The sequence below is a fragment of the Streptosporangium subroseum genome, from assembly GCF_900188345.1.
In the GTDB taxonomy this organism is placed as follows: Bacteria; Actinomycetota; Actinomycetes; order Streptosporangiales; family Streptosporangiaceae; genus Streptosporangium; species Streptosporangium subroseum.
On the sequence record NZ_FZOD01000027.1, the window covers coordinates 1 to 107,220 of the forward strand.

Here is a 107,220-nt window from a genome sequence, read left to right on the forward strand (position 1 = left end):
CACCGAGACGAGGACCCTGGCGGTCCGCGCGGCCCGGACCGCGGCGTGCATGGCGTCGCGCGCGTTCAGAGCGGCGGTGATCCCGCTGACGTGCAGGATGCGGGAGGCCGCGATCCGGTCCACGGGAACGTTCCCCTGCGCGAGCCGGGCCCCGGTGCGGTAGTAGGTGACCCTGGCCGTCTGGCCCAGCCTCGACTCCTTCAGGAGAATTCCGGTGGGCGACCCCTCGTCCACCCGCGCGTCCGAGATGTCCACGCCCTCGCCGCGTAGCACCGTGAGGATCCGCGCGCCGAGGTCGTCACCGCCGACCTTGCCCAGCCAGCCCACCTCGTGCCCCAGCCGGGCCAGCCCGACCGCGACGGTGAACTCGGCCCCGGCCACGTCCAGCCTGGCCTCGTGCTCGTGACGGACCCGGCCGCTGGTGACGACGCCGAAAGCCTCGCCGAGGGTGTAGACGTCCACGTCGGAACCTTTCGGGGCGCCGGGCGACGCCGATGAACAGCCGTTCGGACTCCGGCCCCGGGTGCCATCGCTCCCAAAGGGCCAGAAAACCGAACTCTAGCGACAACTCCGAGGCAGAAACCAACCGGCCACTCGGGTTCCCGTCCCCCGCCCGGCGGGACCGTTTCCGGACCGGTCGGACCGTACAGAATCGCTTCCGGACCGTACGGTCCGTATGGGATCAGACGATCGGCGGGCGGCCGAGGCGGAGCATGCGCCAGGCGGTGTTCCAGCCCATCGGACGACGCTCTCCCGCGGGCTCGCGCAGGCCTTCGGTGAAACCCTTGAACCAGGCGCGCAGGGCGGGACCCGAGCGCTCGCGGAGCAGGGTGAGGGCGACCCAGTTGAGGAGGTAGAGCCCGGCCAGGGACCAGGGGAGGTTGCGGCGGGCCAGCCAGACGCGGTTACGCGCGTTGAGGCGGTAGAAGTCGGTGTGGCGGGTCGGGGGAACCTGCGGGTGGTACATGACCGTCTGGGCGTCGTATTCGATGCGGTAACCCTCGCCGAGCAGCCTCCAGGCCAGGTCGGTCTCCTCGTGGGCGTAGAAGAAACGCTCGGGGAGCCCGCCGACCTGGAGGAAGGCCGAACGGCGGATGGCGCAGGCACCGCCCAGGAAGGTGGTGACCGGGGAGGACCGCTCGGGGTCGCCCGCGCGCAGGCGAGGGACGTGACGGCGCTGGCCGATGCCGCCGTCGGGGTCCCTCACCCGGAACGAGACGACCGCGAGATCGTGCTCGGTGGAGAAGCGCTCACGCAGGTGGGAGACCAGGTTCGTCTCGCCGTACCAACCGTCGTCGTCGAGGAAGAGCACCACGTCGCCCGAGCACTCCTCGACGCCGCGGTTACGGCCCGCGGGGATGCCCGCGTTGTGGTCCAGCCGCACGGTCTTGATCGAGGCCGACGAGCCCGAGGGCACGCTGACCGACAGCTCCGGGACGTCCGCGCCGTTGCCGACGATGACCACCTCGACGTCGCCGTCGACCTGGTTCAGCGCGGATTCGACGGCCCGATCCAGCTCGGGGACCCGGTTGCCCATGGTGAGGATGACGCACGAGATCTTCAACGGGTCATCGCCCTGACGCGTCGAGAGCACGTGCGGAGCATACTTTCATGATCACCGAGTCTGCTGGGGCGGCCGGCTCTGTTCGAGCTAGCAGTTACTGATTTACCGGAGGACAAGCGTATCGGAATCGCCAACAAACACCCACCAAACAGCAAGGTGTTAGCACCTACGACGTTCCGGCACACGATCCGGTTCCTCATGAAAGCCGCCTGGACATCAGGATGCTGATCAGGTGCAGGATCATCTGCAGCACGGCGATCACCAAACAGGCCACCACGAGCACCCGCGTCGCGGCCACGCCCCCGTTGAAGGCGTCCCAGAGCGCGGCGATCACCACGATGACGGACAGCTCCACCGCCTGGATGACCCGGTGGAACTTCAGGGCCGCGGCGGCCTTGCGGGCCAGGCCCAGGCCGCGCGACTGGAAGTGCTCGGCCGAGGCCTCGGTGGCGGCGACCAGCCCCGACCGGGCGCGGGCGACGTCGACCAGGTCGGTCTCCGCCTTGATCAGGATGGCGCCGAGCGCGGCGGCGAGGCCGATCACGGTGTACCAGTCGGGCAGGATCTCCGACGCCCGGAAGCCCAGCCCGATGAGCAGGGCGGCCTCGGCGAAGTAGTGGCCGACCCGGTCGAGGTAGATGCCCGTGATGGAGGTCCGACCGGTCCAGCGCGCCAGCTCGCCGTCGGAGCAGTCGAGCAGCAGGTAGATCTGGATCAGCACCGCCGCGCCGACCGCGGCCCAGAGACCGGGTAGCGCGAGGACCACGCCGGCCAGCAGCCCGCACAGGATCATCAGCCAGGTGGTCTGGTTGGGCGTGATCGGCGTCTTGGCGAGAAACCAGGTGACGTAGATCGACAACTTACGCATGTAGAGCGCGCCGGCCCAGTGCTCGCCGCTGTTGCGATCCATGGTGGAGTGCGGCTGGGCCACCGCACGGAGCTCAGCGACCGATGGCCCGGACATAATCCCCTACCCGATCGCGAATCTCCGGCTCAGACAGGCGCAGGTGCTCAAGGATGGTGTACCTGCCGGGACGGGTGGAGGGCGCGAGCATAACCGCCTCGGTGAACTGGTCAGTGGTCAGCCCCACGTCATGGGGGGTGACCGGTAGCTCGTGCCCGCGTAAGCAGTCAACGACCTGGGCGAGCCTCCGCGAGTCCTCGCGGAGGAAAAAACAGAAGGCCGCTCCGATCCCGGCGAGCTCGCCGTGATTGGAGGTGCCGGGAAAAAGCTGATCCACGGCATGCAGGATCTCATGGTCTCCGCCACTCGAAGGACGGGAAGACCCGGCGACCACCATCGACATCCCCGAAAGGATGAGCGCCTCGGCCAGTACGGTCAGAAACGAGTCGGCCTCGATCGAGTCGACTCTGCCGATCACCGCCTCCGCCGCGGTGCGGGCCATCGCGCAGGCCAGGCCGTCGATCGGCTCTCCGCGCTCGGTGTTGCCGAGCTGCCAGTCCTCGATCGCCGACAGGTTGCTCACCACGTCGCCGACCCCGGAACGGACCAGGGACGCGGGCGCGTCGTGGACGAAATCAAGATCCACCACGATGGCCAGCGGCATGGGAACGCCGAAGGAACCCTTGCCCCCCTCGTGCGTCAGCGACGCCACCGGCGAGCAGATCCCGTCGTGCGACAGGTTGGTGGCCACCGCCACCATCGGGATCCCGGCGAGCGACGCGGCGTATTTGGTCGCGTCGATGGTCTTGCCGCCGCCGATGCCGACGACCGCCTCGTAGGCGCCCTTACGCAGGTCGGCACCGAGCGAGACCGCCGCGTCCACCGAACCGTCGGGCACCCGGAAGACCTTGGCCTCGCCGAGCGAGGGAGCGATCACCGAGGCGATCCGGTCTCCCTGGCCCGCGCCCACGGCCACCGCCACGCGCCCGGAGGTCGCCACCCGGCTGTCGGCGAGCAGTGATCCGAGCTGGGCGATCGCGCCCCGCCGCACCTCCATCGTCAGGGGGGCGGGCAGCATCCTGGCTAGTATCGGCACGCGATCTCCCGCGCCTTCGCGAGGTCGTCGTGGTTGTCGACCTCGACCCACGGGACATCGCCGATCGGGGCAACGGCGATCTTCTCGCCGCGGGCGACCAGCTCCTGGTAGCCGTCCTCGTAGTAGAGCTGCGGGTCGCGCTCGAAAGTGGCCTGGAGGGCGTCGGCGAGGCGCTCGCCGATACCGGAGCGGATCAGCGTGGCGCCGATGTACTCGCCGGCCGCGTCGGCCGGGTCCATCAGCTTGGTGATCAGCTTGAGGTGGCGATCCTCGTCGAGGGTTACCTTCATCTCCTCGTCGGCGAGCTTCTTGACGTCGTCCACCGCGAGCAGGATGTCGCTCGTCACCGGGGCGGAGAGCAGCGTCTCCTCCACCGAGACGGGGTGCACGGTGTCGCCGTTGACCAGGAGCACGCCCTGGTCGAAGTAGTCACGCGCGCACCAGAGGGAGTAGGCGTTGTTCCACTCCTCGGCCTTGTCGTTGTGCACAAGGGTGAGCTTCACACCGTGTCGCCGTTCCAACTCGGCCTTACGCTCGTGTACGGCCTGCGCCTGGTAGCCGACGATGACCACGACGTCGCGAAGATCTGCCGCTGCGAGGTTCCGCAGCGAGATGTCCATGATCGTGGTGTCGCCGTCGACCGGCACGAGTGCCTTGGGCAGCGTGTCGGTGTACGGCCGCAGGCGTCGTCCGGCCCCGGCGGCCAGCACCATTCCCAGCAACGTGCACTCCTCATCCAAGTGAGCCCCCAACGGGCACTCCTGGCCCCAAAGGTTAGTTGCCTTTAGGCCCTGATCGTGTAATCGAGGGTTTGCCGGATGTTCTCAATCGTGTGCTCCCAGATCCGCCGCGTCCACCCCGAAGCGCGGAGCGGCCAGCCAGCAGGTGACGCTCTCCCAGGCGAAGAGGCACCACAGATAGAGCGAGAGCAGGGCGAACATCAATGTGACCTGCCCGACGAGGCCTCCCAGCGCGACCAGCAGCATCCGGCCGTCCCAGCCGAAACCGAATGTGGACAGCCAGGGCGGCGGGTAAACGCGCTGCCTCACCCGGTAGACGATGTCGTAGTGGTGGAAGGCCATCGCGCCGAGTAACAGAAAGATCAATCCCGGCGGCACGTCGTGCGCGAAGCCCACCGAGGCCACAAAACCGTACTCGGTGAGGCGCAGGATCGGCGGGACCAGCCAGTCGAGCCGGCCGTCGTGCGGGTGGGAGCTGCCGGGACCGGCGAGCAGCAGCGCCACGGCGGGGGCGAACACCGCCAGGCCGTCTGTGCCGGCCACACCGACCAGCAGCAGCACCCCGGTCACGAAGATCCCGACGAGCGCGGGCGGCAGCGGCGCGAGCTGCCCCGCCACCAGCGTGCCCATCGCCCGGGACAGCACCCCGTCGTCCCGGTAGGCAACCACGGTGCCGCGCGGCACCGGCGTCATATGCACGGAAGTCATGATCGCATGTGTCTCCTCGCTCGCTTCGCGAAACGCTCACCGTGCTCCGCCTTCCACCCCGCTCGCCACGGAGCCCGCCGTCTCCGATCACCGCGGAACCCGCCGGTCCGCGGACTGTGGGACCCACCGTTTCCGATCATTCGCTGAGCGACCTGCCCACCCTGCCGGCGAGTGTGTAGAGTGCGGCGACCCCGCCCCAGCTCAGCAGCGCGATGAAGGTCACTCGCGCGTTGAAGAACGCGGCGGTCACCGCGATCAGGGCCATCCGCTCCCCGATGGGCAGCACGATGATCTTCTTGAGCCAGCGGGTGAAGGAGATCTGCTCCAGCCATCGCGAGAGCCCCACGACCATGCCGCCCACGCTCAGCCCGGCCTTGCGCATCCCGGTCGTTTTTCCGACGTATCCGGCGTCCGCGGGCCGCCGCCCCGGCGACGGTTGCATCGGCAGCAGCCGCCTGGCCGTGTCCGCCGCGGCGGACAGCGAGCTGGAGGTCCTGGCCCAGGCGGCCCCCACCCGGTTCGCGTCGGCGCGGGCCCCCGCGTAGGAGAAGTCGATCATGTGGCGGAGCGCCTGCAGGATCATCGCGGACACCGCCAGCATCCAGATGCCGTCCGGGCCGCCGGCGCCGTAGCCGTCCAGCCCCGCCGCGTAGCCGAGGGCGAGGCCCACGTAGGCGGCGTACTCCTTGACCCGGTCGAAGGTGGCGTCGAGCCACGCGCCGAGTGGGGAGAACGCGCGGGTGTAGCGGGCGAGCTGCCCGTCCACGCAGTCGAGCACGAACGACAGGTAGAGCAGGATCGCCCCGGCGACCTGGGTCGGGCGCGTGCCCGCCGAGAACCAGACCGCGGCGAGCACGGCCAGGCCCACGGAGATCCCGGTGACGGCGTTGGGCGTCAGCCGCCACTGGGCGGCCAGCCTGACCAGGTGTTTGGACCAGGAGCTCACGAAGTATGTGGTGAAGAAGCCGTCGTTGCCCTTGACCGCGGCGTCCAGCCGGGCGGCGATCTCGTCCACCTCGCCCAGCCGCCGCACGGCCGAGTCGGCGCCCGCCTGCTCGGCCATCCGCTCGCAGTGCAGCCGCCCGAGCCCGGCCGCGCGCACGGGGACTCCCGAGCGGACCAGCCCGACCAGGAGCAGGTCGCCGACCTCGGTGTCGCCCATCGAGCCGAACGTGCCGGCCTCGGCCAGGTCGGCCAGCATCACCGCGGTCTCGGCGAGATGCCCGAGATCGGCCACGCCGACATGGAGCGCGCCCCTGAAGGTGCCGTTGGGCTCCTCGACGTCATGGAAGGAGGTGCTCGCGGCCACCACCCGGCCGCCCTCGATCCTGACCGGCGGGCACAGCGACCCGGCGCCCTCGCCGTCGGCGGTCACCAGCGCGCCGGTGTCACGCGCGGGATGTTCCAGGAGCGTGGCCAGCGCCTCGGTGTGGGCCACCAGGTCGCCCGCGATCAGGGCCACGGGGCCGGTGGACGCGGTGGCCACCTTGGCGATCCTGCGCAGGTCGTCGGCGAGTCCCCGTGACCCCTCAGCCGGCCCCTCAGCCCCGATCATGTGGGTGCCGCCGGGCACGTGGGTGACGTCGCCGGACCGGGTGATCACGTGCACGTCCTGGACGGGGAGTGTGGCGAGCTGGTCCGTCAGCCTGTCGAGCAGTGTGCCGTCGGCGCAGCGCAGACCGGCCGCCCCGGTGGTGGCGAACACGACGGCCGTCGTTTGGGAGGTCTCGGACGACGGGAGGACGTGGGAATCGTGCAAACTGGGCTCCTTCGTATCCGACGGGATCACCGTACGAATCGGGGAGTGCGCACTCAGCGTAGCGAGATCTTGACTGGATAGCACGGGAGCGCGCCCGGCGATCGGGTACCCAACCATTACGCTCGCCGTACCCAGACCTTCAAAGGAAGCTGACATTGGCCGCTCTTGAACCACGTCGTCGGACCGTCGCTGTCGTCCTGGCCGGCGGCGTCGGCCAGCGTGTCGGCCTGAACACCCCCAAACAGCTCATCAAGATCGCCGGGAAGGCGATCATCGAGCACACGCTCGCCCTGTTCAACGGCGCCCCGGAGATCGACGAGATCATCGTGCTGATGACGCCCGGCTTCACCGAGGAGGTGGAGCGGATCGTCGCCCGCAACGGCTTCGGGAAGGTCAGCAAGATCCTGGAAGGCGGGGCGAGCCGCCCCGACACCACCTGGCGGGCGCTGAGGGCGCTGGGCGCGCAGGAGTGCGACGTGCTTCTGCACGACGCCGTACGCCCGCTGCTGGAGCCCCGGATCATCACCGAGTGCGTGGAGGCCCTGAAGGTCTACTCGGCCGTCGACGTGGCGATCCCGAGCTCCGACACGGTCGTGGTGGCCGCCCCCGGACCGCGCGGGGAGATCGTCAGGGACATCCCCGAACGGTCCAGGCTGCGCCGGGGCCAGACCCCGCAGTGCTTCCGGCTCTCGGTGATCCGTGAAGCCTACGAGCGGGCCTTCGCCGACCCCGACTTCGACAAGCGGCCTCCCACCGACGACTGCGGCGTGGTGCTGCGCTACCTGCCCGATGTGCCGATCTACATCGTGCCGGGCAGCGAGCACAACATGAAGGTCACCCACCCGGTGGACGTGTTCATCGCCGACAAGCTCTTCCAGCTCGCCGCGGGCAGCGCCCCCGCGCACTCCCCCCTCGCCCTCCGCCGGGCCATGGAGGGCAGGACCATGGTGGTCTTCGGCGGCAGCTACGGCATCGGCGCCGACGTGGTGGACCTGGCCAAGCGCCACGGCGCCCAGGTGTTCTCCTTCTCCCGGTCGCTGAACGGGGTGCGCGTCGAGGACGCCCATGCGGTGAAGGACGCGCTCGACGGCACGGCCAAGGAGACCGGGCGGATCGACTACGTGGTCAACACCGCGGGCGTGCTGCACATGGGCAAGCTCGGCAAGGTCGACGACGTCACGATCGCCGAGACCGTGGGCGTGAACTACCTCGGCCCCGTCAACATCGCCAGGGCCGCCATCCCCCACCTCCGCGAGACGCGGGGCCACCTGCTGCTCTACACCTCCTCCTCCTACACGCGGGGCCGGGCCGACTACAGCCTCTACTCCTCGACGAAGGCCGCCGTGGTCAACCTGACCCAGGCCCTCGCCGACGAGTGGGCCGAGTACGGCGTGCGGGTCAACTGCGTCAATCCGGAACGGACCAGCACCCCGATGCGATCCCGCGCCTTCGGGGAAGAACCGGCGCACACCCTTCTCTCACCGCGCGCCGTCGCCCAGACCTCACTGGACGTGCTCATCTCCGACCTGACCGGACAGGTGATCGACGTTCGCCTCGACGCGACCTGACATCCCGGCCGCTCGACATTCACCCTGGCCTGACACCCCGACCGGTCAACGCCCGCCCCGACCCGGCACCTCGACCGGTCGACGCTCAACGCGACCCGGCACCTCGACCGGTCAACGCTCGCCGCGACCCGGCACGTCGATTCGCCGACGGCCATCCGACGTATCCCGACACTTCAGCCGATCCAACGTCCACCCCGACGTAACCCAACACTTCAACTGATCAACATCTACCTCGGTTCAACCCGACACAGCGCGCCTACCAGGGCAAACACCGGCACACGGGATACCGTCGGAAGATGACGCGTGACCTTCGCACCCGGTTGGTCGGCGCCGCCGTGCTCGGCTCCTACCCGCTGCTCGTCGCTGCCGCCCTGTGGCCCCAGCCCTGGCTGTTCCTGGTGTTCTGCGTGATGTCCTACGCGGCGGAGATCGCCGCCAGGCGCGGAGCCCGGCAACTCGTCGACCTGCTGAGCCAGGCGCACCTGGGCGTCACGCTGCGGTTCGTGATCCGCGAGATGACCGCGATCCTCCTCGTCGCCCGGACGGAGGGCACCGACTCACCCTGGTTCATGGCCCTGACCGTCGGGCTGTTCCTCATGCACGGCGTGCGGGCCGTGCAGACCTGGCTGGCGATCTCCTACAACCGCACCCTCAGCCGGCTGCCGGCGCTGACCCGCAACATCGACGCGGTGAAGATACCGGCTCCGCCCAGGGACATCCTCGTCAACTACCAGGGTCTGCGGTTCCTCTACCTCGACGTGCTGCCGGTCGGCGGGGCCGCCCTGGGCGCGACGCTCGGCACCGGCTACCAGGGCGCGGCCGGAGCGGCGATCGCGCTGAGCCTGGAGCTCATGGGCGCTCTCGCCCTCCTGCCCCACCTGCGCAGGGTCCGGCCGCTCAGGGACACGCCCGGCGTGCTGCGGGCGGTCGACGAACACCTCTCGAAATACCGGCCCGAGGTGGTCCTCTACTTCTCCGGACCGAACGACTCGGCCTACCAGGCCACCATGTGGCTGCGCCCGCTGGAGAGGATCGACCGGCGGGCACTGGTGGTGCTGCGGGAGCGGGACATGCTCCGGATGCTGGGGGACACCTCGCTGCCGGTGGTCTGCATCCCGTCCGCGGCCGATCTGATGGGCTTCTCGGCGCTCGACACCGCGCGGCTGTGCCTGTATCCGGCGAATGTCGGCAAGAACATCCACATGCTTCGCATCCGGGGATTGCACGGCGTCTTCGTCGGTCACGGCGACAGCGACAAGGAGGCGTCGTTCAACCCGTTCACCAAGGTCTACGACGAGGTCTGGGTGGCGGGGCAGGCGGGCCGGGACCGATACATCCGCGCCCAGGTGGGTGTGCGCGACGAGAACGTGTACGAGGTGGGACGGCCGCAGCTCAGCGGCGTCAGCGCCCACGGACCCGACCTGCCCTACCGCACCGTCCTCTACGCGCCCACCTGGGAGGGATGGACCGACGACCTGTTCCACACCTCGATCATCACCATGGGGCCGGGGATCGTCCGCATGCTGCTCGCCCACTCCCCCGAACTCCGGGTGATCTACAAGCCGCACCCACTGACCGGCTATCGCAACCTGGCCGCGCGCCGCGCACACCAGAAGATCCACGCGCTGCTGGAGAAACGGGAGCTGTCCCGGTCGATGGCCCGGCACCCCGCGGGCACCGCCCTGGCGATGGCCAGGAACTCCGCCGGGACGGCGCGGTCCATGTCCGGGCACTCCGCCGGCGCCGCCTGGTCGCAGCCGATCAGGCACCAGGTCGTCACCGGGCAGGAGCCGCCCCTTTACGACTGCTTCAACCAGGCCGATCTGATGATCACCGACATCTCCAGCGTGGTGGCGGACTTCATCGCCAGCGGCAAGCCGTACATGGTGACCAACGTGTCGGGAATGCCGGAACGGCTCTTCCGCGAGCGGTATCCGAGCTCGGAGGCCGGTTACCTTCTGGGCGAGGACCTGGCCGAGCTGTCCGCCGTACTTCAGGCTCTGGAACACGGAGCCGAGGACGTCCTGGCGAGCACCCGGCGCAAGCTGAAGACCTACTTACTCGGCCCGGACCACCCGGACGCCATGGCCCGCTTCAACAACGCCGTGAACGACGCCTACAACCGCGCTTCGGCCCGGGGTCGCTGAATCCGGTGAACCGGCCTCCACCGCGATCAGGCGGCCGCCTCCGCCTCTGCGGCTCGAACCCGCACACCGGCTCCTGACCGCGGGTCAGCCGTCCGCTTCCCCGTCCACGGCTCGAACCCGGCACGCCGGCTCCTGAGCGCGGGTCAGCCGGCCGCCTTGGCGGGCTTGCCGAGCTTCTTCGGGCTCGTCAGGAAGCCCCAGCCCCACGACATGTGCATGGTGACGTACACCAGCGGCAGCCGCAGGAGCGCGGCGGTGGGCAGGCCGCTGCCGGTCACCGCGGAGCCGGCCAGGATCGCCGCCACATAGCCGCCGGGGATCAGCAGGCCGGGCCAGAAGAACGGGGAGACGAGCAGACCGGCGAGTATGGCCAGCACCGCCGCGGGGGGCGCGAGATAGCGCAGGTTGATCGTGCCCTCGTGGGTGCGGGCGACGACCCTCCGCCAGCGGCCGTAGTGGAAATACTGCTTGGCGAGGGCCTTGACGCTGGGTCTCGGCCGGTAGGAGACGCGCATCCGGGGCTGGAACCAGACCAGGCCTCCCGTCTCGCGGATGCGGTGGTTCATCTCCCAGTCCTGGGCCCGCTGGAAGTGCTCGTCGTAGCCACCGACCCGCTCCAGCGCCTCGCGGCGGAACACGCCGAGATAGACCGTGTCCGCCGGACCCGCGGTGCCCCCGGTGTGGAACCGGGCGCCGCCGACACCGATCTTGGAGGTCATGGCGCGGGCCACGGCCTGCTCGAACGGCGTGACGCCTTCGGCGGCCATGACACCGCCGACGTTGTCGGCGCCGGTCTCCGCGAGGGTCTCCACCGCGATCTGGAGATAGTCCTCGGGAAGCATGGCGTGGCCGTCCACCCTGGCGATGATCCCGTTGCGGGACGCACCGATGGCGGCGTTGAGGGCATTGGGAGTGCGTCCGGTCGGGTTGGGGACCACGACCACGCGGGGATCCTCGGCGGCGATCGCGTCGGCGACCTCCTGGGTGCGATCCCGGGAGGGTCCGATCGCGAGCACGACCTCGATCGGGCCTGAGTATCGCTGCGACAGGACCTGTCGCACCGCCTCCCGTAGATGGCGCTCCTCGTTCAGCACCGGGATGACGATGGAAATGGGGGGCCAGACACGTGCCTCGGGAGATGTCTCGGGAGACGACGCCGGCGCGGGCGAGTCGGGGAACTGCTTCATGGCGTCGCTCACGCTACTGTACGAACGGGTACCTCATCGACCGCTGGAGCCTAGGGGGCCACGCATGCGCGACCCGGAAGAGGAGGACTCGGGTGTGCAGGTGGGCGGCGACGCCTACGGTACCGTCCGGGTGAGCCCGAGGCGTGAGCGCAGATCCGTCAGGGGAGCGCGTTCCCGGCGACGCGGACTGTTCCTCGCCGGTGCGCTCTCGTGCGCGGTTCTGGGCGGTTCCGGAGTGTCATGGGCACTGACCAACTACGTGACGACCACGATCAAGTCGGTCGACGCGGGCGTGGCGGGATCGCAGTCCACCGGTGCCATGAACATCCTGGTCGTCGGTGTGGACAAGCGTGACGACCTCACCCGCCGCCAGCAGAACGAGCTCAAGCTGGGCCGCGAGGTCGGCCAGCGGACCGACACCATGATGGTGCTCCACCTGTCGGAGGACCACACCAAGGTCACCGTGGTCAGCCTCCCCCGCGACACCTGGACGACGATTCCCGGCCAGGGCCTGCACAAGCTCAACGCCGCCTACCAGTTCGGCGGCCCGAAGCTCACCGTGCAGGCCGTGCAGGACGCCACCGGGCTGACCCTCCACCACTACGTCGAGGTCAACGTGCTCGGCTTCATCGGCGTGGTCGACTCGCTCGGCGGCGTCTCGGTCTGCACTCCGGTAGCGATCAACGACCCCAAGACCGCGCTCATGCTCCAGCCCGGCACCTACTCCCTCAACGGCGTCAGGGCCCTCGCCTACGCCCGCACCCGGGCCACCGCGCGCTCCGACCTGGACCGCATCGATCGCCAGCAACAGGTCATCTCAGCCCTGCTGAACCAGGCTCTGAGCGGCGGCACACTGGCCAACCCGGTCAAGCTCGCCTCCTTCGTCAACACCACCCTCGGCACGCTCCAGGTGGACGACATGCTCCGCAAGGACCTGCTCGGCCTCGCCGACCAGCTCAAGAACGTCTCCACCGACGACGTGGCCTTCGCCACCGTCCCGCTCGCCGACGTCGACTACAAGACGCCGACCGGCGAGTCCGCCGTGCTCTGGGACAAGACGGGGGCCAAGGAGTTGTTCCGCCGGATCGCCGCCGACGAGACGCTCACCAAACCCGCCGCGCCGACGCCCACCCCGACTCCGACTCCGGCGGCCTCCCCCTCGACCACCCCGCTGACCGTGCCGCCCGCGCGGATCGCCGTCAGGGTGCTCAACGGCACCACGATCACCGGCCTGGGCGCGCAGACGAGAGCCGACCTGCAGAGGGTCGGATTCCTCGTCCCCGAAACCCCCGGCAACACCCCGGTGAAGGATTTCAAGGAGACGGTCGTCCGGTACGGCCCCGGCCGCGAGGACTCGGCCCGGACCGTGGCCGCCGCACTTCCCGGGGCTGACCTGCGCCTGATGGAGACCCTCGGCGACCGGATCGAAGTGGTCGTCGGCCAGAAGCATCCGACGGCCAAGAAGGTCACCGTGAAAGAGACCGCCGTCCCCGCGCCGAGCGCCTCTCCCACGGCCTCCCCCACGGCCAAGACCGCCACCCAGAACATCTGCAAAAAATGATCGGACGGTCTCTCTGATCCGCGCGAACGACCCGGCTCACCTGTCGAGCCGGGTTTTTGTCATGTGTCATCGCCTCCCGGTGCGATGCGCCCTGGCTCTTTTGACGTGAGGCGATCGTGGAAGTGACGTCGTAACCGGGGCCTGTCGGTCAGCCACTCGATCGCACGATGGCCCCGCGCGAAAGGGAGCCCGTCAAGTCCTGCCGGAAGTCCTCCCCCGCCCCGTGGCCGTCCGTGACGGAACCGGCGTGTCCGCTCCGCAGGGCCGACGCGCTCTGAGACGCGTTTGTGATCAAGGTTCGGCAGGATTCCATTTCCCGTACCGGGCTGAGAGGAAGTCACCGTGAAGCGAGTGATCGCGGGCATCGCCGCGGCCATGGTCACCATGTCCGTGGCCGCCACACCTGTCCAGGCGGCCACCGCGGATCCGGTCAAGGCGTTGAAGAGCCGGTTCGGCGCGGGCAAGGGGGTGAAGTTCACCGACGTCGCCACCCTGGTCGAGTTCACCGGGAACACGTCCTTCCTCAAGCGCACCGGTTCCTTCCAGTTCGGCAGGAGCGGGATCGTCGCCTCCGATGTCAGTGCGAAGCTCACCACCAGCGAGATCTCCGCGATACCCAGCAGCCTCTCGTGGAGCCTGGACAGGCCGGAGCGGACGATCAGGATCGGCACCACCAGCTACTACTCCGGCGGCCCCTGGGCGCCGCCGAAGGGCAAGACCTGGATCAAGCACCCGCACGGCATGAACGCCGGCTTCAGCGGCTGGTACGGCCAGCTGGTGAACGTGGCCGAGCCGGCGACCCTGAAGACCCTGATCACGAAGGGGAAGCGAACGGGGCGCACCTACGCGGGCACGATCAGCTTCGGCGCGCTGGAGAAGATCTCCCCCTGGATGCGGAGCGCCAGCCTCGCCGGGGTGTCCAAGAACGACAGGACCGCGGTGCTGCGCTTCAGACTCACCCTGGGCTCCGATCAGCTCCCTCAGCGACTGGTCACCGTTTATTCGGGGGGGACCCACATCAGTGCGGCGGTAGCGGAGGACAGGCAGGTCAGCGTTGAGACCCGTTACACCGGGTGGGGAAGCCGGGTGACCGTCAAGGCGCCTCCGGCGAGCAAGGTGGAGAACATGGGAGAGCGCGAACCACTCGCCCGCGGCGGCGGCCGGGGCTAGTCAGCCGAGAGCTCGCGCCCAGAGCCCCGCGGTCTGCCGCGATCCATGCCGCGTCATGCTCGAAGGCGTCTGATCGTGCCCTGACGGGCCGGCGGAGACCGCAGGTGACCTGGGCGCGCCCCGAAGAGATCGGCAGGAGCGCTCCGCCGAGATCGCGGCGTTCTCTGCCGCGCACCTGCAAAAAGTGAGCCGGGCGCATAACAGGCCTCCGTCAGGGCAGGTAAGCCCGCACGGAGGTGGTGATCGTGATCTCAACATTCGATGTTCAGACGTGGCGTGATGGTCCCAGCACCGTCGTGCAGGCGACGGGTGAGCTGGACATGTCGGTCGCTCCACGGCTCCGTGCGGGAATCGACCGCGCCCTCGAAGATTCCGGCCACCCGTCCCTGGTGGTGGATCTGACCGGGGTGCCGTTCTGCGACTCGGTGGGCCTGGGCATTCTGGTGGGCACGCTCACCCGGGTCAGGGAGGCGGGCGGGCATCTCATCCTGGTGGTGAGCCCCGGCATGATCACCCATCTGCTGACGATCACCAATCTCGACCGGCACTTCGAGACGTGCGGCAGCCTGAGCGAGGCTCTCGACGCCGTCGCCTGAGCTGCCCCCGCCTTTCCGGCCACCCTTCCCCACTCCCACGGACCCGGCCGTCTTCGCGGGCTCTCATAGGACTACAAGCGGCCCCGGCCGCCTTCGCGGGCTCAAGCGGGCCTCAGGGGTCGGCGAGCCGACCTCCACGGGAGCCGTGACCGCTTCACGGCCGTCAATGCGGCTTCATTTCCGCAGGTCACGAGCATTTCCTCCACGCTTCTTCACCGCTCCGGGGCAGCCGGGTAAGGAGACATCGAATCCGGTGTCAGCCGCATTTCCACGAATGACTAGCAGATATCCGGCTTGGCACTTACACTTCGCTTCGAAGTCACAGCATTACGGAAAGCGACAAACTGCACCACCGGGAAGTAGCGCGAGCATCGCGACCTCAAGCCGTTCGGACCGCGCGGCGTCGATGCGATGTGGCAGGGAACGCCGCGAGCTGAAATCAGGCCTTCGAGCGCCCCAGCCGGGCACGGATCTCTGTGATGCCTGCAGGGGAAGTGGGCGATGAAAGCACTACAGCTCGCGAGTGAGTATGCGAACGGTTCCGTAGTGATCACAGTCGCAGGTGAGCTTGATCTCGCCACCAGATCGGACCTGTGCGACTACGTCCACCACATTCTCAACATCCACGCCGATACGGTCATCATCGACCTCGCCGGGGTCACCTTCATCGACGCCAGCGGCCTGAGCGCGCTGATCGTTCTCAGACGCCATGCCCGCGACCTGGGCACGCCGTTGCTGCTGGCGGAGGCGCCACCCGTTGTCCTGAGGCTCATCAAGCTCACCGATCTGGAAGGCTCCTTCACCGCGATCTCTCGCACGGGAGGACTCCGCGGCACGCGGGCCGAACCCGCACGGATCGGAGCGCCCGTCCAGGCCTGAAGCGTTCCGAAGCGGCCGACGACCGTTCATGGACGACGCCGAACGACACGGCTCATGCCCACTGCCGCGCCGGCGCCGACCCGGCTACTCCGAGGCGTCTCCCGAGGCGCTCGGCTCCCGCGGGTCTTCGACGGCGGTCGCGAAGCGCTCCAGCGCGCGGGCGAGCTGGACGAGGTCCAGCCCGTCGAGATGATCGATGATGTGGCGCCGCACGCTGTCCAGGTGTGTGGGCCAGGCCTGCTCAAGGCGGGCCAGGCCGTCGTCGGTGAGCACCGCGTTCAGTCCGCGGGCGTCCTCCGCGCACTTGACCCGCTTGACGAGGCCCTGGGCCTCCAACCGGGTGACGACACGCGTCATCCCGCTCAGTGACAGGTCGCCTGCCGCCGCGAGCTCGCTCATCCGCATCCGACGATGAGGGGCCTCCGAGAGGTGCATCAGCGTCCCGTATTCGCTGAACGGCAGACGCTGCTCACGCATCAGGTCGGCGTCCATCACGCGAGGTATGACCAGTATCACCCGGCCCAGCGCCCTCACGACCGCTTCTTCGTCCCTGGTGAGGGGCTGCTGTGTTGGTGTCGGAGAAGGCATGGGACCATGATACTTGTTTGACAAAGCAAATGTCAGTCTGATTAATTGCTACGGCAAGCAAGTTCCTCAGCCTGACCCGGTAATCCTGTAAGAGGAGATAGACCAGCAATGACCAAGATCGGCATCATTCTCGGTAGCACGCGTCCCGGACGTAACGGCGAGGCCGTGGCCAAGTGGGCCTACGAGATCGCCTCACAGCGCACCGACGCGGAGTTCGAGCTTGTCGACCTCCTCGACTACAAGCTTCCGCACCTCGACGAGGCGATTCCGCCGTCGATGGGCCAGTACACCCAGCCGCACACCCAGGAATGGGCCGCCAAGATCGCGTCCTTCGACGGCTTCGTGATGGTGACGCCCGAGTACAACCACTCCACGTCCGGTGCGCTGAAGAACGCCATCGACTTCCTGTTCGCCGAATGGAACAACAAGGCCGTCGGATTCGTCAGCTACGGCTCGGTCGGCGGCGCTCGCGCCGTGGAGCACCTGCGCCTCATCGCGGGCGAGCTGATGATGGCCGACGTGCGCGCCCAGGTGATGCTGTCGCTGGCCACCGACTTCGAGAACTACAGCGTCTTCAAGCCCGCCGACTTCCACGCCCAGCTGCTGCACACCACCCTGGACCAGGTCGTGGCGTGGAGCAACGCGCTCGCGCCGCTGCGCGCCAGCTGACGACCGGAGTCAACGACAGGGCGCGCGGTTCCTTCCACCGCGAGAACCGCCCCGTGGGTCCGCGGGCTTCGTCGCTGTAGGGGACGGTGAAGCCCGCTCAAGGATCCGAAGAGAGGCCCCGTCGCGTCCGACACGGGCCTCGTCGACCTCGCACCCGCATGCCGCCGGTCACCGGCGGCATGCGGGTGTTCGGCTGAGTGGGCTCAACCCGCCAGGGCCGCGCTGATCCGCGTGGCGGAGGCGACGAGCGGGACGGCCAGTTCGGTCAGGCGGCGCTTCGGCCAGCGCACACTCGGTACGGCGATCGCCGCGGCGGCCACCGCCCGGCCCGCGCCGTCACGCACGCAGACTCCCACCGCGCGCACGCCCCGCTCGCTCTCCTCGCTGTTGACGGCGTATCCGCGACGCCGGACACCGTCCAGCTCACGACGGAGCGCGGCGAGATCGCCGATGGCCGAGGCCTCGGTCGACACGCCACGGGGATACAGGGCGCGCAGTTCCTCCTCCGGCAACTCGGCCAGAAGCGCCTTGCCGCCGGAGGTGGCGTGCGCGGGCAGCAGCATCCCGATCCGGCTGCCCACATGCAACGCCTGCGGCCCCTCGACACCGTCCACGAACCGGACGCCGTTGCCCTGCAGCACCATCAGGTGGACGGTCTCCGCGATCAGCCGGCCGAGCTCCCGCAGATGCGGATGGGCCGCCGTGACCAGATCGGGCCGGCTCACCTCCGTCTCCCGGATCGACCGCAGCGCCGGTCCCGGCCGGTAGATCCTGCGCGCGTCCTGGATCGCGAAGTCATGGAAGACGAGCATCGCCAGCACCCGATGTGCGGTGGACCTGGCCACCGCCAGGTGATCGGCGACATCGGCCACCCTGACCTCACCGCGCTCCTGCAGGAATTTGATCGCCACCAGCGCGTTCTCCACCGCCTTGAGCGGATACATCGGCTGATTCTGCATCTTGGAATTATAGCGATGCAAAGTTCCGCACTGAGATCGGTATGTGTACGGTCAAAACGCCGGAACGGGCCGCGTCCAGACCGATTTGACCTAATAGGAGACACTGTGACGACCCTTGAACAAGATCAGACGGCACTGGACGAGCTCTACAGCGACTTCTCCGCCGCCAACCTCATCCCCCTGTGGACCACGCGCAGCGACCTGATGCCGCTCAGCCCCCGTCCCGCCGCCGTCCCGTACGTGTGGCGCTGGTCGGAGCTGTATCCGCTCGCGCAGCGTTCAGGTGATCTTGTGCCGGTGGGACGTGGAGGCGAGCGCCGGGCCATCGCCCTGGCCAACCCGGGGCTCCCCGGCCGGCCCTACGCGACCCCCACCCTCTGGGCCGCCATCCAGTATCTCGGCCCGCGCGAAACCGCTCCCTCACATCATCACACCCAGACCGCGTTCCGGTTCGTCATCGACGGCGAGGGGGTCTGGACCAACGTCGAGGGAGACCCGGTGGCGATGCGCCGGGGCGACCTGCTGCTCACCCCGAGCTGGGCGTTCCACGAGCACCAGAACACCTCCGACCGGCCGATGGCCTGGATCGACGGACTGGACATCCCCCTCGTCCAGCAGCTCGACGCCGGGTTCTTCGAGTTCGGGCCCGACAAGCCGGGCACCACGGCGACCCCGGACCGATCCCGCAACGAACGGCTCTGGGGTCATCCCGGGCTCCGTCCGATCGGCGCGGCGGACCAGCCCAGCTCGCCCCTGATGGCGTACCGCTGGGCGCACACCGACGCGGCGCTGACCGCGCAGCTCGAACTGGCCGACGAGGGATACCCGACGACGCTCGAACCCGGCCACGCCGGGGTGCGCTACAGCAACCCGACCACCGGCGGGGACGCCCTGGTGACCATGCGCACCGAGTTCCACCGGCTGCGGGCGGGCGTCCGCACCGCGCCGCGGCGGATCGTCGGCTCGGCCGTCTGGCAGGTGTTCGACGGCGAGGCGACCGTCACCCTGGGCGAGGATCGGTTCACCGTGAAAAAGGGTGACCTGTTCGCCGTGCCGTCCTGGTGCGAGCACTCCATCGAGGCCTCCACGCAGGCGGACCTCTTCCGGTTCAGCGACGAACCGGTGTATGACGCGCTCGGCCTCACCAGGCTGGCCCAGCAGGCGGTCGAAGGGCGGGAGGTCCGATGAGGCTCGCCACCATCCGCGTCGGCGACACGACGCGCGCGGTGCGTCTCGACGACGACGCCGCGATCGAGCTTGGCGCGGCCGACCTGGTCGAGGTGCTCCGGCGGCCCGACTGGCGTACCTCGGCGCGTGAGGCCGACGGTCCCTCGCATCCGCTCGACACGCTGGACTACGCCCCGCTCGTGCTCGCGCCGGAGAAGATCTTCTGCGTCGGGCTCAACTATCGCAGTCACATCCTGGAGATGGGCCGCACGCTCCCCGAGCATCCGACGCTCTTCGCGAAGTTCAGCCGGGCGCTGATCGGCGCGTACGACGACATCGTGCTTCCGGCGGCCTCGCAGGAGATGGACTGGGAGGCCGAGCTGGCCGTGGTGATCGGGGCACCGGTCAGGAACGCGAGCCCCGACGAGGCGCGGGCCGCGATCGGCGGCTACACGGTGCTCAACGACGTGACCGCCCGCGACTGGCAGTACCGCACCCTGCAGTGGCTGCAGGGCAAGACGTTCGAGGCGACCACCCCGATCGGGCCCTGGCTGGTCACCGACGACGCCGGCGACACCGACGGCGGGGCCTCGGCCGGAGGCGCCGAGCTGTCCTGCGAGCTCGACGGCGAGACGGTGCAGCGAGCAGACATCGGCGACCTCGTCTTCGGTCCGGCCGAGCTGGTCTCCTACATCTCGCAGATCGTCACCCTGATGCCCGGCGACGTGATCGCCACCGGGACCCCCGGCGGGGTCGGGCACGCCCGCGAACCCGCGCGCTACCTGGCCGACGGCTCGGTGCTCACCACTCGGATCGCCGGGATCGGGGAGTGCCGCAACATCTGCCGGCAGGAGGTGCGATGACAGCCGTGGCCCCCCTGGTCGCATGGGTCCGCGAGGGCACCGAGCTCTTCGAGCGGACCATGGCGGGGATCGGCGACGAGGATCTGGACGCGGCCTCCGCGCTGCCGGGCTGGCGGCGCGCCCACGTCGCCGCCCACGTGGCGAGCAACGCGGACGCCCTGGTCAACCTGCTGACCTGGGCCCGCACCGGGGTGCCGACGCCGATGTACGCCTCGCCCGAGCAGCGCGCGGACGACATCGAGAAGGGTGCCGGGCTGCCCGCCGGCGAGCTGCGCGAGAAGCTGGCCGCCGCGAACGCCCGGCTCGGCCGGGCGCTTGCGGAGATGCCCGAGGATGCCTGGGACGCTCAGGTGCGGACCGCCCGCGGCCGTACCGTCCCCGCCTCCCAGGTGCCCTGGATGCGGGCCCGGGAGGTGTGGGTGCACGCGGTCGATCTCCTCGCGGGCGCCGGTTTCACCGATTTTCCCGCGCCCCTTCTCACCGCGCTGATCGACGACGCCGCGCCCGGGTTCTCCGGGCGCCCGGACCTGCCCCGCGTGGCCCTTGAGGCGACCGACGCGGAGGTGCGCCGGGAGATCGGCACCTCCGGCGACGCCCCCGTGGTGATCTCCGGGAGGCTGGCGGACCTCACCGCCTACCTGCTCGGACGGCCCGTCCCCGGCCGGCTCGAAAGCGTCGCGGAAGGACCGCCGCCCCTGCCGGGCTGGCTCTGATCCACAGCGGGATGAGCGTCGCCGAGTCGGCCGATCCAAGGGCGTACGGTGGAGGTGAGGCCGACATGCGTTCCGCGGAGCAGAAAAAATATCGCGGATATATCCGCATGGCGCGATGCGTACGGCGCTCGGCTGAGCGCCGTGCGGCCGGGGTCGGCCCGTCCCGCCGTCTGGCGGCGAGGACCGCGCAGAAGCCGAGGAGTCTTCATGCCGCGACGTTCCTTTCCACACCCTTCGATCGAGGATGAGGTCCTGATCGTCGGCGCCGGCATCGCCGGTCTGGTGCTCGCACTCGAACTGCACGACGCCGGAATCGGCTGCCGCGTCTACGAGGCCGTACCCGAGATCGGTGCGGTCGGGGTGGGCATCAACCTGCTGCCGCACGCCACGCGGGTCCTCCACCGGCTCGGCCTCGCCGACGAGCTCGGCAGGGCCGGCATCCTCACCGAGGAGTCGGTGTTCTTCAACCGGTTCGGCCAGCTCATCTATCGCGAGCCCTCGGGCCGGCAGGCCGGCTACGAGTATCCGCAGTACTCCATCCACCGTGGAGATCTGCACGACGTCCTGCTGGGGGCGGTGCGGGAACGGCTCGGGGAGGGCGCGGTGCTGCTGGACCGCCGATGCGTCCGCGTCGAGCAGGACGAGAACGCCGCGACCGCCTACTTCCGCTCCAGCGGCGACGACACCGAACTACCCGCCGTCCGCGCCCGGATGGTGATCGCCTGCGACGGGATCCACTCCGCGATCCGCAAGCAGCTCCATCCGGGCGAGGGAGAACCCCGCTACTCCGGCATCAACATGTGGCGGGGTGTGACCCGAGGCCGGCCCTTCCTGTCCGGCGCGAGCATGGTGCGGGCCGGCTGGATCGACCAGGGCAAGCTCGTCGCCTACCCCATCAGGAACTTCGCCGACGGCACCCAGCTCCTCAACTGGGTGGCCGAGATCAGGACGCCCGCCGACGAACAGCGCGACTGGACCCGTCGGGGCCGCCTGGAGGACTTCATCGGGGCGTTCGAGGACTGGCATTTCGACTGGCTGGACGTACCCGCGATGATGCGCGCCTCGGAGACCGTCCTCGAGTATCCGATGGTCGACCAGGACCCGCTGGACCGGTGGACCTTCGGCCGGGTGACGCTGCTGGGCGACGCCGCACACCCGATGGTGCCGCGCGGCTCCAACGGAGCCGGGCAGGCGATCCTCGACGCGCGGGCGCTCCGCCGCCATCTGACGGACTCGCCGGACGCGGTGACGGCGCTTCGCGCCTACGAGGCGGAACGGCTTCCGGCGACGACCCGGGTCGTGCTGGCCAACCGGAGCACGCCGCCCGACCTCATCATTCACGAGGTGTGGCAGCGAACCGGCGACCGGCCGTTCACGGCGATCGAGGATGTGATCAAGATCGAGGAGCTGGCGCGGATCTCCCAGCGGTACAAGGAGGTGGCCGGTTACTCGACCGAGGCCCTGGCCTCCGGCGGCTGACCGGCCGGGCCGGGATTATGCCGGTGACATCACCTCGTACAGGTTGCGGAAGGCGTCGGCGAAGAACAGGCCGCGCGGGCAGAGGGGGTGGTCGATCCGCCCGTTGTCGGGGTGGGCGGGGTCGCTGCCGTAGGGCACACCCGCCGCACGGAGGCGGGCCAGGATCTGGTCGAAGGTGGCCGGATCCACGTCGAAGGCCAGGTGATGTCCTTCGGGCTCGGCCACGGTCATGAAGTCGAGGGTCAGCTGCTCGTTCACGCGCACGGGGGCGAAGTGACCGGTTCGACCGGCGGGCGGCAACTGCTCCAGTCCCATGATCGAGGCGAAGAACCGGGCCGCTTCACGGTGGTCGGCGGCGGGGACGATGGTGTGGTTCAGTGTGATGGTCATCGCGGGATCCCGGGGTCGTTGAGGGCGCCGTGCAGAAGGACGTCGACGAGCTCCTGCGGGGTCAGCTCCGGGTCGCCGTCGCCCGCGGGCCGGCGGCGCTGGGTGAAGAGCATTCCCAGGAAGATCGAGGAGACCTTCTCCGGATCCAGGCGCAGGGCGGCCCGGTCGGGTTCGATCAGCTCGGTCACGCCGTCGCGCAGCGCGTTCATCGAGGCCTCCCGGTTGCCCTGCGTCGGCTGCTCCCCGGTGGGCTGACGGCGGTGGCCGGAGGCGTGCAGGTTCCCGATCACCATGCCTATGCGCTCCAGGTGTGCCCGCATGGCCTCGGCCGCCTCGGCCAGCCGTACCTCGAGCGGTTCGTCGAGGGGGATGGAGGCCAGTTCGTTCAGCACGTGGCCGGGGCTCAGCGCCTCGGCCATGCAGGCGGCGAGCACCTCCTCCTTGTCAGTGAAGGCCCGGAAGATGGTGGCCTCGCCGATGCCCGCGGCTCGCGCGATCTGACTCGTGGTGATCGCGGCGCCGTACTCGGCGACCAGCGGCAGCGCCGCCGCCACGATCATCGCTCTGCGCTGTTCGGCGCTCATTCCCGGCGCTCGCCGCCGGGTCGGTGCGTTTGTCATGCCCTCAGAGTACGGAGTGAGCACTCACTCCGTCAATAAGGAGTGAGTGCTCACTCCGTACTTCTCGTGACAGCTTCGGTGATCCGGGAATCTTCTGAAAAATCAGTCGACTATGTCGATCCGAGCCCTCTCAGGTTCGCACCTCAGTAGAAAAGGAACTCATCGATCGCACGAAAGGACCTCCGCCATGGACATGAAGCTTGAACTGGTGCCGATTCCCGTCTCGGACGTGGACCGCGCGAAGGCCTTCTACACCGAACAGCTCGGCTTCAACGCCGACCTTGACCAGAGATTCGGTGAGACGTTCCGCGTCGTGCAGCTGACGCCTCCCGGGTCGGCCTGCTCCGTCTGCATAGGCGTCGGGATCGTCGACACGGCGCCGGGCTCGGTCCAGGGCCTGCACCTGGTCGTCTCGGACATCCGCGCCGCGCGGGCGGAGCTCGTCAAGCGGGGGGTGGAGATCGGAGAGGTCGAGGACATGACCGCGCCCGGGAAGCCGACGGTCTCCTACGCGGCCTTCAAGGACCCGGACGGCAACGGCTGGACCCTGCAGCAACTTCCCTACTGAAACCACGTTCCGGCAGGTGCAGCTGGGGAAGGTACGGCGTTCCTCATCCTTTGGTGGCCCCGGCGAGCATCCCGGAGACGAGTGCTTTCTGGGAGAAGAGGAACAGCACCAGCACAGGGAGGATGGCGACGACGATCGCGAGCGCGAGTTCCGGGGTGGTGATGTTGAGTCCGGCACCGGCGACGGGATTGAAGGAGGGGGTGGAGGACAGCAGTTGGTTCAGCCCTACCTGCACGGGAAACTCGTCACTGTTGGGCAGCACCAGGTACGGCAGGAAGAAGTTGTTCCAGTTCCCTACAAAACTGAAGAACGCCACCAGCCCCACGACGGGCTTGGCCAGCGGCAGGGCGATGCGCACAAAGATCTGCCACTCTGAGCAGCCGTCAATGCGAGCGGCCGCGAGGATCTCCCGGGGAAGGGTGGTCCCAAAGTAGATATATACGAGGTAGACGCCGAAGGGGTAGAACGAGAAAGGCAGGATGATCGACCACACCGTTCCGATCAGGTGGAACTCGTTAAGTTCGAGGAAGATCGGCAGCACCAGGGCGGCCGAAGGCATGATCATGGTGGCGAGCGTGATCGCGAGCAGGGTCTTGCGCCCGCGAAACCTGGTGAGCGCCAGGCCGTACCCGGCGGGAACACTGGTGATCAGCGTGAGGATGAGGGACCCGACGGAGTAGACCGCGGAGTTCCGCAGCCACATCGTCATCGCGTTGTCCTGGAAGGAGAACAGATGCGTCCAGGCCGCGCCGATCTGGCTGAAGGAGCCGAACGACAGAGGCGAGTCGTGGATCAGCTGGTCGGCGGTCTTCGACGGTGCGAGGAGCACCCACAGGACCGGCAGAACGAAGAAGACCAGCAGTAGGCCGAGCAGAACGCAGACGATGAGGATCGAGATGGCCCGTGAGGGCGTGCCGCGCCATGGCGGGGCGGACGGGCCAGGGTTGCTGTTTGTCATTTCTCATCCAACGTGAACATTTTCGAGCGAGCCACCAGCAGGCTGGCGCAGACGAGGCCGATGGCCAGGAGGAAGACCGAGACCGCGGCGGCTCCGTTGAAGTCGCCCTGCTGGAAGGCGAAGACATACGCCAGTTGGTTGGGCGACCAGGTCGGACTGATCCGGCCCAGGCTCGCCGTCTGGAGCAACTGCGGTTCGATGAAGAGCTGCGTGCCGGCGGCGAAGGCAAGGATGACCATGTAGATGATCCACTGCTTGATCATCGGGATCTGGATGTGCCAGGCGGTCCTCCATGGGCCGGCTCCGTCCATCCTGGCCGCTTCCAGGACCTCATCCGGGATGTTGTTCAGTGCTCCGTACATGACCACGATCCAGCCGCCGGCCCCGGTCCAGAAGGCGATCAGCACGAAGATCACCGGAAGGTCGCCCGGTGCCAGGACCGCGGCGAAGCTGTGGAACCCCAGTGAGTTCAGCAGCCAGGAAGCGGGGCTGACGTCCGGGTCGAGCATGAACAACCACACCAGCACGCTTGCCACGCCGGCGAGCGCGCCAGGGATGTAGAAGAGGAAGCGGAAGACGGCCGACACCCTGGGCCGCATACGACTGCGCAAGATCACGGCCACCAGGACCGTCAGCACGACCAGGACGACCAGCCACATCACCAGGTAGATCAGGACGTTCGTGAAGGCAGGCACGAATCTGTAGTCGCCGGCCACCTTGACGAACTGGTTGAGACCGGTGAACTGGCCCTTGTCGTTGGTCAGAGCGAGGTAGAAGGCGTAGCAGGTCGGGAAGACGCCGAAGGCGAGCAGCAGGATCGCGTAGCCGGCGACGAAGAGGTAGCCGGCGAGGCCGCCCTCCCGCCGTGCCGTGGCGCGACGGGAGGGGGACTCGACGACGTGCCGTGTCTCCAGCACTGTCATTGATTGGTCACCGTGTAACCCTCGGCCTTGGCCTCATCGCTGATCGCGGCCTGCCAGGCGGGCAGCGTCTCGGTCAGCGACTTGCCGGCCGTCAGCGCCGGGAGCACCACGCTGGACCAGGCAGTGGCATCGCTGAACTTGGTGTTTGACCAGCCGGTCCACACCTCATCGGCCGCCTGCTGGAAAACGTCGCTCACGTCGGCGGCGAAGTACTTCTGGTTCTCCGGGTTGGCCAGCCAGACCTTGGCCGCCGGCGCGTACGCCGGATAGGTGGGAGCCGACGCCTGGTTGTCGTTCGACGTGGTTAGCCAGGTGGCCAGGTCGGTGGACGCCTTCAAATTGGCGCTGTGCGAGGACACCATCCACACGCCGCCGCCGACGTTGCCGGTCGACGGAGTGGTCTCCCCTGGCCAGGTGAGCGGCGGGGCGACGGCGATCTGGCCCGCGGGAGTCTTGAAGGCCGTGTTGAAGAGGTACTGGCCGTACCACGACGGGCCGTAGGCCATCAGGACCTTGCTCCCGCTGTTCTTCGCGAATCCCTGGCTGAAGAAGCCCTGGGTGGTGACGGCCTTCTCGGAGATGAGGGAGTCGAGCAGATTGGACATTCGGGTGCAGTTGCCGTCCGCGAGGTTCACGCGCAGGTTGTTCGGCTGCACCAGGTTGAAGGCCGGGCACTGGCTCGCCCAGAAGTAGGACTCCTGGGAGTTGGTGTCACCGACGGAGCCGACCAGGTAGCCCGGGTGCTCCTTGGCGACCTTCTGGCCGAGTTCCTGGTACTGCTGCCAGGTGGTGGGCACCTGGTAGCCCCACTTGTCCATGAGCGACTTGTTGTACCAGAGCACCACCTGCGCGATGTCATTGCGCATGCAGTAGGTGTGACCGTTGATCTGGCAGGGGCTCAGTGAGCCCTTGGCGAAGCCGTCCAGTGTCTGCTGCGGGACCAGGTTCTGGTCGAGCGGCGCGGCGAAGGGGATCGTCGAAGGAGCGGTCGGCTCCGCAGCCCACGTGACATCGGTGGGAGAGCCGAACACGACGTCCGGCCAGCCGCTGCCGGTGCGGTCGAAGAGCTGCACCTTCGTCTGCAGGTAGGTGGACCCGTCGGCCCCGCCGTCGTAGGTGACGATGTTCATCTTCACCGTGGGGTGCGACTTCTGGTACGCCTGCACCGAGGGCAGCCGGGTCGAGTCCGCCCAGACGGTGATCTGCGAAGTGTCGTCCTGCTTGACCGGCTTGAAGGTCGTGCTGCCGCTGTCGCTGCCGGTGGTGGTGGTGGACTGCTCGGCGCTGGCACAGCCGGCGAGGAGGGTCATGCCGAGCAGGGAGAGGGCTACGGCGCTCTTGCCGGCAGCCGTGCGCCGTGCACTGGCTTTCAGGAAACCAGGAAACCTCATGGTCGTTCCTTCCAATCTCACTTCTTGGGGGGATTGAGAGAGCAGTGGGGGGCGGGTCAGGCTGAGGCCTGCTCGACGAACTGCTGCAGTTCACTGCCGTACTGGAAATCGAGCGGCAGGGCGATGCCGGGACCGGTGGGGGCATGGACCATGCCACGGTCGTCCACATGACGCTCCCGGACGACCGTGGTCGCGGTCACCAGGGACTCGTAGTAGGTAGTGTTGGAGATCGCCATGCACAGGTGGTGGTTGGGGATGTCAGAGCCGTGCACCTCTGCACGGAGCTGGTAGGAGTCAGCGAGATGGGCCGTGCGCATGGCTCCGGTGATGCCGCCTCGCAAGGTGGTGCTGGTCCGCACTCCGAAGGTGGCGGCACCGACCTTGATGAAGTCGGCGGAGTTCATGTGGGCACCGTCCGACGTCTCAGCGACCAGGAGGGGGATGGACACCGATTCGGCGAGCCGCTGGTAGGCGCTGATGCTGAACTCGCGCATCGGCTCCTCGTACCAAAGGTAGTCCGCTTCGGCCAGGGCCCGCCCGAGGTAGATGGCGTCCGGCAGGTCGAAGCCGGCGGAGCCGTCGTACATCAGTGGCACCTCGGCTCCGACGTGCTGCCGGAGCGCCAGGCACAGTTGTGCGTCCCTGCGGGCGTCGCCCCAGGCGTGGAGCTTGATACCGCGGTAGCCCAACGCGAGGCACTGGTCTGCGACGTCGAGGAATTCCTCGACCGTCGCGAAGGTGGACGTGGACGCGTACGCCGGTATCTGCCTGCGGAACCCGCCCAAGACCTCCCAGACCGGTTGGTTGTACACCCGGCCTGCGAGGTCCCAGAGGGCGATGTCGATGAGGCCGAAGGCGGGCAGGGGAAGCTCGTGGATACGGTCGAGCTCCCACACCCGGTGCCAGAGCCATTCACGCTGGAAGGGATCCTGCCCGATCAGTTCCTCGCGGAAAACTCGTTCGACCAGGTCCTCGAGCATGACAGCCGCTCCTGGCCGGGCGAACAGCGCTACGCCTTCCGCGCCTTCGTCCGTACCGATTCGCAGGACCGCGCCGTCGCCGACCGGAGCGCTGCCGCTCAGGCCGTCCCGCCAGCGGAAGGGAGGGTCGGCCGGGGGAACGACGATCCGGTGGACTTCGACATGAGTGATCTTCATGATGACTTTTCTGTTTCTGAGATCGGACAGGCCAGGCAGGTGTGCCGGCTAGAAGTTGCCATAGGCCTGTATTTCGTAGAGGCCGCCGTTGTAGCTGGAGCTGGTCACGGTGAGCCGCAGGTAGCGGGCGGAGACCGGCGCCGCGGCGACGGACTCGTTCGCCGAGGAGCGGTGTACGACGCCGTGTGATCGTCGAAGGTCGACCGGTTGGTGCCGTCGCTGGAGTACTCCAGGAGGTACTTGTAGCCGCTCGGCTTCTCGAACATGGTCACCACGCTGGACACGGAGGTGACGGAGCCCAGATCGACCTGCATCCAGGAGGGATCCGGGCAGGCCCAGGCCCTGCGCCCAACACGTGGAAAGGTCGCCGTCCACGGCTGGCTCAGGAGTGTTGGACTCGGAGTAGGAAGAACAATTCTGCGCTTCACCGTGCGGGTGAGGATGGGAAATTTCAACACTGAAGATCCCAGGGGAGGAGGACCCTCGCTTCGTCGGTCACTGGGGCATCGCTGAGGCCCCAGCTGGGTGGTCGGCCAGGGTGAAGACCCGGTCGCGGATCTTACGTTCGAACTGATTCTGGGTGGTGTCGATGTGCGCGATCATCAGCTCAGCGGCCCTGTCCACCTCGCCGGCCGCGATGGCCTCGGCGATGGCAAGGTGCTGGGCGCCCGCGACCTCCAGCGAACCCGGCACCCCTCCATGGAAGAGCAGGGCGTCCGACTGGAACGCGAAGCGACGGATGTTGGCGAGGCTCGCTCGCAAGAACACGTTGTGGGCGGCGACGCCGATCGAGTCGTGGAACTCCGCGTCCGCGTGGGCGAACGCCTCCGCGTCCGCCGCCCTTCCGGCCGCCAGGGAACTGTCGGCGCCGGCCCGAATGGCCCGCACCTCGATCGGTGCGGCCATCGTCGCAGCGCGCCGTGTGGTCTCCGACTCGATCAGGCGCCGGTAGTCCAGGAGCATCAGAACGTGCTCCATGTTGGTGGGTTGAAAGTGCGCGAGCTGGTCGTCGGCCGGCCCACCGGTCGATCCGGCGACGAAGATACCGGCACCCTTACGGACGCTGAGTCGACCGATGGCAGCCAGGACTTTGACAGCCTCACGGGTGACATTGCGAGTGGCGCCGAGAACCTCCGCAAGCCCTTTCTCGGTGGGCAGGCGGTCGCCGGGCCGTAGGTTGCGCTCGGCGATGTAGTTGAGCAATTGCTCCGCGACCAGTTCGTAACCAGGGCGGTAGCGATCGGCCCCGTCGTCCCCTCCGCCAGGAGCAGCCTTGGCTATGCCGGGCACTAAGTAACCTTCCCCTCTGCACAATGAATCAGATCTATTAGTGCGGTCAGTATGCCACCAGCACATCGACATGAGAAGGCCTTGAAGGCAACTTACGCTGTTGTAGTGGGCAGACGTGCGGAAGGCGGGTATCCTCTGCCACAGCCATTGCAAGGAAGCGCCCTGATACATATGGTCCTTCCTGGCAGATTGAGCAGAAGCTTGATGACCAGGCCCGGCCTTGCCAAGGCCCGGCATGCGCACGGCCATGGCATGGTCCCGACCCGGCGCCCCCGCACAGCACTGGGGTGGCGGCGCCGGTCCATTCCGCGCCGGGACGACCCAACCTGGAGACACTGCAATGAGATTGGCCCGACACGGCACGGCGGGAGCCGAGCAACCACTGGTCCAAGGACCAGACGGGGTATGGCGAGACCTACGTCCTGTCGTGGCAGACTTGACCCCCGCCACGCTGCCGCAGGTACTGAGCGGAGTCGCCCTCGATGAGCTACCCGTGGTCGCCGCGCCCGGCCGGTTCGGCACTCCGGTTGCCGGCATCGGCAAGGTGGTCTGCATCGGGCTGAACTACCGCGATCATGCGGCGGAAACCGGCGCCCAACTCCCCGAGGAACCAATCGTGTTCCTCAAGACCTCGGACACCGTGGTCGGCCCGGATGACGAGGTGCTCATCCCACGTCGCTCGGTCAAGACGGACTACGAGGTGGAACTCGCCGTCGTGATCGGCCGCCAGGCCCGATACCTGGCCGACGAGGCCGCCGCGGCGGCCTGCGTCGCGGGGTACTCGATCAGTAACGACGTGTCGGAGCGGGAGTTCCAGCTCGAGCGGGGAGGCCAGTGGGACAAGGGCAAGAACTGCGAGACGTTCAACCCGCTCGGCCCGTGGCTGGTCACCGCGGACGAGGTCGCCGACCCCCAGGCGCTCGGACTGCGGCTGTGGGTGAACGGACAGCTGCGGCAGGACGGATCCACACAAGACATGATTTTCGGGGTGCATCACCTCATCTGGTACCTCAGCCAGTTCATGGTGCTGCAGCCCGGCGATGTCATCAACACAGGAACACCGGCCGGGGTCGCCCTGGGCCGCGCAGGACAGCCATACCTGCAAGAAGGAGACATCGTCGAGCTTGAGATCGACGGCCTCGGCCGGCAGCGGCAGACGATCGGACAGGCCTGAGATGGGTACCTTCGACGGACTCTCCGCCTTGGTCACCGGCGGCGCGTCGGGTATCGGCCTGGCCACCGCCCGCCTGCTTGAGGCGGAGGGAGCACGGGTGGTCGTGCTCGACCTGACCACAGGCGGCCCCGACGACGCGGCCCGCGTCTGCGCAGACCTCTCCGACGACAGCGCGGTCAGGGCAGCGGTCGGCACCGCCATATCCACCCTCGGCGGCCTGGACATCCTGGTCAACAACGCCGGAATCGGTGCCCAGGGCGGTATAGAGGACAACAGCGACGACGAGTGGCTCCGTGTCCTGGACGTGAACGTCCTGGGACTGGTGCGGGTCACCCGCGCCGCGCTGCCCGCGCTCCGTGCCTCCGAACACGCGGCGATCGTGAACGTCTGCTCGATCGCAGCCACAGCGGGGCTGCCCCAGCGAGCGCTGTACTCGTCCAGCAAGGGCGCGGTGCTCGCGTTGACCCTGGCGATGGCGGCCGACCTGCTTCCCGACAGGGTCCGGGTCAACACCGTGAACCCAGGCACCGCCGACACCCCGTGGGTGGGCCGGCTCCTGGAAAGCGCGGACGATCCGGCCGCAGAACGCGCCGCCCTGGAGGCCCGGCAGCCGCATGGCCGCCTGGTGACAGCCGAAGAGGTCGCCGCCGCCATCTGCTACCTGGCTTCCCCGGCCGCCGCATCGACCACGGGCACCACCCTGGCTGTTGACGGCGGCATGCACGGCCTGCGCCTGCGGCCGAGGGGCTGACAGGATGCAACGCTTCGCCGCGGTCATCCGGCTGCGCCCAGAGAAGGAGGCCGAATACCGCGCTCTGCACGCTGCGGCCTGGCCTGGCGTGCTCGCCGCGTTGAAGCAGGCCAATATCAGTAACTACTCGATCTTCCTACGCGACGGGTTGCTCTTCAGCTACCTGGAATACAACGGCGACGACTACGCCGCCGACATGGCCTCCATCGCGGCCGACCCCGTCACGCAGGAGTGGCTGGCTCACACCGACCCCTGCCAGCAGCCGCTGGACAGCGCCACCGGCGCAGAGTCGTGGGCACCCGCGGAGCAGATCTTCCACCTCGAGTGAAACCGCACACCCCGCCCTCCGCATTGCGCCCACATCAGCCTCCCCCTCCCTTCCTTCCCCGAACAACCCGCGACCGAAGGGCAACGCCGTGCGCATCGACGCACACCACCACGTCTGGGACCTGACCGTGCGGGAACAGCCGTGGACTGAGGACATCCCGCTGCTGCACAGGAGCTTCACCGTCGGTGAGTTGCGCCCGGCCCTGCAAGCCCACCGCATCGACGCCACCGTCGTCGTGCAAACCCTTCCCGTTGAGCCGGAGACGCCAGAACTGCTCCATTTGGCGACAACGGACCCGCACATAGCCGCCGTCGTCGGCTGGGCAGAGCTGACCGCACCTGACCTGAGCGACCGACTGGCGCGGCTACGGGAACTGCCCGGCGGCAGCACCCTCGTCGGTATCCGGTACGGAGTGCAAGAAGAACCCAGTCCCGACTGGCTACTGCGCCAGGACGTCCGTAACGGCATAAAAGCGGTAGGTATGGCCGGACTCGTCTACGAACTGCTGGTCCGTCCCGACCAGTTGGCCGCCGCCGTGCAGATCGTCGCACACCTGCCCGAGGTGCGGTTCGTCCTCGACCACGCCGGCAACCCCGAGATCCACCCCGAAAGGCTCCGGCCATGGACCGACCAGCTGTCCACGCTCGCCGCCTGCCCGAACGTTGCCGTGAAGCTTTCCGGCCTGGTCACCCGCACCGCACCAGGGAACGTCACGGCGCTGCGCCCCTACTGCGACGCCCTGCTGGAGATACTCGGCCCCGACCGGCTCATCTTCGGATCTGACTGGCCGGTCTGCCTGCTGGCTGCCGACTACAACGAAGTCATCAACGTCGCTGAGCAGGTCACCATCGCGCTCAGCCCGCACGAGAAGGCCGCGATTTTCGGCACCACCGCGGCCGCCTGGTACGGGATCCCCACGTGATCACGCATCGGCTGGGCCACACCTCGATCCAGGTGAGCACCCTCGGATTCGGCGCCGCACCGATCGGCAACCTCTACACCCCGCTCAACGACAACGAAGCCCGCGCCGCGATCGACGCCGCCTGGGACCACGGCGTTCGATACTTCGACACCGCACCGCACTACGGCCTGGGCCTGTCCGAGCTACGGCTCGGCGCGGCACTGGCCCACCGGCCGCGCACAGCGTTCACCATTTCGACCAAGGTAGGCCGGCTACTAGAGCCCAACCCGGCCCCCACCGGCTCCGACCTGGCCGCTGGCGGCTTCGCGGTCACCGACACGCTGATCCGACGGCCGGACTACTCTCGCGACGGCGTCCGACGCAGCCTGGAGGCCAGCCTGCGACGACTCGGCCTGGACCGGATCGACATCGTCTACGTCCACGACCCGGACGACCACCTCAGCACCGCGCTCAACCAAGCCCTCCCAGCACTGGCCGAACTCCGCGACCAAGGCGTCATCGGCGCCATCGGGGCGGGCATGAACACCGTCGCACCGCTGCTGCGCATCGTGACGGAAGCAGATGTGGACGCCGTGATGGTGGCCGGCCGCTGGACCCTGATCGACCGCAGCGCCGAACCCCTCCTGGACGCCTGCGCCGAGCGAGGCGTATCCGTGGTCGCCGCAGCGCCGTTCAACTCCGGTCTCCTCGCGCATCCCTGGCCGCCCGGCGACGCCCACTTCGACTACGGCCTGGCACCGGCGCCGATCCTCAATCAGGCACGAGCCCTCGCCCGCACGTGTAAACAGCGGGGAATCACCCTGCCACACGCCGCCATACGCTTCCCGTTGCGCCACCCGGCCGTAGCCTGCGTCGTCGCCGGCGTCCGCACCGCCGCCCAAGCACAGTCAGCCGCCGCCTGGGCAGAGACCGACCTCCCCGAAGAGACCTGGCGCGCCATCACAGCGACCACTGACACGACGGCATGACCAACGGACGGCCACTCCGGCGATGTCGGCGACAGGGTGGTCACCGATCATCCATCCCCCTCCTGCGAGGGTCGCGCCGCAACGCCCGGCGGCAACCTCACCTCCACAGCTCGTCGGCCGGGTCGGGCAAGCCGCCTCCGACGGGTGTGATCGCATCTCTGTTCCGTCCCCGCTCCGCGTCTCACGGAACAGGGACGAAACAGAGCCGCCCTGAAGATCATCCCGAGAGCGGAGAGGCCAGGGGACGGTCTCGATGAGAACAGGTATCTTCCCTGTTCAGCGACCTACTTGAGGAGCTGGCGGGCCATGACCATGCGCTGGATCTGGTTGGTGCCCTCGTAGATCTGGGTGATCTTGGCGTCGCGCATCATGCGCTCGACCGGGTAGTCGCTGGTGTAGCCGTACCCGCCGAGGAGCTGGACGGCGTCGGTGGTGATCTCCATGGCGGCGTCGGAGGCGGCGCACTTGGCGGCGCTGGAGAAGAACGTGAGGTCCTTCTGCGGCTCACCGTGCATGGCCAGCTCCGACTTGGCGGCGGCGGCATAGGTGAGCTGGCGGGCCGCCTCCAGCTTCATCGCCATGTCGGCGATCATGAACTGGACGCCCTGGAACTCCGCGATGGCCTTGCCGAACTGCTTGCGTTCCTTGATGTAGCCCACCGCGTAGTCCAGCGCGCCCTGGGCGATGCCGAGCGCCTGGGCGGCGATGGTGATGCGGGTGTGGTCCAGGGTGGCCAGGGCGGTCTTGAAGCCCGTTCCGGGTTCGCCGATCATCCGGGAGGCCGGGATCCGTACGTTCTCCAGGATGACCTGGCGGGTCGGAGAGCCCTTGATGCCGAGCTTCCTCTCCTTGGCACCGAAGCTGACGCCCTCGTCGCCCTTTTCCACGACAAACGCGGAGATGCCCCTGGCGCCGACGCCCGGCTCGGTCACGGCCATCACCGTGTAGTACTCCGACACCCCGGCATTGGTGATCCACATCTTGGCGCCGTTGAGCACGTAGTGGTCGCCGTCGGCCACGGCGCGGGTCTTCATGGCGGCGGCGTCACTGCCGGCCTCCGCCTCGGACAGTGCGTAGGAGAACATCGCCTCGCCTCGCGCGACCGGGGCGAGGTAGCGTTGCTTGACCTCCTCGGAGGCCGACAGCAGCAGCGGGACCGTTCCGAGCTTGTTGACCGCGGGGATCAGCGAGGACGAGGCGCAGGCCCGTGCCACCTCCTCGATGACGATGACGGTCGCGAGGGCGTCGGCCCCGGCCCCGCCGTACTCCTCGGGGACGTGTACGGCGTGCAGGTCGGCCGCGACGAGTGCCTTGTAGACGTCCCAGGAGAACTCTCCTGTCTCATCCGCCTCGGCGGCACGAGGAGCGATCTTCGCGTCGGCGAGGTCACGGACGGTCTCCCTGAGCATCTGGTGCTCTTCGGGCAGCGCATAGAGGGGGAAGCTCATGGGCAAATAGTAGGACGTCCAACGATATATGGATCGCTCCACCCAATGTGATATGTGTTGCTCCTGTTTGCGCAGGTGGCGCAGGGCAAGTGTCAGATGCCGGTACTCTGTCGGCAAAGAATTGGGCAGAACCGAAGGGAGCACCAGTGGCCTACCGCCTGACAATGGTGGGAACCGGATACCTCGGTGCGACAACGTCCGCATGCATGGCCGAGCTGGGCTTCGAAGTCCTCAGTCTCGACGTGGACGCGGAGAAGATCAGTCGACTCCAGGCCGGGGATCTGCCCATATACGAGCCGGGTCTGGAAGAGATCCTCAGGCGCAACCTCGCCAACGGGCGACTGCGCTTCACCACCTCCTACGAGGAGGCGGCCGCGTTCGGTGACGTGCACTTCCTGTGCCTGGGCACCCCGCAGAAACCGGGCGAGTACGCGGCGGACGTCTCCTACCTGGAGTCCGCGATCGAGTCGCTGGCCCCGTACCTGAACCGCGAATGCCTGATCGTCGGCAAGTCCACGGTCCCGGTCGGCACCGCTCAGCACCTGGCCGACAAGCTGGCCAGGCTGGCGCCCATCGGTTCGGGCGCCGAGCTGGCATGGAACCCCGAGTTCCTCCGCGAGGGCTTCGCCGTGAAGGACACCCTGCACCCCGACCGGATCGTGCTGGGCGTGGCCTCCGACAGGGCCGAGAAGATCATGCGGGAGGTCTACGCCTCGATGCTCGAGGCGGGCACCCCGATGGTGATCACGGACTACCCGACCGCCGAGCTGGTCAAGGTCGCCGCCAACGCGTTCCTCGCCACCAAGATCTCTTTCATCAACGCGATGGCAGAGGTCTGCGAGGCCGCCCACGCCGACGTCAAGCAGCTGTCCCTGGCGCTCTCGTTCGACGACCGCATCGGTGGCAAGTTCCTCAACCCCGGCCTGGGCTTCGGCGGCGGCTGCCTGCCCAAGGACATCCGCGCCTTCATGGCCCGCGCCGGAGAGCTCGGCGCCGACCAGGCGCTGACCTTCCTGCGCGAGGTCGACGCGATCAACATGCGCCGCCGGGCCCGCATGGTCGACCTGGCCCGCGAGCTGGCCGGCGGTTCCTTCCAGGGGTGCACCGTCACCGTGCTCGGCGCCGCGTTCAAGCCCAACTCCGACGACATCCGCGACTCCCCCGCCCTCGACGTCGCCGTCAAGATCAGTCAGCAGGGTGGCCAGGTCACGGTCTATGATCCCGTCGCCCAGGAGAACGCCCGCCGGGCCCACCCCGAGCTCTCCTACGGCGCCTCCGCCCTGGAGGCGGCCCAGGGCGCCCACGTCGTGCTGCTGCTGACCGAATGGCAGGAGTTCATCGACCTCGACCCCGAGCAGCTCGGGGCCGCCGTCGCCACCCGCAAGATCGTTGACGGCCGCAACGCCCTCGACTCCGAAACCTGGCGTGCCGCCGGCTGGCACTATCGCGCCCTCGGCCGCCCGTAGCGAGTCGCCGAGGCCCCCACTCCGCCCGGAGCTCTTCCCACCCCCCGGCACCCCGTCTTCGTCAGTTGTCGAACTCGCCGAGTTTCACGCCGCCGACGAAGGCGTCCCACTCCGACCGGGTGAAGAACAGCTTCGGGCCGTCGGGATTCTTGGAGTCGCGTAACACGTAGAGGGAGCCGAGGTCCGCCTTGTGCCCGGTGTCGAGGGCGTCCACCACGGCCACCTCGACGCACTCTCCGCCGTTGCCGCTGCTGAGGGATGCCTTGTGCCAGACGGCCTTGCTCAGGTCTGCGTCCATGTCGCCATCACCTTCGTCGTGAGGTAGATACTCGCTCGCGAAGACAGCATCTCCGCTCGGAGTTCTTCGAAACGGGTGCAGATCTCCGCCACGTCCCGGGGGCGATCGGTGATGTGTCCTTCGGCGGCGCAGTCCACTTACACAGTATCCGCCGCGCCCCCGGCCGCCCATGCCGCTTCGCACTACTTTCCCGCTTCGGGGCCGTACCACTGGAGTGCCTGACCGTTCCTCTTCTCCTCGAAAATGTCCAGATCAAAAGCGCCCTCGGCGGCAGCGCCACGCAGCCGGGCGAGCGCCAGCGCTCGGTGCCGGTTCTCCAGCATTTCACGCAGAACGGTATCGACCGTCTCTTTCTTCGTACCTGTCCCCAATGCCTTGGCCGCCTCGGCCAACAGGTCGTCATCCATATCAATCATCGTCCAGCTCACAAGCCGCCTCCCCCTATATGCATATCCCTGAATCAGATGTGCATGGGAATATGCTTTCGCATTGAGGCTTCCTGGATCTGCTGCACCTGGGCGGGCTGTGGTCAGTCGTTCTCAGCGGGGATCTGAACGGACAGCGACGTACCGCCTTCCGCGGGACTCACGATCTCGATGCAGCCGCCGAGGGCATCGACGCGGTCCCTGAGCCCGATGAGGCCCGAGCCGTGGCCGGGATCCGCTCCCCCGACCCCATCGTCGCGAATCGAGATCCGGACGATCCCGTTCTCCATCGCGAGGTCGACGTACACCACGGATGCCCGTGCGTGCTTGGCCGCGTTTGTCAATGCCTCCGACACGACGTAGTAGGCAGCCACCTCGACACGTTCCGCCAGGCGCCGGTCGGTGTCCACGGTGAGCTCGACCGGGACGGCGGAGCGGCGCGCGAGCGTCTTGAGGGCGGGCCCGAGGCCGCCCCTGGACAGGACCGCCGGGTGGATTCCCCGCGAGATCTCCTGCAGATCCTCGACGGCCCCCGCCAGGCCCTGGGCCGTATGGGAGAGCTGTTGCCTGAGTTTCTCCAGTTCGGGTGGCGCGGTGGCCTCCGCCGCGCGCAGTTCGAGCCCGAGCGTGACGAGACGCTGCTGCGTTCCGTCGTGCAGGTCGCGCTCGATGCGGCGGCGGGTCTCGTCGGCGGCCTCGACGACGCGGGCGCGGGAGGCGGTGAGCTGGGCCCGGCTCTCCGCGTTGGCTATCGCCGTCGCGACGAGTTCCGTGAATTCCGCCATGCGCTCCTCTCTGCCTTCGGGCTGTGGCCCGGGCCCGGTCGAGAAAGCGACCAGCGCGCCCCACATACGCCCCTCGACCACGATGGGACAGCCCACCGCGGAGCTGACCCCCCGCTCACGCATCCACGTGGCGATCTTGCCGTTGGTGTCGTAGGTGATCCGCCCCGGCTTCCCGGTCTTCAACACCAGCCCCGCGACGCTCTCCTCGTCGAGCGGCCAGCGCGAACCAACGGGCGGTCCGCATTCAAGACCGCCGTGAGCGGCCCAATTGCCGATCACGTTCCCCATGCCGTCGGCCTCGTAGCGGATCACCGAGACGTATTCCGTTTTCAGGATGTGGCCCATCTCGGTGGCGACCGCGTTGAAGATCTCGGGCGGCGATACCTCGCACGCGACGAGCGTCGCGACGCGCCGCAGCGCGGCCTGTTCCTGCACGATTCGACGGAGCTCGTCGCGGCTCTCCTCCAGCGCGCTTCCCATGGTGTTGAACGCGACCTCAAGCTCGCCGATCTCGCCCACACCCGTCTCGGGCATGCGTGCGGTGAGGTCCCCACCGGCGAGCCGGCCCGCGACGACGGCCGCCCTGCGAATCGGCTGGACGATCGCCCGCGTCAGGTATCCCGCGAAGGCGACGATGAGGAGGATCGAACCCGCGAGCCCGATCAACGTCCCGGCGATCACCTGCTGAGCACGGGTTTTGGCGACGTCCTCGCGCGTCCCGAGAACGGAGCGCGTGGCCTTCTCGTAGCGATCGAACTGGGCTCTCAGCGCCTCGACACGCCGTTCCCCCTCCTCCGTCGCCTCCAGACTCCACGCGTAGGGATCGCCTCGCCGTGCCGCCTCGACCAGCGGAATCGAATAGTCGCGGATGAAGGACTCACCGGCCTGGATGATCTGCTGGGCCAGGCGTCCGTCCCCGGAATCGTAAGAGAAGCGCGCGAACTCCCGTGCCTGGCCGGAATAGGCTCTCCGGGCGGCTTCCCACGGCTGGAGGAAGCTCTCCTGCCGGGTGATGACAAAGCCGCGCTGACCCGTGTCGAGGTCGCTGATGAGATTCTCGAGCTGGCCTGCCTCAACGAGCGCCGTCCGGGTATATCTCCTCTCGTCCACCGCCTGTTGCAGGCCGGAGATCGCCCACAGCAGCGCGGCGAAGACCAGGCCGGTCAGCAGCGTGAGCAGGCCGCTCGCGATGGCCGTACGGCGTGTCAGCCCCACTCCCACGCCCGTCTTCGGTTGTCCGTCCGGTGTGCGTTCCCTCATGGTCGGCCCCGTCAACTATCGCCTGGGGAGAATCGGACGATAATGGTTAAAACACCCAATACTACATCTGCGGTGAGGGAGAGTGGTGGACGGAAGCCGGACACGGATAGCGCTGGCGGACGACGACGTCCTGCTTCGCGAGGGACTCGCGAGCCTGTTCGAGCGGCTGGGGTTCGAAATCGTCGGCCAGGCCGGGGACGCGCCGGAGCTGCTCTCCCTCGTACGGGATCGCGAGCCCGAGCTCGTCATCGTCGACATCCGGATGCCCCCGGCCCACACGACGGAGGGCGTCGACGCGGCCTACCTGATCCGTCAGGAGTTTCCCGAGATCGGAATTCTCCTGCTGTCGGCTCATATCGAGGTCGACCAGGCGATGGAGTTGCTCGCCACCGGGCAAAGGATCGGTTACCTGCTCAAGAGCCGGGTAACCGACGTGACCGACTTCCTTGAGACGGTCCGGCGAATCGTCCAGGGTGGCTCGGTCGTCGATCCCGCCCTCGTGCAGGAGCTCATCTCGGCCCGCCGCAGGGACGACCCGCTGGAACTTCTCACGGAGCGTGAGCGCGAGGTCCTCGCCCTGATGGCGGAGGGGCGCTCGAACGCCGGTATCGCCCACCAGCTCTGGATCACCGAGGGCACCGTCGAGAAACACGTGCGCAGCATCCTCTCCAGGATGCGGCTACCGGAGACCGAAGACGATCATCGACGCGTCCTCGCGGTCCTCGCCTTCCTCGAAACGCGCTAGCGGCCCCGCGCGCAGGCCCTCATGACGGGGATCTGCGCACATCCTCCGAAACGACCCGGCCGGGGTCCGGCGAGATCTCACCGACCGACACGCTTTCCGTGCCCGCGATCCCGAGGATCTCGCGGATCGCCTTTCCCGAGATATCAGGCTTGGACAGGAACCCGACGGCGGGGCTGGCCGCGATCATGTCCGCGAAGTCCCTCTCCGCGTAGGCCGAGATCAGGATCACGCTCGACCGCTCCGTGTATCCCACTCTCGCGAGCCGCCGGGCGAGATCGAAGCCGCATTCCTCTCCGAGACCGATGTCGATGAGCGTGACATCCGGCCGGCACTCTTCGGCCAGCCGGAGGGCGTCGGCCTGCGTCGACGCGACGCCGACGACCGCGATCCCCTCCCGTTCGAGCAGTCCGCGGGCTACCTCAAGAAAGTGATCGTTGTCATCGACGATGAGACATCGTAGGGCCACATTCCCAGGATCGCAGTGAGAAGTCGGCCGTGCATTGCAGCTAGCAGGAATGCCGGGAGTTGCACTGGCATGGGTTCGTAATGGGTGCTGCCCGCGAAGACGGCGAGCGTTCGGAGCGAGATCGTAGAAGGTGAAGCAGTTGAGAGATCCGTCACCCGTCGAATCGGGCCGGTGAACTCGACCGGGAAATCACCGCGACGGGTAACCGAGCGGCCGGAGGCAGGACATGCCGAACCATCGATCTTACGGACATCCGTTCATCGTTCCCACCGCCCAGCGCGCCAGGCCGCCTCGGCCGGTCGCACTCACGCTCAGGGGCGGCTACGCGCATGCCTGCCACCAGTTCGAAACCACCGTACGTCACCTCGGTGAAATCGCTGTTCGCAGCCTCAGGGACTTCACCGGCCCCGTCGAGGAGCCCGGAATCCGGAAGATCTCATGGTCGCTCTCTCCCGTCTCCTCCTCGGTGCCCCGGGCGCGGCATCTGGTCCGTGCCCAGCTGGCCGTCTGGGCAGCCGACGAGCAGGGCGAGATCATCGAACTGCTCGTCAGCGAACTGGTCACCAACACGCTGCGCCACGCCTGGGGACCGATCCGGCTCGCCCTCCGTCTCCGGGACGGAACGCTGCGCTGTGAGGTCCAGGACGCGAACCCCGCCCTGCCCCACATGCGCGACACCTCCCAGGACGACGAAGGAGGACGTGGGATGCACCTGCTCGACCTGCTGTCCCAGCGCTGGGGCAGTGTCCGTACGCCTACGGGAAAGGTCATCTGGTTCGAGCTGCCCGTACACGCGTCCCTTGACGTCTCGCGGCAATCGAGGTGGACCGCCACGACGCCCCAGGGAGCGGAGGACGAGCCCCCCGCGGTCCTCCCCCGCCTCCCGAACCCCCCGGAACCCCGCGCCTATGAATGATCCGCCGCGGCGAAACGCCCCCCACGACAGGAATCGACAGGTCCGGCCCGTACGAGCACGCAACAGGAGTCCCGCAAGATGCCCCAGATTCAGATCCGCAAGCGCCCGAGGCGCCCTGTCAAGGTCTCCCTGGACCTGCGAACTCCGTCGGGGAAGCGACTGCCGTACTGAAAGCGCTCCCGGCTGCCGGATCGAGTTCGGCCCGGGACAGGCGAGCCCGATGCCGCCGCATGCGGCCTACCCCCAAGATCATGTAAATCCGAACCCGCTCCTGACCTCGCCGGAGCCGGCGAGGTCAGGTCTGCGCGTCGGCGGCCCATAGGGCGAGCCGCAGGTCGCGAGCCTTGGTGAAGTGCTTCGTGGCAAGCTTCTCGGCGAGATCGAGGTCCTGCGCGTCGATGGCATCGATGATCGCCCGATGCTCGCCGTTCGTCTCGTGCCACCGTCCCGGCTGCGACAGGGTCGTCGCCGGGTGGCGCCCGAGGTGGAGGTCGATCCGCGTGAGCAGGTCGATCAGCGACTCGTTGTGCGTGGCCCGCCACAGAGCCCGGTGAAGATCACGATTGGCCGCCGCCATCTCGATCCCGTCTCCGGTGTCGAGGCGCTCCAGACGGTCGGCGACGCGCCGCATGGTGATGACGTCGATCGGGGAACGGCGGGCCGCCGCCACCCGTGCGGCCGCGGCCTCGAGCACGATCCTCGTCTCGTAGAGGTCGAGGATCTCCTCCGGGCTCCGCTCGCGGACCACCAGCCCGCGGTCGGTGCGCAGCACGAGCCCGTCCTGCTCCAACCGCGTGAGCGCCTCCCGGACGGGGGTGCGGCTCACCTGGCACCACTGCGCCAGGGGAGTCTCGACGAGCTGCTGGCCCGGGGCCAGCTCACCCGCGAGAATCGCCTGCTTCAGCCGCTCGTACGGCGAGGGCCGGCGGTCGTCGGCCGGTGCAGCCGAGGGAGGAACTCGAACGGCCATTTGTGTCCCTTTGCAGGCAGCGGCGCACGCGCCTCCATGTGTACACCGAAGTATGCAGGCCATGTCAGGCGTGACGCGCTCTCGGAAGAACCTGTTCGCCCGGGAGGTGGATGCGCTCCTCCCAGAGGGGAAAGATTAGCCGGAAATCAGAGACGGGGTGATCTACTCCGTTATCACGCAATGTGACATCCCGCTCGACGGTTCGGCTCCGAGCAGCAGCGGCACCCCAGGCCCCCGGCCGCGGGACGTCCTCCCCGCGAAGGAGGGCCCCACCGCCTGGAGCTGCGGGGCGCCTTCCCCGTGAAAGAGGTCTCCTACCGCTTGGCGCTACGGAAACGAGCGCGGTAGGAGGACGGCGCCACTCCCAGGTGGCGGTGGAAGATACGGCGCAGTGACTCCTCGCTGCCCAGTCCGGTACGGTCCGCCGCGGCGGTCACCGTCTCCCCGGCCTCCAGGAGGGCCCGGGCGGCCTCAAGCCGTACCGACTCCACGTAGGCGGCCGGAGTGCCGCCGATCTGCTCGCGGAAGAGGCGGGTCAGGTGGCGGACGCTGAAGCCGCCGCGGACCGCCAGCGCGGGGAGGGAATGGTCGGCCGCCGGGTCGGCGACCACCGCGTCGAGGAGCCGGCGCAGCCCGTCGTGGCGAGCTCTCGGCGTGCGGGCCGCCACCGAAAACTGGGACTGGCCGCCGGGGCGCTGCAGGAAGACGACCATGTCCCTGGCCACCTCCCGTGCCAGGTCGGCTCCGCCGTCCTCCTCGACCATCGCGAGGGCCAGGTCGATTCCGGCGCTGACGCCGGCGGAGGTGAGCATCCGGCCGTCACGGACGTAGATCGCGTCCGGCTCGACCTCGACGCGCGGGTAGCGTCTGGCGAACGTGGTCGTGTGCCGCCAGTGGGTGGTCGCGCGCAGACCGTCGAGCAGTCCCACCTCGGCGAGCGCGAACGCGCCGGTGCACACGGAGGCGATCCTGCGCGCGTCGCGGGCCAGGGTGGTCACCCCGTCGAGCGACCCCGGGGGAAAGGCTCCGCCGGGCAGATCGTCGCTGCCGGGGACGATCACGGTGTGGGCACCGGTGATCTCGGATACCGCGGCGTTCACCCCGATTCTCAGCCCGCTCGAGGTCACGACGTCGCGCCCGTCCGGCGAGCACAGGATCACGGGGATTCCGGAGGTGGCGAACACCTCCAGGGGGCCGGTGACGTCGAGGAGCCGCACGCGGTCGTAGGCAAGCATCACGATGCTCATGTTTTTATCCTAATGACCGAATCTATGGGGTATTGGTCCAGATAGACATGGCCCGCCATACCCGCACTTCGAGAGCATCGAAGAGATGCAGCACGTTCGCGAAGCATCTCGCAAGCTCGCACGGAGGAGTCGGAAAATGCCCGATCGTATTGCCGATATCGAAATTCCCGACAGCGCCCTGGCGAAGGCCGCCACCGACCTGGTCAGGAAAGCGGCCTCGCCGCTCCTGTTCGACCACTCCCGGCGGGTGTTCCTGTTCGGCTCACTGGCCGGTGTACGGCGGGGGCTCTCCTACGATCCCGAGCTTCTGTACGTCGGCGCGATGTTCCACGACCTCGGCCTGACCGAGACCTACCGGACCACCGGCCAGCGCTTCGAGATCGACGGTGCGGACGAGGCGCGTCGTTTCCTGGCGGAGCACGGCGTGCCGGAGGACAGCGCCCGCATCGTGTGGGAGGCGATCGCCCTGCACACCACGCCGGAGGTTCCGTACCACATGGCTCCGGAGATCGCCCTGGTCACCACCGGAGTCGAGGCTGACGTCCTGGGCATCGCCCTGGACGAGATCCCGGCGGAGGCCCGCGCGGAGATCGTCGCGGCCCACCCCCGCCCCGACTTCAAGCGCCGCATTCTGGGCGCCTTCACCGAAGGCAACGCCTACCGGCCCGAGACGACCTTCGGCAACGTGAACGCGGACGTCCTGGAACGGTTCGTCCCGGGCTTCGTCCGCCCGAACTTCGTCGAGATCATCGAGAACTCCGCCTGGCCCGAGTAGTTGATCATCAGTGCCTCGCCGCTCCGAGCGGATTCAATGATCGGATTCGGTGGCACGCTCTCGCGTTACCGCTGACGTCTTCGCGGCGATCTTCATGCATGTGTGTGCCGGCACGCCGGGCGTCAGTGGGACGATCCGGAGCTCACTTCGACCTCGGCGGGCCGGGGATCATCGTTGGGTCCCAGGCTTCCCAGGACGGCCAGCACGGCCATCATGAGTCCAAGGACAGCGCGTATCGCATTTCTCATGACAAACCTCCATAAATCGTGAAGATCGCCCTCCTTCCCTATTGAGCCTTACCTACCCGTTACATTTCCCATTGAAGCCGACCTGCGCCAGATCGGGGAGCACCACGTAGCCGCGACCCGGCTGTCCCCTGACCGAGGTCAGGGGACAGCCGACGCTCGGAGATCTCAGGCCTTGAGCTCAGCGGCCTCGGCGCGGAGCCTGGCGCCCTTGGCATGAGCCTGCTCCTTGAGCGCGACCTGGAACTCCTCCATCTTCACCCGCAGTTCCTTGTCCGCGGTGGCGAGGATCCGTACGGCCAGCAGGCCCGCGTTACGCGCGCCGCCGATGGCGACGGTGGCGACCGGGACCCCCGCGGGCATCTGGACGATGGAGAGCAGCGAGTCCATGCCGTCGAGGTATTTCAGCGGGACCGGGACACCGATCACCGGCAGCGGGGTCACCGAGGCGAGCATGCCGGGCAGATGGGCGGCTCCCCCGGCACCCGCGATGATCACCTTCAGGCCGCGCCCGGCGGCCTGCGCGCCGTACGCGATCATCTCCTCGGGCATCCGGTGCGCGGAGACCACGTCGGCCTCGAACTCCACCCCGAACTCGGCCAGTGCCTCGGCGGCGAGCTTCATCACGGGCCAGTCGGAGTCACTGCCCATGACGATGCCGACGGTGTTCATACGATCTCCTCGCTCCGCGGCTCTCGAACCGCGTTCGCCATGATGGTGTGCCGGCCGGTCCGCCCGACCGTGACGACGTGCCCGTCGACTCGCTCAGCCCCGGCGACATCCTCGTCCGGCCCGCTGGGCCTCGACGACGCGCCTGGCCGATCCGCCCGACCTTGACGGGGTTGCCGGCCGGTCTTGGGGCACTCCGGCCGGTCGCTCGCTTACGTGTATCTTCCCTCGGAAAGATAGACGGCGGCGTGCTGGGCCCGCGCCCGGACCTCGTCCAGGTCGGTGCCGAAGGCCGTGACGTGACCGATCTTGCGGCCCGGCCGTACTTCCTTGCCGTAGAAGTGGATCTTGATCCCTGGATCGTGGGCCATCACGTGCTCGTAGCGGGAGAAGATGTCGGGGTCGTCCCCGCCCAGGAGGTTGGCCATCACCACGACGGGGGCGGACAGCGAGGGCGAGCCGAGCGGAAGGTCGAGCACGGCGCGCAGGTGCTGCTCGAACTGGGAGGTGCGGGCTCCGTCGATCGTCCAGTGGCCGCTGTTGTGCGGGCGCATGGCCAGCTCGTTGACGAGCAGGCCGGAGGCGGTGGCGAACATCTCCACGGCCAGCAGCCCGGTCACGTCCAGCTCCTTGGCGATCTTCAGGGCGATCCGCTGGGCCACCGCGGCCTGCTCGGGGTCGAGCCCGGGCGCGGGGGCGAGCACCTCGACGCAGATGCCGTCGCGCTGGACGGTCTCCACGACCGGGTAGCTGACGCCCTGCCCGTGCGGCGACCGGGCGACCAGCACGGCCAGCTCCCGCTCGAACGGCACGAACGCCTCGGCCATCAGCGGAACCCCGCTGGCCAGGACCTCGCTCGCGTCCTCGGCGGACTCGCAGACCCAGACGCCACGCCCGTCATAACCGCCGCGTATCGCCTTGAGCACGACCGGCCAGCCGTTCGCCCCGGCGAACTCCTCGATGTCGGAAGCCGTCTCGACCCGCCGCCAGGCCGGGCACGGAACGCCGATCGCGGTCAGCCGCTCGCGCATCACGGCCTTGTCCTGGGCGTGCACGAGCGCGTCGGCACCGGGACGTACGGCGAAGCCGTCCTCGGCCAGCGCCCGGATGTGCTCGGTGGGCACGTGTTCATGGTCGAAGGTGAGCACGTCGCATCCCTTGGCGAAGTCGCGCAGGTCCGCAAGGACCTGGTAGTCGCCCAGCCGGGCATCGGCGATCACTCGCGCTGCGCTCTCGTCCGGCGAGTTCGCCAGGACCCGCAGCTCGATTCCCAGGGCGATCGCCGCCTGCTGGGTCATCCGGGCCAGCTGGCCCGCTCCGATCATGCCGACGACGGGTCCAACGGGACTGGCCAAAGAAGGGCTGCTCACGACGGAAGTTTACCGGCCCCCGTACGACGTCAGGCCGGGCGAGGACGTCCGGCGGCCACAACGCCGCCCCGGCGGGGGCGAAACAGGGGCGGCCGGTCGTGGCAGCGCCCTCGGAAGGCCGGAACGGGCGGGGTGAGATCCGGGCGGCCGGTCGTGACAGAGCCCGCGGAAGAGGAGAACGGACGGGGACGTGATCGCAGGCGACGAGGTCAGTCGGCCGTGAGGGTGGCGAGCCCCCGGCGCAGGGCGATCGTGGACATCTTGGTGCCACCGGTGATCTCGGTGGCGACGAGCACGATCTCGGTGCCGGTCAGCCCGGCGGGCTTGGCCTTGCCGGTGAACCCGCGCAGATCGCCTTTGCCGTAGAGCGGGTGAGACAGCGAGGAACGGCCCGGGCCGGTCTTCTGCCGGTATTCGATCTCCAGGGCGTGGATGACCAGGGCGCCCCCGTCGGGCAGCTTCAGCGCCCGCTGCGGACCGTCGATCAGGCGGACATCCGTGGTGAGGCGGTCGGGCCGCACCTTCTCCGTCCGCTGGACTAGCTCGCCGAACAGCCCACGGATGGCGTCCCCCTTGGGGAAGGTCACCCCGCTCACCCCTGCGGGATCGGTCAGGTAGGCCAGGTAGCGCTGCGGGGCCAGGCGGGCCTTGACCCCGGTGCTGGGATCGTCGGTGGGCACGGCGCCCTCGATCGGCTCGCGTGATTTTCCCGTCACGAGGATGGGACCCGCGCCGATCCTCCAGTTGTCACCCTCGTTGACGAACAGGAAGTAGGCCGGATCGGGCTTGCGGGCCAGGGCGACGAACCAGCGGTCCTCGTCGGCGGCGTTGGGCAGGAAGAACTCCGCCTCGGTGTATCTCTTCCGTGCGGGAGCTGGGCGGCCGTTCCGGGTTGCCTTGCAGGCACGACCGCCCAGCGTACTTTCCGCCCAGGTGGTCAGCCTCTCGACCGCCGCGCAGTCCCGCTTCTGCCAGGCGTCGTCAAGCTGCTTCAGCACCCCGAAGGCGTCCATCGCCTCGGCGAGCTCCACACGGGCGGAGGTCTTCGATGACGGCTCGGTCTCGGGGATCGTGACCTGACCATCGGTTCGCACACCGCAACCGGCCATCACTGACAGAACAAAGATCAAAACGAACAGTCGGCGGCGCAAGGGTTGGTCCCGTGGTTCGTGGCCGTCACATGCGGCGATCCGTCTGGACCGATCGCAGGAGGTGAGCCTCGCCCGGAGACTCCCTGCGGTCTGTTGGCTCAGCGTAACGTCCTAGACCAGGATTTATCCGTCACTGTGTGACATTCGTCTAAAAGTTCCTAGTGACCGTTATGCACAACAGCCGGTCAACCCCGTACAGATCGACCCGGAGCACCGGTAGCCTGGCTGGAAAGTGATTCAGGTCCTCCCGCCGGGCGGATCGGCGGCCGACCTGGAAAGGACCGTGCAGGAGACGTGGAGTTCCTTCGACAGGCCTACGGTCGGCTCGCCGGCCTGACACGTGAGCTGGCGAAGTTCGGGACCATCGGGGCGATCGCCTTTGTGATCGACACGGGTGGCACCAACCTGCTCCGGTTCGGCTTCGACTGGGGTCCGCTGAAATCGAAGATCCTGGCCACGGTCATCGCCGCCACCCTCGCCTACCTCGGCAACCGCTACTGGACGTTCCGGGACCGGGAGCAGAGCGGGCTCGCCCGCGAATACTTCCTGTTCTTCCTGCTCAACGGCGTGGGCCTGCTGATCTCGCTCCTGGTGATCGGTTTTGTCACCTACGCCCTGGGCCTCCACGACCCCCTGAGCTACAACATCGCCCTGCTGGTCGGCACCGCCCTCGCGACGCTGTTCAGGTTCTGGTCCTACAAGAAGTGGGTCTTCCTCGCCGCCGCCGAGGAGCCGCCGAAGGAGCTTCCCCACGAGGCCGATCGGGTCTCCTGACCCGAATCGGGCGGCTCCGCCGGTCTTCGGGGACGAGATGACCGTGCGAAGCGAGGTCGGGCAGGTCCGCTGACCACACGGAATGGGATCGGGCGGACCCGCCGGCCTTCGGGGTGAGACGACCACGTGGGGGAGGGAGTCAGGCAGGCCCGCTGACCACCCTGGTCCTGCCGGTGTCGCCGACCTGGCGCAGGAAGAACGCGAACGCCGCCGGGCGGTGCCGTACGAGCTCCAGCCGGCCGCCGTCGGCGGCGGCCAGCGCCCGTGCGAGGGGCAGACCCAGACCGGTTCCGCCGCCTCCGCTCACGTTTCGTTCGAAGACCCGGGGGGCCAGGTCGTCGGTGATGCCGTTGCCCTGGTCCGCCACTTCGATCACGACGGACTTGTCCTTGTCGCTGGTGGTCACCGTCACCGTGCCGTCGCCGTGTTCCAGCGAGTTCTCCAGGAGGGTCGAGATCACCTGACTGATGCCGCCGCTGGTGCCCAGCGCCTGGAGCTCACGGGTGCCGGACAGCTTCAATTTCCGTCCGGCCCGGCGGAATGCCGGGCCCCACTCGATGAGCTGCTGGTCCAGCAGCGCGTCAAGCTCGATCACCTCGGCCTGCGAGTGCCGCTGCCGTCTGGCGGCGGCCAGCAGTTCGTCGATCACCGCGGTGAGCCGCTCGGCCTGCACGATGGCGGCCTCGCCTTCCTCCTTGACGATTCCCGGCTCGTCCGCGGCCGCCACGATCTCCTCCAACCGCATGGTGAGGCCGGTCAGCGGAGTGCGGAGCTGGTGCGAGGCGTCGGTCGCGAACTCGCGCTCCCTGGCCAGCAGGTCGGAGATGCGGGTCGCGCTGCGGTCGAGCACCTCGGCCACCCGGTCCAGCTCCTGGATGCCGTAACGGTGCTTGCTCGGCCTGGCGTCACCTGAACCAAGCCGCTCAGCGATCATCGCCAGGTCACTGAGCGGAAGCGTCAGACGGCGTGACTGCACGATGGCGAGCCCCACCGCGACCGCGAGAGCAGCCGCGGCAAGCCCGAGGATGAGCAGAAGCCATGCCCGCACCTCATGCTCCACCTCCGTCTTGTCGCGGCTGACCGCGACGTACACGCCGTTCTCCGACTGGGCGTCCTCGGTCATCTTCTGACTTTCGACGGGCTCGGTGCCCACCGTCGTCACCTGAGGAGGCGTCCCCTTCGCGTAAATCTGGATGTATCGATCGGAATATTTGCGTCTCAGCTGTTCGGGATCGATGGGCTGGTCCTGAATACGGGCATACTCCACCTCCCCCAGCAGGCTTTTGGCCTGGGAGGAAAGTTCCTGGGTCGCCTCCTCCTCAATCAGCCGGTTGACCGCCACGCCAAGTGGGATGCCAAGCAGCAACACCCCGATGACCGCGACGAGGAGGGTGGAAGCAAGCAGGCGGCGGCGCATCCCTACTCGCGTTCGAACCGGAAGCCGACTCCTCGAACCGTCGTGATGTAGCGGGGCTTGGCGGCATCGTCACCCAGCTTGCGGCGTAGCCATGAGATATGCATGTCCAGTGTCTTGGTGGAGCCCCACCAGTTGGTGTCCCACACCTCGCGCATGATCTGCTCGCGGGTGACCACCTTGCCGGCGTCGCGGACCAGGACGCGCAGCAGGTCGAACTCCTTGGTCGTCAGGTGTAGTTCCTTCTCTCCCATCCACGCGCGACGGGAGTCGGCGTCGATGCGCACGCCCTGCACAACGGGCGTCTCGGACGTGCCGCGCCGCAGGAGAGCCCGGACCCTTGCCAGGAGCTCCGCGAGGCGGAACGGTTTGGTGACATAGTCATCTGCTCCGGCGTCGAGGCCCACAACGGTGTCCACCTCGTCAACACGGGCAGTGAGAATGAGCACGGGCGTGCCGTGCCCTTCGGCGCGAATTCGTCTGGCCACTTCCAGGCCGTCCATCTCGGGCAGGCCAAGGTCAAGAACTATCAGGTCGATGCCACCCGACAGAGCCCGCTCTAGGGCTTGCGGGCCGTCGGGGCTGACCTCAACTTGGTAGCCCTCGCGGCGCAGAGCACGCGCCAGTGGCTCGGAGATCGAGGTGTCATCCTCGGCGAGTAGTACACAGGTCATGTTGCGATCGTAGGACCTTAGAGGATCGTTTCCCGGGTACAGCGCGCGGTTTGACTCGTCGTTGACCTATCCATTGACCTGGGCAAACACTGATAAATCCCGGATAGTCATCCCGCAAGGGTTGAGGGCCGCGCAGTACCGCTCCCGCCTCGGAAGTCCCTGGAAAGCACAGGCTCGCCAAATATTTCGCTGACAAAGCAGAACACGCCCTACCAGATGGGGATCCGGCGGGCGCGTTCGGGGCAAAACTGGAGCGATCTGGCAATTGGCTCACGAAGCCGACGGCGGCTCGGCGTAGCGAGCCAGATAGAGCTGCTCCCCCAGACTGCCGATGAGCCCCAGCTCGGTCTCCAGATAGTCGATGTGGCGCTCCTCGTCTTCGAGGATCTCCTCAAAGAGGCGAGCCGAGGTGTGGTCGCCCTTCTCGCGCATCAGGATGATCGCGGGCCGCAGACGCGTGACGACCTCGAGCTCGACGTCCAGGTCCGCGCGGAGCTGCTCCTTGACCGTCTGGCCAATGTGCAGGATGCCCAGCTTCTGATAATTAGGCAGGCCTTCGAGGAAAAGGATGCGATCAGTGAGCTTCTCCGCGTGGCGCATCTCGTCGATGGACTCTTCGCGGGTGTACTTCGCAAGCCTGGTATATCCCCAGTTCTCCTGCATCTTGGCGTGCAGGAAATACTGGTTGATCGCGGTCAACTCAGCCGTAAGCTGCTCATTGAGCAATTCGATGATCTTTTTGTCGCCCTGCATGGCGGGCTCCTCGTGCTATGCGGTCGGCACCAAATCTTCAGACCGCTTCAGGATCGCACAGATCTTCCGCACACAAGAAGCGCAGTCCCCACCGGCACCCGTGGCGTCCCGGATCTGGCGTGCGCTCTTCGCACCTGCGGCGATGCAGTCGTGAACCTCGTTTTCGGTCACCGCGCGGCAGACGCATGCATACATGGCGGGGAAGCAGCCCTTCAGGGGAAGCGTGTGTAGGTTAGGCACGCCTAATGTAACTCATTTGGTAAGGCTTGCCTATGTGTGCTGCGACACACGACCTCGACGCGCTCACACCCTCCGCGCTTCCCCGCCGGACGTCAGTGCCCTCTGGCCAGCCATTCCTCCAGGTGCTTGGCCTCCTCGGCGATCAGGGTGGAGTCTCCGTGCCCCGTGTGCACGGCCGTCTCCCCCGGCAGGGTCAGCAACCGCTCCCGGATCGAGTCGATGATCGTCTCGAACGAGGAGAAGGACCTGCCGGTCGCGCCGGGGCCGCCCTTGAACAGGGTGTCGCCGCCGAAGACCGCGCCGATCCCGTGGGAGTACAGGCAGACGGCGCCCGGAGCGTGACCGGGCGTGTGCAGCACGGTCAGCTCGACCCCGCCCACGACGAGCACCTGGCCGTCCTTCAGCGGGGTGTACGGCCGGTCGGGGTAGACCATGTCCCACAGGACCTGGTCGGCCGGATGGAGCAGGATCGGCGCGTCCACCCGCTCGGCGAGCTCGGCCGCCGCGTTGATGTGGTCGTTGTGCGCGTGGGTGCAGACGATCGCCTTGACCACACGGTCACCGACCCGGTCGGCGATGGCCTCGACGTCGTGCGCCGCGTCGATGACGATGACCTCGCGCGCGGAGCCGACGAGCCAGACGTTGTTCTCGACGTCCCAGGTCCCGCCGTCCAGCGAGAACGTTCCCGAGGTGACGACCTTGTCGATCACAGGACCACCACCGAACGGAGGACCTCGCCGGCGTGCATCTTGGTGAAGGCCTCCTCGATGTCGCCCAGGCCGATCGTCTCGGAGACGAAGCGCTCCAGGTCCAGCCGCCCCTGGAGGTAGAGGTCGATGAGCATGGGGAAGTCACGGCTGGGCAGGCAGTCGCCGTACCAGGAGGACTTCAGCGAGCCACCGCGGCCGAAGACGTCCAGCAGCGGCAGCTCCAGCGTCATCTCCGGGGTGGGCACCCCGACCAGGACCACGGTTCCGGCCAGGTCGCGGGCGTAGAAGGCCTGCTTGTAGGTCTCCGGGCGGCCGACCGCCTCGATCACCACGTCCGCGCCGTTGCCGCCGGTGAGCTCCTTGATCGCCTCCACCGCGTCGGAGGTGCGGGAGTTGATCGTGTGGGTGGCGCCGAACTCCTTGGCCCAGGCGAGCTTCCGGTCGTCCACGTCCACTGCGATGATCTTCGAGGCGCCCGCCAGCCAGGAGCCGTGGATGGCCGCGTCACCGACGCCGCCGCAGCCGATGACGGCCACGCTGTCGCCCCGGGTCACGCCGCCGGTGTTGATGGCCGCGCCGATGCCCGCCATCACGCCGCAGCCGAGCAGGCCCGCCACCGTCGCGGGGGCCGCCGGGTTCACCTTGGTGCACTGACCGGCCGCGACCAGGGTCTTCTCGGCGAAGGCGCCGATGCCGAGGGCCGGGGAGAGCGGCGTTCCGTCCTCCAGGGTCATCTTCTGAGTGGCGTTGTGGGTGTTGAAGCAGTACCACGGACGCCCACGCCGGCAGGCGCGGCAGTCACCGCAGACCGCACGCCAGTTCAGGATCACGTAGTCGCCCGGGGCCACATCCGTGACGCCCTCACCGACGGCCTCGACCACTCCCGCGGCCTCGTGACCGAGCAGGAAGGGGAAGTCGTCGTTGATCCCGCCCTCGCGGTAGTGCAGGTCCGTGTGGCAGACGCCGCAGGCCTGAACGTTCACCACCGCCTCGCCGGGACCGGGATCCGGCACGTGAATCGTCTCCAGGGAGACGGGCTCACCCTTGCCACGTGCGATCACGCCTTGCACGGTGTACGGCATGTCCTGCACCTCATCTAACGTTTGAGCTCGGTTACCGGTCGAACAGTTTCAGATCATGCCCCATCTTCGGAATGCCCTGCTTCCACAGATGTAGCTCATTAGAGTGTGGGGGTTTGTCCCTCCGGGGCGCGCACTGTCTCAATGCACAACCCTGCCTCAACGCACGGCCCGCCTCAAGGCTTGCCGGCCCCGCGGAGCACGTAGGGCTGCACGAACCCGATGCCGCGGGCCGGCCGCCTGCGCAGGCGGCCCACCTCGACGTCCGGCACGTCCACGAGACCGTCGGCCAGCTCGCTGTCGACGATGATCGTGCCCGGGCGGGCGATGGCCGTCAGCCGGGCCGCCAGGTTGACCGTGGTCCCGAAGACGTCTCCCATGATCGGCAGCACCTGACCGTAGGCCAGCCCGATCCGCACCTCCGGCCCCTCCCTCCTGCTCGCGGCGACGAGGCCCAGCGCGATCATCGCGGCCGCCCGCGGGTCTGCGGCGGTGAACAACACCTCGTCGCCGAGCGTCTTGACCAGCCGCCCCCCGTGCTTGGCGACCACGTCCGAGGCCCGGGACTCGAACCCCTCGACCAGCTCGGCCAGGCCCCGCTCATCCAGCTCGCGGGAGACCCTGGTGAAGGAGACCAGGTCGGCGAAGCCCACCGCGAGGGTGAGCCTGGTGGGCACGATCTCCTGGGTGATGTCGGTGTTGGCCAGCAGGCGGATCCCGGCGGCGGCCAGCTGGGCCCGCCACACATGGACCAGCACCTGCTCGAGGTCGGGGAGCAGCCGCCGCGAGGTCTCCATGATCGCCGTCAGGTCCGCGTCGTTGGGCGGCCTGCCGGGATCGAGCATGGCGCCGATGATGATTTCGGCCTGCCACTGCGCGAGCCTGGCCGTCGTCTGGCCGAGCGCCCTCGTCATCCGGATGATCGTCTGGTCGTTCAGCAACCCGGCGTCCATCATCGCCCGGACCCGCTTGAGCGCGGCCACATCCGCGTCGGTGAAGGCCACGGCGTCATCGGGCAGGGTGGCGAACCCGAGGGCACGCCAGATCCGCTCGGCGAGATCCTGCGAGACCTCGGCGAGCTGGGCCACCTGAAGCCGGGTGTAGAGAGGTGGAGAGCCGACGAAGAGGCGTTCGATCTGCTCTGCCGTCGGACGCCCCGTCAATGCCTCTGGGCCCATCTTCTCCTTCTCCCCCGGCCCTGGAGGTCAGGCCGCATCGATTATCGTCCGCCTCGCTCCGAGGGCTCGCCGTCCGTCGCGTCGTCCAGAGCACGGAACAGCTCGGCCCGTACGTCCTGGATCTGGGGGATGTCCCGCAGGATGATCTGGCCCTGCTCGGCCGCCGACTCGACGGTGAGCGTGCCGCAGCCGAGCATCCGCTCCATCAGACTCTGGTCGGCGCTGACCGTGTTGACCTTGGTCATCGGGATGTCGTCGATGGACTTGTTCAGCACGCCCGTGCTGATCGTGAACCGGTGCGAGGTGAGCACGTACGAGGTGTTCTTCCACCGCAGGTACGGAACGAACGACCACACGGTCAGCAGTCCCACGGCGATCACGAACACCGCGATGGTCGCGTAGAAGTCATATTCGAAGGCGGGCATGAAGAAGATTACGGCACTGGACGCGACGATGATGAGAACCAGTGCGAGGGCGGGCACGATGAGGCGTTTCCAGTGAGGGTGGAACGACCGGATTCGTCGTTCCCCCTCTGTCATGTGGCGATCAGGGAGACTCATGGGGCAAAGCGTGGCATGCCTGCGCGTCCCACGTCACGACTGCCTCCATCTCGTGGGTAACCGTTTCGCCGAATTCTTTCCTGGTTGCCCGCCCTTCCGGCCGGAACCGCTGACGGACGGCCCCGCGTCAAGGGGTGTGAGGGCGGACGTGCACGACGTCACCCGCGCTCAGCGTGTGCTCTTCCCCCTTGGACTCCACCAGCAGGCGACCGGAGTGGTCGATGCCGGTGGCCAGCCCGGTGAGCACCCGCTCACCGGGTAGCTCCACCCGGACCTCACGGCCGATCGTCGCGCTGATCGCGAGGTAGGCGGCCCGCAGGCCACACGCGTCGGCGTCGCCGTGCGCCTCCGACCAGTCGCGGTAGTGGGTCTCGATCTCCCGCAGCACGGCCCGGATGAGCGGGTCGCGGTCGACGCAGGCGGCGTTCTCGATGACCAGCGAGGTGCCGGTCTCCACCGGCAGCTCCTCGGTGCGGAGGCTCACGTTGAGCCCGACACCCACGATCACCGCGCTGTCCACCCGCTCGGCGAGCACCCCCGCGAGCTTGCGCTCCCCGATGAGCAGGTCGTTCGGCCATTTCAGCCGGACGTCCACCTCGGCGACGTTGCGCACGGCCGACGCGACGGCCAGGCCGACGAGCAGCGGCAGCCAGCCCTGCTTGAGCGGGGGCGGGTCCGGGCGCAGGAGCACGGAGAAGGTCAGGCCCGAGCGCGGCGGAGCGCTCCAGACCCGGCCGAGCCTGCCGCGACCGGCGAACTGTGCCTCCGCGATGACGACGGCTCCCTGCCGGGCGCCGTCGCGGACGGCCTGCGCGAGGTCCGCGTTCGTCGAGCCGGTACGGCCGACGACGGTGATGCCCGACCAGAGGCTTCCCGGGTGGACCAGGGCACGGGTGAGGGCGGCCTGCGACAGCGGCGGGCGATCAAGATCAGTAAAGGGCGAGTCGAGCACTTAGCCATCTTGCCTCCCTTAACGACCCCCTGTTACCGAATTAAGGCAATGACCAGGGAATACTGTGACCGTAGTTGGAGATCACAGACAGAGCCGGACTTTTCGGACCACTGATGGGTTGGGAAGGAAACCAAGACCTATCCGGGTGATCGGCCGATCGGGAAGATGGACACCATGAGCGAACGCCTTGACCCACGTGACCGGGCCGGTCGGAAGCCCGCCGAGCCGGCCGAGCGGACCGGGTCCGTCAAGCGGGCCGGGCCCGCCGGACCGTTCGAGCTGGACGAGCTGGACGTACCCGTCACGCAGAACGAGCTCGCCGAACCGTTCGAGATGGATGAGATGGACGAGCTGCTCAAACTGGTCGAGCGGGCCGGTCCCGTCGAGCGGGCCGGTCCTCCGAGGCCGGGGGCCACCACCCGGACCCGGGTCACGGAGGTGACCCCCGGAGCGGTCAGGGAACGCCGTGACGACCTGGCGACCGAGGAGCCACTGGAGATCCGCATCCAGGCGGGCGACGCCCGGCGGACGGTCGCGATCACCATGCGGACCCCCGGTCACGACTTCGAGCTGGCGGCCGGTTTCCTGTACGGCGAGGGCATGGTCACGTCCGGCGGCATCGACAGGATCGGCTACTGCACCGACGAGGACGTCACGCCCGAGGCACGCTACAACATCGTGACGGTGCGGCTGCATGGGGAACTGCCCGACCTGCCCGCCCTCGACAGGCACTTCATGACGTCGAGCGCCTGCGGAGTCTGCGGCACGGCCAGCCTCGAGGCCCTGCACGACCGCTGCTCCCCGCTGCCGCCCCAGGAGGGCCTGCGCGTCTCCCCCGACATCCTGTACGGCCTGCCACGGCGGCTCAGGGAGGGTCAGGGGGTGTTCGGCAAGACGGGGGGCCTGCACGCGGCGGGGCTGTTCACCCCGGACGGCGAGCTCCTGGCGCTCCGCGAGGACGTGGGACGGCACAACGCGGTGGACAAGCTGGTCGGCTGGGCCCTGATGGGCGAGAGGCTGCCGCTGGGCGGGCACATCCTGATGGTGAGCGGGCGGAGCAGCTACGAGATCATGCAGAAGGCCCTCACCGCGGGCCTGCCGATCGTCTGCGCGGTCTCCGCGCCCTCCTCCCTGGCCGTGGATCTGGCCAGGGATTTCGGGATGACGCTGGTCGGTTTCCTGCGTGACGAGCGCTTCAACATCTACTCGTCCCCGGAGCGGATCGTCACCTGAGCCGTCCACCCGGCTCCGGAGAGCGCCGGGAGCGTGGTTTCAGCCGTCGAGCCGCTTCGTCATGAAGACCACGTCACGCGGGCCGGACCGGCGGCGTTCGGTGATCTCGTAGCCGAGGCGCCCGTACAGCGCGATGTTCGGCTCCATCAGGGCGTTGGTGTACAGCCGCAGCGCCCCCAGGCCCGCCGTACGGGCCTGGGCCTCGGCGAAGGCCAAGAGCGCCCTGCCCAGTCCCTGACCGTGGCGGTCGGGGGCCACGGCGACGTTGTCCACCAGCAGCACGCCGTCCTCGGGGACCAGCACGATGAGCCCGGCGACGCCCTCGTCCTCCAGCAGGTGGACGTGACCGGCCGCGATCCGCGCGGCGTAGTCGTCGTCCATCGGCTTGGGCCGGATGCCGATCAGCTCCGCCCACGGCCGGTAGGCCGCCTCGACGATCCCCTCGACGACGGGCCGGTCGCCGGGAACGGCGAGGCGGATCGTCCGGGATTCTCCGGTCATCCGGTCACCTGGCCCTCCGTCGTCATCCGATCGCCCCGTGTTCTGCGGCCACCCGGCGACCCCGCCACCCTCCGGCCCGCGGAGCACCGGGTTTCGCGGTCACGAGTCACCGGATGGCATCCGTCAGCCGGTGTTCTGCAGGCCGGCGGCGACGCCGTTGACCGACAGGAGCAGCAGCGTGGACAGGCGCTCACGCTCCTCCTCCGACAGGTTGTCGTCGGCGCGGAGGGTGGACAGCGCGCGGAGCTGGAGGTGGGAGAGCGCGTCCACGTAGGGGTCGCGGAGCTGGACCGCGCGGGACAGGACCCTGCGGTCCTCCAGCAGGCGGGTGTGGCCGGTGACCTCCAGGACCAGGCGGCGGGTCAGGTCGTACTCCGTCAGGACCTGCTCGACGAAGTCGTCCCTGGCGCCGAGCGCGAGGTAGCGGGCGGCGATGTCCCGGTCGGTCTTGGCCAGCGACATCTCCACGTTGTCCAGCAGCGAGGCGAACAGCGGCCACTCGCGGTAGGCGGCGCGCAGCTCGTCCAGGCCGGACTCGGAGATCACGGCGTCCAGGCCGCTGCCCAGGCCGTACCAGCCGGGCAGGTTAACCCGGGTCTGGGCCCAGGCGAACACCCACGGGATGGCCCTCAGGTCGTCGAGGGACCGGGGCGCGCCGAGGCCGCGCCGGGCCGGGCGGGAGCCGAGACGGAGTGACCCGATCTCCTCCAGCGGGCTGACCAGGGAGAACCACTCGGGGAAGCCGGGTGCCTCGGTCAGCAGCCGGTAGGCCTTCTCCGAGGCGGAGGCGACCTGCTCGGCCACGCCGCGGAAGCGCCCCGCGGCCTCGGCCGTGCGGGTTCCGATGGACGGGGTGGAGGTGAGCAGCACCGCCGAGGTGACCTGCTCCATGTGGCGGCGGGCGATGGCGTCGTGGCCGTAGCGGGCGAAGATGACCTCACCCTGCTCGGTGACCTTGAACCTGCCGCCCACCGAACCCGGAGCCTGGGCGAGCACGGCCCGGTTGGCGGGGCCGCCGCCCCGGCCCAGGGCGCCTCCCCGGCCGTGGAACAGCGTCAGCGGCACGCCGTGCTCGTCCGACCACGCGGTCAGCGCCTCCTGGGCCTCGTACAGCTTCAGGGTCGCGGCGGCCGGGCCGAGCTCCTTGGCGGAGTCGGAGTAGCCGAGCATGACCTCCAGGCGCCGGTCGGCGGCCAGCCTGGCCTGGATGCCCGGGATCTTCAGCATGCCCGACAGCACGTCGGGGGCCGCCGCGAGGTCGGCGCCCGACTCGAACAGCGGCACCACGTCCAGCTGCGGCGCCCGGCCGCCGAGCGCGTGCTCGGCCAGCGCGTAGACCGCGGCGATGTCGTCGGCGGACCGGGTGAAGGAGACGACGTAGCGGGAGCAGGCGGTCACGCCGAACCGCTCCTGGATCCAGGCGATCGTCCGGATCGTGGCCAGGACCTCCTCGGTCCGCTCGGAGGTCCGTCCGGCCTCCAGCTCGGCCAGCACGTCGGCGTGGACCTGCGAGTGCTGGCGGACCTCCAGCTCCGCCAGGTGGAAGCCGAACGTCTCCACCTGCCAGATCAGATGCTGCAGCTCGCCGTACGCCTGCCGGTTCGCGCCGGCCTCGACCAGGGACGTCTGGGCGATCCGCAGGTCGTTCAGGAGCTGCTCGGGTGAGCGGTAGGCCAGGTCGAGGCCTCGCTGACGGGTGGCCCCGATGCGGGCGGCGACGAACATCAGCCACTGCCGGTGCGGCTCCTGCGGGGAGCGGGTGGCCATCTCCGAGACCAGGTCCGGGTGGTCGTTCACGGCGCCGGCCAGCGCGGTCCTCAGCTCCCGCGAGGCCGGGGTGTAGCCGGCGGTCAGGGTGAGGGACCGGCCGATCCTGAGCGTGGCGTTCTCCAGGGCGATCAGCACGTGCTCGGCCTGGATGAGCACGGCGTCCCGGGTCACCTTGGCGGTGACGTTGGGGTTGCCGTCGCGGTCGCCGCCGATCCAGCTGCCGTAGCGGATGAAGGCCCGGGCCATGGGCTTGCGGGTGCCGTCACCCCCGCCGAGCGCGGCGTCCAGCGAGCGGTAGACCAGCGGCACCACGCGGAAGAGCGTCTCGTCGAAGGCCGCCATCGCGGTGCGGACCTCGTCCAGCGGGTCGAGCTTGGTGGACCTGAGCTGGGAGGTCCGCCAGAGCAGGTCGATCTCCTCCACCAGCCGCCGGCGGGTCTCGGCCCGCTCGGCCGCACCCCGGTCGGAGCTGTTGTAGGTGGTGAGCTGGCCGCTGATCCGCTGGATCGCGGTGACCACCGCGCGCCTGCGGGCCTCGGTCGGGTGCGCGGTCAGCACGGGGTGCAGGCGCAGCCCCTCGACCAGTTCAGCGACCTTCTCGCCGCCGAGTTCCTGCACGGCCTGCGCGATGGACTCCGGCAGCGGCTCCTCGCCGGTGTCCCTGACCCGGAGCGTGCGGATCCGGAAGTGCTCCTCGGCGAGGTTCGCCAGGTGGAAGTAGCAGGTGAATGCCCGGGCGATCTGCACCGCCCTGTCGATCGGCCACTCGGCCACCATCGCGGTGATCTCGTCGACCGACACCTCCCTGCGACGGGCTCCGATGACGGCCTTGCGCAGTCGTTCTACATCGGCGAGGAGGTCATCACCGCCGTACTCGGCGATGACCTGCCCCAGTAGCCCTCCGAGAAGCCGCACATCCGCGCGCAACTCGTCGGGCATCTCGGTGACAGCGGAGGAACGCTCCTGGCGGGACACGGTGGCGGCCATGCCCGTCAGCGTACCTAGTCCGTTTTCTCCAGCGGAGACCGGTCTCACCCATTGGACTAGACCATTCAGCTCGAGTGCGCGACGGCCCCCAGGATCTGGGGATATCGCCTGAACGCCGCGTTTCCGGCGATCCGGCGACCACCCCAGGAGATCAGCAGACCGTACGGCACCGCCAGCACGCTGACCCAGGGAAGACCGAGCAGTACGGGCAGCGCGATCGGCAACGCCACCAGGGCGCCGCCGATCAACGCGCCGAACGACGCCAGGAAGGCGATGCCGCCCTGCCCCGGCGCCGCGCCGGTGAAGGCATTGAGCCGCTCGGGCACGGTGTACGGCAGGAACACGCTGGTCAGCGCGCCCGTGCCGAGCCCGACACCGAGGATGCCCCAGGCCGCGAGGGCCCCGGGAACGGCCCACAGGAGGTCGCCTGCCAGGAGTGCGGCGACCACGGCGATCAGGGCGAGCAGCGGGGCCGCGATGGTCGCGACGGCCAGGTGCCGCCCGGCGAGGTCGGTCCGCCAGTCCCGCTCGGTGCCGTAGACCACGGAGTTCATCCACAGCGAGCGGCCGTCGATGCCGAACGCGTTGGCCGACTGCAGGCCGATCAGCACCCCGCCGATGCACGCCGGGGCGATCGCCAGGGCGATGCTTCCGGTTCCGGTCTGGTCGCGGCTCAGGGAGAAGGCCATGACGCCGGTGACCGCGATGGCGGCGAACCAGCCGACCCGGCCCCGGGGGTCGCGGCGGGCGTACTTGAGCTCCTTGGTGACGACCGCGGCGAGCGGGCCGTCGGGCAGCACCCGGGCCAGCAGTCCCTTGGAGTTTCTGACCGAGGCGCCCTCGGTGGAGGCGTCCGCCGAGACCAGGGCCCTGCGGAGCGCCATGATCCAGAGTCGGCCGATCACGGCGACCAGGACGGCAAGGACGGCCAGTTCGACGACCGCCGTGACACCGCCGTCGGCGATGGCGTGCGCTGCCATGCCCGGCGGGGTCCAGCGCAGCACCGAGGCACCGCCGTGCAACAGGGCCACCGGGTCACCCGACGTGCCGCCGTTGAGCAGCAGGTTGGGAAGCTGGGCCGCCAGGACGAAGAAGACCACCGAGACGGCGAGCACGTCCCTGCCCCTGCGGGTGCGCAGGATTCCGGACAGTGCCGTGGTGACCAGCCGGGAGGTGACGATGCAGAGCGCGAACAGCAGCAGCACCGCGACGACGCCCAGCAGCACGCCGCCGATGCCGGTGGCCAGGCCGGCGATCGCCCCGATCATGATGATCAGCGTGGCGATCGGCCAGACGCCGGTGATCGAGGTGGCGAACATGCCCACCGCGAGCTGACCGGTCCGCAGCGGGAACAGCGACAGCCTCGACGGGTCGAGCGTGTCGTCCAGGCCGAACGCCAGCAGCGGGGTGAGCGTCCAGCCCACCAGGAAAACGGTGAACAGCACGATCCCGACGTCGAGGGCGACGTCCTCCGGCGCCAGGCGGAGCGACGCCATCAGGAAGAATCCCAGGGTCGCCACGGCGATCGCGGCGACGAGGGTGAAGACGAACCCGAGCACGCGGGAGGTGCTGCCCCGCAGGTTCCCGGCGATGAGGCGGAGCTTGAGCCGGACGAACACCGAGGGGCCCACCCGTACGGTCTCGATCCCACCACCGCCCGGCTCCGCCGTGCTCCCGCCGGCCGGCCTCGCGGCACCTCCGCCATCCGGCTCCGCCGTACTCCCGCCGTCCGATAAGCCCGCGCTCATTCCGCCGCCCCGTCCCGCTGCGCTCTCGTCGCTCTCGTCTCCAGCCTGCCCCGCCGCGTTCACCTCGAGGTCGCGCCCAGCCATGACAGGCCCTCCTCTCCGCCGCCGTCGCGCACCCCGACCAGGCCGAGGAAGGCCTCGTTGAGGCTCCGGCCCGCCCGGACCGTCTCCAGCGGGCCCTGGGCGACGATCTGGCCCCGGTTCATCACCGAGACCCAGTCGCACAGACGCTCGACGAGCTCCATGACGTGGCTGGAGAAGATGACGGTCGATCCTGAGGCGGTGTAGCGCTGGAGCACCTCGACCAGTGTGTTGGCGCTGACCGGGTCGACCCCTTCGAACGGCTCGTCCAGAAAGAGCACCTTGGGGTTGTGCAGCAGCGCGGCGGCCAGGCCGATCTTCTTGCGCATACCGGTGGAGTAGTCGATGACGAGCTTGTCGGCCGCCTCCGTCAGGTCCATGATCTTCAGCAGCCCCTCGGCCCGCTGCTCCACCTCCGCCCTGGGGATGCCCCGGAGCTGACCGTTGTAGGACAGCAGTTCCCTGCCCGACAACCGTTCGAACAGGCGCAGGCCCTCGGGGAGCACGCCGATGCGACTCTTGATCACGACCTGGTCGCGCCAGACGTCGACGCCGTCGATGTGGATGAGGCCGCCGTCGGGACGGAGGAGGCCGGTGACCATGCTGAGCGTGGTGGTCTTGCCCGCGCCGTTCGGGCCGACCAGCCCGGCGAAACTGCCCTGCGGCACGATGAGATCGACACCTCCGACGGCCGTCTGCTGCCCGAATCTCTTGAACAGTCCCTGCGTGCGTACGGCTTCGACGATGTCCGCCATGGCATCTACTCTCCAGAATCGCCCGTTACTGATGAGATGTCCCCCCGGCGAAACGAACGACCTCCCCTGATAGTTCTCCATGTCAGCAGACGGTTACCCTGCTTGGATGAACGACCCGATAAGCGCTGAGCCTGCAGACGCCGGACCCGATATCCGCACGACGGCCGGAAAACTCGCCGATCTGGAGCGCCGCCTGGACGAGGCCGCCCACGCCGGCCCGGCCCGTGCCGTCGAGAAGCAGCACGCCCGGGGCAAGATGACCGCCAGGGAGCGGGTCCTTGAGTTTCTGGACGACGGCAGCTTCGTGGAGTTCGACGAGCTGGCCAGGCATCGCTCGATAAGTTTCGGCATGGAGCACGAGCGGCCGTACGGCGACGGCGTGGTGACCGGCCACGGCACGGTGGACGACCGCCCGGTGGCGGTGTTCGCCCAGGATTTCACCGTGTTCGGCGGGTCACTCGGCGAGGTCTTCGGGGAGAAGATCGTCAAGGTCATGGACCACGCGCTGAAGACCGGCTGCCCGGTGGTCGGCATCAACGACTCCGGCGGGGCTCGCATCCAGGAGGGCGTCGTCTCCCTGGGCCTGTACGCCGAGATCTTCAAGCGGAACGTCCACGCCTCGGGAGTGATCCCGCAGATCTCGCTGATCATGGGCCCGTGCGCGGGCGGCGCGGTCTACTCCCCCGCGCTCACCGACTTCGTCCTGATGGTGTCGGAGAAGTCGCACATGTTCATCACCGGCCCGGACGTCATCAAGACGGTCACCGGCGAGGAGGTGACGTTCGAGGAGCTCGGCGGCGCGCACACGCACAGCTCCCGGTCGGGCGTCGCCCACTACGAGGCCTCCGACGAGGCCGACTGCCTGGAGTTCGCCAGGGCGCTGCTGTCCTACCTGCCGTCCAACAACATGGACGGGGCCCCGGTCTTCGACGCCTATCCGGTCCTGGAAACCACCGATGACGACCGCGAACTCGACACACTGATCCCCGATTCCGCGAACCAGCCCTACGAGATGCACACGGTCATCGAGCACGTCCTGGACGACGGCGAATTCCTGGAGGTGCACGCGCAATTCGCGCCTAACATCCTCGTTGGCTTCGGCCGGGTCGAAGGGCGTTCCGTGGGGATCGTCGCCAACCAGCCGATGAGTTTCGCGGGCACGCTGGACATCTCGGCATCGGAGAAAGCCGCGAGATTCGTCCGAACATGTGACGCCTTTAACATTCCGGTTCTGACATTTGTCGATGTTCCTGGATTCCTTCCCGGCACCGACCAGGAATGGAACGGGATCATCCGCCGCGGGGCCAAGCTGCTCTACGCCTATGCGGAGGCGACGGTGCCGCTGGTCACGGTGATCACCCGCAAGGCGTACGGCGGCGCCTACGACGTCATGGGCTCCAAGCACCTGGGCGCGGACATCAACCTCGCCTGGCCGACCGCGCAGATCGCGGTGATGGGCGCGCAGGGTGCGGTCAACATCCTCTACCGGCGCGAACTCGCCTCCGCCGACGATCCGGACGCCCAGCGGGCCCGGTTCGTCGCCGAGTACGAGGACACGCTCGCCAACCCGTATCTTGCCGCCGAACGCGGGTATGTAGACGCGGTGATCCGTCCTTCCGAAACCCGGCTCCAGATCGTGAAGGCATTGCGTGCACTACGCAACAAGCGCGCGACTCTGCCGCCGAAGAAGCATGGGAACATCCCACTATGAGACATTTGAAGATCATCCGAGGAGATGCGAGCGAAGAGGAGATCGCCGCGCTGGTGATCGCGCTCGCATCACGAGCGACCCCGATGGCGAAAGCCGTACAGAAAACGGAATCCTGGCGCAATCCAGCACACCAGATGCGAAAGCCTCTTCCGACTGGACAAGGCGCATGGAGATCAAGCGGCCTGCCGAGATAGATCCCAGAACGGGGTGTCAACTTACGCGAGAGTTGGGACCATCTAAGAAATGGGCGCATATAGTCAGCCGATCAGCTAGTTCCGAGGCCTGGAGGACGACATGACCATCCTGGACCTCACGTCCCATCCCATTGCTGCGAAGTACGCCGTCTTGGTAGATGTCGGGTATCTGTATGCCGCAGCGGGCGAAGTGCTTCTGGGCGCCAAGGAGCGCAAGGAGTATCGGGTTGCGGCCGACGAGCTGATTCAGGCCTTGCAGAAGCATGCGGAAGCACGTATTCACGGTGAACTGCTGAGAATTTATTGGTACGACGCCGCCCGCGACAGGGTGCCGACCGTGGACCAGCGGGTCATCGCCCAGCTTCCCTGGGTCAAGGTGCGCCTGGGCAACCTCAACGCCCGAGGCCAGCAGAAGGGCGTGGACGCCCAGATCAGGAGCGATCTGGAGGCTCTGGCCAGGCACCACGCGGTGAGCGACACGATCCTGCTCGCCGGCGACGAGGACATGGTCCCGGCCGTCGAGGCCGCCCAGGCGTACGGCGTGCGGATCCACCTGTGGGGCGTCGAGCCGCCCTACGGCACCAACCAGGCCGAGCGCCTCGTCTGGGAGTCCGACACCGTCGAGATCATCAGCGCCGACTTCCTCCGCTCCTTCTTCAGCCGCGCCCCCGCGCCCGTCCCGGTCCCGAGCACCCCGATCGCGCCCTCGCCCGCCCAGGTCTTCGCCGGTCGCACCCCCGCCACCGCCAAGCCCAAGGCTCCCGCGGGCCAGGTCACCAAGCTCGGCCCGAGCCGTCCGCGCGTCGAGGAGGTCGGCGAGCACGTGGCCCAGAAGTGGATCCTCACCCGTGGCCGCGACAACATCCGCGACCTGCTCCCCGGCCCGATCCTTCCCACGGTCATCGACACCGAGCTCCTCATCGAGGCGGAGAAGGAGCTCGGCCACTCCCTGCGGCCGTATCCCGAGGCCAGGGTCTGGCTCCGCGACGGTTTCTGGGCCCGCGTCTACCGCGAGTTCGAGATCGGAGTCGGCGTCTCCTCCAAGTGACGGCTCGGACTCCGTATCCTCTCGAGAGACGGCTCGGAGCCGACGCCTTCTCCACGCGGTGGCCGGGTCCGATTCCCGCGAGGCTCGACAGTGACCTCTCCCCGGAGTAGCGGCGTGGAATCGGCGCCTTCCCCGTCCGAGGGCCAGGTCCGATTCCCGCCGGTCATGGGACCTGCGCTGCGGATAGCGTCGTCGACGTGTCCGTGAAAGAGCTCGACTTCAACTCCTGTTACCGCGCGGTGGCCGCGAGGGATGCCCGATTCGACGGGCGGTTCTACACGGCGGTCACCTCCACCCACATCTACTGCCGGCCGATCTGCCCGGCGCGCACGCCCTCGTCCCGCAACGTTCGGTTCTACCGCCACGCCGCCTCCGCGGAGGCGGCCGGGTTCCGGCCCTGCAAGCGGTGCCGCCCCGAGCTCAGCCCCGGCGATCCCGGCTGGGACCACCGGGGCGACCTGGTCGGCCGGGCGCTCCGGCTGATCGAGGAGGGCGTGGCCGACGACGGCGGGATCACGAGGCTGGCCGGGCGGCTGCACATCACCGAACGGCACCTGCACCGGCTGTTCACCGGCGAGCTCGGCGTGGGACCGCTGGCCGTGGCCAGGACCAAGCGCCTGCTGCTGGCCAAGCAACTGCTGACCGAGACCGGGCTGTCGATCACCGACGTGGCGTTCGCGTCGGGGTTCGGGAGCGTGCGGCAGTTCAACGCGACCATGAAGGAGACCTACGGTTTCACCCCCGGCGAGCTGCGGGTCGCGTCGGGCCGGAGCGTCGCCGACAGGTCGCTGACGCTCCGGCTGCACCGGCGCGAGCCGTACGACGCCGAGCCTTTGATGCGGTTCCTGAGGGGACGGGCCATTCCGGGGCTGGAGCACGTCGGCGAGAGCTCCTACAGCCGCGCCGTCCCGGGTGGCACGATCACCCTCACCCCGGCGCCCGGTCACGTCAGGCTGGACGTGAGCCTCGACGACACCCGCCATCTGGCGCGCGTCGTCGCCCGCTGCCGGCGCCTGCTCGACCTTGACGCCGACCCGGAGTCCATCACCGGCGCCCTGGGGGAGACCTCCCTGGCCCCGCTCGTCGCCGCCCGGCCCGGCCTGCGGGTCCCGGGCGCCTGGGATGGCTTCGAGGTGGCCGTGCGCGCCGTGGTCGGCCAGCAGATCTCGGTCGCCGGCGCCCGTACCCTCCTCGGCCGCATCGCCGGCCGGGCCGGTCGCCCGACCGGCGTGGAGGGGCTGAGTCACCTGTTTCCCACCGCCGCGGAGCTCCTGGACGCCGATCTCGGCGGGCTGGGGCTGACCGGACGGCGGGTGGCCACGCTGAAGGCTCTCGCCGCGAAGGTGACGGGTGAGGAGATCGATCTGGACGGGGCTCAGGAGCCGGGAGAGGTCACGGCCAGGCTGCTGGAGGTCCCCGGGATCGGGCCGTGGACGGCCGGTTACATCACGCTGCGGGCGCTGCGGGATCCGGACGCGTGGCCCTGCGGAGACCTCGGGTTGCGGCGGGCCATGGCCTGTCTGGGCATCCCCGACAGCCACATCGAACGGTGGCGGCCCTGGCGGGCCTACGCCGCGCTGCACCTCTGGAGCTCCGAGTGATCGGGGCGCGGATCCCCACCCCGACCGGCTCGCGGGCGCCGCTCTCCCGCGGGGGCGTCATCGTCGTGGCGGGCCTCACCGCCGATCGCACGAGCGGCCCCCGATAACCACCCACCCGGGCAGATCGCCCCTCCGCACCTCCGGCGCGAGCATCCTCACCTTGAAAAGTCGATACATCGGAGGTGTTGAGGCCGGTCGAGAGGGCGGTGCCCGCAGGTAGACAGCAAGGACGCCCTGTTTACCGCTTGTTCTTGGGACATTATGGGGGATTTTGGTGATTCACTGACTCGTTGTGGACTATTGACGTTTGAAGACATCCAATGTTAACTGCGCCTGACAGTCTGAAAACGGAACTGTGCGGCGTCTCGATCCAGGGGCTGCCGCCGCTTCCGCATCGGGTCTGCGCCGCGCGGAGAGGTCCGCGAAAGCGTGCCTGACGCCGGTCGCCGATTGCCGGCCAGGTGTGGTCTCGCGGACCTCTTCGCAACCCCCATTGCTATTTCCCGCTCAGCAGTCCAAGCACCGCACGACCACCCCCCAATGTATGAACCCCTCGTCGGCGCGACCGAGCGATGACCAGGACGTCCGCTCCGTGCGGCCACGGCCGCGGCGCGGCGAGGGGTGACCGGCCGCAGGAGAGGAAAACCATGTTGAAGAGGCTGTTACGTTCCCTGCCTCCGTTAATTCTCGCCGTCGGTCTGGTGGCCGCGGGTGAGGCGACGCCGACCCTGGCCTCGACCACCGACGCGGCCTTCGACCAGGCGGCCGGGGCGCTCAACGTGGACTATCCGGCATACATGTCCAAGCACGACGTCGTCTACAACCGGCCCAACACCAACCCCCTCTACGGGCTGACCGTGGGCAACGGCCGCACCGGGGCCATGGCGTGGAACCAGAACGGCCTGACGATGCAGGTGTCGGGGGTGGACCTCTCGGAGCAGTCGACCTACGCGGCCGGCCTGGTCAACCTCAGCACCAGCCCGAGCATGGACACCGGATACTCGAAATTCCAGCAGCGGCTGTCGCTGTACGACGGCACCCTCACCACCAAGTACGACACCAACCGGACCGTGACCGTGATGGGGTCGCCGAACTCCGAGGTCATGGGCATCCACGTCGAGGACGGCCGCACCGGCGTCTCCAACGTGGCGTTCGACCTCAGCATGTGGGACCCGGCCACCGTCCAGAACATCGCGGACGTGCCCGACCTGAACACCTGGCGGACGATCTCCACCTTCTCCGACGCCAACGTGGCCGGGTTCAGCCGGGGCCAGACCGACGCGAACGGCTTCGGCTACACCATGGCCGCCACCGTCGAGGGCGCGAACTTCACCACCCAGGTCGTGAACGGCAGGAACGTGCGGCTGAACATCACGCCCACCTCCAGCTACACGATCTGGCTCACCGCCTCCAGCCGGATCAACGCGGCCAACCGCGACTCGGTCGCCCAGGCCCGCAGCCAGCTCACCTCGGTCAAGAACACCGGCTACACCAATACGCTCAACAACTACCGCAACTGGTGGCACGCCTTCTGGGCCAAGTCGTTCGTCCAGTACTCCAACGCCTCCGGCGACGCGGACTACATGGAGAACGTCTACTACCTCAGCACCTACATGATCGCCGCAGGTGGCTACGGCAACTACCCGGTCCACTTCATCAACGGGGTGTTCCGCGCCACGCAGGACAACTCCAAGTGGAGCAACGCCTACTGGTACTGGAACCAGCGAGACGTCTACAACTCCTTCCTGGCCTCCAACCACACCGAACTGATGGGCACCTTCAACAAGCTCTACAGTCGCAACTACAACGCGCTGAAGTCGTACACGCAGACGCGGTACGGGGTGGACGCCCTCTGGGTACCGGAGACCATGGGCTGGGACGGCAACGCGCGCGGCACGGTCGGCAGCGACTACACCAAGAACATCCTGACGACGGGCTACCAGGCCGCCCACAACATGTATCTCCAGTACCGCTACACCAACGACACGAACTACCTGCGTGACGTGGCGTACCCGTACATGCGGGAGACCGTGAAGCTCTACAAGGGCCTGCTGTCCTTCGACGGTCCGACCGGCAAGTACTACATGGCCAACTCCAACTCCCACGAGACGTACTGGAACGTCCGCAACGCGATCACCGACCTGGCCGCGGTGCGCAGCATCTTCCCGCTGACGATCCAGGTCAGCGAGCAGCTCGGCGTCGACGCCGGCCTGCGCGCCGACTGGCAGAACATCCTGAACAACATCACCGCCTACACCGTGGTCAACGGCGCCTACCAGCCGCACCAGCCGCCGATCTCGCAGACCAGGAACAACGAGAACGTCGCCTCCGAGCTGATCTGGCCGTACAACGTCACCGGCATCGGCTACCCCGACTACCAGACCGCGGTGAACACCTGGAACCAGCGGCCGTTCCCCTACGGCAACGTCTGGTCCAACGACGCGGTCCAGGCGGCCCGCCTCGGTCTGGGCGACCAGGCGTACCAGGGCATGAAGACCATGCTGCAGAAGTACCAGAACTACACCAACGGCATGACCAGCAACACCAACGGCGTCTTCGAGTATCTCGGCGTGCACCTGTCTGCCATGAACGAGTCGCTCATGCAGAGCTACAACGACAAGATCCGGGTGTTCCCGGCGGTGCCGACCGACTCCTCCTTCGTCGGGAAGTTCACCCTCCTGGCCAAGGACGGCTTCCAGGTCAGCTCCGAGCGCGAGGCCGGCGAGATCAAGTACGTCGGGCTCAAGAGCCTGTACGGCAAGCAGGCCACGGTGGTCAACCCCTGGGGCACCCAGCAGGTCCGGGTGCGGCGCACCTCCGACAACGCCATCCTCGCCACCAGCACGAGTGCCGAGGTCTCCTTCGCCACCGCGGCGAACACCGTGTACGTCCTGGAGCGGACCGCCAAGCCGCTGAGCGGCTACAGCTCGGCGCGGCTGACCGGCACCACCAACCAGGGCGCCAAGACGCTGAGCAACACCAGCTCCGCCCTGGGCACCGGACAGACGACGTCGAACGCCCTGGTGAACGACACCGAGCTCACCTACGACGCCAACTGGCACGCCACCAGCAGCAGGGGCTACGGCGACTACAACGACGACACCCACCACAGCAACACCGTGGGTTCGGTCGCCCAGTACACCTTCACCGGGACCGGCGTCGAGTATCTCTCGGAGCGCAACGGTGACATGGGCAACGTGGACGTCTACCTCGACAACGTCCTCCAGACCAATGTGAACCTCTACGTCTCCGGTGCCCGGCAGGCCCAGCAGGTCGTCTACAGCAAGACGGGCCTGTCCAGCGGCCAGCACACGATCAGGATCGTCAACAAGTCCACCGCGGTCGGCATGGTCGACGCCCTGCGGATCCTCACGCAGCCGTCCACCGCCTCGACCGTCAGCCTGCGCTCCAAGGCCAACAACCTCTACGTCAGCGCGGCCTCCGGCTCACCGCTGATCGCCAGCAAGACCACCATCGGGACGGGCGAGCAGTTCGAGCGCGTCGACCTGGGCAACGGCAACATCGCACTGCGAGCGAAGATCAACAACCAGTACGTGAGCGCCGCCGGAGCCGGCGCCCAGTCGCTGATCGCCAACGCCGCCGCCGCGGGTTCCTGGGAGACCTTCCAGCTCGTCAGCAATTCGGGCGGCACCGTCAGCCTCAGGGCCCAGATCAACGGCAAGCTCGTATGCGCCGAGGGCGGCGGCGCCCAGCCGCTGATCGCCAACCGCGACGCCATCGGCCCCTGGGAGCAGTTCGACCTCATCACCGGCTGAGCACCCCGGCTCAGCATCACCGGCTGAGCCCCAGCTCAACCGAACGCCTGCGAGTCGGGCCCGGCGGGACACCCACCCCGCCGGGCCCGACTCGCACGTCCACGTCGGCGCGAACCTCCCACGATGATCCTCGCCCCCGGCGGGGCGTCCTCACCCGCAGGCGGCGACGTCACCCGCTGATCGGAGCACGGGCAAGGAACGGTGGTGACGCCTACGGCGTTCCTCTCCTGACGGTGCTCTGCACCTCGCCCACGGGGACGTCGCGGGTGGCGCTCGCCTCGATGGGGTCGTAAACGAAGGGCACCACGTCGTCCTGAACCGCGACGTCCCAGGCGGAGGTCACCGTGAGCTCGTAGACCTCACGGGGGAGGTCAACCGAGGCGCGGAGATAAACAACGCCGCATTTGAGGTCTTTCTCCGTCGCGCCCTTGAAGTACGGCGTGCCGGTCGGGCCGCAATCCTTCTTGACCACGGCGCGCTTCTCGTCCTTCGTCCCCGGGTCGATCTCGATGTTCCTCTGGGTGGCGACCACGGTCGCGCTCATGACCCCCGGGAGCGTCGCGGTCACGGACCTGGTGGTCTCGCCGCCGTTGTCCAGCCAGACCCAGGTGCCCAGGTTGACGTAACTCTTGGCATCGGGGTTGAGCTGGACCTTCGGCTTGGGCACGGTCAGCGCCGCCCGGGCGATGTCGACGAGTTCCGCGAGAGTGATCCCACCGGGCGGGGTCGTTCCGGGCGGCACGAACACGTAGGGTTCCAGCCCTATCAGGCAGGCGGCCGCGTCGGGATCGGCCTCGTTGTAGGCCTGCGTCCACCAGCGCCCCTCCTTGCCGGCCTCGGCCTCGAACTGCTTGAGGGACTCCAGATGCCGCTCCCACTCCGTCGCGGGAATCCAGGAGGGCTTCGACTCCCGCTGCGTCTTCAGCATGTCGTCGGCGTTCGGACCGGGTTCGTACCAGCAGGGCCGTTTGATCCGATAGCCGTCGCCCGTGCCTCCGGTTCCGTCCCCGCTGACGATGATCTGGGAGTCTCTCAGGACGACCCCGGCCTCCCTGCCCTTCTGGTAGCCGGTGCCCGATGTCCCTCCCGGGTCGATCGGAGCGAGCAGCATCAGCCCCGCAACGACCATGTTTCCGATCATCGAAGACATCCCTTCGCACGTTCGTGGGGAAGTTCGGCGTTCCGGAGCAGCCCGATCCGCCACACCCCGTCGTCGCCCCGCCGCACTCCGGCGGACTGGAAGAAGGGCTTCCGGGTCCACACCGGCTGTCTGGGGACCGCCTTGCCCGTCGCGGAGTCCAGCAGGCGCATCCCGGACTCGTCCATGCACACGTTCAGCTCCCCCCCTGAACCGTTGACCGAACCGACGTTCAGCTTGTACAGCCGGACGGTCCCGCGCACCGATCGCCGCTGGTCCAGAAACTCCTGCACCCACGCGTTCGCGTCCTTGACCGCCTTGTTCTCGACGGTCTCGAGATAGGCGACGTCCCGGCCCCCGGTGACGACGGCCCTGAACATCCCTTCCTGAAGGTCGCGGAAGGCATTGATCATTTTGATGGCGTCCTGGTCGGGAGCGGCGGGCCACTCGACCACCATCCGCACCCCGGGCGCGACCTGGACCGTCTCCACCCTCGGCGTGGGCACGGCCTGTTGCGAGGACGGCTGGGGAGACGCCGGGGAACCGGCGTCGGCCGGGAGATCGATCGGGGTGAACGGCTGAGCGGCCGACGGGGAACAGCCCGTCAGCACGACCAGGGTCAGCGCGGTCACAGCACGCACACCGATCACGCTAAAAGCGCGCTCCGTACGGAACCACCGATATGCACGAATCGGCATGGCCGCACGCCCGCCCTTCGCCCGACGGCCCGTCACGACCTCATACGCACCGCTCGCCCGATCGCCCGTCACGACCTCACACACGCCGCTCATCCGGCGGTCCCTCACGACCTCATACACACCGCTCGCCCGATGACCCGTCACGACCTCACACACGCCGCTCGACCGGCGATCCCTCACGGCGTCGTGCGATCTTCCCGTCCGGTCGTCGGTCCCCGTCTCCGCCTCGGGCCTCGGCCCCGTTCGCCCGGTCATGCCGTCGGCGCCGAGCGCATCCGCCACGAGGGCAGGAGCTCGTCGATGAGGGCCTCGGTCTCCGGAGCCATCCCGCCACCGTACGGATGGGAGGCGGCCCGCCGGTGCAGGGCGTCGGCCACCGCTGCCAGCCTGCCGGGATCGGAGGTCAGATGGGTGGCCCGCAGCAGGTCCCGCCAGAGGCCCTCGTCGTCGGCGGCCAGCAGCAGCCCCGCCCGCACCGCCGCCACGGCCTCGTCGGCCTCGCCATGGGCCAGCCGTACCTCGCAGAGCCGATGTGCGGCGTCCGCGACGCCCGCGATCACGTTGTACTCCAGGTCGTCGGCGGCCAGCCAGGTGTAGCGACCGCGCGGGCGGCCGTTCAGCAGCGGGCCCCGTACCAGGCTCAGAGCCTCGTCCAGGAGCCGGGCGCGACCGGTGGGGTCGTTGTGGGACCTGCGGACGAGGTCGCGGAAGAGCATCCAGTCGGTCCTCACCTCGGGGCCCAGCCGGAGCCGCCCGGATTCGTCGGCGTAGAGGTTGGGCCGCCCCTCGCCGTCGGTGCCCAGCCAGGCGACGACCCTGGCGATCGTGGCGTCCCTGACCACGGACTGCACCCCGCGCGGCCAGAGGATGCCGCCGAGCACGACGGGGTGGACGCCGCCGGGATGGGTCGCCAGGTAGACGACCGTCTCGACGGCGAGCGCCGCCCGGCCCTCCTCCAGGGGCGGCGGGCCGGTGATCTCGATCGAGCCCAGGATCCGGACCTCGACCGAGGGCGTCTGGGTGACCGGCTCCGCCTCGTCGAGCAGGGGCTCCCCCTCGAATCGCCCGGCCGTCGTGAACAGGTCGATCAGTGCCTGGTACTGGCGGCGGGGCAGCAGTTGAGCGTCCACCTCGAACCCGAGCACGTCCACCGCGGCCCGGTCGTCCTCGCCGATCCTCCAGTTCCAGGTGGCGTGCGGGACGTCGCCCGCGATCACGTATCCGGCGGCCGTGCGGGTGCCCTTCCTGCCGAGCATCGCCAGGCGGTGGCCCTCCTCGGCGTTCGGGGCGATCGCGGACAGCAGGTAGTGCGGCGGCCAGGCCGGGTCGGTGGCGCGTCCGTGGATCCGGCCGGTCAGCACCTCGCCGCCGGAGCCGCGATCACCGGCCTTGGCCTCCAGCTCGGGCAGGATCTCGGCCAGGCTTCCCACGCATCTGATCCTTTCGGGGGCGATCACGGTCAGCTCCTCGCCGAAGCCGACGAGCGTGATGAGCATCCGATCCGACCAGCGGTTGGTGGCCAGCTCCACCGCGAGCGCGGCGAGGGCGGCGGTGGACTGGGGGCCCTTGATGCTGATCAGCCCGTGGGCGGCCTCCAGGTCGACGAGCACCCTGCCCTCACCGTTGGAGCCCAGCGAGACCAGGCCCGGATACGGCGCGGGCGCGTCGGCGAGGGCCTGCTCGTCGAGCATCCGGCCCTCGTGCGCCGGGAGCCGCCACACCTGGCCGCCGTCGTGGGCGGTCCAGGGCGTGGGGGCCTCGGGGTCGGGTGGGTGGATCCACAGGTCGAGGGTCTGCGAGGACAGGTGGGCGGCGTAGATCGTGGGCGGAATCCGGTTCTCGGCCGCGAGGGATCTGCCGAGAAACCGGAGCCCGATGTCCAGCATCCGGCTGCCCGGGGCGTCGGCGCCGAGCCGGAGCGCGACTTCGGCCTGGGCGGCGTCGTCCCTCGGCCGGGTGATCCGGTGCCCGAAGGCCCGATGCCAGAGCTGCTCCCTGCGCCTGCGGCCGAGCGCCGCCAGCAGCCCCGCCGCCGCCAGTGAGGCGCCCGCCAGATAGTCGAGCATCCCCAGCTCGATGCCCTGCCCGGCGTTCTGTCCCGGGTTCTGTCCGGCGTTCTGCCCCGGGTTCTGCCCAGTGTTCTGTCCCGGGTTCTGCCCGGGAGGGCCGGGGTCGACCACCTTTCCCGGGTCCCGGCGCTCGGCGGGACCGCTCTCCTTGCCTCCGGACCCGCCCTCGGGAATGACGGAGGTGTCCGGGGAGACGGAGACCTCGGGCGGGGACTCCGCGGGAAGGGCCGAGCGGCCGGGGGTGAAGGTCTGGGTGCGGCCGTCCAGTTCGGCGGGTTTGGTGCGGTGGTCCTTGAGGGTGTCGTCACGAGGCTGGGATGCCGGGACGACGTGGATGTTCCTGGCGTCGTCCGGCATGTCCAGCACCCAGCCGGGCCTGATCAGGTCGGCCATGTGGAGACGGCTGCCGTCAGGCTGCTCCTTGTGCTGGTTGAGCTGGTAGATCTCCGGATAGCGCCGCCCGTCGCCGAGGCACTTCTCCGCGATCTCCCACAGGCTCTCGTGGTGCCGTCCGTGCGGCGGCTGCACCACGTAGACCTTCTTGGCCTTCTCCACCGAGACCAGCGGCGCCCGCTCCTCGCCGACCGGCGCGGACATCGCGTACAGGGCGGCCGAGACGGTGGCCGGGCGGGCGGGCGGGCCGGTCAGTTTCGCGATCGGCACGACCACCGCCGACACGGTGAACAGCAGCAGGGCGGCCGAGACCAGCCGGTTGGCGAGCAGCTGGGTGCCCCCGGAGAGCGGCACCCTGGCCGGCATGCCGACCCGGCGCAGCCCGGCGTAGATCTCGACGATCACGCAGACGACCAGCTGCGCCCACGCGAGCCAGACCAGCAGCACGAGGATCGCGGTGATCGTGCTCGTGCCCACCTGGCTGGTCAGCAGGTCGAGGTTAAGCAACTCGGGTGGGAGTGGCGGCCCGGCCAGCCGGAGCAGCGCGTAGGGGACTCCGGCGATGAGTGCGGCCAGGACGACCAGCGCGCCGAGTCCGGCCATCAGGTCGCCCAGGGTGCGCTTGGGCTTGATACGCATGGGCTGTCGCGTGGGCATTTCTCTCCCTCCCTGTCCAGATTCGTGGTCGGTCATCCGGTGAGCCAGCGGTTCACGGCAATTGGTCTTCCCCGGTATCCGGACCGGCGGTGGCCGTGGCCTCCATCTCCGCGCCGGAGAAGCCGAAGGCGGCGAGAAAGAACGCCTTCCAGCTGACGGAGACGTTCACCGTGACCTGGGCCCGGCCTTGGTCGACCGTGCACTTGGGGGGCTGGATGTCGTCGCCGTCGTGGGCGGAGACGATCTCCTCGGCCTTGTCGCAGACCGTGTCGTCCTCCAGCAGCCTGGCCTGGCCGGTGGCACGGAGATACTCGACGTCGATCTGGTCGGCGGCGGCCCTGGCGGCCTGCTCGGCGACGTCGGCGGCGCGCAGCCGGGCGTTGATGGCCGCTCCGCCGTCCACCAGGAGCCCCGCCAGCAGGAAGACCACCACCGAGAAGATCACCGTGAAGATCGACATCGACCCCCGGTCAGCGCGGCAACTCCCCCCGGCGCCCACCCGCGCGGGCGAGCCGGAGACACGCGGCAGCGCTTTCCCCGTTTCGACCCGCTCTCCCAGCCCTGTGGATCCGCCGAAGGCACGCGACAGCGTCTCCCCCGGGTCGACACGCCCCTTCGGACATGCGGGTCCACCGGAAGCACGCGGCGTTCTGCCTTCGGGGGGATTCAATTCTCGACCCTCCGGTACAGCTCAAGCGGGACCACCGAGTCACCCGTCATCTCCTTGGCCGCGCCGAAGCCGAGAAATGCCAGGTCCAGCGAGCAGGTCACCTGAGCCCTGACCCGGCCGCCCTCCTCCCATTCCGAACCTTCCAGGCTGACCTCCGGCTCGCACTCACCCGACAGCGCGTCCTTGGCGGCCTCATCGGCTGCGGTCTCGGCGTCGGACCGCGTGCGTTCCACCGAGGCGGCCCTGGCGGCGTCCCTGGCCGCTCCGTTGACCTCGCCCTGAGCCTCCACCATCCTTCCCGCACCGACCAGGAAGAGCAGGAACAGCAGGAAGACCGGGGCGAGCAGCACCGTCTCCGCGCTCAGCGACCCGCGTTCGCCCTCACGCCACAGGCGTCCACGCCCCTGTCCGCGCCCCTGTCCGTGCCTGCGGTCACGCTCCCGGTCGCGTCCGTGACCGCGCCCCCGGTCGCGTCCGTGTCCGCAGTCGTGATCGTGCTCCCGGTCGCGCGCCCGATCGCATCCGTGATCACGTGTCCCTTCGGAGCCGTGATCACGTCCGTGGACAAGGGCGCGACGGGAGAGAGCTCGGAGGATCACGGGCATTCCTCACCGCCGCCGTCCTCATCGGGACGGAAGCACTCGATGGGACCGCCGAAGCGGGAGGTGATGGTGAACGTCGTGGAGGGCAGCAGCGGGACGACCTGAACCGCCGTGGCGGTGATCTCGACGCCTCGCCGGTCACCCTCCTGCCACGTCTCGACCGTGGCGCCGTCGAGAAGCTTCGGGCCGATGGCCTGAAGGATCTCGTCGGCCCGCTCCTTCGCGTCGGTCTCCCAGCTGTCCGAGTCGATCCGGGCGAGCCGTGCCCCTTCCCTGGCCGCGGCGTCGGCCACCTGCCGACCGTGGAACCACAGGGCCGACTGCACGATGAGCAGGATCACGGCCAGCACGATCGGCATGATGATCGCCAGTTCGACGACGGTCGCGCCTCGCTCCCGGTCGCTACCCCTGGTCGCCGACCTCACCGCCGCCGTCACCGCCACCGCCGCCGCCGCCGAACTGGTTCTCGATCTCGCCCTGTTTCCCCTCGACCAGGGTCTTGATGAGGGTGGCGAGGCCGAGCGCCACCCCGGCGATGATGGCCGTGATGATGACCCACTCGACGGCGGAGGCTCCCCGGGTGGGGGCGTTGCGGGCCTTCTCGATCCGTACGTTCAGGAAGGCGACCGTATAGACGATCCACGGATGGCTCAGCATGGTCAGGACCCCAACATCTTCATAGCGGCCGGGAAACTCAGAAAGATCACGAAGCCCGCGCAGAGCAGGAGCTGGGCGACGAGCATCGACTGGGACCGCTCGCCCGCCTTCCCCTCCACCTCGGCGAGCTCACGCCGCCGCATGGTCGCGGCGCGGGCGGTCAGGGACGAGCGGACCTTGGCGCCGTCGTCGGCGACCAGTCCGAGTGCGGCGGACAGGTCGCGCAGCTCGTCGACGTTGATCTCGTCGCCGAGCTGGCCGAGTGCCTGCCAGGGGGTGATGCCGACGATCCTGGCGTTGCCGAGCGCCTCGCGGATCCGGGACATCGCCCAGTTGGCCCCCTCGTCGTCGGGCCCGGGACTGCCCACGGAGACCGCCATCATGAGCGCCTCGGGCACGCCGCGCCCACCCGCGAGGTTCATCGCCACCAGGTCCAGGAAGGAGCCGACGACGTGCCGGAAGTCGCGGCGCATCCGGGCGGCGTCCCGTTTGATCTGCAGGTCGGGCAGGACGAAGAAGAGTCCGGCGACGATGAGCGCGGCCCACAGCGGGATGGTGAGCGAGACGCCCCACTCCATCAGCACCAGCCAGCCGATCAGCAAGGGGAAGGCCAGCAGTCCGGACACCGCCAGCAGCACCTTCGTCGCCAGGAAGCCCTCGAACGACTTGCCGAGCAGTGCCAGATCCGCCCTGGCCGAGCGGACCTCCCAGCCCCTGGCCGCGTAGAAGCGGGCCAGCCGTACGCCCAGATTCCGCCGGAACGCGCTGACCTCCTCGTCGGGCAGGATGAGCCGCGTGATGGAGGCGTTTGTCCCCTCCCTGGCCGCGTCCAGCGCCAGCAGCCGCGTCACCAGCCCGGGGCGGGCCGGGAACAGCGCCCGTATCAGCAGGAAGAGGCCCAGTCCGAGCACCGATCCGGCGAGCAGTTCCTCAGTCATCGCGCACCTCACCTCCGGAGGGCAGGCCCAGCAGGCGGGCGGGCTTGTCGAAGCGGGCCAGGCGGCGCATCCAGGCGAACCCGGCGCCGAAGAACGCGGCGACCACCACGAGCACGGCCTGTCCGAGGGTGTTGTCGTACTCCTCGACGTAGGAGGGGTTGAACACGACCAGCAGGGCGGCGAAGGCGACGGCCGTACCGACCACGATCTGTGCGCTGCGCCGGGTGGAGCGACGCTCCGCCTCGACCCGGCGGCGCATGTCGAGCTCCTCGCGGGCCGATACGGCCAGCGCCCCGAGCACGTCGCGCAGGCCGGGGCCGCGCAGTTTGGAGTTGAGGATCAGGGCGGCCACGACCAGGTCCGCCGAGGGGTCGTCGAGCTCGTCGGCGAACAGCCGGAGCGCGTCGGGCAGCGCCATCCGGGTGCGCAGGCGGTCGACCAGCGCCAGCAGGTGCGGGCGGAGCGTGGGGGCCGCGGCCCGGATCGAGGACGGGATCGCCTGTTCCAGACCGGCGGCTCCGGCGATGGTGTCGCGGAGCGACTCGGTCCAGGCGGCCAGTCCCTCCAGCTGCCGCATCGCGGTGCGTTCGGAGGCCGCGCCGCCGGAGAGGCCCCGCCATCCGATCGCCAGCAGCACGGCTCCCACCGCCATGACCGGCCATCCGGTCACCACGAGCACGACCACCCCGGCGATGGCGCCCACGGCGGAGCGGGTGGACAGCGCCCGGACGAACTCGCGCCTGCCGGCCTTCCTGCTCGGGGTGGCCTGCCGGGGACGCATGCCGTACAGGGCGATGACGAGCAGGAACAGCCCGGCGCCCACCGCGATCCCGGAGAGCAGCACCAGCGGGTCGAACAGTCCCGGCGGGATGGGGATCATGCCCAGCCTCCCGGGTCGTAGCCGTGGCGGGCGAGCTCCTCCAGGCAGGACAGGGGGGCGTGCGGAACGAGCTGTCCGTCACGTGACAGGGCGAACACCTCCGAGGAGAGCACCCTGCCGTCCACCCCGGCCACCTCGCGCACGCTCGACACGAATCGGCGCAGCGTGCCGCCCTCCGCGTACTCGTTGCGCTTCTCCAGGAAGACCACGAAGTCGATCGCGCCCGCGATGAGCATGTGGGTGGCCTCGATCGGCAGGCGTTCGTTGGCCTGGAGCGCGTAGGTGGCGATGCGGTTGAAGACCTCCATCGAGGAGTTGGCGTGGATGGTCGACAGCGAGCCGTCGTTGCCCTGGGTCATCGCGTTGAGCATGGTGACGATCTCGTCTCCGAGGACCTCGCCGACGATCACCCGGGACGGGTTCATGCGCAGGGAGCGGCGGACCAGCTCCGCCATGCTGATCTCGCCCTGGCCCTCGGAGTTGGGGAGCCGCTGCTCGAAGGCCACCACGTTGGGATGGAGCTCGGAGAACTGGTCGAGGCCGAGCTCCAGGGCCCGCTCCACGGTGATCAGTCGTTCGGTCGGCGCGATCTCGTTGGCCAGGGCGCGCAGCAGGGTCGTCTTGCCCGCGTTGGTCGAGCCGGAGATCATGATGTTCTTCCTGGCCGCCACGGCGGCCGAGAGGAAGCGGCCCAGCTCCGGGGTGAGGGTGCCGTTTCCCACGAGGTCGCTGAGAAACACCTTGCCCAGCCGGGAACGGCGGATGGAGATGGACGGGCGGACCGTCACGTCCATGACCGCCGAGAGCCGGGAGCCGTCGGGGAGGCGCAGGTCGAGCTGGGGGTTGGCGGTGTCGAACGGCCTGCTGGACAGGCCGCTGTAGGCGGCGAGGATCTGGATCAGCTCGACCAGCTCCTCGTCGGACTCGGCCACCGGCTCGCGCATGATCTCCTGGCCGTCTGCGTAGCCGACGAAGACCCGGTCGCAGCCGTTGATGTCGATGTTCTCGACCTCGGGGTCGTCCAGCAGCGGCTGCAGGCGTCCGACGCCGAACAGCGCGGCGTGGATCCCGGCGGCGAGCGCCTCCTCCTCCTCCGCCGTGGGAGGGGTCCTGCCGATGCCGATCTCACCGCGCGCGAATTCTTCGAGCACCTGCGCGATCAGCGCGCGGGCGAACTGGCGCTCGTCCTCGCCGGTCATCGGGACCAGACCATTGGCCTGGTCCAGGCGGCGCTGGTGGGCCAGCCGGTCGCCGACCTCCTGCCGGAAACGCTTCACCAGCGTGTGGTCGATGGTCACGGCCTCGCTCCACTCGGCGGCCCGACGCGCGGGCTCATGGGACGGGCTCCGGCACGGGGATCCACCGGACCGGCTCCGGGGCGCGAGCGCGTACGGCGAGCTCCACCGCGCGGGCTCACTGGACCGGCTCCGGGGCGCGGACCTGTGCCGTGAGACGGCCGGCCAGCTCGCGGGCGGTACGGATCAGCAGAGAGCGGTCCAGGCGTCCGCCCCACTGGCCGCGCAGCAGCTCCGCGCCCTTGGGGTCGTGGGCGAGCCCGCTCACGAAGGCGACGCTCCTGCCGGTGGCGGTGACGATCCGGCGGACCTCGTCGATCGTCGTGCGGTACTGCCGGGGATCGGCGATCACCACGACCCCGATCTGGGGATCGCGCGGCATCACCTGGAGGCGCTCCCGCAGATGCGCGACGTGGTCCAGGCTCGCCCTGGTGAACAGCACCACCAGCTCGGCCTCGGCCGTCAGCTCGGCCGTCTGCGGGTGCCCGCCGAGGCGACCGCAGTCGGCCAGCACGTCCGCCTGGGGCAGCGCGGCCAGTGCCCTGCCGAGCGGGCTCCAGAGCCAGGTCAGCCCGGCCGCCTGCTCGCCGTGGGTCAGCCCCGCCAGGATGTCCAGGCCGCCGATGATCTTCTGGGTGTGCTCGTAGATCTGGTTGGGATGCAGGCCCCGGCGAGCCGTGGCGCCCAGGGTGAGCAGGCCCCTGCTGGGATTGAGCACGCCGCCGTCGGCGGCGGGGAGGCGGTAGGCGAGGTCTCCTCCCGCCGGGTCGCACTCGGCGAGCAGCACCGGGCGCGGCCAGACCGCGCCGAGCGCCGTGGCCGCCGTGGTCACGCCCGGCGCGCCCTTGTCGGCGGCCAGCACGATGAGCGCCACGTCAGCGCGCTCCCGGCAGCTCGGCCAGCGCGATCTCGCCGCTGGAGGCGTAGGCGACGACGGTCGGCGAGATCGAACTGTCCACGATCACCGTGACCCGGCCGGTCGATCCGCTGCTGCCCGGCGTCCCGACCTGATCGACCAGAGCGCTCTCGGCCAGTACCCTGCTCTGCGCGGTCGAGTTGCCGCCCCGGCTGGGCACGTAGACGATCTGGACCCGATCGCCCCTCTCCAGGGTCCCCGGCGACTGGCCGGGTTTGAGTGACAGACCCACCTGCGCCTTCCCCGGGCCCAGCTCCCTGCTGGCGGAGACCACCATCTCCCGGGTCAGCAGGGTTCCGGGGATGATGGTGACGCGTGCGAAATTCTCGGCGACGCGGGCGCGGTCGGCCCATGCCACGTAGCCGATGCCGGTGTCGGCGATCTGGACCTCCTTCATCACCGCCGCGGTGAAGGGCTGGCCCGCACCGATCTGCCGGACGATTCCGATCGCGGAGACACGGTCTCCACTGCGCAGGACCAGCAGGGTGGTGGCGAGGGCGCCACCCAGAATGAGCAGGATGGCGAGAGCCGCGAGAGCGGGTTTGCGCTCGCGTGGGGGCACGGGAAGTTTTCGCGACGCAGGCCCTGAAAGGGTGCCCGCCGACATTTGCCTGTCGGCGTTCACCGGGACACGGCCCGTTGGCTTCTCACTGGTCCTCATGGGTAGGGGGACTCCCAGAGTGATCATAAATATGGGGACTACTGGTCGAATTTACGCCATTATGCTCACCATGCCGACGGGCTGTCGGACAAAAGCCAGTACCCATGCTCGTTTGATAGGAACACGTCTGTCAACGTCGGCCCAGAAGAACATGGCGTTTTGGCTAGATGACAGGATACTTATCTAGGTGATAAGGACTGTTATTAACTCTCGTAACAGCCGTAACACCATTTACGCGTATCATTTCCAAGAACTTCGCCTCCCCCGACGGGGCGTGCACTTCCCATACGCTTCCCATGTGCTTCTCATGCGCTTCCCATGTGCTTCTCCTCGCCTCGAACGCGTTCAGACGTGCCATCCTTGAGTCATGGCCAAGTCGTTCAGGCGCCGAGCGCCGGGCACAGGACGTATCGGGCTCCTCACGGCGACGGCCGAACTCCTGCTCCGTGAGTGGGTCACAAGAGGGGCCGAGCGCGTCGCCGCCGCACCGGCGACGGGAAGGGTCCTCGGGAGCCTGCACCGCGCGGCGACCGGGCTGGCAGAGGTGACCTCCGAGGTCAGCGCGTACGCCGGGCTCCTGGAGGAGAAGACCGGCGAGCTCCAGGCCAGGACCCGGGCCCGGCGGAACTCCACAGCCCCGGGAGAGTTTTCCACAGCCTCGTACGGCGAAGCCCTCGCTGGTCAGAAGCGCCAAAATCAGCAAATGCCCATCTAGAACGGCATAACTGCCCAACACCGCCCGACAGTTGTCCACAGGCAGGGACGTTTTCCACATACCAGACGGTGACCTACGGCATTGCCGCAAACAGCCTCTCCAGAGCCGCCCGCACTATGTACCTTGGATCGGGGGCCTGACCCGAGGAGCGGCGATGCGGATCATGCTCACCGTGCTCAGCGAGCACACCGACCGCGATGTCGTGGTCGAGGGCGACGAAACGACCACGGTGGCGCGGCTCGCGGAGTCACTCGCCGGGCAGACGGGCGAGCGGCCGACCAACGTGGTCCGCCTGACACGCAACAAGGCCCCCTACGGGCTGAGCCGCGACTCCCCCGGCGCCGAACCCCCCACCCTCTGGCTGGACGGCCGCCCCCTGGCACCCACCGCCCCCGCGCTCGGCCTGCTCCGTGACGGCGACCTCGTCACCCTCGACCGCGCCCTCGCCGGGATCACCCTCGCCGAGGAGCCCGGCGGCATCGTGGAGATCCGGGTCGTCGGCGGTCCCGCCGCCGGTTCCGTGCACCGCCTCAGCCTCGGCGTCCACACCATCGGCTCCGACCCCGCCTGCGCGGTGTCCGTCCCCGACCCCCTGCTGCCCGGCGAGGCGGCCGTGGTGCGGCTCACCCCCGACGCCATCACCGTGGAACCCGCCCCGGGAGCCGCCCACCATGCGCCGCGCCTGGACCGCGACCCCCTGGAACACGCGGAGCCGTGGCCCGAACACGCCCTGCTGACCTGCGGCGCGACCGTGCTGACCCTCAAGGCCGTCGAGCCTCCCGACGCGCACCTGGACGCCCAGCCCGACGGCGGTCTCGCCTACAACCGGCCGCCCAGGTTCAGGCCGCCGGGAGGCGGGCGGCGCTTCGAGGTCCCGGCCGAGCCCAGACGCGCCGAGACCATGCGGCTGCAACTGCTGACCGCGCTCCTGCCCGCCGGGCTGGGACTGATCATGGCCTGGGCTCTCAACACCTGGTACTTCCTGCTGTTCGCGCTGATGACCCCACTGATCATGCTCGGCCAGTGGTGGAGCGACAAGCGGCACGGCCGCAAGCAGTACCGCCAGCAGATCAAGCAGTACAGGGAGCGGATGAAGGCCTTCGAGGCCACCGTGGATCGTGCCCGCGCCGACGACGAGGCCGCCCGCCGCACGGCGGCGCCCGATCCCGCCGAGGTGCTGCTCACGGCGACCGGCCCCCGGCGGCGGCTGTGGGAACGGCGCGACCACGACCCCGACGCGCTGCGGCTGCGGGTCGGCCTCGCCGATCTCCCCGCCGACCTGGAGTTCGCCCCCGAACGCACCGCCCCGATCGAGACCCCGATGCCCGACCCTCCCACCTGCCACGCGGTGCCCGTGGCGCTGGCCATGCGCCGCCTGGGCGTCGCCGGCCTGACCGGACCCCGGGAGACCACGGCCGGGCTGGCCCGCTGGCTGGTCGGCCAGGCCGCCGCCCTGCACAGCCCGCGTGACCTGGCGATCGTCGTACTCTCCGCGCACGGCGACGGCGAGGAGCGCTGGAACTGGGTCCGCTGGCTCCCGCACTGCGCCCCGCGCGGCGGCGAGGACTGCCTGGCCCTGGTCGGCGCCGACCCCGAGGCCGCGGCCCGCCGGGTGAGCGAATTGGCCACGCTGATCGAGGAGCGTCTCGACGAGAACGACGGCTCGGCGATGAAACTCGGCCGGATCCCGTCCGGCTGGGGCGACCTCGGCGGCGCGGAGCAGCCGCTGGCCGCCCCCGTCTACGACGAGCGTCCGTACGACGTGCTGGTCGTCCTGGACGGCGCCCAGGTCCTGCGCGCGCTGCCCGGCATGCCGCAGGTGCTCCGCCAGGGTCCCCGGGCGGGCGTCTACACCCTGGCCGTCGACGGCGACCAGCGGCTGCTGCCCGAGGAGTGCGCCACCGTGGCCGCGGTGGGTGCGGACGGCACGGTCCGGCTGCGCGGCGGCGGCCTGGACGACCTCGGCGAGATCCTGGCCGACCAGGTGTCGGCCTCCTGGTGCGACCGGCTCGCCCGCTCCCTGGCCCCGATCCGCGACGTCAGCAGGGACGACTCGAGCCTGGCCCTGCCCGGGTCCGCGCGGCTGCTGGACCTGCTCGAGCTGCCCTCGGTCTCGGGAACGGCCCTCGCCGAACGCTGGGGCCGGGGCACCGAGGCCGTGGTGGGCGTCGGCCCCGAGGGGACGTTCTCGGTCGACCTGAGCCGGGACGGACCGCACGCGCTCATCGCGGGCACCACCGGCGCGGGCAAGTCCGAGCTGCTGCAGACCCTGATCTGCTCGCTGGCGGTGACCAACCGGCCGGACGAGATGACGTTCGTGCTGATCGACTACAAGGGCGGGGCCGCGTTCAAGGAGTGCGTACGGCTCCCGCACACGGTCGGCATGGTCAGCGACCTCGACGGCCACCTGACGCAGCGGGCCCTGGCCTCCCTGGCCGCGGAGATCCGCCGCAGGGAGCGTCTGCTACTGGCCCACGGCGCGAAGGACATCGAGGACTACCACGAGCTCCGCGACGCCCAGACGGCCCGCGCCTCCCGCGACCTGCTCGTCGCCGGCGGCGGAACCTCGTCCCGGCCCCTGCGCGGGCGTTCGGAGCCGCCGCCCGCGCTGCCCCGGCTGGTGCTGGTCATCGACGAGTTCGCGGCCATGGTCAGCGAGCTGCCCGACTTCATGACCGGGCTGGTCGACATCGCCAGACGCGGCCGCTCGCTCGGCATCCACCTCATCCTCGCCACCCAGAGGCCCGGCGGCGTGGTGACCGCCGACATCCAGGCCAACACCTCGCTGCGGATCGCGCTGCGGGTCACCGAGGCCTCCGAGTCCGCCGACGTCATCGACCGCCCCGACGCCGCGCACATCTCCAAGTCCACTCCCGGCCGGTGCTACGTGAAGTCCGGCGCGGGCGGGGCGACGGCCGTGCAGACCGCCAGGATCGGCGGGCGGAGCCCCGGCGCCTCCAGCGAGGTCAGGGTCCGCGTGACCGAGGTCGGCTGGCGGGCGCTGGGGCGCCCGCTGGCCGCGCCCGACGCGGCCCTCGACGGCTCCCCCGTCACCGACCTGTCCGTGCTCACCGACGCCCTGGTCGACGCCGCCCGCATCGCCGGGATCCCCGAGCAGCCGAGCCCCTGGCTTCCGCCGCTCGCCGACCTCGTCGTCACCCCCGCGTTCCCGGGTCTGTCCGGCGACGCGCTGCCGTACCGCGCGGGGATCGAGGAGGTGCCGCCGCTCGCTTTCGGGGTCACCGACCTGCCGTGGGCGCAGGACCGGCGGGCGCTGGCGCTGGACCTCGCCCACGGGGGGCACCTGCTCCTCGCGGGCGCCTCGCGGAGCGGGCGGTCCACCGCGCTGCGCACGCTGGCGGGGGCGATCGCCGCCGGCGCCTCCCCCGACGACGTGCACGTGCACGCGATCGACTGCGGTTCGGGAGCCCTGCTGCCGCTGATGGCGATGCCGCACTGCGGGGCGGTGGTGACCCGCGACCAGCTCGACCGGGTGGAGCGGCTGCTGTCGCGGCTCCGCGCCGAGATCGGACGCCGGCAGCAGCTCCTCGCCGAGGCCGGATACGCGTCGCTGGCGGAGCTGCGCGCCGTCCAGGGAGGGCCGCGGCTGCCGTGGCTGGTCCTGATGCTCGACCGGTGGGAGGGGTTCGTCGCCGCGTTCGAGGGCTACGACTACGGGCGGCTGATCGAGTCGCTCATGCAACTGCTCAGGGAGGGTCCGGCGGTCGGGCTGCGGGCCGTGGTGACCGGCGACAGGTCCGCGCTGATCGGGCAGATCTCCACGGTCTTCGACGACCGGCTGATCCTGCGGCTGGCCGACCCCGCCGACTACGGCCTGGCCGGACTGCCCGTCAAGGACCTGCCCGCCACGCTCGCCCCCGGCCGCGCGCTGTCCATCGGCGAGCACGGCATCACCGAGAACCAGATCGCCCTGCTCTGCGACGACCCCTCGGGACCGGCCCAGGTCGCCGCGCTCCAGGCGTTGGCCCGGGCGGCGAAGGAGATCACCGCGGAGCCCCCGATGCGGGTGGACGCGCTGCCCATGCGCATCACCGTGGCCCAGACGCTGGATCTGACGCCCTCCTTCCAGCCGCCGTCCCCGCTGTGGGCGCTGCTCGGCGCCGGAGGCGACTCGCTGGCCCCGCTCGGCGTCGACCTGCTCGCCCACGGCCCCGGCGCGGTCATCGCGGGCCCGCCCAGATCCGGCCGTTCCTCGGCCCTGCTGACCGCCACCCAGTCCCTGCTCTCCCGCGGCACCCCGACGGTCCTCGTCACCCCCCGGCGCAGCCCGCTGTGCACGCTGGTGGACGTGCCGGGCGTGCTGGCCGTACTCGACGCGGGCGGCGACCTGAACGAGGCCGTCGCCGGGCAGGAGCGTTACGTCGTGATCGTCGACGACGCCGAGCTGATCGTCGCCGACTCGCCTCTCGGCATGGCCCTGGAGCAGGTGCTGCGCACCGGCAGGGACGGCGAGCACGGCCTCATCGTCGGCGGCACCACCGGCGACCTCGCCACCGCCTACCGCGGCTTCGTCGCCGAGGCCCGCAAGGCGCGCACGGGCCTGCTGCTGTCGGTCCAGAGCCCCGCCGACGGCGACCTGTTCACCGTTCGCCTGCCGCGCGGCGCGGTCGGCGGCCCGCCCGGCCGCGGCCTGCTGGTCACCCTGGGCTCGGTGGTCCCCATCCAGACCGCCATCACCTGACGAGGCGCGGCTCCGGCCCCGTACCGGTTTCCGGTCCCTGCGGACCGGCGGACGCCAGGTCCTCACCGATCGGCAGGCGCCCGCCCCGGTCTCAAGGATCGGCGGACGCCCGCCCCGGTCCCACGAGTCGGCGGACGCCCACCCCGGTCCCACGAGCCGGCAGTCGCCCGGCCCGCGCTCCACGGGCCGGCGGAAGCCCGCCCCGGCCTCCACCGGACGGCGAAACGCCCCGGTCCACAGGGACCGGGGCGTTTATTCGGACGAACCGGGTCGTGCGCCTAACGCGTGGCGGACTCGATGTTTCCTCGGTAGGTGTTGATGACCCGGGAAGCCTCGGCGAGCTCCTCGGACATACGCTGGAAAGCCGCGCGGTAGTTCTGCCAGGCCTCGCTGAAACGCTGGGCCCCGGGGCCCGTCCAGGCGGTGCCGACCTTCGCGGCCTCCCGGTCGAGAGCGGCCATTGTGGCCCTCACCTGGTCCGCCTGCTGGGTGAACTGGGTGGCCATCTGCTGCATTTCCGCGGGATTGCCGCCGAGCAAGTTCTGGCTCATGCCCGTCTCCTTCGGGATCGGTGTCGAGGGGTCACCAAACGAAATCACGATAGAGGAGTGGATCACAATGATTTCGACGTTATACCGAGCGGCTATGGACCTTCCCGTGGCCACGGACGAGTTAACGCACCTCCTTTATCTTGAATTTTCGCGATGCGAGAAGTAATTACCGCGGCCTCCCCGGGACATCGCGCGCCCCCGGCGGCTCGTACATGTGCTCGGGCTCATGAACGGTGATGCGAGTTTCAGCGGGCAGGACCCGGCGGGGTCCGGCCGCCGCCAGGACGCTTACACTCCGTTGGAGGCCCGCCGGCCTCTGTTCGCACGCATATGAAGGGAACGACGTCGGTGCAGAAGGTCATGATCGCCAATCGTGGCGAGATCGCCGTACGGATCGCGCGTGCGTGCAAGGACGCCGGGCTGGCCAGCGTCGCGGTCTACGCCGACCAGGACCTGGACGCGCTCCACGTCAGGGTCGCCGACGAGGCCCACGCGCTCGGCGGCCAGACCCCGGCCGAGACCTACCTCGACATCGGCAAGCTGCTGCGGATCGCCGCCGACACCGGGGCCGACGCCGTCCACCCCGGCTACGGCTTCCTGGCCGAGAACGCCGACTTCGCCCAGGCCGTGATCGACGCGGGCCTGACCTGGATCGGTCCGCCGCCCGCCGCGATCACCGCGCTCGGCGACAAGGTGCAGGCCAGGCACATCGCGCAGAAGGTCGGCGCCCCGCTGGTGGCGGGCACCAAGGATCCGGTCTCCGGGGCCGAGGAGATCGTCGCGTTCGCCAAGGAGAACGGGCTGCCGATCGCGATCAAGGCGGCGTACGGCGGCGGCGGGCGCGGTCTGAAGGTGGCCCGCACGCTGGAGGAGATCCCCGACCTCTACGACAGCGCGGTCCGCGAGGCCGTCACCGCGTTCGGCAGGGGCGAGTGCTTCGTCGAGCGCTACCTGGACCGTCCCCGGCACGTGGAGACCCAGTGCCTGGCCGACGGCCACGGCAACGTGGTCGTCGTCAGCACCCGTGACTGCTCGCTCCAGCGTCGCCACCAGAAGCTGGTCGAGGAGGCCCCGGCGCCGTTCCTCTCCGCCGAGCAGCTCGACCTGCTCTCCACGAGCTCCAAGGCGATCCTGCGCGAGGCCGGTTACGTCGGCGCGGGCACGTGCGAGTTCCTCGTGGGCCAGGACGGCACGATCTCCTTCCTGGAGGTCAACACCCGCCTTCAGGTCGAGCACCCGGTGACCGAGGAGGTCGCGGGCGTCGACCTGGTGCGGGAGATGTTCCGGATCGCCGACGGCGAGGAGCTCGGGTACGGCGACCCCGTGCCGCGCGGCCACTCGATCGAGTTCCGGATCAACGCCGAGGACGCCGGGCGCGGCTTCCTGCCCGCTCCGGGCACCATCACCGCCATGCGCACCCCGTCAGGGCCTGGGGTGCGCCTGGACGCCGGCTACGAGGCCGGCATGACCGTGCCGGGCTCCTTCGACTCGCTGGTCGCCAAGCTGATCGTCACCGGCGCCACCCGGCGCGAGGCCCTGCAGCGCGCCGCCCGCGCGCTGGCCGAGTTCGAGATCGACGGCATGCCCACCGTGCTGCCCTTCCACCGGGCGGTGGTGGTCGACCCCGCGTTCGCGAGCGAGCCGTTCTCCGTGCACACCCGGTGGATCGAGACCGAGTTCGACAACACGATCCCGCCCTATGACAGGGAGATCGGCTCCGCGGAGGAGCGCGGCGATCGCGAGCGGGTGACGGTCGAGGTGGGCGGCAAGCGGCTGGAGGTCGTGCTGCCGGCCGGATTCGCCACCGCCGGCCCGGTCAAGACCGGCGCCCGGCCCCCCAGGCGCGGCGGCGGCGCGGCCGGGAAGAAGGCCGTCGACGGCGACAGCCTGATCAGCCCGATGCAGGGCACCATCGTCAAGGTCGTGGCCGCCGAGGGCGACACCGTCGCCGCCGGCGACGTCATCGTGGTGCTGGAGGCGATGAAGATGGAACAGCCCCTCACCGCCCACAAGGCCGGCACCGTCACCGGTCTGGCGGCCACCACGGGCCAGATCGTCACCGCCGGCGCGACCATCTGCGACATCAAGGGCACCTGACCGCGACTCGGCCGGCTGGGGACTGACGGCTTCGGCGAGGACGCCTCGCCCGGCATCCCATCGGGACAGGCGGTCCTGGCGGGTGGCTTGGGCGGGGTGGGCGCCGGCGACGCCGACACGGGCGACATGCCTGCCGCGACCAGCACCGAAGCGATCACGGGCGAGACGGCGGCAAGCCGTCCCATGGTCCTTCTCGACAAGATTCCTCCACGTTGACCGGAAGATCAGCAGATGTTCCGACCAACGTGAAGAATCGATGTTGACGCTGCGTATAGAATGGATATACCAGCAGTACAGAAGACTGACGACGATCTCGACACCACAGGCGGCCCGGGAGGGGATACGGTCAAGTCGTAGGGAACTCTGACGTCCACTCATTCGTCTATTCAGGACGAAGGAGGCTTTCTGCCGTGACCATCACAAAAACCGCGCCGGGTCGATTCGGTGCTGCGATCATCGCCTTGTTCATCGGGCTCCTCGCCATCTTCATGATCGCGCCCGCGGCCAGCGCCGCGGCGCCCGACCCCGGTGCGATCGCCTCGGGGTTGAAGGACGGAGACAACTTCTTCGTCGACCCCGCGGCAGACTTGCCGGCCAACGCGGTCGACGCCATGCGCAGCGCCGTCGACCAGACCTCCTCGGTCTACGTCGGGCTGCTGCCCCAGGGCTCGATCAGCAGCCAGTCGCAGGCCAGGACGCTGCTGACCGCGGTCCGCAAGGACGTGGGCGGCAAGTCCACCATCCTGCTGATGAGCGGCACGACACCGTTCGGCGTCTCCAACATCAAGGGCATCGACGTCGACGAACTCCTCGGCCGCGCCAAGACGAGCACCAGTCCGACGGACAACGTGATCAACTTCGTCAAGCTGGCGGACGAGGCGGACACCACCGGCGGCTCCAACTCCAGCTCGTCCTCCGGCGGTTCCAGCGGGGGCGTGCTGATCGGCATCCTCGTGCTGGCCCTGGCCGGCGGCGCCGGCATCTTCTTCTACTCCCGCAAGAAGAAGAAGGACCGCGAGGCTCGCGAAGCCGCCGAGCTGGCCGCGGTCAAGCAGACCGTGGACGAGGACGTCACCAAGTTCGGTGAGGAGATCACCGACCTCGACACCGACGTCAAGCTGCTCGGCGACGGCGCCGACCACCAGCAGGACTGGCAGCGTGCGCTCGACTCCTACGAGCGGGCCAAGGTGGAGCTCGTGGCGGTCAAGCGCGCCGACGACCTCCGCGGCGTGACCACCGCGCTGGAGGAGGGCCGCTACGCCCTCGCCTGCGTGAAGGCCCGCGTCAACCATCTGCCGGTCCCCGAGCGGCGGTCCCCGTGCTTCTTCAACCCGCAGCACGGTCCCTCGGTCCGTGACGTGCGCTGGGCACCGCCCGGTGGCGCGCTGCGCGACGTGCCCGCCTGTGCGGCCGACGCGGAGGCCATCGACCGCGGCTACGAGCCGCAGACCCGCGAGGTCATGGTCAACGGCCAGCGCCGCCCCTACTACGACGCGGGACCGGCCTACCAGCCCTACGCCTACGGCTACTACGGCGGCTTCGGCGACGTCATGACCGGCATGCTCGTCGGCACGATGATCGGCGGCATGATGGGCGGCGGCTTCGGATACGGCGGCTACGGATATGGCGGCGACGGCGGTGCGTCGGATGGCGGAAGCGACTTCGGCGGAGGCGGCGACTTCGGTGGCGGTGGCGGCTGGGGCGACTTCGGCGGAGGCGGCGACTTCGGCGGAGGCGACTTCGGTGGCGGTGACTGGTAGCCGACACTGAATGACAGCTGACGGTCACTCCTGAAAGCCGGGTGACCACCGCTGGATGGCAGCTGACGGTCACCGGCGAAAGCCAGAGACGGGCGCGTTCCCCTTCGGGAACGCGCCCGTTGTCATGTGACCTTCGATCAGGTGCTGTTGCGCACGGTCAGCCGGGGCTGGAGCAGGGTGTCCTCCGGCACGGCACGGCCTTCGAGTTTCTCCATGAGCAGCCGCACCGCCTGGCGGCCGACCTCCTCGGCGGGGATCAGCACCGAGGTCAGGGCCGGGCTGGACCGTTCCGCGATGTCGTCGGGGCAGATCGCCACCACCGCGATGTCGCCGGGCACCCGCCTGCCGTACTGGCGCAGTGCCCCGAGCACGTGGTTGACCGCGGCCTCGTTGTGCACGACCAGCCCCGACAGGCCGGGCCTCGTGTCGAGCAGCTCCCCGATCTCCGCGGACACCTGGTCGAAGTTCTCCTCGCACGGCAGCGCGACTCCGGTCAGGCCGTGCTGGGCCACCGCCTCGGTGAACCCCTCCCTCGTCCGGCGGGCGAAGCCGGTGCCGCGCTCGTAGACCACCGAAGGGGCGCCGAGCAACGCGATCTCCCGGTGCCCGCGTTCGGCCAGGTGCTCCACACAGAGCGCGCCCGCCCGCGCGAAGTCCAGGTCGACGCAGGTCAGTCCGGCCGAGTCCGCGGGGAAGCCGATCAGCACGCTGGGCTCGGCGAGCTCCTTGAGCAGCGGCACCCTGCTGTCGTGGAGCTCCACGTCCATCAGCACCAGCCCGTCCACCAGCGAGCTCGCCGCCGCCCTGCGAAGCCCGTCGGACCCCTCGTCGGCGGTCAGCAGCAGCACGTCGTGGTCGTACTGCCGCGCGGCGGTGACCACCGACGTGGCGAACTGCATCAGCACCGGAACGTGCATCCCCGCCCGCAACGGCAGGACCAGCGCGATGACGTTGGCCCGCTTGCTGGCCAGTGCCCTGGCCCCGGCGTTGGGGTGGTAGCCGAGCGTCCGCACGCTGTCCAGCACCCGCCGGCGGGTGTCGGTCGAGATCGCCCGCTTTCCGCTGAGCACGTACGACACCGTGCTCACCGCGACCCCGGCGTGCCGGGCGACCTCGCTGATCGTCACCCCCCGACCGCTCATACGGCCTTCCCGAAGGTGAGGGTGGCCACGGTGATTCCCGTATTCTCGAGCACCACATAAAGATCGTGCACTCCACGGGCGTCCGCAAGGCCGGTGCGTAACTCGGCGAGGTCGTAGCGGCCCGCGCGGGGGACGGGGATGTCGCCGATGACCGGCCCGTAGAGGGGGTCGTCCAGTCGCAGGGTGATCACGCCGCCTTCGGTGCCGACCGCCCGGACCGCGCAGGAGGCGGCTCCGGCCCCGAGGTCCACCGAGCGGAACAGGATCCACGCCCCCTCGGCCGTGGACCGTACGGCGTCGCCGGAGACCCTGTCCGCGTCCACGAACGCCACCGAGTCGTACTCGTCGTGGTCCACCGCGGGGATCGGGCCGTCGAGGACGGCGCGGGGCGGGATGTTCTCGCCCTCGACGTGGAATCGGGCGCTCAGCCGGAAGTCGCGGGCCGAGCCGCCGATCATGATCTTGTGGGGTGCGTCCTCGACGACAGACCGGTTCCTGGTGACGTCCCAGAAGGCCAGGTCGCCGACGTCGAAGGTCCAGCCGACCCTGGTGCTCTCCCCGGGGGCGAGCCGCACCTTGACGAAGCCGCGCAGGCGTCGCAGGGCCTGCTTGACCCGGGAGCGCTGCTGGTGGGTGTAGATCTGGACGACCTCCACCCCGGCGCGGGAGCCGGTGTTGGTGACGGTGGCCGAGGCGGTGACCCTGCCGTCCAGCACCGACACGGTCAGGTCGCCGTAGTCGAAGGTGGTGTAGCTGAGTCCGTGGCCGAAGGGGTAGAGCGGGGTGCCCCTGAAGTACTGGTAGGTCGCGTCGGCGGCGATGATGTCGTAGTCGAGCAGGTCGGGCAGCTCGCGCGCCGAGCGGTACCAGGTCTGGGTGAGCCGCCCCTCGGGGTCGGCGTCGCCGAACAGCACCTCGGCCAGCGCGTGACCGTACTCCTGCCCCCCGTGCGAGGACCACAGCACCGCGGGCAGGTCCTCGTCGGCCCAGGTGACCGGGTAACCGCTGCTGATCACCATGACGGTCCTGGGGTTGGCCGCGCGTACGGCCCTGACCACGGCCTGCTGCGCGGCGGGCAGCGCCAGGTCGAGGCGGTCCTCGGTCTCCCTGCCGTTGACCAGCGGGTGGTCGCCGACGACCACCACGGCCACGTCCACCGTCGCGGCGAGGGCGGCGGCGGCCTCGGCCCCGTTGACGATCCGCTCCATGGTCAGCCAGACGGCCGCGTCGGCGTCGTCGACCAGGCGGAACACCTCGCCCTCCAGCGCGACGTAGCGGCCGGTGGAGATGTGCCGGAGCGCCAGCGCGCCACGCGGCCGATCCTCCATCCGGAAGGTCTGGCGCACCTCCCAGCCGCTGGGGCCCGGCTGGTCGTTGACCAGCACGCCGCCGTCGTCCACCGACAGGTAGCGTCCGGTGGCCGTGGCCCGCAGCGCGTATGACCCGCCGCCCCAGTCGAAGAGGTCGAACGTGTCCGGCTCCGTGCCGATCCCGAGCGGCCCGCCGTCGAGGTCGACGATGACGGGGCCGTCCTCGGCCGACAGCGTGATCCGGTCCACGGCCTCGCAGAACAGGGTCTCGCACCGCTCGGAGAGCCCGGCGCGGGCGGTGACGGCGTACGGGAGCGTGCCCGAGTACCAGTCCTCCATCAGCGTGTCGCCGAGCTGGCCGATGACCGCGATCGTCCTGACCGAGGTCAGCGGGAGGATGCCGTCGTTGCGCAGCAGCACGATCGAGCGCCGGGCCGCCTCGCGGGCCAGCGCCTGGTGCTCGGGGCAGTTGACGACCGCCTCGGTGATGTCGTCGTACGGCGTGGCGGGGTCGAACTCGCCCAGCCGGAAGCGGATGGACAGCGCGTGCCGTACCGCCACGTCGAGGTCCGACTCGGTGAGCAGGTCCCGCTCCAGCGCCCGGCGGATGTGCCCGAGGGTGACCTCGGTCCGGTCGTCGTCCTGGGTGAAGCTGTCGAGCCCCGCCTTGATCGCGTGGGCGTAGGCCTCGGGGCCGTCGTCGTGGTAGGCCTGCAGGCCGGTGAGGTTGCCGGGCGCGTAGGCGTCGCTGACCACCAGGACGTCGTCGGGCGCCCAGCCCCGCAGCACCTCGTTGATCAGCGGGCTGAGGTGGGCCGGGCGGCCGTTGACCAGGTTGTAGGAGGGCATCACGGCGACCGCCGCCCCCTGCTCCAGAGCGGGCCGGTAGGCGGGCAGCTCGTACTCGTGCAGCACGCGCGGCGGCAGGTTGCTGGAGGTGACGCAGCGGTCGGTCTCGTTGTTGTAGCCGAGGAAGTGCTTGAGCGTGGGGGCGGTCTTCAGCACCGTGGGATCGCTCCCACGAAGGCCGGAGGCGTACGCCGTGGCCATGACACCGGTCAGCCACGGGTCCTCGGAGTAGCCCTCCTCGTTGCGGCCCCAGCGGGGGTCGCGGAGCGGGTTGACCACCGGCGCCCAGACGTTGAGCCCGGCCGCGTCCGGGTCCTTGTGGTGGAAGGCCACGACCTCGTCGCTCGTCGCCTCGCCGACCCGCCTGACCAGCTCCGGATCCCAGGTGCTCGCCAGCCCGACCGCCTGCGGGAACACCGTCGCGGGCCCCATCCAGGCCAGTCCGTGCAGCGCCTCGGTGCCGGTGCGGAAGCGGCCCAGGCCGAGCCGTTCGACCGGTGCGTGGTACTGGTGCAGCAGCCCGACCTTCTCCTCCAGCGTCAGCCTGGCCTGAAGGTCTGCGATCCGCCGGGCGAGGGGGAGCTCCGGGTCGCGGAACGGTTCGTTCATCTGGGGGGACCATCCCTTTGAGAGCGTCGAAGCGCTTCGACTAGCGCCCGTGAAAACGCGCCTCTGTCGAAGCGCTTCGATAATCGGTCCAGGAAAGCTCCGTTCGTTACACGCGTGTTTCGAACGAAGCTTCCCTGAAGGGTGCACTCCCGTGAGGCTCAGGTCAAGAGATGCCGGGCAAACCACCCGAATTGAGGCTCAGGTCAAGAGATGCGGGGCAACCGACCCGAATCCACCGAGTCGAGGACCCTGGCCGCACCGCCCAGCGCCGCCGCGCCGTATCCCAGGGTGGAGGCCACGACCCGGCAGCCCCCGACGTCCGGCGCGATCGTGCGCCCCCGCATCTCGGCCTCCACCTCGGGCAGCAGCCACGGCGCCAGCGGCACGTAGTAGCCGCCCAGGATGACCACGTCGGGGTTGAGCAGGTTGGCCATCACGGCCACCCCCTTGCCGAGGTTGCGGCCCACGGTGCCCAGCACGTTGAGCGTGCGGGAATCGCCCGCGCGGGCCAGCCGTACCACCTCGTCGAGCTCGACCTCGACCTCCGCCGGGGAGAGCGCGGCGTGCTCCAGCACCGCCCCGATCCCGGCGACGGCCTCCAGGCAGCCCAGACGCCCGCAGCGGCACTCGGCGCCGAGCGGGTCGAGCTGGATGTGGCCGATCTCCCCGGCGTATCCCTGACCGCCTCGACGGAGCCGTCCGTCGAGGATCACCCCGGCGCCGACCCCGATCTCGCCGGTGAGGTAGACCAGGTTGGCCACCCCCGCCTGCGCGCCGAAACGGTGCTCGGCCAGGGCCGCGAGGTTGGCGTCGTTGTCGACCTGAACGGAGAACCCCGGGTCGCGCAGGGCCTTCGCGAGGTCGCCGCTCAGATCGACGTCGTGCCAGCCGAGGTTGGGCGCGATGCGCACGGTGCCGTCCGTGCCGACCAGTCCCGGCACGCCCACGGTCAGGCCGAGGACCTGACGCTCCTCCTTGGCCATCCGGTTCACCACCCGGCGGACGATCGCCGCGACGGCGGCGATGGCCTGACCGGCCGTGATGGTCGCACCGCTGAAGGACCGCCGCCAGGACAGCAGCCTCTCCCCCGACAGGTCCACCGCGACGGCGGTGACGTAGTCGACGTTGATCTCGATGCCGATCGCGGCGTACGGCGATCCGTCGAGCACCAGCATCGTGGCCGGGCGGCCGACGCGGTTCTCGGTCAGCCCGGTCTCCCTGACCAGGCGGCGGTCGATCAGGTCGGCGACCAGGCTCGACACCGTCGCCTTGTTGAGACCGGTGGAGGCCGCGATGTCGGCTCGCGAGCACGGCGCGTGCTCGCGGACGAATCTCAGCACGACGGCGAGGTTGGTGGCCCGGACGTCGGCGAAGTCGGCCGGCTGCGGGTCAGTCGTAGATGTGATCAAGGTCAGTCCCGTTCCCGCTCGGCCAGGCTGGCCCCATCATGCCCCATCGTTCACCAATCTGTGACCACCCCCCGGCGGTCCGCGATCGACGACCCCTTGTGACGGAGGTCACCCTCGACTAATTTGTTTGGTCGAAAAACGAACTAATTCTATCAACAGCCACCCCCCGCCGATACCCCCTGACAGGTGTCGAATCAACGAAGGGAGCGCCCCGTGAAGGATCTCCCCCGAGGCGTGACGACGAGCAGACGTGGATTCCTCGGCCTGGTAGGACTCAGCGCGGCGATGGTCGCCGGCGGCGGCCTGCTCGGCGCGTGCCCCAGATCTCCTCCAGGAGCTTGGGATGCGTATCGGTGAACAGAACGCTTTGTGCCGATAAGCGGCGATGAAACCCACATACGCGGTAACCCGAAAAGGTTATGTTCACCTGCGGCAATATCGTCAAGTTCGACCATCAACCAATCCTGTATGGAGTATGGTCGGTGCCGTGATCGGTCAGGAAATGGTCAAGCGGTAGCGCGGGCACAGAGCCCGCCTGGAGCTGACCGGCGCCCAGGCGGCGGCCCTGGATGAGCAGGCCAGCGCCGCGATTACCGTGTGGAACTGCCTGCACGCCTACTGGACGCATTTCGCCGGGAAAAGCCCGACGCTCGCTCAGGCGGATGCGGCGATTCGCCAGGCTCGTAAGGATGCCGTTTTTCTCGCGGTGCTTCCGGCCCAGGCCGCCCAGGCCGTTCTCAAAACGTATATGCAGGCGTGGCAGAACTTCTTCAACCCCAATCACCCGGCCAAAAAGCCAACGTTTAAAACGAAGAAGGGCCGCCCGCGTCTGGCGGTCGATGTGCCCCAGGCTCGCAATCTGCGGATCGTGCGCCTGTCGGCGAAATGGGGCGCGGTCACCGTTCCGCTGGTCGGCCGGGTCCGTTTCCGGTGGACCAAGAACCTGCCCGGCATCGGCAACAACTCCCCGGCCGGGAAGGTGACCGGCGCCAGGGTGGTGAAGGAGGCGAACGGCTGGCACATCGTGTTCCGCACCGAACAACACGTGCCACACCCGACCCCGCACCGGGGCCCGAAGGTGGCATGGACCGGGGCATCACCGTGCCCCTGGCGCTGTCCACCGGGGAGAAACTGCGGCACAAGCCGTGGCTGACCCACGGTGAGCGTGAGCGGTTGCTGCGTCTGGAGCGCGCCGCCGCCCGCCGCCGCGCCGCCCGCACCCGGGGCGAGCCGGTCTCCAACCGGCTGGCCCGCACCTACGACCAGATCGCCAGGCTCCGCGCGAAAGCCAAGCGCAGAGCCTATGACTGGCAGCACCAGACCACCACCGCGCTGGCCCGAAAGTATTCGGCGATCGTGGTAGGAGACCTGCACATTACGAACATGACCCGTTCGGCGGCGGGCACCGCCACGGCCCCGGGCACCAACGTCGCACAGAAACGGGGCCTGAACCGGGCCATCGCCGGGCAGGGCTGGGGACGCACCGTGACGTTCCTGACCTACAAGGCCGCCGAGCGGGGCGGGTGCGTGCCGACGGTGCCCGCGCAGGGCACCTCGCAAGAGTGCCACCGCTGTCACACCACCACGGCGGGATCTCGCGAATCGCAGTCGCGGTTTGTGTGTAAGAACGTGCGGTGTGGGTGGATCGGCAATGCCGACATCAATGCCGCCGGTATCAGCTTCATCGGTACAACTCTGCCGCCGGATCGGCGGTCACCGGGCGTGGAGACCTCCAGCCGTTGGGCGGGTCTGTGAAGCGTCAACCACCCCGCGCCAGATCACGCGCTCTGTAAGAGGCCGCGTGATCTGGCACGGGGAATCCCCGGCATCTCAGGCCGGAGAGGAGATCAAAAGTACGAGACGCCCGAGTTCGAGCTGATGCTGGAGTTCATGCAGAAGATCTACAAGGAGGAGCTGGTCCACCCGAACGTCGTCGGCAGCAAGGGCGGCAACGAGGCCCGCGACTTCTACATGAAGGTCCTGCGGGACAACGGCCGTGCTTAGCGACCGCGTAAGGACCGGGCCGGCGGGTGACCTGACCTCACCCGCCGGCGCCGGCACCTCCAAGGATGTCGGTAAGAAGGCCGCCAGGACAAGCCGGACGCGCCAACCACTGCGTTCCCGACTGAAACGTGACTGGCAACTGCTGCTGATGACGTTTCCCGCGATCGCCCTGCTGGTCGTCTTCCACTACGTTCCCCTGCTCGGCAACGTCATCGCCTTCCAGGACTACTCGCCCTACGTCGGCATGAAGGACAGCCCGTGGGTCGGCCTGTCCAACTTCCAGTGGCTGCTGCTCGACGAGAGCTTCTGGGACGCGACCCTCAACACACTGTCGATCACGACCTTCCAGCTGATCTTCTACTTCCCCGTTCCGATCATGCTGGCCGTGCTTCTCGACAGCGTGGTACGGCCCCGCCTGCGCCTGTTCGTCCAGGGCATCGTCTACATGCCGCACTTCTTCTCGTGGGTGCTGGTCGTGACGCTGTTCCAGCAGATGTTCGGCGGCGCCGGCGTGCTCTCGCAGACGCTGCGGAACCAGGGATACAGCGGCTTCGACCTCATGACGAATCCGGACACGTTCATCGCGCTCGTGACGGCGGAGACGGTCTGGAAGGACGCCGGCTGGGGAACGATCATCTTCCTGGCCGCGCTGGCGGCCATCAACCAGAACCTCTACGAGGCCGCCGCCGTCGACGGCGCGAGCCGCTGGCGGCGACTGTGGCACATCACCCTGCCGGGGCTGCGCCCGATCATCGTCCTGCTGCTCATCCTCCGTCTCGGAGAGGCGCTGAACGTCGGCTTCGAGCAGTTCTTCCTGCAGCGCGACGCGGTCGGCAGGGACGCCGCCGAGGTGCTGGACACCTTCGTGTACTGGCGCACGCTGCTGACCGGCGAGTGGAGCTACGGAGCGGCGGCGGGCCTGGTCAAGTGCCTGGTGGGGCTGATCCTGATTCTGGTGGCCAACAAGGTCGCCCATCGATTCGGCGAGGACGGGATCTATAAACGATCATGACGACTCTCCCGCCCTGGGCCGAACGGCCGAGCCGCGCCGGCGGACTCCTCAAGAGGCTCATCCTCACGCTCATCACGGTGTGCGTCCTGTTCCCGATCTACCTGGTCGTGCTGACCAGCTTCTCCACGCAGGAGGCCGTGACCGAGTCCGGCGGCCTGGTCACGGTGCCCGGCCACCTCTCCCTCGCCGCCTACGAGGAGCTCTTCGTAGGCGGTGTGGTGAGCAGGTCGGTCATGGTCAGCCTCGGCGTGACCCTCGTCGGCACGGCGATCAGCCTGACCGTCACGGTGCTGGCCGCCTACGGCCTGTCCCGGCCGGGCTCCCTGATGCACCGGCCGCTGCTCTTCCTCGTCCTGCTGACGTTCCTGTTCGGCCCCGGGATGATCCCGAGCTATCTGCTGATCAGCTCGCTGGGGCTCATCGACACGTACTGGGCGCTGATCCTGCCCGGCGCGGTCGCCGCGTTCAACCTCGTGGTGATGCGGGCGTTCTTCATGAACATCCCCGCCGAGGTGACCGACAGCGCGCGCATCGACGGCGCGAGCGAGTTTCGCATCCTGATGAAACTCGTGCTGTCGATGTCCAAGGGCGTCACCGCGGTCATCGGCCTGTTCTACGCGGTCGGCTACTGGAACTCGTTTTTCAACGCCGTCCTCTACCTGAACGACAACGCCAAGTGGCCCCTTCAGGTCGTGCTCCGGCAGTACGTGCTGCAGGGGCAGTCTTTGATCGTCGGCCAGTCGGGAGACACCACGATCGCCGGCCAGTCCCTGCCCCCAGCCTCGCGATCCAGATGGCCATCGTCGTCGCGCTGCTCCCGGTGCTGTTCGTCTACCCGTTCATCCAGCGGCACCTCACCAAGGGAGTGATCATCGGCGCCATCAAAGGCTGATCGGGAACAGCCTCTTCCACAGGCGGAGACCCGTGTGAACTCACCGGCGGAGTCACTTCGGGGGAACCCCACGGAACTCCCCGGCTCTGTGGATCCACATCGACGATCGCTTCGCCGACCCCACCCGAAGTGGTCCGGGTCCGTCACGTGGTGGAGGCCGGACCAGCCCTCGATCCCCCTTCTTGAGGATCGTCGGTCCGCCACCGGCCTCTATACCCTGTCCTCATGCCAGGACCCCCTTTGACGATCAAGCTGATCATCGCGGACGATCAGGCCTTGATCCGGTTCGGCCTGCGACTCATCGTGGAGACCGCGCCCGGCATCGAAGTCGTCGGGGAGGCCGCCGACGGGCTCCAGGCCGTCGCCGAGGCTCGACGGCTACGGCCGGATGTGCTGCTGATGGACATCTCGATGCCGCGGCTGGACGGGCTCAGCGCCGCCCGGCGGCTGCTCGGCGATCCCCACCCGCCGAGGATCGTCATGCTGACCACCTTCGACACCGACGAGAACCTTCATGTCGCGCTGCGCACGGGGGTGAGCGGTTTCCTGCTCAAGAACTCGCCACCGGAGCGGCTCCTGGAGGCGATCCGTGCGGCGACCGCCGGGGACGCGCTGATCGACCCGGCGGTCACCACACGGTTGATCGCCACCTTCGCCGGCCGCCACGAACCCATCGCGCCACCGGCACTGGCCACGCTCACCCCGCGTGAGTCACAGGTGCTGCTCCTGCTGGCCCGTGGCCTGGCCAACATAGAGATCGCCCAGGAACTGAATATCGGGGAGGCGACCGTACGGACCCACGTCATGCAGGTGCTGCGCAAGCTCGGGCTCCGCGACCGCGTGCAGGCCGTGGTGTTCGCCTACGAGGCCGGAGTGGTCCGGCCCGGGGCACAGGACCTGCCGTGACGCACCCGGCACTTCAAGGCTGGCGACCCACCCTGCTTGACCTGCTGCTCTCTCTCGCCGTGGTGGTCGCCGGCCTGGTCGAGTCGTTCGGTCGCCAAGGGCCGCTGCCCGGGCAGATCGACCACCCGGTGCCACTGGCGGCGGGCGCGGTCGCCGCCGGAGCCCTGCTGCTGTTCCGGCGCAGGTTCCCGATGACCATGCTGCTCCTGCTGACCGCGGACGGTTATGCGGTACGGGTGGTCACCGACGCCGGTTACTACGCCGCCTGGCATTTCTACTCCACGCTCATTTTGGTGCACACCGTGGCCAGCGCGGCGGAGCTGCGCAGCCGGCGCGGCCTGGGAGGGCTGGTGTGCGTGCTGACCACGTACGGCTACCTGCAGACCTTCCAGCACAACGACATGGCCGAAGTGCTGATCAGCGCCATTTTCATGGGCGTGGCGTACACCAGCGGCATCCTGCTGCGCCGCCAGATCGACCAGACGATGCGGCTCACCGCCCACACCACGCGGTTGGAGCTGGAGCGTGAGGAACGAGCTCGGTGGGCCGTGACGGAGGAGCGCAACCGGATCGCCCGCGAGCTGCACGACGTCATCTCACACAACGTGAGCCTGATGACCCTGCACACCGGAGGGGTGCGGATGCTGCTCGGCGACGACCGGGCGCGGGAGCGCGACCTGCTGCTCGGCGTCGAACGGGCCGGGCGGGAGGCGGTCGAGGAACTGCGGCTCATGCTGGGGATGCTCCGCGGCGCGGACGGCAACGGTCCCGAGGCCCTCCAGCCGAGCCTGGACCGCCTGAACGACCTGGTCACTCAGGTCGGGGAGGCCGGGCTGGAGGTCCGTCTGCGGATCATCGGGGAGCCTTACCCCCTGCCACCGGGCCTTGACCAGTCGGCCTACCGGGTGATCCAGGAGGCCCTGACGAACGTGCTCAAGCACGCCCACGCCGCCAAGGCCGAGGTCGTCATCGGGTACGACCGGGTGGAGCTCAGTGTGGAGGTCACCGACGACGGGACCGGTCACCCGCCGGGCGGTGGGCACGGGACGGGACACGGCCTGATCGGGATGCGGGAACGGACCGCGATGTACGGCGGTGCTCTGGTCGCCGGTCCCGTCCCGGGCGGCGGCTACCGCGTGTCCGCCAGGTTCTCGCCCACCGGTTTGTCGGCGGCTTCCTGAACGACGGCCTCGCCGGACCATTCGACATCGGTCATCCGCAGCAGCCGCAACCCGATGACCCCGGAGCCTGCCAGGTAGAGCAGGCCGCCCACCGACGTGCCGATCGGGAAGATCGGTGCCCCCAGGATGCCCGCGAGCATCGCGAAGGGAGACCACCAGGGCGCGTGGCGTGCGTGGGCGAGCGCCAGGCCGAGCAGGAAAAGACCGAGCAGCCCGGCGAAGCCCGGGATCTGGAACCCTAAGCGAGCTCCGGCGTCGGCGAGCGCCTCGTCCGCGAGCATGGCCCCTTCGGCCGGTGGCAGGGCGCGTTCGAGACGAGCGTAGAAGAAGTCGCCGAGCATCAGCCCGGAGAAGTTCACGACGCCGAGCAGCGCGAGACCACCGGCGACATGACCGAACAGGACCCCGCGATGCCGGATGAGATGGATCATCCCGATGATGCCCGGGATCAGCAGGACCCAACTCCAGTGCAGCAGCGAGGCACTGACCGAGACCTGTTCCGGGTACCTGCCGTAGACGCCGACGGTGTCACCCCCCTGCCTGATCGCCGGGTCCGCGACGAGACCCGCCACGTAAACGAGAGGCGCGGCGAGCAGGCAGATCCCGGCCGCGGACCTGCGTAATGTGTGTGGATCGGATAGCACCGACATGAGACCTTCCTCGCGTGTCTGGCCCACCGGAGGCAGGCGGGTGGAGACGGAAGGCTAGGCGGCGACGATGCCCCGCCGCGTCCACCACACGGGCTACTGGCCCTCCACATCCTGTTGGGCGGCGTTCTCGCAGAGGGCTGGGCCGATGCCGCCGCCTGGCAGAGGACTACGCGCGCGCCTGCGGTCACCGCCGAAAACATCGTCTACCCGGCAAGGGCGAAGGTGGCGAGGAGGTCAGGCGCGCGGATCATCGGAGGATCGCCGCTTCTCGCAGACGGCATGTTCCCAGGCCAGCTCCGCCTTCAGCTCGGCGACCCGGTGCTGCAGCTCGAAGATCCGGCGGACGGCGACGAGGCTCATACCCTCGCCGACAAGCTCGATGGCGTCCTGAAGGTCGGCGATCTCATGGCGGGTGTAGCGGCGCTGACCGCCGGTCGAGCGTGCCGGCCGTACCACGTCATGTTCGTCAAGACGGCGAAGAAAAGCCTGTTGAACGTGGAGCATCTCGGCCACCTGGCCAACCGAGTACAGCGGAGCGTGCTCGTCGTCGAACGGTAGCCGGACCATCACCGCTCCCTTCCTGACGCCTGAACCGCGACAGGGTGGATACCTGAGCCCGGTATCCACCCTGTCGCGGTTCGACGTTCGAATCTCGGCCGCTCAGCCCTTGATCGACTTCTGGGCGAACGTGTTCTCGGTCTTCTGGATCTCGACCTTGCGAGGCTTGGCCCTCTCGATCACCGGGATGCGCACGGCCAGGACGCCGTTGGAGTAGGCGGCGTCGACCTTGTCGCTGTCGAGATGCTCGGAGAGGTAGACGCGGCGGGTGAAGGTGCCCATCGGGCGCTCGCGCACGAACAGGCGGTCGTCGTCGCCGTACTCCTCCTCGCGGCTGCCGCTCACCGAGAGCACGCCGCGGTCGACGGTCACCTCGATGGAGTCCGGGTCGATCCCGGGAAGGTCGAACTTGAGGAGAACGTCGTCCTTGCGGCGGACACCGTCCAGCGCCATGGCCCCGCGCGCGCTGTCGTCTCCCCCTCCCCGTCCGAGGGCCTGCCGCGCGAGCCGGTCGAACTGACGGTCGAACTCCTGGACGAACGGATCGATCGACGTCAGCAGCATCGGTACCACCTCCATTGAACCGGGCAGGTATCCTCAAGCCCGCCCTCTAGAAAAACTGTCACTTCAGTTATAGATAATCAGGCGCAGAGGATGCAAGTAGTCTCCAGAAAAAAATGCGCGCCCCCTCGGGACCGCCTGCTGGAGTGACGCCTGCCGCGTTACGACCAACCGCCCGAGCCGCCCCCGACCCTTCACCGGGAGTCCGATCGGCCCCGCCGCCGAGAAGGCGTCGGCCTCCGGCCTGACGAGCGGTGCGTGACCACCGAACACGCGGAAAATCCGCTGACGCCGGCCCCCGTGGACCCGACCGCGCTCGTCGCGGCGCGCGACCTCAGAGAGGCGATCTACCGGCTGGCCCGTGCGAACTGCGACGGGACCGGGTACGGCCGGGCAGATCGCGAGCTGCTCAACCAGGTGGCGGCCGGAATGCCGGTGGGCGTCCGTCTCGATGACGAGCCGGGTGATCTCGGGGCCGGGGACGTGACGCCGTTCGCCGTGCACAAGCGGATATACGCAGATAACAAATACGCCGATCCAACGTCATTTCCGCTGGCATAATCACGTGACGTCTCTGATCGCCGGGATCTGGCCGCACTCGACGCGGGCTTTCTCGGGCATACGCCGCTCGCGCTGTTCGACGGCGTCCCGGTCCGGCAGGTGATCGGTCGAGGCGGCCGGTCCGGCACGTGGTCGGTCAAGGCGGCACGTGGTCGGTCAAGGCGGCACGTGGTCGGTCAAGGCGGCACGTGGTCGGTCAAGGCGGCACGTGGTCGGTCAAGGCGGGGGGAACGGCTCGAGCGCTCGGTCCGGAGCTTCGCGGCGGCTCTGCCGAACGGCTGGCAGCCGGACCCGGCCCTAGAAGATCACTTCTTATTCGGTCAAGGAGCGAAAAGCACTCGTGAACACGGATCAGATCGTCGTTCCCATTCCGCGGACCCGCATCGGCGTCTACGGGGACGACCCCACTCGCTACGACCGGCCGCCCCTGCCGGCCATCTCGGCC

At 68.9% G+C, this 107,220-nt stretch carries 101 protein-coding genes; 41 read left to right on the forward strand and 60 right to left on the reverse strand.

All coding sequences use genetic code 11. From position 1 onward, the window contains the following. The 7 genes from CHC08_RS24865 to CHC08_RS24895 form a co-directional block, all read right to left on the reverse strand. Positions 1-462: PfkB family carbohydrate kinase (locus tag CHC08_RS24865; RefSeq protein WP_245878549.1), on the reverse strand; the 462-nt coding region annotated here is incomplete at its 3' end. Between the two features lie 220 nt (positions 463-682). Further along, a complete protein-coding gene (locus tag CHC08_RS24870; protein ID WP_089209867.1) occupies positions 683-1,564 on the reverse strand; it encodes a glycosyltransferase family 2 protein in 882 nt (293 codons plus the stop codon). Positions 1,565-1,760: 196 nt separating this feature from the next. Further along, on the reverse strand, positions 1,761-2,528 hold the full coding sequence (locus tag CHC08_RS24875; protein WP_089209786.1) for a CDP-alcohol phosphatidyltransferase family protein: 768 nt from the start codon (positions 2,526-2,528) through the stop codon (positions 1,761-1,763). Continuing rightward, positions 2,506-3,546, reverse strand: coding sequence for an iron-containing alcohol dehydrogenase family protein (locus CHC08_RS24880; RefSeq protein WP_089209787.1), 1,041 nt, complete (start codon positions 3,544-3,546; stop codon positions 2,506-2,508). Before CHC08_RS24880 ends, CHC08_RS24875 begins: the two co-directional genes overlap by 23 nt. A gap of 5 nt (positions 3,547-3,551) precedes the next feature. Beyond that, positions 3,552-4,286 carry a phosphocholine cytidylyltransferase family protein gene (locus CHC08_RS24885; protein WP_089209788.1) on the reverse strand — a complete coding sequence of 245 codons (735 nt, stop codon included), beginning with the start codon at positions 4,284-4,286 and terminating at the stop codon, positions 3,552-3,554. A gap of 102 nt (positions 4,287-4,388) precedes the next feature. Then, a complete protein-coding gene (locus CHC08_RS24890) occupies positions 4,389-5,012 on the reverse strand; it encodes a DUF5941 domain-containing protein (RefSeq protein WP_089209789.1) in 624 nt (207 codons plus the stop codon). 136 nt (positions 5,013-5,148) lie between these two features. Beyond that, positions 5,149-6,771, reverse strand: coding sequence for a CDP-alcohol phosphatidyltransferase family protein (locus CHC08_RS24895; RefSeq protein ID WP_089209790.1), 1,623 nt, complete (start codon positions 6,769-6,771; stop codon positions 5,149-5,151). 155 nt (positions 6,772-6,926) lie between these two features. Here CHC08_RS24895 and CHC08_RS24900 point away from each other — a divergent pair, with 155 nt between their 5' ends. Both CHC08_RS24900 and CHC08_RS24905 read left to right on the forward strand, forming a co-directional pair. Further along, positions 6,927-8,339, forward strand: coding sequence for a bifunctional cytidylyltransferase/SDR family oxidoreductase (locus tag CHC08_RS24900; RefSeq protein WP_089209791.1), 1,413 nt, complete (start codon positions 6,927-6,929; stop codon positions 8,337-8,339). Between the two features lie 296 nt (positions 8,340-8,635). Next, positions 8,636-10,486, forward strand: a complete 1,851-nt coding sequence (locus CHC08_RS24905) for a hypothetical protein (protein ID WP_089209792.1) — start codon at positions 8,636-8,638, stop codon at positions 10,484-10,486. Between the two features lie 143 nt (positions 10,487-10,629). On the opposite strand, the gene CHC08_RS24910 is transcribed toward CHC08_RS24905, so the two are convergent. Next, entirely contained in the window at positions 10,630-11,673 is a 1,044-nt protein-coding gene (locus CHC08_RS24910) for a glycosyltransferase family 2 protein (protein ID WP_275937206.1), read from the reverse strand. Positions 11,674-11,737: 64 nt separating this feature from the next. Between CHC08_RS24910 and CHC08_RS24915 the strand changes: the two genes are divergently transcribed. The 4 genes from CHC08_RS24915 (at position 11,738) to CHC08_RS24930 (ending at position 15,879) form a co-directional block, all read left to right on the forward strand. Continuing rightward, the gene (locus CHC08_RS24915) at positions 11,738-13,234 is read left to right on the forward strand and encodes an LCP family protein (RefSeq protein ID WP_089209793.1); all 1,497 of its coding nucleotides are present in this window, start codon (positions 11,738-11,740) and stop codon (positions 13,232-13,234) included. A 342-nt stretch (positions 13,235-13,576) separates the two neighbouring features. Beyond that, entirely contained in the window at positions 13,577-14,404 is an 828-nt protein-coding gene (locus CHC08_RS24920; RefSeq protein WP_143653337.1) for a hypothetical protein, read from the forward strand. Positions 14,405-14,649: 245 nt separating this feature from the next. After that, positions 14,650-15,000, forward strand: a complete 351-nt coding sequence (locus tag CHC08_RS24925; RefSeq protein ID WP_089209869.1) for an STAS domain-containing protein — start codon at positions 14,650-14,652, stop codon at positions 14,998-15,000. 501 nt (positions 15,001-15,501) lie between these two features. Further along, positions 15,502-15,879 (forward strand): STAS domain-containing protein, encoded by a 378-nt coding sequence (locus CHC08_RS24930; RefSeq protein WP_089209795.1) that lies wholly within the window; start codon positions 15,502-15,504, stop codon positions 15,877-15,879. Between the two features lie 84 nt (positions 15,880-15,963). Here CHC08_RS24930 and CHC08_RS24935 read toward each other — a convergent pair whose 3' ends face one another. Then, the gene (locus CHC08_RS24935; protein ID WP_089209796.1) at positions 15,964-16,467 is read right to left on the reverse strand and encodes a MarR family winged helix-turn-helix transcriptional regulator; all 504 of its coding nucleotides are present in this window, start codon (positions 16,465-16,467) and stop codon (positions 15,964-15,966) included. A gap of 108 nt (positions 16,468-16,575) precedes the next feature. Here CHC08_RS24935 and CHC08_RS24940 point away from each other — a divergent pair, with 108 nt between their 5' ends. Next, a complete protein-coding gene (locus CHC08_RS24940; protein WP_089209797.1) occupies positions 16,576-17,136 on the forward strand; it encodes an NADPH-dependent FMN reductase in 561 nt (186 codons plus the stop codon). Between the two features lie 203 nt (positions 17,137-17,339). Here CHC08_RS24940 and CHC08_RS24945 read toward each other — a convergent pair whose 3' ends face one another. Further along, positions 17,340-18,095 (reverse strand): IclR family transcriptional regulator, encoded by a 756-nt coding sequence (locus CHC08_RS24945; RefSeq protein WP_218825454.1) that lies wholly within the window; start codon positions 18,093-18,095, stop codon positions 17,340-17,342. A 105-nt stretch (positions 18,096-18,200) separates the two neighbouring features. Here CHC08_RS24945 and CHC08_RS24950 point away from each other — a divergent pair, with 105 nt between their 5' ends. From CHC08_RS24950 to CHC08_RS24965, 4 genes are all read left to right on the forward strand, one after another. Next, complete coding sequence (locus CHC08_RS24950) at positions 18,201-19,283, forward strand: cupin domain-containing protein (RefSeq protein ID WP_245878550.1); 1,083 nt, start codon at positions 18,201-18,203, stop codon at positions 19,281-19,283. Then, the gene (locus CHC08_RS24955) at positions 19,280-20,125 is read left to right on the forward strand and encodes a fumarylacetoacetate hydrolase family protein (RefSeq protein ID WP_089209799.1); all 846 of its coding nucleotides are present in this window, start codon (positions 19,280-19,282) and stop codon (positions 20,123-20,125) included. The genes CHC08_RS24950 and CHC08_RS24955 overlap by 4 nt, the downstream gene beginning before the upstream one ends. Continuing rightward, complete coding sequence (locus tag CHC08_RS24960; RefSeq protein ID WP_089209800.1) at positions 20,122-20,838, forward strand: maleylpyruvate isomerase family mycothiol-dependent enzyme; 717 nt, start codon at positions 20,122-20,124, stop codon at positions 20,836-20,838. Before CHC08_RS24955 ends, CHC08_RS24960 begins: the two co-directional genes overlap by 4 nt. A gap of 207 nt (positions 20,839-21,045) precedes the next feature. Continuing rightward, positions 21,046-22,317, forward strand: a complete 1,272-nt coding sequence (locus CHC08_RS24965) for a flavin-dependent oxidoreductase (RefSeq protein ID WP_089209801.1) — start codon at positions 21,046-21,048, stop codon at positions 22,315-22,317. Between the two features lie 15 nt (positions 22,318-22,332). Here the strand turns inward: CHC08_RS24965 and CHC08_RS24970 are convergent, their stop codons facing one another. Further along, positions 22,333-22,707, reverse strand: coding sequence for a VOC family protein (locus CHC08_RS24970; RefSeq protein ID WP_089209802.1), 375 nt, complete (start codon positions 22,705-22,707; stop codon positions 22,333-22,335). After that, positions 22,704-23,327, reverse strand: a complete 624-nt coding sequence (locus CHC08_RS24975) for a TetR/AcrR family transcriptional regulator (protein ID WP_245878551.1) — start codon at positions 23,325-23,327, stop codon at positions 22,704-22,706. Before CHC08_RS24975 ends, CHC08_RS24970 begins: the two co-directional genes overlap by 4 nt. Before the next feature lie 187 nt (positions 23,328-23,514). On the opposite strand from CHC08_RS24975, the gene CHC08_RS24980 reads away from it, so the two are divergent. Continuing rightward, on the forward strand, positions 23,515-23,895 hold the full coding sequence (locus tag CHC08_RS24980) for a glyoxalase superfamily protein (RefSeq protein WP_089209804.1): 381 nt from the start codon (positions 23,515-23,517) through the stop codon (positions 23,893-23,895). A 43-nt stretch (positions 23,896-23,938) separates the two neighbouring features. On the opposite strand, the gene CHC08_RS24985 is transcribed toward CHC08_RS24980, so the two are convergent. From CHC08_RS24985 to CHC08_RS25010, 6 genes are all read right to left on the reverse strand, one after another. Further along, complete coding sequence (locus CHC08_RS24985; RefSeq protein ID WP_089209805.1) at positions 23,939-24,853, reverse strand: carbohydrate ABC transporter permease; 915 nt, start codon at positions 24,851-24,853, stop codon at positions 23,939-23,941. Further along, positions 24,850-25,776, reverse strand: a complete 927-nt coding sequence (locus CHC08_RS24990) for a carbohydrate ABC transporter permease (RefSeq protein ID WP_089209806.1) — start codon at positions 25,774-25,776, stop codon at positions 24,850-24,852. Before CHC08_RS24990 ends, CHC08_RS24985 begins: the two co-directional genes overlap by 4 nt. Next, positions 25,773-27,167, reverse strand: a complete 1,395-nt coding sequence (locus CHC08_RS24995; protein ID WP_089209807.1) for an ABC transporter substrate-binding protein — start codon at positions 27,165-27,167, stop codon at positions 25,773-25,775. The genes CHC08_RS24990 and CHC08_RS24995 overlap by 4 nt, the downstream gene beginning before the upstream one ends. A gap of 56 nt (positions 27,168-27,223) precedes the next feature. Next, positions 27,224-28,324, reverse strand: coding sequence for an enolase C-terminal domain-like protein (locus tag CHC08_RS25000; RefSeq protein WP_089209808.1), 1,101 nt, complete (start codon positions 28,322-28,324; stop codon positions 27,224-27,226). 104 nt (positions 28,325-28,428) lie between these two features. Next, positions 28,429-28,782, reverse strand: a complete 354-nt coding sequence (locus tag CHC08_RS52485; protein WP_338055701.1) for a galactose-binding domain-containing protein — start codon at positions 28,780-28,782, stop codon at positions 28,429-28,431. Between the two features lie 37 nt (positions 28,783-28,819). Beyond that, complete coding sequence (locus tag CHC08_RS25010) at positions 28,820-29,614, reverse strand: FadR/GntR family transcriptional regulator (RefSeq protein WP_218825456.1); 795 nt, start codon at positions 29,612-29,614, stop codon at positions 28,820-28,822. Positions 29,615-29,954: 340 nt separating this feature from the next. Here CHC08_RS25010 and CHC08_RS25015 point away from each other — a divergent pair, with 340 nt between their 5' ends. From CHC08_RS25015 to CHC08_RS25035, 5 genes are all read left to right on the forward strand, one after another. Next, positions 29,955-30,788: a fumarylacetoacetate hydrolase family protein gene (locus CHC08_RS25015; RefSeq protein WP_089209809.1), complete on the forward strand. Its 834-nt coding sequence runs from the start codon at positions 29,955-29,957 to the stop codon at positions 30,786-30,788. A gap of 1 nt (position 30,789) precedes the next feature. Continuing rightward, positions 30,790-31,539 carry an SDR family NAD(P)-dependent oxidoreductase gene (locus CHC08_RS25020; RefSeq protein WP_089209810.1) on the forward strand — a complete coding sequence of 250 codons (750 nt, stop codon included), beginning with the start codon at positions 30,790-30,792 and terminating at the stop codon, positions 31,537-31,539. Positions 31,540-31,543: 4 nt separating this feature from the next. Continuing rightward, positions 31,544-31,867: an L-rhamnose mutarotase gene (locus CHC08_RS25025; protein ID WP_089209811.1), complete on the forward strand. Its 324-nt coding sequence runs from the start codon at positions 31,544-31,546 to the stop codon at positions 31,865-31,867. An 88-nt stretch (positions 31,868-31,955) separates the two neighbouring features. After that, the gene (locus CHC08_RS25030) at positions 31,956-32,789 is read left to right on the forward strand and encodes an amidohydrolase family protein (protein ID WP_089209812.1); all 834 of its coding nucleotides are present in this window, start codon (positions 31,956-31,958) and stop codon (positions 32,787-32,789) included. Beyond that, on the forward strand, positions 32,786-33,757 hold the full coding sequence (locus CHC08_RS25035) for an aldo/keto reductase (RefSeq protein ID WP_089209813.1): 972 nt from the start codon (positions 32,786-32,788) through the stop codon (positions 33,755-33,757). Before CHC08_RS25030 ends, CHC08_RS25035 begins: the two co-directional genes overlap by 4 nt. A gap of 284 nt (positions 33,758-34,041) precedes the next feature. Here CHC08_RS25035 and CHC08_RS25040 read toward each other — a convergent pair whose 3' ends face one another. After that, positions 34,042-35,205: an acyl-CoA dehydrogenase family protein gene (locus CHC08_RS25040; protein ID WP_089209814.1), complete on the reverse strand. Its 1,164-nt coding sequence runs from the start codon at positions 35,203-35,205 to the stop codon at positions 34,042-34,044. Positions 35,206-35,369: 164 nt separating this feature from the next. On the opposite strand from CHC08_RS25040, the gene CHC08_RS25045 reads away from it, so the two are divergent. After that, on the forward strand, positions 35,370-36,671 hold the full coding sequence (locus tag CHC08_RS25045; RefSeq protein ID WP_218825460.1) for a UDP-glucose dehydrogenase family protein: 1,302 nt from the start codon (positions 35,370-35,372) through the stop codon (positions 36,669-36,671). Positions 36,672-36,732: 61 nt separating this feature from the next. On the opposite strand, the gene CHC08_RS25050 is transcribed toward CHC08_RS25045, so the two are convergent. The 3 genes from CHC08_RS25050 to CHC08_RS25060 form a co-directional block, all read right to left on the reverse strand. Next, positions 36,733-36,969: a DUF397 domain-containing protein gene (locus CHC08_RS25050; protein WP_089209816.1), complete on the reverse strand. Its 237-nt coding sequence runs from the start codon at positions 36,967-36,969 to the stop codon at positions 36,733-36,735. 182 nt (positions 36,970-37,151) lie between these two features. Then, positions 37,152-37,397, reverse strand: coding sequence for a type II toxin-antitoxin system VapB family antitoxin (locus CHC08_RS25055; RefSeq protein WP_245878552.1), 246 nt, complete (start codon positions 37,395-37,397; stop codon positions 37,152-37,154). Between the two features lie 101 nt (positions 37,398-37,498). Then, on the reverse strand, positions 37,499-39,439 hold the full coding sequence (locus tag CHC08_RS25060) for a HAMP domain-containing protein (RefSeq protein WP_089209817.1): 1,941 nt from the start codon (positions 39,437-39,439) through the stop codon (positions 37,499-37,501). 85 nt (positions 39,440-39,524) lie between these two features. Between CHC08_RS25060 and CHC08_RS25065 the strand changes: the two genes are divergently transcribed. Then, positions 39,525-40,184, forward strand: a complete 660-nt coding sequence (locus CHC08_RS25065) for a response regulator (protein ID WP_089209818.1) — start codon at positions 39,525-39,527, stop codon at positions 40,182-40,184. A gap of 19 nt (positions 40,185-40,203) precedes the next feature. Here CHC08_RS25065 and CHC08_RS25070 read toward each other — a convergent pair whose 3' ends face one another. Further along, a complete protein-coding gene (locus tag CHC08_RS25070) occupies positions 40,204-40,650 on the reverse strand; it encodes a response regulator (RefSeq protein ID WP_089209819.1) in 447 nt (148 codons plus the stop codon). 226 nt (positions 40,651-40,876) lie between these two features. Here CHC08_RS25070 and CHC08_RS25075 point away from each other — a divergent pair, with 226 nt between their 5' ends. After that, on the forward strand, positions 40,877-41,566 hold the full coding sequence (locus tag CHC08_RS25075; RefSeq protein ID WP_089209820.1) for an ATP-binding protein: 690 nt from the start codon (positions 40,877-40,879) through the stop codon (positions 41,564-41,566). Between the two features lie 295 nt (positions 41,567-41,861). Here the strand turns inward: CHC08_RS25075 and CHC08_RS25080 are convergent, their stop codons facing one another. Together CHC08_RS25080 and CHC08_RS25085 are read right to left on the reverse strand one after the other, a co-directional pair. Next, a complete protein-coding gene (locus CHC08_RS25080; RefSeq protein ID WP_179282198.1) occupies positions 41,862-42,536 on the reverse strand; it encodes a GntR family transcriptional regulator in 675 nt (224 codons plus the stop codon). Positions 42,537-42,850: 314 nt separating this feature from the next. Continuing rightward, positions 42,851-43,783: a GlxA family transcriptional regulator gene (locus tag CHC08_RS25085; RefSeq protein ID WP_089209822.1), complete on the reverse strand. Its 933-nt coding sequence runs from the start codon at positions 43,781-43,783 to the stop codon at positions 42,851-42,853. A 136-nt stretch (positions 43,784-43,919) separates the two neighbouring features. Between CHC08_RS25085 and CHC08_RS25090 the strand changes: the two genes are divergently transcribed. Beyond that, positions 43,920-44,558: an HD domain-containing protein gene (locus CHC08_RS25090; RefSeq protein ID WP_089209823.1), complete on the forward strand. Its 639-nt coding sequence runs from the start codon at positions 43,920-43,922 to the stop codon at positions 44,556-44,558. Between the two features lie 413 nt (positions 44,559-44,971). Here CHC08_RS25090 and purE read toward each other — a convergent pair whose 3' ends face one another. The 3 genes from purE to CHC08_RS25105 all read right to left on the reverse strand — a co-directional run bounded on the left by purE (position 44,972) and on the right by CHC08_RS25105 (position 47,936). Next, entirely contained in the window at positions 44,972-45,475 is a 504-nt protein-coding gene (purE, locus tag CHC08_RS25095) for a 5-(carboxyamino)imidazole ribonucleotide mutase (protein ID WP_089209824.1), read from the reverse strand. A gap of 209 nt (positions 45,476-45,684) precedes the next feature. Further along, positions 45,685-46,797 carry a 5-(carboxyamino)imidazole ribonucleotide synthase gene (locus tag CHC08_RS25100; RefSeq protein ID WP_245878564.1) on the reverse strand — a complete coding sequence of 371 codons (1,113 nt, stop codon included), beginning with the start codon at positions 46,795-46,797 and terminating at the stop codon, positions 45,685-45,687. A 254-nt stretch (positions 46,798-47,051) separates the two neighbouring features. Next, complete coding sequence (locus tag CHC08_RS25105) at positions 47,052-47,936, reverse strand: DUF8094 domain-containing protein (RefSeq protein WP_089209826.1); 885 nt, start codon at positions 47,934-47,936, stop codon at positions 47,052-47,054. 351 nt (positions 47,937-48,287) lie between these two features. Here CHC08_RS25105 and CHC08_RS25110 point away from each other — a divergent pair, with 351 nt between their 5' ends. Then, a complete protein-coding gene (locus CHC08_RS25110; RefSeq protein WP_089209827.1) occupies positions 48,288-48,767 on the forward strand; it encodes a GtrA family protein in 480 nt (159 codons plus the stop codon). Between the two features lie 139 nt (positions 48,768-48,906). On the opposite strand, the gene CHC08_RS25115 is transcribed toward CHC08_RS25110, so the two are convergent. From CHC08_RS25115 to CHC08_RS25155, 9 genes are all read right to left on the reverse strand, one after another. Then, complete coding sequence (locus CHC08_RS25115; RefSeq protein ID WP_089209828.1) at positions 48,907-50,184, reverse strand: ATP-binding protein; 1,278 nt, start codon at positions 50,182-50,184, stop codon at positions 48,907-48,909. A 2-nt stretch (positions 50,185-50,186) separates the two neighbouring features. Beyond that, on the reverse strand, positions 50,187-50,855 hold the full coding sequence (locus CHC08_RS25120) for a response regulator transcription factor (protein WP_043620820.1): 669 nt from the start codon (positions 50,853-50,855) through the stop codon (positions 50,187-50,189). A 270-nt stretch (positions 50,856-51,125) separates the two neighbouring features. Continuing rightward, a complete protein-coding gene (gene bfr / locus CHC08_RS25125; protein WP_089209829.1) occupies positions 51,126-51,608 on the reverse strand; it encodes a bacterioferritin in 483 nt (160 codons plus the stop codon). Positions 51,609-51,623: 15 nt separating this feature from the next. Continuing rightward, positions 51,624-51,803 (reverse strand): (2Fe-2S)-binding protein, encoded by a 180-nt coding sequence (locus tag CHC08_RS25130; RefSeq protein WP_089209873.1) that lies wholly within the window; start codon positions 51,801-51,803, stop codon positions 51,624-51,626. Positions 51,804-51,940: 137 nt separating this feature from the next. Then, positions 51,941-52,558 carry an MBL fold metallo-hydrolase gene (locus CHC08_RS25135; protein ID WP_089209830.1) on the reverse strand — a complete coding sequence of 206 codons (618 nt, stop codon included), beginning with the start codon at positions 52,556-52,558 and terminating at the stop codon, positions 51,941-51,943. Beyond that, positions 52,555-53,640, reverse strand: coding sequence for an S-(hydroxymethyl)mycothiol dehydrogenase (locus CHC08_RS25140; protein WP_089209831.1), 1,086 nt, complete (start codon positions 53,638-53,640; stop codon positions 52,555-52,557). The genes CHC08_RS25135 and CHC08_RS25140 overlap by 4 nt, the downstream gene beginning before the upstream one ends. A gap of 173 nt (positions 53,641-53,813) precedes the next feature. After that, complete coding sequence (locus CHC08_RS25145) at positions 53,814-54,815, reverse strand: adenylate/guanylate cyclase domain-containing protein (protein WP_089209832.1); 1,002 nt, start codon at positions 54,813-54,815, stop codon at positions 53,814-53,816. A 41-nt stretch (positions 54,816-54,856) separates the two neighbouring features. Further along, entirely contained in the window at positions 54,857-55,375 is a 519-nt protein-coding gene (locus CHC08_RS25150) for a PH domain-containing protein (RefSeq protein ID WP_089209833.1), read from the reverse strand. A gap of 127 nt (positions 55,376-55,502) precedes the next feature. Then, positions 55,503-56,327: a biotin--[acetyl-CoA-carboxylase] ligase gene (locus CHC08_RS25155; RefSeq protein ID WP_089209834.1), complete on the reverse strand. Its 825-nt coding sequence runs from the start codon at positions 56,325-56,327 to the stop codon at positions 55,503-55,505. Between the two features lie 174 nt (positions 56,328-56,501). Here CHC08_RS25155 and fdhD point away from each other — a divergent pair, with 174 nt between their 5' ends. Further along, a complete protein-coding gene (fdhD, locus tag CHC08_RS25160; RefSeq protein WP_245878553.1) occupies positions 56,502-57,560 on the forward strand; it encodes a formate dehydrogenase accessory sulfurtransferase FdhD in 1,059 nt (352 codons plus the stop codon). 39 nt (positions 57,561-57,599) lie between these two features. Here fdhD and CHC08_RS25165 read toward each other — a convergent pair whose 3' ends face one another. The 4 genes from CHC08_RS25165 to CHC08_RS25180 all read right to left on the reverse strand — a co-directional run bounded on the left by CHC08_RS25165 (position 57,600) and on the right by CHC08_RS25180 (position 63,402). Further along, positions 57,600-58,061 carry a GNAT family N-acetyltransferase gene (locus CHC08_RS25165; protein WP_089209835.1) on the reverse strand — a complete coding sequence of 154 codons (462 nt, stop codon included), beginning with the start codon at positions 58,059-58,061 and terminating at the stop codon, positions 57,600-57,602. A gap of 123 nt (positions 58,062-58,184) precedes the next feature. Continuing rightward, positions 58,185-60,818, reverse strand: a complete 2,634-nt coding sequence (locus CHC08_RS25170; protein ID WP_089209836.1) for a phosphoenolpyruvate carboxylase — start codon at positions 60,816-60,818, stop codon at positions 58,185-58,187. Positions 60,819-60,883: 65 nt separating this feature from the next. Continuing rightward, positions 60,884-62,650 (reverse strand): hypothetical protein, encoded by a 1,767-nt coding sequence (locus CHC08_RS25175; protein WP_245878554.1) that lies wholly within the window; start codon positions 62,648-62,650, stop codon positions 60,884-60,886. Further along, the gene (locus CHC08_RS25180) at positions 62,626-63,402 is read right to left on the reverse strand and encodes an ABC transporter ATP-binding protein (RefSeq protein ID WP_089209837.1); all 777 of its coding nucleotides are present in this window, start codon (positions 63,400-63,402) and stop codon (positions 62,626-62,628) included. Before CHC08_RS25180 ends, CHC08_RS25175 begins: the two co-directional genes overlap by 25 nt. 106 nt (positions 63,403-63,508) lie before the next feature. Between CHC08_RS25180 and CHC08_RS25185 the strand changes: the two genes are divergently transcribed. From CHC08_RS25185 to CHC08_RS25205, 5 genes are all read left to right on the forward strand, one after another. Further along, positions 63,509-65,113, forward strand: a complete 1,605-nt coding sequence (locus CHC08_RS25185; RefSeq protein WP_089209838.1) for an acyl-CoA carboxylase subunit beta — start codon at positions 63,509-63,511, stop codon at positions 65,111-65,113. After that, positions 65,110-65,307, forward strand: coding sequence for an acyl-CoA carboxylase subunit epsilon (locus CHC08_RS52980; protein ID WP_089209839.1), 198 nt, complete (start codon positions 65,110-65,112; stop codon positions 65,305-65,307). Before CHC08_RS25185 ends, CHC08_RS52980 begins: the two co-directional genes overlap by 4 nt. 100 nt (positions 65,308-65,407) lie before the next feature. Continuing rightward, entirely contained in the window at positions 65,408-66,355 is a 948-nt protein-coding gene (locus CHC08_RS25195) for an NYN domain-containing protein (RefSeq protein WP_089209840.1), read from the forward strand. Positions 66,356-66,552: 197 nt separating this feature from the next. Further along, the gene (locus CHC08_RS25200; RefSeq protein ID WP_089209841.1) at positions 66,553-67,956 is read left to right on the forward strand and encodes a DNA-3-methyladenine glycosylase 2; all 1,404 of its coding nucleotides are present in this window, start codon (positions 66,553-66,555) and stop codon (positions 67,954-67,956) included. 647 nt (positions 67,957-68,603) lie between these two features. Next, complete coding sequence (locus tag CHC08_RS25205; protein ID WP_218825457.1) at positions 68,604-71,732, forward strand: glycosyl hydrolase family 95 catalytic domain-containing protein; 3,129 nt, start codon at positions 68,604-68,606, stop codon at positions 71,730-71,732. A 211-nt stretch (positions 71,733-71,943) separates the two neighbouring features. Here the strand turns inward: CHC08_RS25205 and CHC08_RS25210 are convergent, their stop codons facing one another. The 12 genes from CHC08_RS25210 to CHC08_RS25265 form a co-directional block, all read right to left on the reverse strand. Next, positions 71,944-72,873, reverse strand: a complete 930-nt coding sequence (locus CHC08_RS25210) for a hypothetical protein (RefSeq protein ID WP_245878555.1) — start codon at positions 72,871-72,873, stop codon at positions 71,944-71,946. Then, positions 72,870-73,511: a hypothetical protein gene (locus tag CHC08_RS25215; RefSeq protein WP_143653338.1), complete on the reverse strand. Its 642-nt coding sequence runs from the start codon at positions 73,509-73,511 to the stop codon at positions 72,870-72,872. The genes CHC08_RS25210 and CHC08_RS25215 overlap by 4 nt, the downstream gene beginning before the upstream one ends. A gap of 308 nt (positions 73,512-73,819) precedes the next feature. Continuing rightward, entirely contained in the window at positions 73,820-76,687 is a 2,868-nt protein-coding gene (locus CHC08_RS25220) for an AfsR/SARP family transcriptional regulator (RefSeq protein ID WP_089209844.1), read from the reverse strand. Positions 76,688-76,739: 52 nt separating this feature from the next. Beyond that, positions 76,740-77,147: a pilus assembly protein TadG-related protein gene (locus tag CHC08_RS25225; protein ID WP_089209845.1), complete on the reverse strand. Its 408-nt coding sequence runs from the start codon at positions 77,145-77,147 to the stop codon at positions 76,740-76,742. 206 nt (positions 77,148-77,353) lie between these two features. After that, a complete protein-coding gene (locus CHC08_RS25230; RefSeq protein ID WP_179282199.1) occupies positions 77,354-77,956 on the reverse strand; it encodes a TadE/TadG family type IV pilus assembly protein in 603 nt (200 codons plus the stop codon). After that, positions 77,953-78,396, reverse strand: coding sequence for a TadE family protein (locus CHC08_RS25235; protein ID WP_245878556.1), 444 nt, complete (start codon positions 78,394-78,396; stop codon positions 77,953-77,955). The genes CHC08_RS25230 and CHC08_RS25235 overlap by 4 nt, the downstream gene beginning before the upstream one ends. Next, positions 78,362-78,616, reverse strand: coding sequence for a hypothetical protein (locus CHC08_RS25240; protein WP_089209848.1), 255 nt, complete (start codon positions 78,614-78,616; stop codon positions 78,362-78,364). The genes CHC08_RS25235 and CHC08_RS25240 overlap by 35 nt, the downstream gene beginning before the upstream one ends. Before the next feature lie 2 nt (positions 78,617-78,618). Then, entirely contained in the window at positions 78,619-79,554 is a 936-nt protein-coding gene (locus tag CHC08_RS25245; protein ID WP_089209849.1) for a type II secretion system F family protein, read from the reverse strand. Then, positions 79,547-80,434 (reverse strand): type II secretion system F family protein, encoded by an 888-nt coding sequence (locus CHC08_RS25250; protein WP_089209850.1) that lies wholly within the window; start codon positions 80,432-80,434, stop codon positions 79,547-79,549. Before CHC08_RS25250 ends, CHC08_RS25245 begins: the two co-directional genes overlap by 8 nt. After that, a complete protein-coding gene (locus CHC08_RS25255) occupies positions 80,431-81,732 on the reverse strand; it encodes a TadA family conjugal transfer-associated ATPase (protein ID WP_245878557.1) in 1,302 nt (433 codons plus the stop codon). Before CHC08_RS25255 ends, CHC08_RS25250 begins: the two co-directional genes overlap by 4 nt. Before the next feature lie 115 nt (positions 81,733-81,847). Then, positions 81,848-82,603 (reverse strand): CpaE/TadZ family protein, encoded by a 756-nt coding sequence (locus CHC08_RS25260; protein ID WP_089209851.1) that lies wholly within the window; start codon positions 82,601-82,603, stop codon positions 81,848-81,850. Between the two features lies 1 nt (position 82,604). Continuing rightward, complete coding sequence (locus CHC08_RS25265; RefSeq protein WP_245878558.1) at positions 82,605-83,207, reverse strand: CpaB family protein; 603 nt, start codon at positions 83,205-83,207, stop codon at positions 82,605-82,607. Between the two features lie 466 nt (positions 83,208-83,673). Here CHC08_RS25265 and CHC08_RS25270 point away from each other — a divergent pair, with 466 nt between their 5' ends. Next, positions 83,674-84,021 carry a hypothetical protein gene (locus tag CHC08_RS25270; protein WP_089209853.1) on the forward strand — a complete coding sequence of 116 codons (348 nt, stop codon included), beginning with the start codon at positions 83,674-83,676 and terminating at the stop codon, positions 84,019-84,021. A 154-nt stretch (positions 84,022-84,175) separates the two neighbouring features. After that, entirely contained in the window at positions 84,176-88,723 is a 4,548-nt protein-coding gene (locus CHC08_RS25275; protein ID WP_089209854.1) for an FtsK/SpoIIIE domain-containing protein, read from the forward strand. 278 nt (positions 88,724-89,001) lie between these two features. Here CHC08_RS25275 and CHC08_RS25280 read toward each other — a convergent pair whose 3' ends face one another. After that, positions 89,002-89,274: a WXG100 family type VII secretion target gene (locus CHC08_RS25280; protein WP_089209855.1), complete on the reverse strand. Its 273-nt coding sequence runs from the start codon at positions 89,272-89,274 to the stop codon at positions 89,002-89,004. Positions 89,275-89,622: 348 nt separating this feature from the next. Between CHC08_RS25280 and CHC08_RS25285 the strand changes: the two genes are divergently transcribed. Both CHC08_RS25285 and CHC08_RS49720 read left to right on the forward strand, forming a co-directional pair. Then, positions 89,623-91,371, forward strand: coding sequence for an acetyl/propionyl/methylcrotonyl-CoA carboxylase subunit alpha (locus CHC08_RS25285; protein ID WP_089209877.1), 1,749 nt, complete (start codon positions 89,623-89,625; stop codon positions 91,369-91,371). A 410-nt stretch (positions 91,372-91,781) separates the two neighbouring features. Further along, complete coding sequence (locus CHC08_RS49720; protein WP_089209856.1) at positions 91,782-93,131, forward strand: hypothetical protein; 1,350 nt, start codon at positions 91,782-91,784, stop codon at positions 93,129-93,131. A gap of 137 nt (positions 93,132-93,268) precedes the next feature. On the opposite strand, the gene CHC08_RS25295 is transcribed toward CHC08_RS49720, so the two are convergent. From CHC08_RS25295 to CHC08_RS25305, 3 genes are all read right to left on the reverse strand, one after another. Next, positions 93,269-94,273: a LacI family DNA-binding transcriptional regulator gene (locus CHC08_RS25295; protein WP_089209857.1), complete on the reverse strand. Its 1,005-nt coding sequence runs from the start codon at positions 94,271-94,273 to the stop codon at positions 93,269-93,271. Further along, positions 94,270-97,041 carry a glycoside hydrolase family 3 protein gene (locus CHC08_RS25300; protein ID WP_089209858.1) on the reverse strand — a complete coding sequence of 924 codons (2,772 nt, stop codon included), beginning with the start codon at positions 97,039-97,041 and terminating at the stop codon, positions 94,270-94,272. Before CHC08_RS25300 ends, CHC08_RS25295 begins: the two co-directional genes overlap by 4 nt. A 203-nt stretch (positions 97,042-97,244) precedes the next feature. Next, positions 97,245-98,450 (reverse strand): ROK family transcriptional regulator, encoded by a 1,206-nt coding sequence (locus CHC08_RS25305; protein WP_089209859.1) that lies wholly within the window; start codon positions 98,448-98,450, stop codon positions 97,245-97,247. 234 nt (positions 98,451-98,684) lie between these two features. Here CHC08_RS25305 and CHC08_RS25310 point away from each other — a divergent pair, with 234 nt between their 5' ends. The 8 genes from CHC08_RS25310 (at position 98,685) to CHC08_RS25335 (ending at position 104,445) form a co-directional block, all read left to right on the forward strand. After that, positions 98,685-98,807, forward strand: coding sequence for a twin-arginine translocation signal domain-containing protein (locus CHC08_RS25310; protein ID WP_245878565.1), 123 nt, complete (start codon positions 98,685-98,687; stop codon positions 98,805-98,807). A 238-nt stretch (positions 98,808-99,045) separates the two neighbouring features. After that, entirely contained in the window at positions 99,046-99,603 is a 558-nt protein-coding gene (locus CHC08_RS51670; RefSeq protein WP_245878559.1) for a hypothetical protein, read from the forward strand. Beyond that, positions 99,534-100,205 carry an RNA-guided endonuclease InsQ/TnpB family protein gene (locus tag CHC08_RS51675; protein ID WP_245878560.1) on the forward strand — a complete coding sequence of 224 codons (672 nt, stop codon included), beginning with the start codon at positions 99,534-99,536 and terminating at the stop codon, positions 100,203-100,205. The genes CHC08_RS51670 and CHC08_RS51675 overlap by 70 nt, the downstream gene beginning before the upstream one ends. 123 nt (positions 100,206-100,328) lie before the next feature. After that, the gene (locus CHC08_RS52490; RefSeq protein ID WP_275937205.1) at positions 100,329-100,454 is read left to right on the forward strand and encodes a hypothetical protein; all 126 of its coding nucleotides are present in this window, start codon (positions 100,329-100,331) and stop codon (positions 100,452-100,454) included. Then, positions 100,447-101,466, forward strand: coding sequence for an ABC transporter permease (locus CHC08_RS25320; RefSeq protein ID WP_089209861.1), 1,020 nt, complete (start codon positions 100,447-100,449; stop codon positions 101,464-101,466). The genes CHC08_RS52490 and CHC08_RS25320 overlap by 8 nt, the downstream gene beginning before the upstream one ends. Further along, positions 101,463-102,335, forward strand: coding sequence for a carbohydrate ABC transporter permease (locus CHC08_RS25325; protein ID WP_245878561.1), 873 nt, complete (start codon positions 101,463-101,465; stop codon positions 102,333-102,335). Before CHC08_RS25320 ends, CHC08_RS25325 begins: the two co-directional genes overlap by 4 nt. Positions 102,336-102,583: 248 nt before the next feature. Then, on the forward strand, positions 102,584-103,264 hold the full coding sequence (locus CHC08_RS25330) for a response regulator (RefSeq protein WP_179282200.1): 681 nt from the start codon (positions 102,584-102,586) through the stop codon (positions 103,262-103,264). Further along, positions 103,261-104,445: a sensor histidine kinase gene (locus tag CHC08_RS25335; protein WP_089209863.1), complete on the forward strand. Its 1,185-nt coding sequence runs from the start codon at positions 103,261-103,263 to the stop codon at positions 104,443-104,445. The genes CHC08_RS25330 and CHC08_RS25335 overlap by 4 nt, the downstream gene beginning before the upstream one ends. On the opposite strand, the gene CHC08_RS25340 is transcribed toward CHC08_RS25335, so the two are convergent. The 3 genes from CHC08_RS25340 to CHC08_RS25350 form a co-directional block, all read right to left on the reverse strand. Then, positions 104,394-105,095 (reverse strand): hypothetical protein, encoded by a 702-nt coding sequence (locus CHC08_RS25340; protein ID WP_089209864.1) that lies wholly within the window; start codon positions 105,093-105,095, stop codon positions 104,394-104,396. The two genes, CHC08_RS25335 and CHC08_RS25340, sit on opposite strands and share 52 nt — an antisense overlap. 234 nt (positions 105,096-105,329) lie before the next feature. Continuing rightward, the gene (locus tag CHC08_RS25345) at positions 105,330-105,662 is read right to left on the reverse strand and encodes a MerR family transcriptional regulator (protein WP_245878562.1); all 333 of its coding nucleotides are present in this window, start codon (positions 105,660-105,662) and stop codon (positions 105,330-105,332) included. A 93-nt stretch (positions 105,663-105,755) separates the two neighbouring features. Then, positions 105,756-106,217, reverse strand: coding sequence for an Hsp20/alpha crystallin family protein (locus CHC08_RS25350; RefSeq protein WP_089209878.1), 462 nt, complete (start codon positions 106,215-106,217; stop codon positions 105,756-105,758). 255 nt (positions 106,218-106,472) lie between these two features. Between CHC08_RS25350 and CHC08_RS25355 the strand changes: the two genes are divergently transcribed. Then, positions 106,473-106,775, forward strand: coding sequence for an ABATE domain-containing protein (locus CHC08_RS25355; protein ID WP_179282201.1), 303 nt, complete (start codon positions 106,473-106,475; stop codon positions 106,773-106,775). Positions 106,776-107,220: the final 445 nt, after the last annotated feature.

Excerpts from the sequence above, each read along its gene's own strand:
- CHC08_RS51675 (WP_245878560.1), top strand. The coding sequence starts at position 99,534 with ATGGACCGGGGCATCACCGTGCCCCTGGCGCTGTCCACCGGGGAGAAA.
- CHC08_RS25085 (WP_089209822.1), bottom strand. The coding sequence starts at position 43,783 with ATGAGCATCGTGATGCTTGCCTACGACCGCGTGCGGCTCCTCGACGTC.
- CHC08_RS25040 (WP_089209814.1), bottom strand. The coding sequence starts at position 35,205 with ATGAGCTTCCCCCTCTATGCGCTGCCCGAAGAGCACCAGATGCTCAGG.
- CHC08_RS24975 (WP_245878551.1), bottom strand. The coding sequence starts at position 23,327 with ATGACAAACGCACCGACCCGGCGGCGAGCGCCGGGAATGAGCGCCGAA.
- CHC08_RS24890 (WP_089209789.1), bottom strand. The coding sequence starts at position 5,012 with ATGACTTCCGTGCATATGACGCCGGTGCCGCGCGGCACCGTGGTTGCC.
- CHC08_RS25075 (WP_089209820.1), top strand. The coding sequence starts at position 40,877 with ATGCCGAACCATCGATCTTACGGACATCCGTTCATCGTTCCCACCGCC.
- CHC08_RS25150 (WP_089209833.1), bottom strand. The coding sequence starts at position 55,375 with ATGAGTCTCCCTGATCGCCACATGACAGAGGGGGAACGACGAATCCGG.
- CHC08_RS25250 (WP_089209850.1), bottom strand. The coding sequence starts at position 80,434 with ATGATCCCCATCCCGCCGGGACTGTTCGACCCGCTGGTGCTGCTCTCC.
- CHC08_RS25325 (WP_245878561.1), top strand. The coding sequence starts at position 101,463 with ATGACGACTCTCCCGCCCTGGGCCGAACGGCCGAGCCGCGCCGGCGGA.
- CHC08_RS52980 (WP_089209839.1), top strand. The coding sequence starts at position 65,110 with ATGAGACATTTGAAGATCATCCGAGGAGATGCGAGCGAAGAGGAGATC.
- CHC08_RS25270 (WP_089209853.1), top strand. The coding sequence starts at position 83,674 with ATGGCCAAGTCGTTCAGGCGCCGAGCGCCGGGCACAGGACGTATCGGG.
- CHC08_RS24915 (WP_089209793.1), top strand. The coding sequence starts at position 11,738 with ATGCGCGACCCGGAAGAGGAGGACTCGGGTGTGCAGGTGGGCGGCGAC.
- CHC08_RS25120 (WP_043620820.1), bottom strand. The coding sequence starts at position 50,855 with ATGACCTGTGTACTACTCGCCGAGGATGACACCTCGATCTCCGAGCCA.
- CHC08_RS25220 (WP_089209844.1), bottom strand. The coding sequence starts at position 76,687 with ATGCCCACGCGACAGCCCATGCGTATCAAGCCCAAGCGCACCCTGGGC.
- CHC08_RS25115 (WP_089209828.1), bottom strand. The coding sequence starts at position 50,184 with ATGCGCCGCCGCCTGCTTGCTTCCACCCTCCTCGTCGCGGTCATCGGG.
- CHC08_RS25175 (WP_245878554.1), bottom strand. The coding sequence starts at position 62,650 with ATGGCTGGGCGCGACCTCGAGGTGAACGCGGCGGGGCAGGCTGGAGAC.
- CHC08_RS25090 (WP_089209823.1), top strand. The coding sequence starts at position 43,920 with ATGCCCGATCGTATTGCCGATATCGAAATTCCCGACAGCGCCCTGGCG.
- CHC08_RS24965 (WP_089209801.1), top strand. The coding sequence starts at position 21,046 with ATGCCGCGACGTTCCTTTCCACACCCTTCGATCGAGGATGAGGTCCTG.
- CHC08_RS25330 (WP_179282200.1), top strand. The coding sequence starts at position 102,584 with ATGCCAGGACCCCCTTTGACGATCAAGCTGATCATCGCGGACGATCAG.
- CHC08_RS25000 (WP_089209808.1), bottom strand. The coding sequence starts at position 28,324 with ATGAAGATCACTCATGTCGAAGTCCACCGGATCGTCGTTCCCCCGGCC.
- CHC08_RS24875 (WP_089209786.1), bottom strand. The coding sequence starts at position 2,528 with ATGTCCGGGCCATCGGTCGCTGAGCTCCGTGCGGTGGCCCAGCCGCAC.
- CHC08_RS25345 (WP_245878562.1), bottom strand. The coding sequence starts at position 105,662 with ATGGTCCGGCTACCGTTCGACGACGAGCACGCTCCGCTGTACTCGGTT.
- CHC08_RS24940 (WP_089209797.1), top strand. The coding sequence starts at position 16,576 with ATGACCAAGATCGGCATCATTCTCGGTAGCACGCGTCCCGGACGTAAC.
- CHC08_RS25275 (WP_089209854.1), top strand. The coding sequence starts at position 84,176 with ATGCGGATCATGCTCACCGTGCTCAGCGAGCACACCGACCGCGATGTC.
- CHC08_RS25140 (WP_089209831.1), bottom strand. The coding sequence starts at position 53,640 with ATGCCGTACACCGTGCAAGGCGTGATCGCACGTGGCAAGGGTGAGCCC.
- CHC08_RS24905 (WP_089209792.1), top strand. The coding sequence starts at position 8,636 with ATGACGCGTGACCTTCGCACCCGGTTGGTCGGCGCCGCCGTGCTCGGC.
- purE (WP_089209824.1), bottom strand. The coding sequence starts at position 45,475 with ATGAACACCGTCGGCATCGTCATGGGCAGTGACTCCGACTGGCCCGTG.
- CHC08_RS25080 (WP_179282198.1), bottom strand. The coding sequence starts at position 42,536 with ATGGCCGTTCGAGTTCCTCCCTCGGCTGCACCGGCCGACGACCGCCGG.
- bfr (WP_089209829.1), bottom strand. The coding sequence starts at position 51,608 with ATGCAGGGCGACAAAAAGATCATCGAATTGCTCAATGAGCAGCTTACG.
- CHC08_RS25165 (WP_089209835.1), bottom strand. The coding sequence starts at position 58,061 with ATGACCGGAGAATCCCGGACGATCCGCCTCGCCGTTCCCGGCGACCGG.
- CHC08_RS24945 (WP_218825454.1), bottom strand. The coding sequence starts at position 18,095 with ATGCAGAATCAGCCGATGTATCCGCTCAAGGCGGTGGAGAACGCGCTG.
- CHC08_RS25130 (WP_089209873.1), bottom strand. The coding sequence starts at position 51,803 with ATGTATGCATGCGTCTGCCGCGCGGTGACCGAAAACGAGGTTCACGAC.
- CHC08_RS24935 (WP_089209796.1), bottom strand. The coding sequence starts at position 16,467 with ATGCCTTCTCCGACACCAACACAGCAGCCCCTCACCAGGGACGAAGAA.
- fdhD (WP_245878553.1), top strand. The coding sequence starts at position 56,502 with ATGAGCGAACGCCTTGACCCACGTGACCGGGCCGGTCGGAAGCCCGCC.
- CHC08_RS24880 (WP_089209787.1), bottom strand. The coding sequence starts at position 3,546 with ATGCTGCCCGCCCCCCTGACGATGGAGGTGCGGCGGGGCGCGATCGCC.
- CHC08_RS25225 (WP_089209845.1), bottom strand. The coding sequence starts at position 77,147 with ATGTCGATCTTCACGGTGATCTTCTCGGTGGTGGTCTTCCTGCTGGCG.
- CHC08_RS25015 (WP_089209809.1), top strand. The coding sequence starts at position 29,955 with ATGAGATTGGCCCGACACGGCACGGCGGGAGCCGAGCAACCACTGGTC.
- CHC08_RS24985 (WP_089209805.1), bottom strand. The coding sequence starts at position 24,853 with ATGACAAACAGCAACCCTGGCCCGTCCGCCCCGCCATGGCGCGGCACG.
- CHC08_RS25240 (WP_089209848.1), bottom strand. The coding sequence starts at position 78,616 with ATGCTGAGCCATCCGTGGATCGTCTATACGGTCGCCTTCCTGAACGTA.
- CHC08_RS24990 (WP_089209806.1), bottom strand. The coding sequence starts at position 25,776 with ATGACAGTGCTGGAGACACGGCACGTCGTCGAGTCCCCCTCCCGTCGC.
- CHC08_RS25050 (WP_089209816.1), bottom strand. The coding sequence starts at position 36,969 with ATGGACGCAGACCTGAGCAAGGCCGTCTGGCACAAGGCATCCCTCAGC.
- CHC08_RS25295 (WP_089209857.1), bottom strand. The coding sequence starts at position 94,273 with ATGAGCGGTCGGGGGGTGACGATCAGCGAGGTCGCCCGGCACGCCGGG.
- CHC08_RS25340 (WP_089209864.1), bottom strand. The coding sequence starts at position 105,095 with ATGTCGGTGCTATCCGATCCACACACATTACGCAGGTCCGCGGCCGGG.
- CHC08_RS25195 (WP_089209840.1), top strand. The coding sequence starts at position 65,408 with ATGACCATCCTGGACCTCACGTCCCATCCCATTGCTGCGAAGTACGCC.
- CHC08_RS24960 (WP_089209800.1), top strand. The coding sequence starts at position 20,122 with ATGACAGCCGTGGCCCCCCTGGTCGCATGGGTCCGCGAGGGCACCGAG.
- CHC08_RS25020 (WP_089209810.1), top strand. The coding sequence starts at position 30,790 with ATGGGTACCTTCGACGGACTCTCCGCCTTGGTCACCGGCGGCGCGTCG.
- CHC08_RS25100 (WP_245878564.1), bottom strand. The coding sequence starts at position 46,797 with ATGATCGGAGCGGGCCAGCTGGCCCGGATGACCCAGCAGGCGGCGATC.
- CHC08_RS25245 (WP_089209849.1), bottom strand. The coding sequence starts at position 79,554 with ATGACTGAGGAACTGCTCGCCGGATCGGTGCTCGGACTGGGCCTCTTC.
- CHC08_RS25185 (WP_089209838.1), top strand. The coding sequence starts at position 63,509 with ATGAACGACCCGATAAGCGCTGAGCCTGCAGACGCCGGACCCGATATC.
- CHC08_RS24970 (WP_089209802.1), bottom strand. The coding sequence starts at position 22,707 with ATGACCATCACACTGAACCACACCATCGTCCCCGCCGCCGACCACCGT.
- CHC08_RS24995 (WP_089209807.1), bottom strand. The coding sequence starts at position 27,167 with ATGAGGTTTCCTGGTTTCCTGAAAGCCAGTGCACGGCGCACGGCTGCC.
- CHC08_RS24955 (WP_089209799.1), top strand. The coding sequence starts at position 19,280 with ATGAGGCTCGCCACCATCCGCGTCGGCGACACGACGCGCGCGGTGCGT.
- CHC08_RS25205 (WP_218825457.1), top strand. The coding sequence starts at position 68,604 with ATGTTGAAGAGGCTGTTACGTTCCCTGCCTCCGTTAATTCTCGCCGTC.
- CHC08_RS25300 (WP_089209858.1), bottom strand. The coding sequence starts at position 97,041 with ATGAACGAACCGTTCCGCGACCCGGAGCTCCCCCTCGCCCGGCGGATC.
- CHC08_RS24980 (WP_089209804.1), top strand. The coding sequence starts at position 23,515 with ATGGACATGAAGCTTGAACTGGTGCCGATTCCCGTCTCGGACGTGGAC.
- CHC08_RS25060 (WP_089209817.1), bottom strand. The coding sequence starts at position 39,439 with ATGAGGGAACGCACACCGGACGGACAACCGAAGACGGGCGTGGGAGTG.
- CHC08_RS25025 (WP_089209811.1), top strand. The coding sequence starts at position 31,544 with ATGCAACGCTTCGCCGCGGTCATCCGGCTGCGCCCAGAGAAGGAGGCC.
- CHC08_RS52490 (WP_275937205.1), top strand. The coding sequence starts at position 100,329 with ATGCTGGAGTTCATGCAGAAGATCTACAAGGAGGAGCTGGTCCACCCG.
- CHC08_RS25280 (WP_089209855.1), bottom strand. The coding sequence starts at position 89,274 with ATGAGCCAGAACTTGCTCGGCGGCAATCCCGCGGAAATGCAGCAGATG.
- CHC08_RS25145 (WP_089209832.1), bottom strand. The coding sequence starts at position 54,815 with ATGGGCCCAGAGGCATTGACGGGGCGTCCGACGGCAGAGCAGATCGAA.
- CHC08_RS25350 (WP_089209878.1), bottom strand. The coding sequence starts at position 106,217 with ATGCTGCTGACGTCGATCGATCCGTTCGTCCAGGAGTTCGACCGTCAG.
- CHC08_RS25045 (WP_218825460.1), top strand. The coding sequence starts at position 35,370 with ATGGTGGGAACCGGATACCTCGGTGCGACAACGTCCGCATGCATGGCC.
- CHC08_RS25180 (WP_089209837.1), bottom strand. The coding sequence starts at position 63,402 with ATGGCGGACATCGTCGAAGCCGTACGCACGCAGGGACTGTTCAAGAGA.
- CHC08_RS25210 (WP_245878555.1), bottom strand. The coding sequence starts at position 72,873 with ATGATCGGAAACATGGTCGTTGCGGGGCTGATGCTGCTCGCTCCGATC.
- CHC08_RS24930 (WP_089209795.1), top strand. The coding sequence starts at position 15,502 with ATGAAAGCACTACAGCTCGCGAGTGAGTATGCGAACGGTTCCGTAGTG.
- CHC08_RS24910 (WP_275937206.1), bottom strand. The coding sequence starts at position 11,673 with ATGAAGCAGTTCCCCGACTCGCCCGCGCCGGCGTCGTCTCCCGAGACA.
- CHC08_RS25170 (WP_089209836.1), bottom strand. The coding sequence starts at position 60,818 with ATGGCCGCCACCGTGTCCCGCCAGGAGCGTTCCTCCGCTGTCACCGAG.